Source organism: Ornithinibacillus bavariensis (assembly GCF_050433565.1).
GTDB lineage: Bacteria > Bacillota > Bacilli > Bacillales > Amphibacillaceae > Ornithinibacillus > Ornithinibacillus bavariensis.
In genome coordinates this window covers 287,580-373,397 of record NZ_JBNPWZ010000003.1, presented here as the reverse complement: position 1 = coordinate 373,397, position 85,818 = coordinate 287,580, and the positions used below count along the sequence as shown (strand labels likewise).

The 85,818-nt window shown below is 36.0% G+C and carries 82 protein-coding genes, 1 rRNA gene and 1 other annotated feature (1 of these 84 cut by a window edge); of the genes, 62 read left to right on the top strand and 21 right to left on the bottom strand.

Features of this window, described 5'->3' with window-relative positions; all coding sequences use genetic code 11:
- The 4 genes from rrf to HNR27_RS08775 form a co-directional block, all read left to right on the top strand.
- Window positions 1-104, top strand: a 5S ribosomal RNA gene (rrf, locus tag HNR27_RS08790); the annotation flags it as partial.
- 404 nt (window positions 105-508) lie between these two features.
- A complete protein-coding gene (locus HNR27_RS08785) occupies window positions 509-910 on the top strand; it encodes a hypothetical protein (protein ID WP_429339495.1) in 402 nt (133 codons plus the stop codon).
- A 436-nt stretch (window positions 911-1,346) separates the two neighbouring features.
- Window positions 1,347-2,432, top strand: a complete 1,086-nt coding sequence (locus HNR27_RS08780) for a sensor histidine kinase (protein ID WP_429339494.1) — start codon at window positions 1,347-1,349, stop codon at window positions 2,430-2,432.
- Window positions 2,432-3,127, top strand: a complete 696-nt coding sequence (locus HNR27_RS08775) for a response regulator transcription factor (protein WP_429339493.1) — start codon at window positions 2,432-2,434, stop codon at window positions 3,125-3,127. The genes HNR27_RS08780 and HNR27_RS08775 overlap by 1 nt, the downstream gene beginning before the upstream one ends.
- A 322-nt stretch (window positions 3,128-3,449) precedes the next feature.
- Here HNR27_RS08775 and HNR27_RS08770 read toward each other — a convergent pair whose 3' ends face one another.
- Complete coding sequence (locus tag HNR27_RS08770) at window positions 3,450-3,635, bottom strand: hypothetical protein (protein ID WP_212922308.1); 186 nt, start codon at window positions 3,633-3,635, stop codon at window positions 3,450-3,452.
- Between the two features lie 84 nt (window positions 3,636-3,719).
- On the bottom strand, window positions 3,720-4,988 hold the full coding sequence (locus tag HNR27_RS08765) for a BaiN/RdsA family NAD(P)/FAD-dependent oxidoreductase (RefSeq protein WP_429339492.1): 1,269 nt from the start codon (window positions 4,986-4,988) through the stop codon (window positions 3,720-3,722).
- Window positions 4,989-5,169: 181 nt separating this feature from the next.
- On the opposite strand from HNR27_RS08765, the gene HNR27_RS08760 reads away from it, so the two are divergent.
- The 6 genes from HNR27_RS08760 to HNR27_RS08735 all read left to right on the top strand — a co-directional run bounded on the left by HNR27_RS08760 (window position 5,170) and on the right by HNR27_RS08735 (window position 10,911).
- A complete protein-coding gene (locus tag HNR27_RS08760; protein ID WP_429339491.1) occupies window positions 5,170-6,792 on the top strand; it encodes a putative polysaccharide biosynthesis protein in 1,623 nt (540 codons plus the stop codon).
- Window positions 6,793-6,804: 12 nt separating this feature from the next.
- On the top strand, window positions 6,805-7,518 hold the full coding sequence (locus tag HNR27_RS08755) for a pseudouridine synthase (protein WP_429339505.1): 714 nt from the start codon (window positions 6,805-6,807) through the stop codon (window positions 7,516-7,518).
- 16 nt (window positions 7,519-7,534) lie between these two features.
- Complete coding sequence (thpR, locus tag HNR27_RS08750; RefSeq protein WP_429339490.1) at window positions 7,535-8,092, top strand: RNA 2',3'-cyclic phosphodiesterase; 558 nt, start codon at window positions 7,535-7,537, stop codon at window positions 8,090-8,092.
- Window positions 8,093-8,106: 14 nt separating this feature from the next.
- Complete coding sequence (locus tag HNR27_RS08745; protein WP_429339489.1) at window positions 8,107-9,027, top strand: NERD domain-containing protein; 921 nt, start codon at window positions 8,107-8,109, stop codon at window positions 9,025-9,027.
- A gap of 1 nt (window position 9,028) precedes the next feature.
- Window positions 9,029-9,952 carry a diacylglycerol/lipid kinase family protein gene (locus tag HNR27_RS08740; protein ID WP_429339488.1) on the top strand — a complete coding sequence of 308 codons (924 nt, stop codon included), beginning with the start codon at window positions 9,029-9,031 and terminating at the stop codon, window positions 9,950-9,952.
- 152 nt (window positions 9,953-10,104) lie between these two features.
- Window positions 10,105-10,911 (top strand): phosphotransferase, encoded by an 807-nt coding sequence (locus tag HNR27_RS08735; RefSeq protein ID WP_429339487.1) that lies wholly within the window; start codon window positions 10,105-10,107, stop codon window positions 10,909-10,911.
- On the opposite strand, the gene HNR27_RS08730 is transcribed toward HNR27_RS08735, so the two are convergent.
- Window positions 10,903-11,190, bottom strand: coding sequence for a YtzH-like family protein (locus HNR27_RS08730; RefSeq protein WP_212922274.1), 288 nt, complete (start codon window positions 11,188-11,190; stop codon window positions 10,903-10,905). The two genes, HNR27_RS08735 and HNR27_RS08730, sit on opposite strands and share 9 nt — an antisense overlap.
- A gap of 80 nt (window positions 11,191-11,270) precedes the next feature.
- Here HNR27_RS08730 and trmB point away from each other — a divergent pair, with 80 nt between their 5' ends.
- Both trmB and HNR27_RS08720 read left to right on the top strand, forming a co-directional pair.
- Window positions 11,271-11,912, top strand: a complete 642-nt coding sequence (gene trmB, locus HNR27_RS08725; RefSeq protein WP_429339486.1) for a tRNA (guanosine(46)-N7)-methyltransferase TrmB — start codon at window positions 11,271-11,273, stop codon at window positions 11,910-11,912.
- A 149-nt stretch (window positions 11,913-12,061) separates the two neighbouring features.
- A complete protein-coding gene (locus HNR27_RS08720; protein WP_429339485.1) occupies window positions 12,062-12,916 on the top strand; it encodes a YtnP family quorum-quenching lactonase in 855 nt (284 codons plus the stop codon).
- Window positions 12,917-12,977: 61 nt separating this feature from the next.
- On the opposite strand, the gene HNR27_RS08715 is transcribed toward HNR27_RS08720, so the two are convergent.
- Window positions 12,978-13,292, bottom strand: a complete 315-nt coding sequence (locus tag HNR27_RS08715; protein WP_212922277.1) for a PepSY domain-containing protein — start codon at window positions 13,290-13,292, stop codon at window positions 12,978-12,980.
- Between the two features lie 175 nt (window positions 13,293-13,467).
- Between HNR27_RS08715 and HNR27_RS08710 the strand changes: the two genes are divergently transcribed.
- Complete coding sequence (locus HNR27_RS08710; protein ID WP_429339484.1) at window positions 13,468-14,532, top strand: M42 family metallopeptidase; 1,065 nt, start codon at window positions 13,468-13,470, stop codon at window positions 14,530-14,532.
- Between the two features lie 78 nt (window positions 14,533-14,610).
- Window positions 14,611-15,117 carry a DUF84 family protein gene (locus HNR27_RS08705; RefSeq protein ID WP_429339483.1) on the top strand — a complete coding sequence of 169 codons (507 nt, stop codon included), beginning with the start codon at window positions 14,611-14,613 and terminating at the stop codon, window positions 15,115-15,117.
- Between the two features lie 69 nt (window positions 15,118-15,186).
- Here the strand turns inward: HNR27_RS08705 and HNR27_RS08700 are convergent, their stop codons facing one another.
- Window positions 15,187-15,627 carry a YtoQ family protein gene (locus HNR27_RS08700; protein ID WP_212922310.1) on the bottom strand — a complete coding sequence of 147 codons (441 nt, stop codon included), beginning with the start codon at window positions 15,625-15,627 and terminating at the stop codon, window positions 15,187-15,189.
- A 154-nt stretch (window positions 15,628-15,781) separates the two neighbouring features.
- On the opposite strand from HNR27_RS08700, the gene HNR27_RS08695 reads away from it, so the two are divergent.
- The 8 genes from HNR27_RS08695 (at window position 15,782) to HNR27_RS08660 (ending at window position 23,954) form a co-directional block, all read left to right on the top strand.
- Window positions 15,782-16,288 carry a hypothetical protein gene (locus HNR27_RS08695; RefSeq protein ID WP_429339482.1) on the top strand — a complete coding sequence of 169 codons (507 nt, stop codon included), beginning with the start codon at window positions 15,782-15,784 and terminating at the stop codon, window positions 16,286-16,288.
- A 198-nt stretch (window positions 16,289-16,486) separates the two neighbouring features.
- On the top strand, window positions 16,487-17,290 hold the full coding sequence (locus HNR27_RS08690) for a DUF1444 domain-containing protein (protein WP_212922281.1): 804 nt from the start codon (window positions 16,487-16,489) through the stop codon (window positions 17,288-17,290).
- A gap of 19 nt (window positions 17,291-17,309) precedes the next feature.
- A complete protein-coding gene (gene ytpR / locus HNR27_RS08685) occupies window positions 17,310-17,915 on the top strand; it encodes a YtpR family tRNA-binding protein (protein WP_212922282.1) in 606 nt (201 codons plus the stop codon).
- Between the two features lie 113 nt (window positions 17,916-18,028).
- Complete coding sequence (locus tag HNR27_RS08680) at window positions 18,029-20,269, top strand: DNA translocase FtsK (protein ID WP_429339504.1); 2,241 nt, start codon at window positions 18,029-18,031, stop codon at window positions 20,267-20,269.
- Between the two features lie 73 nt (window positions 20,270-20,342).
- Window positions 20,343-21,485: a nicotinate phosphoribosyltransferase gene (locus tag HNR27_RS08675; protein ID WP_212922283.1), complete on the top strand. Its 1,143-nt coding sequence runs from the start codon at window positions 20,343-20,345 to the stop codon at window positions 21,483-21,485.
- 143 nt (window positions 21,486-21,628) lie between these two features.
- Complete coding sequence (gene murC / locus HNR27_RS08670; protein WP_212922284.1) at window positions 21,629-22,936, top strand: UDP-N-acetylmuramate--L-alanine ligase; 1,308 nt, start codon at window positions 21,629-21,631, stop codon at window positions 22,934-22,936.
- A gap of 277 nt (window positions 22,937-23,213) precedes the next feature.
- Window positions 23,214-23,615, top strand: coding sequence for a DUF948 domain-containing protein (locus tag HNR27_RS08665; protein WP_212922285.1), 402 nt, complete (start codon window positions 23,214-23,216; stop codon window positions 23,613-23,615).
- Between the two features lie 15 nt (window positions 23,616-23,630).
- Entirely contained in the window at window positions 23,631-23,954 is a 324-nt protein-coding gene (locus HNR27_RS08660) for a YtxH domain-containing protein (RefSeq protein WP_212922286.1), read from the top strand.
- 97 nt (window positions 23,955-24,051) lie between these two features.
- Here HNR27_RS08660 and HNR27_RS08655 read toward each other — a convergent pair whose 3' ends face one another.
- Window positions 24,052-26,181, bottom strand: a complete 2,130-nt coding sequence (locus HNR27_RS08655; protein ID WP_429339481.1) for a cell division protein FtsA — start codon at window positions 26,179-26,181, stop codon at window positions 24,052-24,054.
- 165 nt (window positions 26,182-26,346) lie between these two features.
- Here HNR27_RS08655 and HNR27_RS08650 point away from each other — a divergent pair, with 165 nt between their 5' ends.
- The 4 genes from HNR27_RS08650 (at window position 26,347) to motS (ending at window position 30,253) form a co-directional block, all read left to right on the top strand.
- On the top strand, window positions 26,347-27,432 hold the full coding sequence (locus HNR27_RS08650; RefSeq protein ID WP_429339480.1) for a bifunctional 3-deoxy-7-phosphoheptulonate synthase/chorismate mutase: 1,086 nt from the start codon (window positions 26,347-26,349) through the stop codon (window positions 27,430-27,432).
- 177 nt (window positions 27,433-27,609) lie between these two features.
- Window positions 27,610-28,605 carry a catabolite control protein A gene (gene ccpA / locus HNR27_RS08645; RefSeq protein WP_429339479.1) on the top strand — a complete coding sequence of 332 codons (996 nt, stop codon included), beginning with the start codon at window positions 27,610-27,612 and terminating at the stop codon, window positions 28,603-28,605.
- A 48-nt stretch (window positions 28,606-28,653) separates the two neighbouring features.
- A complete protein-coding gene (gene motP, locus HNR27_RS08640) occupies window positions 28,654-29,478 on the top strand; it encodes a flagellar motor protein MotP (protein ID WP_429339478.1) in 825 nt (274 codons plus the stop codon).
- Window positions 29,468-30,253, top strand: coding sequence for a flagellar motor protein MotS (motS, locus tag HNR27_RS08635; protein ID WP_429339477.1), 786 nt, complete (start codon window positions 29,468-29,470; stop codon window positions 30,251-30,253). Before motP ends, motS begins: the two co-directional genes overlap by 11 nt.
- 13 nt (window positions 30,254-30,266) lie before the next feature.
- On the opposite strand, the gene HNR27_RS08630 is transcribed toward motS, so the two are convergent.
- From HNR27_RS08630 to HNR27_RS08615, 4 genes are all read right to left on the bottom strand, one after another.
- Window positions 30,267-31,421 (bottom strand): acetoin utilization protein AcuC, encoded by a 1,155-nt coding sequence (locus HNR27_RS08630; protein ID WP_429339476.1) that lies wholly within the window; start codon window positions 31,419-31,421, stop codon window positions 30,267-30,269.
- The gene (locus HNR27_RS08625) at window positions 31,418-32,068 is read right to left on the bottom strand and encodes an acetoin utilization AcuB family protein (protein ID WP_212922293.1); all 651 of its coding nucleotides are present in this window, start codon (window positions 32,066-32,068) and stop codon (window positions 31,418-31,420) included. Before HNR27_RS08625 ends, HNR27_RS08630 begins: the two co-directional genes overlap by 4 nt.
- On the bottom strand, window positions 32,068-32,721 hold the full coding sequence (locus HNR27_RS08620; protein ID WP_429339475.1) for a GNAT family N-acetyltransferase: 654 nt from the start codon (window positions 32,719-32,721) through the stop codon (window positions 32,068-32,070). Before HNR27_RS08620 ends, HNR27_RS08625 begins: the two co-directional genes overlap by 1 nt.
- Before the next feature lie 153 nt (window positions 32,722-32,874).
- The gene (locus HNR27_RS08615; protein WP_429339474.1) at window positions 32,875-35,841 is read right to left on the bottom strand and encodes a transglycosylase domain-containing protein; all 2,967 of its coding nucleotides are present in this window, start codon (window positions 35,839-35,841) and stop codon (window positions 32,875-32,877) included.
- A 121-nt stretch (window positions 35,842-35,962) separates the two neighbouring features.
- Window positions 35,963-36,181, top strand: a binding site (T-box leader).
- Window positions 36,182-36,236: 55 nt separating this feature from the next.
- On the opposite strand from HNR27_RS08615, the gene tyrS reads away from it, so the two are divergent.
- The 3 genes from tyrS to HNR27_RS08600 all read left to right on the top strand — a co-directional run bounded on the left by tyrS (window position 36,237) and on the right by HNR27_RS08600 (window position 40,786).
- Window positions 36,237-37,508 carry a tyrosine--tRNA ligase gene (tyrS, locus tag HNR27_RS08610; protein ID WP_429339473.1) on the top strand — a complete coding sequence of 424 codons (1,272 nt, stop codon included), beginning with the start codon at window positions 36,237-36,239 and terminating at the stop codon, window positions 37,506-37,508.
- A gap of 331 nt (window positions 37,509-37,839) precedes the next feature.
- Window positions 37,840-39,525, top strand: coding sequence for a methyl-accepting chemotaxis protein (locus tag HNR27_RS08605; protein WP_429339472.1), 1,686 nt, complete (start codon window positions 37,840-37,842; stop codon window positions 39,523-39,525).
- A gap of 304 nt (window positions 39,526-39,829) precedes the next feature.
- Complete coding sequence (locus HNR27_RS08600) at window positions 39,830-40,786, top strand: acetamidase/formamidase family protein (RefSeq protein ID WP_429339471.1); 957 nt, start codon at window positions 39,830-39,832, stop codon at window positions 40,784-40,786.
- Between the two features lie 116 nt (window positions 40,787-40,902).
- On the opposite strand, the gene HNR27_RS08595 is transcribed toward HNR27_RS08600, so the two are convergent.
- Both HNR27_RS08595 and rpsD read right to left on the bottom strand, forming a co-directional pair.
- Window positions 40,903-41,958 (bottom strand): P-loop NTPase family protein, encoded by a 1,056-nt coding sequence (locus tag HNR27_RS08595; protein WP_429339470.1) that lies wholly within the window; start codon window positions 41,956-41,958, stop codon window positions 40,903-40,905.
- A 270-nt stretch (window positions 41,959-42,228) separates the two neighbouring features.
- Entirely contained in the window at window positions 42,229-42,831 is a 603-nt protein-coding gene (rpsD, locus tag HNR27_RS08590) for a 30S ribosomal protein S4 (protein WP_212922300.1), read from the bottom strand.
- A 332-nt stretch (window positions 42,832-43,163) separates the two neighbouring features.
- Here rpsD and HNR27_RS08585 point away from each other — a divergent pair, with 332 nt between their 5' ends.
- A complete protein-coding gene (locus HNR27_RS08585) occupies window positions 43,164-45,065 on the top strand; it encodes a sensor domain-containing diguanylate cyclase (RefSeq protein ID WP_429339469.1) in 1,902 nt (633 codons plus the stop codon).
- Window positions 45,066-45,116: 51 nt separating this feature from the next.
- On the opposite strand, the gene HNR27_RS08580 is transcribed toward HNR27_RS08585, so the two are convergent.
- Complete coding sequence (locus HNR27_RS08580; RefSeq protein WP_429339468.1) at window positions 45,117-45,602, bottom strand: GAF domain-containing protein; 486 nt, start codon at window positions 45,600-45,602, stop codon at window positions 45,117-45,119.
- Between the two features lie 148 nt (window positions 45,603-45,750).
- Here HNR27_RS08580 and refZ point away from each other — a divergent pair, with 148 nt between their 5' ends.
- The 10 genes from refZ to HNR27_RS08530 all read left to right on the top strand — a co-directional run bounded on the left by refZ (window position 45,751) and on the right by HNR27_RS08530 (window position 55,315).
- The gene (refZ, locus tag HNR27_RS08575; RefSeq protein WP_429339467.1) at window positions 45,751-46,359 is read left to right on the top strand and encodes a forespore capture DNA-binding protein RefZ; all 609 of its coding nucleotides are present in this window, start codon (window positions 45,751-45,753) and stop codon (window positions 46,357-46,359) included.
- A gap of 224 nt (window positions 46,360-46,583) precedes the next feature.
- Window positions 46,584-48,275 carry a septation ring formation regulator EzrA gene (gene ezrA / locus HNR27_RS08570; protein WP_429339466.1) on the top strand — a complete coding sequence of 564 codons (1,692 nt, stop codon included), beginning with the start codon at window positions 46,584-46,586 and terminating at the stop codon, window positions 48,273-48,275.
- Window positions 48,276-48,370: 95 nt separating this feature from the next.
- A complete protein-coding gene (locus HNR27_RS08565) occupies window positions 48,371-49,510 on the top strand; it encodes a cysteine desulfurase family protein (RefSeq protein WP_429339465.1) in 1,140 nt (379 codons plus the stop codon).
- A gap of 6 nt (window positions 49,511-49,516) precedes the next feature.
- Window positions 49,517-50,719: a tRNA uracil 4-sulfurtransferase ThiI gene (thiI, locus tag HNR27_RS08560; protein ID WP_429339464.1), complete on the top strand. Its 1,203-nt coding sequence runs from the start codon at window positions 49,517-49,519 to the stop codon at window positions 50,717-50,719.
- 127 nt (window positions 50,720-50,846) lie between these two features.
- Window positions 50,847-51,050 (top strand): alpha/beta-type small acid-soluble spore protein, encoded by a 204-nt coding sequence (locus HNR27_RS08555; protein WP_212922307.1) that lies wholly within the window; start codon window positions 50,847-50,849, stop codon window positions 51,048-51,050.
- 231 nt (window positions 51,051-51,281) lie between these two features.
- Entirely contained in the window at window positions 51,282-51,779 is a 498-nt protein-coding gene (locus HNR27_RS08550; RefSeq protein WP_429339463.1) for a DUF2953 domain-containing protein, read from the top strand.
- 21 nt (window positions 51,780-51,800) lie between these two features.
- Complete coding sequence (ytfJ, locus tag HNR27_RS08545) at window positions 51,801-52,412, top strand: GerW family sporulation protein (protein WP_429339462.1); 612 nt, start codon at window positions 51,801-51,803, stop codon at window positions 52,410-52,412.
- Between the two features lie 91 nt (window positions 52,413-52,503).
- A complete protein-coding gene (gene tpx, locus HNR27_RS08540; protein WP_429339461.1) occupies window positions 52,504-53,001 on the top strand; it encodes a thiol peroxidase in 498 nt (165 codons plus the stop codon).
- A gap of 120 nt (window positions 53,002-53,121) precedes the next feature.
- A complete protein-coding gene (locus tag HNR27_RS08535; protein ID WP_429339460.1) occupies window positions 53,122-54,105 on the top strand; it encodes a class I SAM-dependent methyltransferase in 984 nt (327 codons plus the stop codon).
- A 19-nt stretch (window positions 54,106-54,124) separates the two neighbouring features.
- A complete protein-coding gene (locus HNR27_RS08530) occupies window positions 54,125-55,315 on the top strand; it encodes an acetate kinase (protein WP_429339459.1) in 1,191 nt (396 codons plus the stop codon).
- A gap of 73 nt (window positions 55,316-55,388) precedes the next feature.
- On the opposite strand, the gene HNR27_RS08525 is transcribed toward HNR27_RS08530, so the two are convergent.
- A complete protein-coding gene (locus HNR27_RS08525; RefSeq protein WP_429339458.1) occupies window positions 55,389-55,823 on the bottom strand; it encodes a universal stress protein in 435 nt (144 codons plus the stop codon).
- A gap of 118 nt (window positions 55,824-55,941) precedes the next feature.
- Between HNR27_RS08525 and HNR27_RS08520 the strand changes: the two genes are divergently transcribed.
- Together HNR27_RS08520 and ald are read left to right on the top strand one after the other, a co-directional pair.
- Window positions 55,942-56,097, top strand: a complete 156-nt coding sequence (locus tag HNR27_RS08520; RefSeq protein WP_212921284.1) for a hypothetical protein — start codon at window positions 55,942-55,944, stop codon at window positions 56,095-56,097.
- Window positions 56,098-56,199: 102 nt separating this feature from the next.
- Window positions 56,200-57,315 (top strand): alanine dehydrogenase, encoded by a 1,116-nt coding sequence (ald, locus tag HNR27_RS08515; protein ID WP_429339457.1) that lies wholly within the window; start codon window positions 56,200-56,202, stop codon window positions 57,313-57,315.
- A 43-nt stretch (window positions 57,316-57,358) separates the two neighbouring features.
- Here the strand turns inward: ald and HNR27_RS08510 are convergent, their stop codons facing one another.
- Window positions 57,359-58,456 carry a M24 family metallopeptidase gene (locus tag HNR27_RS08510; protein ID WP_429339456.1) on the bottom strand — a complete coding sequence of 366 codons (1,098 nt, stop codon included), beginning with the start codon at window positions 58,454-58,456 and terminating at the stop codon, window positions 57,359-57,361.
- Between the two features lie 150 nt (window positions 58,457-58,606).
- On the opposite strand from HNR27_RS08510, the gene HNR27_RS08505 reads away from it, so the two are divergent.
- Window positions 58,607-59,272, top strand: a complete 666-nt coding sequence (locus HNR27_RS08505) for a PspA/IM30 family protein (protein WP_212921281.1) — start codon at window positions 58,607-58,609, stop codon at window positions 59,270-59,272.
- 4 nt (window positions 59,273-59,276) lie between these two features.
- On the opposite strand, the gene HNR27_RS08500 is transcribed toward HNR27_RS08505, so the two are convergent.
- A complete protein-coding gene (locus tag HNR27_RS08500) occupies window positions 59,277-59,747 on the bottom strand; it encodes a hypothetical protein (protein WP_429339455.1) in 471 nt (156 codons plus the stop codon).
- Window positions 59,748-59,935: 188 nt separating this feature from the next.
- On the opposite strand from HNR27_RS08500, the gene HNR27_RS08495 reads away from it, so the two are divergent.
- The 4 genes from HNR27_RS08495 to HNR27_RS08480 all read left to right on the top strand — a co-directional run bounded on the left by HNR27_RS08495 (window position 59,936) and on the right by HNR27_RS08480 (window position 63,589).
- A complete protein-coding gene (locus HNR27_RS08495) occupies window positions 59,936-60,616 on the top strand; it encodes a metal-dependent hydrolase (protein ID WP_429339454.1) in 681 nt (226 codons plus the stop codon).
- Window positions 60,617-61,101: 485 nt separating this feature from the next.
- A complete protein-coding gene (locus HNR27_RS08490) occupies window positions 61,102-61,857 on the top strand; it encodes a prepilin peptidase (RefSeq protein WP_429339453.1) in 756 nt (251 codons plus the stop codon).
- A gap of 122 nt (window positions 61,858-61,979) precedes the next feature.
- The gene (locus tag HNR27_RS08485) at window positions 61,980-62,204 is read left to right on the top strand and encodes a hypothetical protein (protein WP_212921277.1); all 225 of its coding nucleotides are present in this window, start codon (window positions 61,980-61,982) and stop codon (window positions 62,202-62,204) included.
- Window positions 62,205-62,281: 77 nt separating this feature from the next.
- A complete protein-coding gene (locus HNR27_RS08480; RefSeq protein WP_429339452.1) occupies window positions 62,282-63,589 on the top strand; it encodes a DRTGG domain-containing protein in 1,308 nt (435 codons plus the stop codon).
- A 48-nt stretch (window positions 63,590-63,637) separates the two neighbouring features.
- Here HNR27_RS08480 and HNR27_RS08475 read toward each other — a convergent pair whose 3' ends face one another.
- The gene (locus HNR27_RS08475) at window positions 63,638-63,934 is read right to left on the bottom strand and encodes a YtpI family protein (RefSeq protein WP_212921275.1); all 297 of its coding nucleotides are present in this window, start codon (window positions 63,932-63,934) and stop codon (window positions 63,638-63,640) included.
- Window positions 63,935-64,057: 123 nt separating this feature from the next.
- Here HNR27_RS08475 and HNR27_RS08470 point away from each other — a divergent pair, with 123 nt between their 5' ends.
- Window positions 64,058-64,999, top strand: coding sequence for a DHH family phosphoesterase (locus tag HNR27_RS08470; protein ID WP_429339451.1), 942 nt, complete (start codon window positions 64,058-64,060; stop codon window positions 64,997-64,999).
- 61 nt (window positions 65,000-65,060) lie between these two features.
- On the opposite strand, the gene HNR27_RS08465 is transcribed toward HNR27_RS08470, so the two are convergent.
- From HNR27_RS08465 to HNR27_RS08455, 3 genes are all read right to left on the bottom strand, one after another.
- Entirely contained in the window at window positions 65,061-65,258 is a 198-nt protein-coding gene (locus HNR27_RS08465; protein ID WP_212921273.1) for a YtzJ family protein, read from the bottom strand.
- A 240-nt stretch (window positions 65,259-65,498) separates the two neighbouring features.
- Window positions 65,499-66,002, bottom strand: coding sequence for a sporulation membrane protein YtrI (gene ytrI / locus HNR27_RS08460; protein ID WP_212921272.1), 504 nt, complete (start codon window positions 66,000-66,002; stop codon window positions 65,499-65,501).
- Window positions 66,002-66,331, bottom strand: a complete 330-nt coding sequence (locus HNR27_RS08455) for a YtrH family sporulation protein (protein ID WP_212921271.1) — start codon at window positions 66,329-66,331, stop codon at window positions 66,002-66,004. The genes ytrI and HNR27_RS08455 overlap by 1 nt, the downstream gene beginning before the upstream one ends.
- Before the next feature lie 131 nt (window positions 66,332-66,462).
- On the opposite strand from HNR27_RS08455, the gene dnaE reads away from it, so the two are divergent.
- The 8 genes from dnaE (at window position 66,463) to HNR27_RS08415 (ending at window position 77,318) form a co-directional block, all read left to right on the top strand.
- Window positions 66,463-69,816, top strand: coding sequence for a DNA polymerase III subunit alpha (dnaE, locus tag HNR27_RS08450; RefSeq protein WP_429339450.1), 3,354 nt, complete (start codon window positions 66,463-66,465; stop codon window positions 69,814-69,816).
- 119 nt (window positions 69,817-69,935) lie between these two features.
- Window positions 69,936-71,135, top strand: coding sequence for an NADP-dependent malic enzyme (gene ystJ / locus HNR27_RS08445; protein ID WP_429339503.1), 1,200 nt, complete (start codon window positions 69,936-69,938; stop codon window positions 71,133-71,135).
- A gap of 64 nt (window positions 71,136-71,199) precedes the next feature.
- A complete protein-coding gene (locus tag HNR27_RS08440; RefSeq protein ID WP_212921268.1) occupies window positions 71,200-71,823 on the top strand; it encodes a FadR/GntR family transcriptional regulator in 624 nt (207 codons plus the stop codon).
- A gap of 170 nt (window positions 71,824-71,993) precedes the next feature.
- The gene (gene accD / locus HNR27_RS08435; RefSeq protein WP_212921267.1) at window positions 71,994-72,854 is read left to right on the top strand and encodes an acetyl-CoA carboxylase, carboxyltransferase subunit beta; all 861 of its coding nucleotides are present in this window, start codon (window positions 71,994-71,996) and stop codon (window positions 72,852-72,854) included.
- On the top strand, window positions 72,851-73,804 hold the full coding sequence (accA, locus tag HNR27_RS08430) for an acetyl-CoA carboxylase carboxyl transferase subunit alpha (protein WP_429339449.1): 954 nt from the start codon (window positions 72,851-72,853) through the stop codon (window positions 73,802-73,804). Before accD ends, accA begins: the two co-directional genes overlap by 4 nt.
- A gap of 289 nt (window positions 73,805-74,093) precedes the next feature.
- On the top strand, window positions 74,094-75,053 hold the full coding sequence (gene pfkA / locus HNR27_RS08425) for a 6-phosphofructokinase (protein WP_429339448.1): 960 nt from the start codon (window positions 74,094-74,096) through the stop codon (window positions 75,051-75,053).
- Window positions 75,054-75,109: 56 nt separating this feature from the next.
- Window positions 75,110-76,870: a pyruvate kinase gene (gene pyk / locus HNR27_RS08420; protein WP_429339447.1), complete on the top strand. Its 1,761-nt coding sequence runs from the start codon at window positions 75,110-75,112 to the stop codon at window positions 76,868-76,870.
- 58 nt (window positions 76,871-76,928) lie between these two features.
- Window positions 76,929-77,318 (top strand): FxsA family protein, encoded by a 390-nt coding sequence (locus HNR27_RS08415; protein WP_429339446.1) that lies wholly within the window; start codon window positions 76,929-76,931, stop codon window positions 77,316-77,318.
- Between the two features lie 3 nt (window positions 77,319-77,321).
- Here the strand turns inward: HNR27_RS08415 and ytvI are convergent, their stop codons facing one another.
- Complete coding sequence (gene ytvI / locus HNR27_RS08410; RefSeq protein WP_429339445.1) at window positions 77,322-78,428, bottom strand: sporulation integral membrane protein YtvI; 1,107 nt, start codon at window positions 78,426-78,428, stop codon at window positions 77,322-77,324.
- Between the two features lie 449 nt (window positions 78,429-78,877).
- Here ytvI and citZ point away from each other — a divergent pair, with 449 nt between their 5' ends.
- The 6 genes from citZ to pnpS all read left to right on the top strand — a co-directional run.
- Window positions 78,878-79,993 carry a citrate synthase gene (gene citZ, locus HNR27_RS08405; protein ID WP_429339444.1) on the top strand — a complete coding sequence of 372 codons (1,116 nt, stop codon included), beginning with the start codon at window positions 78,878-78,880 and terminating at the stop codon, window positions 79,991-79,993.
- Window positions 79,994-80,073: 80 nt separating this feature from the next.
- Window positions 80,074-81,345 (top strand): NADP-dependent isocitrate dehydrogenase, encoded by a 1,272-nt coding sequence (gene icd / locus HNR27_RS08400; RefSeq protein WP_212921260.1) that lies wholly within the window; start codon window positions 80,074-80,076, stop codon window positions 81,343-81,345.
- Between the two features lie 18 nt (window positions 81,346-81,363).
- A complete protein-coding gene (mdh, locus tag HNR27_RS08395; RefSeq protein ID WP_429339443.1) occupies window positions 81,364-82,302 on the top strand; it encodes a malate dehydrogenase in 939 nt (312 codons plus the stop codon).
- Window positions 82,303-82,826: 524 nt separating this feature from the next.
- Window positions 82,827-84,290, top strand: a complete 1,464-nt coding sequence (abc-f, locus tag HNR27_RS08390) for a ribosomal protection-like ABC-F family protein (protein WP_429339442.1) — start codon at window positions 82,827-82,829, stop codon at window positions 84,288-84,290.
- Between the two features lie 123 nt (window positions 84,291-84,413).
- Window positions 84,414-85,106: a response regulator transcription factor gene (locus tag HNR27_RS08385; RefSeq protein WP_429339441.1), complete on the top strand. Its 693-nt coding sequence runs from the start codon at window positions 84,414-84,416 to the stop codon at window positions 85,104-85,106.
- On the top strand, window positions 85,103-85,818 hold the 5' portion of the coding sequence (pnpS, locus tag HNR27_RS08380) for a two-component system histidine kinase PnpS (RefSeq protein ID WP_429339440.1). The gene runs 646 nt beyond the window's last position; only the first 716 of its 1,362 coding nucleotides appear in the window; the start codon lies at window positions 85,103-85,105; its stop codon lies beyond the right edge, outside the window. The genes HNR27_RS08385 and pnpS overlap by 4 nt, the downstream gene beginning before the upstream one ends.

The following is an 85,818-nucleotide window of genomic DNA, read 5'->3' as shown; positions in this document are numbered from 1 at the left end:
GGCGAGAAGGTCACACCTGTTCCCATACCGAACACAGAAGTTAAGCTTCTCAGCGCCGATGGTAGTTGGGGCATTGCCCCTGCGAGAGTAGGACGTTGCCAGGCAAAATTAAAAACCAAGAGATGTATATCATCTCTTGGTTTTATTTGTGTTTAGTAGATAAAACTATATGGATTTAGTTAATGGTATTCGTATGCCCAAAATAATAGATGCGTCGAATGTTTTTTTCGTAAAAGCATGCTTGTGTTCGATGGAAGTATCTCCAAATGTGGAATGGTATATTTCTAATCCTAGAATCAAGATAAATTAAAAAAGCATCTATCTGATACCGACCCCGAAGGTTAGAGTGAAAATAGCTAACTTTCGGGGTTTTTTTTGCTAAACACAGTGAAGAAGTTTATCAACCTAAATAAATTTAAGAAATCATTAATAAATGTTTAATGTTTTAATAAGGTATTACGTTTATCGTAATAGTAGTAAAGTTTAAACGAGGAAGGAAGTAGATAAAATGTCGAACAATAGCGCGTATAAAACCTTGAATTGGGGTTTTATTGCAGTACTATCCATTTTTGCACTTATTAGACCACTTATGAGTATTTTAGGAATATCAGATGCCATTGGAAAACCAGTCGTAAGCATCACTGCAACTATAATCATTTCAATTGTTTGGATAATAGCAGTTTATATAAAACAGGATTCCCAACCTATATTAACATTAGTTTTTGTAGGGATTGGTTACGGTATATTGGCAATCATTATTAGTGGTATTTTATCACCTATTCTTACGGGTCACTTACAAGGCCCTTTAACTAATCCATTTGCGATTGTCAGTGTCTTGGTTACAAACGCTATATGGGGTTTAATAACAGGCTTAATTGCCGGTGTCTTACTAAAGGTTAATGCAAACTAGAAATTTACTAGAAATCACTTTTGGATTTTTGTAGGCGACAAATCCGAGTAGTGATATCCTAATATTATAAAATTACACAAAAGGGTTCACCGCAAAAAACTAGTAGATCAATTTCTAGTATCATGCGATATAAATGTGGAAAGAACTCGAGAGGGCCTTGAGAAAATGCAAGTCTATAAAAAGTAGAGCATTTTTAAAGTAATTACATCCTATGAAATTAAAGTAGACGTTCATAAACTAACACCATCCAGTCTCGATTAACTTACAAAACGGAAGGTAGTTAAAAATCATAAAGTACTTCAATCAAAGGCTGTCGTAAAACGACAGCTTATTTTATATAATGACTATAACCGGGTTTTAAAATATATGAGTATATTCTTATGTTCGGGCTAAGTTATGCCATGGAACGAATTGATCAGGTAAGCAGGTGGTTATATTGTTAATCAAGAAAAAATTAATCTTATCCAATATAGGTATGATTATTATTCCAGTTATTTCCGTCTTTATCTTTGAAATATTGCTGGGCTACTTATTATTTATTGTTTTCAAAGGAAATCCTCACGGTAGAGAACTTGATTTATTTATTGGCCTTCGATTTATTGGTTTGTTAATCATTTTAATTATAACAAATGGGCTACTAACTTATTTTGTATCAAAAAGTATTATTAAACCGATAAAAAAGTTATCCAATGCGACAAGGAAAATTAGTGAAGGAGATTTGGATTTTAGTGTTGCATCGGATAAAAAGGACGAACTTGGTGCCCTTTCTAATACTTTTGAAAGAATGCGTTTGGATTTGAAAGATGCGAAAGCTAAACAATTACAATATGAAAAAGATCGTAAGGAACTCATTGCTAGTATCTCCCATGATTTGAAAACGCCGTTAACATCAATAAAAGGTTATGTGAAAGGTATTCAGGATGGGGTGGCAAATACTCCAGAAAAAATGGAAAGGTACCTCGAAACTATTTATAATAAGGCAAATGATATGGATGGATTAATTGACGAACTTTTTTTATACTCTAAACTAGACTTGGAACGGATTCCATTCAAGTTTGAGGATGTTGATCTTTATTCCTTCTTCAATGACTTTATTGACGAGCTAAAGCTTATTATTGAAAAAGACCAGGGGAGTGCCGCCCTTTTTGCCGATGGGGGAGAATCCTATATTGTGAAGGCAGATCGCGAGCAAATTAAGCGAGTAGTAACAAATATTATTCAAAACAGCTTTAAATATATGGATAAAGAATGTCAACAAATTGAAGTCCACTTAAAATCCGAATTGGATCATGTAGTCGTGAAAATAAAAGATAATGGAAGTGGAATCGCCAAAGAAGATATCCCATTTATTTTTAATAGTTTTTATCGGACAGATTCATCGCGAAACACGGGAACTGGTGGCAGTGGACTTGGATTATCAATAGTAAAGAAAATTATTAGTGAACATGGTGGAACTATTTATGCCGATAGCAGATTAGGTGAAGGTACAAGTATTAATTTCACACTAAAGAAGGTGTTATAATGCAAAGAATCTTGATTATCGAAGACGAATTAAGTATTGCAGAGCTAGAAAGGGACTACCTTGAAGTTAACGGATTTGCCAGTGATATTGCCACAACAGGTGAGGAAGGGCTTAAAAAGGCAGAAACAAATTCTTATAATCTAATTTTATTGGACCTCATGCTCCCGGGTATTGATGGATTTGAACTATGCAAACAACTAAGAAAAATAATGGATATTCCTATTTTAATGATTACAGCTAGAAAGGAGGATATAGATAAAATACGGGGTTTTGATCGTGGAGCAGATGATTATATTGTTAAGCCATTTAATCCTAATGAATTGGTTGCAAGGGTTAAAGCCCATTTATCCAGATACGAACGTCTAGTAAATCGTCATATGGAACCAAGCGATATTCACATAAGAGAATTGTCTATTAATCAAAACGCAAGACAGGTTTTTTTAAATGGTGAAGAGAGAACCTTCACCGCAAAGGAATTTGATTTGCTGGTATTTTTGGCGACAAATCCCAATAGAGTGTTTAGTAAGGAGCACTTATTTGAGCGTATATGGGGTTTTGATTCAATGGGGGATTTAACAACTGTGACGGTCCATATTCGGAAGATAAGGGAGAAAATAGAACCAGACCCTGCTAAGCCAAAATTTATTGAAACCGTTTGGGGTGTCGGCTATCGTTTTGTAAAGGTTGATTCGTAAAAAACAAATTAAATATATGATTTCTTAACTTCTTATTTGACCAATACAGGTTTGTATTGGCAAAGGTTAAAGTAAGGTGAGTTCAGTAGAGGCTACATGCAGGAATGTCTGGTGAGGTTATTACTGCAGTCTTGACCATTGAAGGGAAGAATTAGTAAAGCTAGAGCTAACAAGACAATTTTAAAAGTATATCTTTTGTATAATCATGCGCGATCAAAAGGAAAAAAGACTGGGATGAGTCCAGTTGAATACTAAACTCACTCCAGTCAATCAGTTATAGATTTAAACTTATGGGACTTATCACCCATAATGTTTTTTTAAACTAGGACATTCCAAATGTGCCAAGTTTTTGAGAGTTTCCTCCATTGCCACCCATTCCGGATACAAATGGAATCATCTTAGCAATAGTCTGGCCAAAATTTTGGTTGTTTTTCGCCATCGTATAATAAGTTGCTGCTCCAACTCCAACGGATGCAATAATTGGTAACCATATACCTTTCTTTTGCACTCGAAACCAACCCTTTCTATTTGGCTTTTTGTTGTCCCCGTACATTTATTAGAATGTCTCAAAAAACCGAAATGATAAGAGGAATCAAATACCAGTTGAGGAAGTGTCAAATGCTGCATTCATTCCAGCGAGTCTCCCTGTAACTAATGCAGAGGTGATATTATAACCACCTGTATATCCATGTATGTCTAATATTTCTCCACAAAAAAATAGTCGATCCATCATTTTAGACTGCATGGTGTGAGGAACGATTTCTTTTATGGAAACACCTCCTCCAGTTACAAATGCTTTTTCTAATGGAAGTGATCCATCTACATTGAAAGTAAATTGTTTAAAGTCATGTACAATTGACCTTAAGCCTTCTTTTGATAAATTAGCACCCTTTTGATCATCTTGGACATTATTTTTAGCTAGAATAAAATCCAAAAACCGTTCGGGTACTACTCCTTTCAAGATGTTTTTAACGGTCTTTTTAGGATTTTCTTTAACCCATTTACTGATTTCTTGTATTAATTCTTCTTCATGACTATCTGGTAACACATCTAATAGCATGGTTACCGAATTTCTTCCTTTCATAAGTTCCTTCACAACAAATTGGGAGCACCGTAGAACAGCTGGACCTGATATTCCAAAATGGGTAAAAATCATATCCATTTTATGCGAAATTATTATTTTGTTTTTTACATTTAACACGGAAAGAGAAATATCTCTTAACGATAAACCTTGAAGTATTTTTTGTTTGATAAAAGGATTTGGTGACGTTAGGGCAACCTCTGTTGGGTAAAGTTCTGTTATAGTATGTCCAGCTTTTTTTGCCCACGCGTATCCATCTCCAGTTGAACCAGTATAAGGTACTGCTTTTCCACCTACTGCTATCACAACTGATCTAGTATCAATTTTTTTACCGTCTTTAAGAATAACTGTATGATTATGTTCCCCGTAATGTACGGCCTCTACTGGTGTATTTAAATATATTTGTACTTGTAGCTCTTCTAATTTATGGATTAATGCATTTACGACTGTTTTTGCTGAATTTGAAACAGGGAACATTCTTCCATGGTCTTCTTCCTTCAGAGCAACACCAAGTCCTTCAAAAAAATCAATAATGTCATAATTATTAAACACTGAAAAAGCACTGTAAAGAAAGCGGCCATTACCAGGTATATGCTTGATAACCTCTTCTTGTGGAAGACGATTAGTCACATTGCAACGTCCACCTCCTGATATGGCTAATTTCTTACCTAATTTATTTCCTTTTTCTAGTAGTAGTGTTTTTGCACCATGTTCTGCTGCAGCAATAGCTGCCATTAATCCAGATGGTCCTCCACCAATCACTATTACATCATAGTTCAAGCACACTCATTCCCTTCCAAACTATTTTATCATTTCAGCTTGTTCTCCACAATTTTTAGTCAAAAAATAGTGATTATTGTCGAATACTATATTTGTGTTATCTCAAGTTATCCATACCTCTTGTTGTGTGATAAAATAGGCTTAATGTGTATTATTTTATATTGTAGATGCGGGTGAAAAAATGTCGAAATCAACCATGATTAGAGGTGCGTTTTTACTAACAGCAGCCTCTTTCTTATCCAAATTTTTAGGAATGATCTATGTTATTCCTTTTAATGCTATGGTAGGTGAACAAGGAGCGGCCTTGTACAACTATGCCTATGCACCATATGGTATATTAATTTCAGTAGCAACTGTAGGGATTCCTGCTGCTGTATCTAAATTTGTGTCAAAATATAATTCTTTAGAGGACTATTATACTGGCGTGAGGATGTTTAAAACTGGAATGTCCATTATGGCAGTAACAGGTATCCTTACGTTTTTAGCTTTGTTTTTTAGTGCAGAATTCATAGCAAAGCAAATTATTACAACCGATAAGTTTGATAATACAGTAGAAGATGTAACAATGGTAATTCGGATGATTAGTTTTGCATTAATTATTACCCCTTCGATGAGTATTTTTAGAGGATTCTTTCAGGGGAATCAATCCATGGGTCCTACCGCTGTATCACAGGTAATTGAGCAGGTTGTTCGCATTGTCTTTTTATTAATTACTACATTTTTAATCATGTATGTTTTTAAGGGAACGATGTCTTTAGCGGTTGGATTTGCAACATTTGCAGCTTTTATTGGGGCAATTGGATCTTATATTGTACTCCTGACATATTGGAAGAAACGAAAACATTTTCTGGATCAAAAAATTGCACAACAAAAATATGTTCATGATGTTCCGAAAAAGGAACTATTACGAGAGCTATTTATGTATGCAGGACCATTTGTAATCGTTGCTATTGCAATACCATTGTTCCAGTTAGTAGATAATTTTACATTCAACAGGGCGATGGATGCAATTGGGCAAGCGGAGATATCTGAAACCGCATTAGCTGTTATTAATGTATTGGGGCATAAGTTAGTAATTATTCCTGTTACACTTGCGACAGGGTTGTCATTAGCTATTATGCCTGCGATCACTAACTCCTTTACAGCTAAAGCGACTTCTCAATTGAATCATCAAATTAACCAATCCATACAAATTATTATTGCATTAGTTGTTCCTGCGTCTATTGGCTTAACCTTGTTATCGAAGGAAGCCTATGGAACTTTATATGGTGGAATTGAAAAATTAGATTTCACAGGATCACTTCTTGGATGGTATGCACCAGTTGGAATAATTTTTGCTTTAATTAGTGTTACCGCGGCTATCCTTCAAGGGATAAATCAACAAAATCATGCTGTAATAAATTTAACTGTCGCTTTATTAATTAAAATTATCTTTAATATGCAATTAATCCATATGTTTGGCGCCAAAGGATCTATCTTTGCAACCGCAATTGCGGGTGGTGTCGCTGTTGCACTTAATTTAATACGAATTAATCGTGCTATCAATTTTTCATTCAGACAAATTTTTAAGCGAACGATATTAGTTGGAATATTTGTCCTTATTATGAGCTTGGTAGTGGTTAGTATAAAACTAATAATCGGATTTATTTTCTCCTATGAAGATTCACGATGGGGATTAATGCTTGTTTTAATAGTGGGAGTTATTTGTGGTGGATATGCTTATTTATGGTTTGCCTACAAGTCCACTTTCTTAGAGCGGATATTTGGAGAACGGGTAAGGAAACTTGGGAAAATATTTCGTTAATGAGGTGTCATGATGAGATTAGATAAACTACTAGCGAATATGGGACTTGGCTCGCGTAAAGATGTTAAACAATTGATAAAAAGTAAACGTGTTCTCGTAAATGATCAAGTGGTAAAGGACAGTGGATTAAACATCAATCCCATTCATGACACCGTACTTCTTGATGGTGAAATAGTTGAATATAAACCATATATTTACTTAATGATGAATAAACCTCCAGGCGTGATTTCAGCTACGGAGGATAAATTTGACCAAACTGTAATAGATTTATTACCTTCTAAATACAAGCATTATAACCCATTTCCTGTAGGACGCCTAGATAAGGATACTGAGGGTTTACTTCTTTTAACGAATGATGGTCAATTAGCACATCAATTGCTTTCACCAAAAAAGGAGGTAATAAAAACATATTATGCTAAGATTCTGGGGAGGGTAACCAAAGAGGATGTAGCTAAATTTTCGAAAGGTGTACAATTAGAGGATGGTTACCAAACAAAGCCCGCAGTATTAAACGTCCTTTCGGGAGGAGACATCTCTGAAATAGAGGTAAGCATAACAGAAGGTAAATTCCATCAAGTGAAACGAATGTTTGAGGCTATAGACAAGAAGGTTATATATTTAAAACGTCTTAGTATGGGGGATTTAGTACTTGATAAAACTTTAGCCTTAGGTGAGTATCGTGAACTGAATGCGGAGGAGCTTTCCTATTGTCAATCAATCAAATAATTGTGAGGGAAGTAAAATGAATACACCCCATTATTTTATTGCAATCCCAGTTGCTGCTAACGTAAAAGAAGAATTTGCTAGATGGCAGGAAGAACTTAAAACGTTTGTATCTTATAAGCAATGGCCATGGAAAGAAGATTTACATATAACGTTGAAATTTCTAGGAGCAGTTGAAGAGGAAAGGATTATACAACTTCAAGAAGTACTTCGAACTATTTCTAAGCAAAACCAATTTTCAATATCAGTTGGTGGAATTGGTACGTTTGGAAGACATAATAGCCCTAGGGTGTTATGGGCTGGTGTCGAAAAGACAGAGCCATTAGAAATCTTATTTAAACAAATTGAAGATGCTGTTACTTCTATTGGTTTTCCAAAAGAAACTAGACCATATACTCCACATATAACATTAGCAAAAAAATGGAATGGGAATGATGTTGGCCCAGAAAAATTAAAAGAAATTAAGGAACATTATCAGGAGCTAACATTCCCGATGAATGTAGATTCCTTCGTGTTATACCAGATCTTCCCGTCTAAGCGGCCAAAATATGAAGTGGTAGAATTATATAAGCTATAGCAGGAGGTGTGTAGATGGCACAATTAATCAAGATGCAAAATTATGTATCCCGATATGAGTGGGATATGTATCGCTACCCTAGTCAATTTATTCGTCTTAAACAAGATAATTGGAATAAGCTTCATTATCTATGGCGTAATCAGGAGCCCATTGCCACGACTCGAGAAGAAGAGATGCCGAAGCAATCCAGGTGGAAGGGATTATTGAGAAAAAAACAGCCGGAAGATTTCCTGCAAACTTCTGATATAACGGAAGAAAGACTTCCTAGTACAGAAGACGAACTTAAATTGCATTTCTTAGATCAGCTATTTCAATTCCAAGTGAAGTGGGCAACCTCAACGGTATCAAATGTATCATTTATGGACAGCAAATATCATACTGATCCGACACTTAAGTATTTTTTGCAGCGTTTTCCAGACACATATCTTGTTATGTATTACCCTATTTTTGAGATTCGTAATGCGCCTATAGAAAGTGAAATTATCTTTATTAGTCCAATTGGAATTGAAATAATTTATTTGCTAGAGGAGAAACCGGATACGATTATAATGGCTTCAGATGAACGTAGCTGGGTTTTGGAGCATGGTAATCGACAAACAAAGCGCTTAAGCCCTTTATTCGCTTTAAAGCGTACAGAGAAATTGATTCAGGGAATACTGAGTAAATATGATGTTAAAATTCCGATACAAAAAGTTGTTCTATCAAGAACAAATATTATTAACTATATATCAGAACCATATCTTACTAGAATTATAGGAAAGCAAGATTATGATGTTTGGTTTAAAGAAAAGCGTTCATTAGCCTCCCCGTTGAAAGGCATTCAAATAAAAGCTGCTGAAGCTCTTCTAAAGCATTGTCAGTCCATCTATGTAAGACGCCCAGAGTGGGAAGAGGAAGAAACACAGGGTTTTGTATTTGAAAATGGAGAAGAATAGTATGTACGTATTTATTGTAAACCCTGTAGCTGGCAATGGTCGTGGCGAGAAAATCTATCGTCGACTTAGTAAAACGGATTTTTTTAAACGATTGGATTCTAAAGTATATATAACAGCTTTTCAGGGACATGCAGAGAAAATCGCAAGGCAACTCGTTCTCCAAGCTCATACAAATATAAAAACAATTATCGTGGTTGGTGGAGATGGGACGATTCATGAGGTAGTAAATGGAATAGGGAATAGTAGAATTCCAATAGGCTATATTCCTGGAGGCTCTGGAAATGATTTTGGACGTGGATGTAAGGTTAGAGGGACACCAAAGCAAATGTTACGAAGGATTGTTGAGGATTCTGATGTTACTCCTTATTGGATAGGTGATTATTTATTAGAGAATGGCGAAAAGCGCCACTTTGTGAATAGTATTGGATTTGGCTTTGATGCTGAAATTGCAGAACATGCGAATCAATCGGTATATAAAAAATTATTAAATCGATTTCATATCGGTAAGATTACTTATGTTATTGCACTTATTTTAGTTTTATTTAAATTTAAACCGTTTGAAATCGAAATTGAAGTCGATGGAACTAGACAAGTTATTAAGAAATGTTGGATGGTAACCATTGCTAATCATCCATATTATGGTGGTGGTATGAAAATAATTCCAACAGCTAAAATTCAACCACAACGAATGCCGGTTCTTATTATTCAAGATATATCGAAATGGAAGATTCTAGGTTTATTTTTAACGGTTTTTACAGGTAAGCACACCTCTTTTAAAGAAGTTACGGTTATAGAGGCTGAGAAGGTTAGTATTTCCTCTACTAATCTAATTTTTTATCAGGTAGACGGACAAACAAGTAAATGTAACACATGCACATTATTGAAGAACAGTCGGGAAATTCAAGTTTTAGGGACAAATATCTAGTAAACTATCAAATTATTAACATGTATTTCCAAGGCTAAATTTTAGACAGGTATCTTGAAAATAATGATAGAATTCGTTAATCTATAATCATGTCTGTTTTTAAATAAGCTAGATTTAGTTATAGATAAATTAGTTGTTTAAGGAATGGTTGGATGGATTGGATAGGCAAAGTATTAGATAAAGAATGGGATATCATGCCAGCAGGTGGATTAACAGGAGAGGCATTTGTAGCAAGGAAAGGTTCAAAGCAACTTTTTCTAAAGAGAAATTCATCGCCATTTTTAGCAGTATTATCTGCGGGGGGCTTCGTACCGAAGCTAGTGTGGACGAAACGACTGGATAATGGTGATGTTGTAACTGCTCAAAAATGGCTTCCGGGAAGAGAATTAAGACCAGCTGAAATGCAACACAATAGAGTCGCTGATCTTATTCATAAAATCCATCATTCAGCAGAGCTTTTCTCCATGCTGTTACGTTTAGGTAAAAAGCCAAAAACAGCTGAGGATCATTTTCAAACCATTCGCCAACGATTGTTGACCAACCAGCTTGAGGGTTTCTCTATTGAAATTAGAGAAGGAATCGATAATTTATATAAACATTTAGATGTTACTCGGCAACAACGATTAACTGTATGTCATGGCGACATCAACCATCACAATCTATTATTAACAGATACAGATGAATTATATTTAATTGATTGGGATCAAACCATGATTGCTGATCCAATTGCCGATTATGGTATGATTTTAAACTCATATATACCAAAAGAAAATTGGAATAATTGGTTGAAAAGATATGGTATCACATTAAATAGACAATTTATTATTCGAATGTATTGGTACTTGATTGCTGATTCCTTAGCATTTTTATCCTTTCATTTTGAACGGGATGAAAAAGATAAATTTGAGGAGAGGCTGGAAAAGCTTCAAGATCTGAACATGCAAATGAAATTACTGTAAATTCGATTGCTCGATTGCACTAATCCAATTATTTATATTGTCTTTATTAGAAAGAATATGTTCTTCGTGATTCTGTACACTTTCACCTTGCCTACCGTAATTGTATATTTCAGGTAAGAGTTGTTGAATCTGTTCATTGGTGATGCTATTATTTGCCATTATTGATTTAACTAAGCGTTTTATTTGTTGATATTCTGAAATTTGTGCACAGCATTCTGATTGATGCTCGTCTAACAAATCTGTAAGTAATTCTAGTTGATGATTTACATTTAATGTCATCTTTTTTCACCTCATCGACTAGTATTCGATATTTCACTAAATTTATGTATAAGTATCAAATAGAAAGAGGTGCAGCTCTGTTGCGACAACGAAATAAACCTTGGGCAGATACGTATTTACTAGAACATACTAATTTAGTAATTCCCAACCCAAGTGAGTATAAAAATAAGTGGCAAGAGCTATTTGGTAATTCTAATCCAGTCCACGTAGAAATAGGAACCGGAAAAGGTCAATTTATTACTGGGATGGCTAAGCAGTATCCTGACATTAATTTTATCGGGATTGAATTGGCAAAGAGTGTAATAGTTACTGCAGCACAAAAGGTCACTGAATCAGGTCAGAGTAACATTCGTCTCATAAACGAGAATGCAGAAAACGTAATGGATATATTCGGGAGTAATGAGATTGCTGCCATTTATTTAAATTTTTCTGATCCATGGCCGAAAAATCGTCATGAAAAAAGAAGACTTACATTTCATGCCTTCTTAAAACGATACGAAGATGTATTAAATCCATCCGGTGAATTAGTTTTTAAAACCGATAATCGAGGCTTATTTGAGTATTCATTAGTTAGCTTCTCCAATTACGGTATGGTTCTAAAAGAAGTAAGTCTTGATTTACATCAATTAAACGATCCTGAAAATATTATGACAGAATATGAGGAAAAATTCTCCGCAAAAGGTCAGCAAATCTATCGTTGTAAGGCAGCATTCAAGAAATAATCGGATTTTTATCATATGTTCTAAATATAAGAAGGGTGTTCGCTCATTAAAAGCTTCCGAACGCCTTTCTTATTCGTATCATTTGTTAACGTTTTCATTTTGATATACTGTTTGATAAACTCTTAGTAGGAAAGAAAGGGGAGTATATAATGGAATCATTACAAATAGGAAGGGGAAGGATTACCTGGTTAAATGGTGGGGTCAATTTCCTAGATGGGGGAGCCATGTTTGGCGTTGTACCAAAGCCATTATGGGGAAAAAAATATCCTTGCAATGATAAAAACCAAATTGAATTAAGAACAGATCCTTTGTTATTTCAAATCGATGGAAAAAATTTGCTAATCGATACAGGAATCGGCAATCACAAACTAACAGAAAAGCAGCTGCGAAATTTTGGTGTGTTAGAGGAATCGTCTGTGGAGTCATCCCTTAGCGAATTAGATTTATCGACAGATGATATAGATATCGTATTAATGACACATCTCCATTTTGATCATGCCTGTGGGCTTACGAGTAGGACAGATGAAGGCGGCTATGCATCGGTATTTAGAAACGCAGATATATTCACGACGGATATAGAATGGGCAGAAATGTGCAATCCAAATATTAGGTCCATTAATACGTATTGGGAAGAAAATTGGAAACCAGTTGAACATCAAGTAAAGACCTTTCAGCAAGAGATTGAACTATTACCAGGCTTAAGAATGATTCATTCTGGAGGACATAGTGACGGCCATGCTATTATCGTTTTTGAGGATAGTGGTGAGATGTTCATACATATGGCGGATTTAATGGCTACAAATGCACATCAAAATAAATTATGGGCAATGGCCTATGATGATTATCCGGTTACTTCCGTACATCAAAAAGAAAAATGGATGGACTTCGGCTATCAAAGAAATGCATGGTTTACATTTTATCATGATGCTTATTTTCGTGCGATAAAATTTAATAAATTTGGTGAGCAAGAAGATGTTGTTAGAAGAGAAAGATATGAATATTAAAATGAGAAAATGGGTCTGTGCTAAGAAAGTTTTTTAGTGCACAGACCCATTGTTTGACTATTTAGATGGATTCTATCACATCAATGACAGTACCAGTAGTTGCATCTGCATAAAATTCATACTGTTTATTTTGCCCGTCTATATTTCGTGTTACACCACCATGATAAGCAGTGTATTGTAATCCGTTTTTTTCAATGGTCTCTGGTTTCATATAAATCCAAGAGCCACTGATTGGTCCGAGTTTTTTAAAGGTTTCTTTCACTTTTACTAATGCTTTTTCTGGTGTTGTTTTTTGATTTCGGTTTAGCTGTTGCTTTGTAACATACCCTGCTGCATAGCCTAAGCCTGCAGCTAAAACTGTCTTTTTCCAACTCATTACCTATCACCTCATGTGTAGATTGGTTTTCATTACTATTATTCCCTAAGTGTATGGTAGTAAGTATAACGTAAAAGCCTTAAAATTAAAAATATATTAAGCGTTCTTAATGGAAACAAGGATAGGCATTCGTTATACTAAAATGGTATGATACATATTTAATGGAGGGGTACCTATGAATCAAGAAACGTTAGAATTATTTAAAACGCTAACAGAATTACAAGGCGCGCCTGGGAATGAACATCCAGTCCGAGCTTTTATGAAATCACAATTAGAGAAGTACTCTGACGAAGTTATTCATGATAATCTTGGTGGTGTATATGGGGTAAAACATGGTACAGGTCCACGGGTAATGGTGGCTGGTCACATGGATGAAGTAGGATTTATGGTCACTCAAATAACAAAGCAAGGATTAATTCGCTTTCAGACGCTTGGTGGCTGGTGGAACCAAGTACTACTAGCACAACGAGTACAGATTATGACAGATAATGGTCCTGTGATTGGGGTTATTAGCTCTATTCCTCCACATAATTTGACAGAGGAACAACGTAAGAAACCAATGGACATTAAAAATATGTTAATTGATATTGGTGCCGATAATAAAGCAGATGCTGAAAAAATTGGAATTAAGCCAGGCCAATCCATTGTTCCAATCTGTCCATTTACACCAATGGCAAATCCTAAAAAGATTTTAGCAAAAGCATGGGATAATCGTTATGGCTGTGGTCTTGCGATAGAATTATTAAAAGAACTACAGAACGAGGTACTTCCTAACCAATTATACTCTGGGGCAACCGTACAAGAAGAGGTTGGTCTCCGCGGTGCAAAAATTGCAGCAAATTTAATAAATCCAGATATATATTATGCATTAGATGCATCACCAGCAAATGATATGACAGGTAGTGATAGTGAATTTGGTCATTTAGGGAAAGGTGCATTATTACGTATATACGATCGGTCTATGATTACACACCGAGGAATGCGAGAATTTGTATTAGATACTGCAGAGTCTAATAATATTCCTTATCAATATTTTATTTCACAAGGTGGAACAGATGCAGGTAGTGTACATCTTTCTGGAAATGGTGTACCATCTGCAGTTATTGGAATTTGCTCACGCTACATTCACACATCTGCATCAATTATTCATGTTGATGATTATGCAGCTGCTAAAGAGCTATTAATTAAGCTTGTTAAAGCAACTGATCAGAATGCGGTTGACATGATACGTAAACAATAATCTAATAAAACAGCTGCCCTTGGGAGCAGCTGTTTTTTAATCTCGTTATTCACCCATTTTCAGAAGGAGATAATTGCCATGAACATAATTGTAGGCTCAAAAAATCCAACTAAAGTTAATGCTGTACAAGCAATATTCGAAGATGCTGACGTAAAAGGCATAGAGGTTCCATCACTCGTATCTGCTCAGCCTTTTTCCGATGAGGAGACAATGGAAGGGGCAATAAACCGTGCAAAGCAATGTGCTAATTCAAGGTCTGGAAGTGTTGGCATAGGACTTGAAGGCGGTGTCATGTATGTTAGGGATGAATTATATTTATGTAATTGGGGAGCGCTTGTAACGCCAACTGGAGAAGTATTTGTAGCTAGTGGTGCGCGAGTTGTATTACCAAGAGATATTGAAATCGAACTTAAAAAAGGTGTCGAGCTGGGAATTATTATGGATGAATATGCTCATAAGAAAGGTGTATCTAAAAAAGAGGGTGCAATCGGAATTTTCACTAATGGGTTATTGAATCGCATGGATATGTTCTCCCAGGTTGTGGTTTTACTAAAAGGACAATGGGATTTCTGGAAGGATAAGTAGTCTTACAAATAGGGTTAGTCGCTAGCTAAAAGTTGCTAGACTAACCCTATTATTTATTAAAATGAAAAATTATTCAAAAATATAACCGATAACATCTAATGCTTGATCAATCGTTTCTACGGTAACATTTGCTTTATTCGAAAGTTCTTTTAGTGGGTGTATGAGACTCTTCGGGCGAATAATAATGGTTGGTTTATTCATCGTAATCGCAACACTTGTATCCATCGCTGTATTCCATTGTTTATATTGTTCACCAAAAAGTGCGATGACGATATCTGCCTTTTCCATCAATACTTGCGTTCTAAAATTATTTATATCAGAAGCAGCATCATCCTTGTAATAACTGCCAGGTTGTTTTCCTAGAATCTCTTCCCCAATATTATCAGAACGATCATGGTTTGTTTGAGGACCTACAAGCTTTAATGGCAGCTGACGTTCCTGTGCTTTTTTCTTTACTTCCTCACGCCAATTATCATGAATTTGACCCGCTAAATAAACGATAAACTCCATCATACTTCCCTCCATTTTTCACTACTATTCATTTATATTAATAGTAACGAATGAATGGGGAAATGGGAAGTTATTTGGTAGGAATGCTTGAAATATCTCGAAATAATAGTAATATAAAATATGGAGTAGGCTAAAAGTAGGGGGATAAGTGAAGATGACAAAGACTACTTATATTGTAACTGCCTTGTTAGTACTTTTTATTTTTGTATTGAGTACAGTTAACTATCAATCAGAGGACAGGGTTATAAAGGAAGCCGGGGAAGCGGCCCAAACTATTTTTAGTAATGAAGATATCCCAGAAGAGAATTTTCAGGGTTCATACTTTTCTTTCTACTTGCCTAAGGATATGGAAGCGACAGAAGCCGATGCGAATAATGCTGTACTTCAGCACGGTGATCAAATGTTTATTGTTTTTTATAATCCACTGGAAACGAAAAAGAGTGATTTAAACTTCAATGCAGCTCAAAATAAGGAAGCAATTTTGTTGGAGTCCTTTAAGGATGAAGAAAAGTTTGGTTATATTCGTATTCTTCCGGAAAAAAAAGATTATGAATTGCAGGTAGGTGTAGGTGGTGTAAAGGTGACGACCTATACCGAAAAAAGTGAAATTATTGAAGATGCCGAAAGAATTATGAAAATAGCCCTATCAATTGTAAAGTAAAGATAAGACTCTCGCTAGCAATAAGCATTGTGCTAGCTTTTTCTTTTTTACGAAAAGTAAAATGGTTGACATGGATATTTAGTATAATAAGATGAATAAAGAAAATAGTCTTAAATGAGGTTTTTGTGTTTTCCTAAACCATAAGGAGGTGACAACCTGGTTGTTATGAAGAAAATATAAAATAACCGGGTGTATTATATGAAAATGACTAGTCTTACGATGAGTAGGCTTTTAAAGGATAGGCTAATCCACCCTGATTATCATACGGAGTATAATAGGGAAAATGGAACCTTCCGTGTAGAATGGAAGAACTCCAAACAGGGTGTGACCATTAAGCTTTCAAATATAATTAGTAAATACAGTATTCGTGGTGAAGAAGCAATAGATGAATTAATAGAACATATTGATGAGTCACTAAAAATTATGAATCAATCGTATCAGCTTGAAGGAAAGGAAAAAAATATATTTCCTGTCATACGCTCTACCTCATTTCCAACGAAATCAAATGCTGGTTTAGAGCTCGTATGGAAGGATCATACTGCAGAAACAAGGATATTTTATGCTTTAGATTTAGGGAAATCCTATCGATTGATTGATTATTCTATGCTAGAAAAAGAAGGATGGGAGAAGAACCGAATTGACGAAATTGCATCCTTCAATCTACGATCGCTTGAAAATGACTATAAGCTTGATACAGTTGCAGATAATGATTTTTACTTTTTTGCTAAGCAGGATGGATACGATGCGAGCAGAATTTTAAATGAAGCATTATTAGAAGAGATGAAAGCGAATAGTAAGGGTGATTTAGCAGTTGCCACACCGCATCAGGATGTATTAATTATTGCTGATATTCAAAATAAAACCGGCTATGACATTTTAGCGCAAATGACCATGCAGTTTTTTACCGAAGGAAGAATACCAATTACTTCGTTACCATTTATATTTGAGGATAAGAAATTAACACCGATTTTTATTCTTGCTAAAAATAGACCCGAAAAATAATTAGGAAAGAGTGAGTATAGTGGACGTTTTTTATAATTCAAAAGGTATTGGGGATGTACTAATTATTCCTTTAGGAGATGCGACCGATCGTTATGATATAAGCATTGAAACGATAGGCGATGTAACTAGAATTGTGGACAAACATCAAAAGGTGCTTGGCTATAATATTCAGAATGCATCAACCTACTTCAATCTACCTGATTCAAATAAAATCAAAGTCACTCCTGAATTATTAGCTTCGTTAAAGGAACTTTTTGCAAAACTGAAGTTGGAGGATAATTTAGACTTTGATTTAAGCCCTAAGTTTGTTGTTGGATACGTGATGGAGAAAGTGCAACATGAAAATGCAGATAAATTAAGTGTTTGCCAAGTAGATGTCGGAGAGGAAAAATTACAAATCGTATGTGGTGCACCAAATGTCGAAAAGGGGCAAAAGGTAGTAGTGGCAAAGATAGGTGCTACAATGCCTAGTGGGCTTCGTATTAAACCAACAGAACTTAGAGGAGTCCCTTCAAATGGTATGATTTGTTCACAAAAGGAACTAGGCATGCCGAATGCGCCGAAAGAAAAAGGTATCTATGTATTAGACGATTCTTATACTGTTGGGGAGGCTTTTCCTGTATAATAGAAAGCAGCCTATGTTCTTTGGGACTAGGTTGCTTTTTTAATCAACAATATTTGGCAATAAAACGATATAATAGAGTAACGTTTGGATTATGGAAAGAAAGAGTGAAAAAGATGTGGGATAAGTGGAAGAAACGAATTGAAAACTTTATATGGAAGGAAGTGGAAGTGGAAGACGAACAAGAATTTTTACAGCAAGAATTCCAAGATTCCGTACAAGACATCAAGACAAGAATGACGTATCAATATCCAAATAATGATTCTTACCATATTCCAGAAATCTCTAGCTTAAAGCGGACAGGTAGTCAGCCAAAAATGGATATGGATACTCCTGCATATCTCCGTAAGGGTAAACGACAAGTTGAAAATCAAAAACAAGAAACTAGTATACAATCCGATAAACTAGAAGAAACGAAAGTAGAGAAGGAACCGTTTAAACGTACAGACGTACCTTCACCGGTTTATGGATTTCGTAGCCGTAAGCAACAAAAAGAAGTCGATTTAATACCTGCATTCATGCGTAAGCAGTTAGACTCCCCTTCTGAAGATGTGTCTCTTGGGACGGAAGGGCAAAAGACGCCAATAATTACTATTACTCAAGAAAATACTGCAGATGAAGAAATACATAGACCAGAGGTACAAGTAGAAAAAAACGGTTATTTAGATGAGTATGAGAGTACCAATAGTCAACCAATTGATAGTACTCGAGAGAATACTCGGGGTAGACGGGAAGCTGAAAAAGAGAAAACGCAAATAAATGAACCATTAGATGTAAAGAAATCATCTTCATCTAGACTAGCTCCTTATAATGTCATAATGACACCAGAGGATAAACAAAAATTACTTTTTAAATCTGTGGATACAACGCAAAATGTTGATCATTCGAGGAAAACTGTTCCGGATGAGAGGCAACATGATCGTACAGATAAAGGGGAACAAGCACAAATACCTTTATATCTCTTAAATGACTCAGAACAGGAAAACCATAAAAATGACCAATGGATTCTTGAACAGCAGCAATTACTAGAGAAAACGTTAAAGTATTTTCATGTTCGTGCAAAGGTTGTCAATGCTACTCAAGGGCCCGCTGTAACTCGTTTTGAGGTACAACCAGAATTAGGAGTGAAGGTTAGTAAAGTAAAGAATTTAAGTGATGATTTAAAGCTAAATATGTCTGCAAAGGATATTCGAATTGAGGCTCCGATCCCTGGTAAAAATACAATAGGTATCGAGGTACCAAATCCGTCCTCGCAAATGGTTAGTCTACAGGAGATAATTGGGTCCGATACATTTCAATCCAGTTCCTCCCCGTTAACGGTGGCACTCGGCTTGAATATAGAGGGGGCCCCAATTGTAACAAATATTCAAAAGATGCCACATGGTTTAATTGCAGGTGCTACAGGATCTGGAAAAAGTGTTTGTATCAATACTATTTTGTTAAGCTTAATCTATAAAGCTAGCTATGAGGATGTTAAGTTCTTATTAATAGATCCAAAAATGGTAGAGTTATCGCCGTATAATGGGATTCCTCACCTTGTTTCTCCAGTCATAACAGATGTAAAGGCGGCAACAGCAGCTTTAAAATGGGCTGTTAATGAAATGGAAGACCGCTATGAGCGCTTTGTTCAAGAGGGTGTACGTGATATAGAACGCTATAACCAAAAGGTAATAAAGCAAAACCGCATGCATGAAAAAATGCCCTTTATCGTCATCGTCATAGACGAGCTCGCAGATCTTATGATGGTTTCGCCACAGGATGTAGAGGATGCTATTAGCAGAATTGCCCAAAAGGCAAGAGCTTGTGGAATTCATCTTCTTTTAGCGACTCAGCGTCCGTCTGTAGATGTATTAACTGGGCTGATTAAAGCAAACATCCCGACGAGAATAGCTTTTAGTGTATCTTCTCAGGTAGATTCCCGAACTATCCTTGATTCAGGTGGCGCCGAAAAGCTATTAGGAAAAGGAGATATGCTTTTTGTTGAAAATGGTGCTGGAAAAAGTGTTCGTTTACAAGGACCATTCGTATCGGATGAGGAAATTGAACGAATAACAAGCTATGTTTCTTCGCTTGCTGAACCGAATTATTTATTCGAGCAAGAAACATTATTAAAGCAATTTATAGCAGATGAAGAAGAGGATGAATTATTGCCAGAAGCCATCCAATTTGTATTTGAACAGGATAGTGCAAGTACATCACTTCTACAAAGACATTTTAAAATTGGCTACAATCGTGCAGCTAGATTAATGGACACACTTGAAAATAAAGGTATTATTTCCGGTCAAAATGGCAGTAAGCCACGAGATGTTTTGATTACAAGAACGGAGTTAGAAGAAATTCTTGATATGGGTCTTTAGGATTTTTACCTTGTTAAAACAGTAGCCTGGCTATATGATATAGAAGGAATATCTGATTCATAAGGAGAAAATAATGAAAGAGATAGAACAAAAGCTTAATGGGGAAATTGACCGATTAACCAATAAAACGTTTAAATTTGATGAGAGAATTAAAGAAGGGTGGTTTTCAGCAGTATATTTCCTTAAGACAAAGGAAATTGTTGAAAAGAAGCTTCCAAACAATCAAGTGACAATGCAATTTTTTCAGAAGAATGATGCCGTACTCTGTGGAACTGATGAGGCTATTGCCTTAGTCCATACATTTGCTGATCATCCAGAAACCTTGGAAATATACTCCTTGAAGGATGGGGATAAAATAAGTCCATTTGAAACTGTATTAACTATTACAGGTTCCTATCAGCAATTTGGTTATTTAGAGGGTATTATTGATGGGATATTGGCAAGAAGAACATCAGTCGCTACAAATGTATATAATGTAGTAAAAGCGGCTAAATCGTCTGGCAAAGAAAAACCTGTTATTTTCATGGGAGACAGAGATGATCATTATACGACACAAGCTGGAGATGGATATGCTGCATTTATTGGTGGCTCTACTGCTCAAGCAACTCACGCTATGAATGAGTGGTGGGGAAAAGAAGGTATGGGAACGATGCCACATGCTATGATCCAAATGTTTAAAGGTGATATTGTAGCGGCACTTCAGGCATATCATGAGGTTTTCCCAGAAGATGAGCTAGTAGCACTTGTTGATTATAATAATGATGTCATTACTGACTCGTTAAAAGCAGCGCGTGCATTTGGTAAGAAGCTTAAAGGTGTCCGGTTGGATACTTCTAATACGCTAGTAGATAAATATTTCTTAAGAAATCATCATTTGATGGGTTCCTTTGATCCACGTGGAGTTAATCCAGAATTAGTTTTTGCACTTCGCAAGGCACTTGATGAAAATGGTTTTCAGCATGTTGAAATTGTTGTTACGGGTGGTTTCACAGAGGAAAAAATTCGTTATTTTGAATCTTTAGGAGTACCAGTTAATACTTACGGTGTTGGGAGAAGCCTATTGAAAATGGGAATTGGCTTCACTGGTGATAATGTATTACTCAACGGCTCTCCAGAGGCGAAAGAGGGACGGCGTTATCGTCCAAACCCAAGATTAGAAAAAGTTGAATACCATGCTAATCAGCATGATAGAATAATTATTGACACAACTAAATGACTATTTCATTGAAAGATAAGATTTGTTATAATTACTTATTGATTGTTGTATTAACAATTGATAGTTAGAGGCTGCCTAAGTGCTGATGCCAAAAGGAAGGTACATATGTACCTTCTTACACATATAGTTGGAGGTTCTTTTATATGACAACTTACCATTTTATTGGTATAAAGGGTACAGGAATGAGCGCGCTTGCTCAGATTCTACGTGATTCTGGTGAACAAGTACAAGGCTCAGATGTGGAAAAGAGATTTTTTACACAAGAGGCCCTAGAGAATAAAAACATACCGATATATTCATTCGCAAAAGAAAATATAACAGAGGGTTTAACAATTATTGCAGGGAATGCATACCCAGATGAACATGTGGAAATTCAAGAGGCAAAACGTCTTGGCTTACCATTTTATCGATACCATGAATTTTTAGGTGAGTGGTTAAAACAATATAAGAGTATTGCAGTGACAGGAGCACATGGAAAAACCTCTACAACAGGCTTGTTAGCACATGTATTAGAATCCGTTTTTCCAATCTCCTATTTAATAGGTGACGGTACTGGGAAAGGGCATGTAGATAGCAATTACTTTGTGTTTGAAGCATGTGAATATCGAAGACACTTTTTAGCTTACGAACCAGACTATGCTATTATGACGAATATTGATTTCGATCATCCAGATTATTTTTCTAGTATTAATGATGTGTTTGATGCATTTCAATCCATGGCGGATAACGTGAAAAAAGGTATTATTGCCTGTGGTGATGATGAAAAACTGCAGCAAATACAAACAAAAGTACCTGTTGTCTATTATGGATTTTTACCTACCAATGATTTCCAAGCCCAGAATGTTAGAGAAACAGATCATGGAACTGAATTTGATGTGTTTGTTCGAAACACATTTTACGATACTTTTACTATTCCGATGTATGGAAATCATCATGTATTGAATGCTTTAGCAGTTATTGCTATTTGCCATTACGAGGGATTATCAGCAGAAGACATGAAGAATATTAGTACATTCAAAGGTGTTAAACGTCGCTTTACCGAGAAGAAAGTTAATGATCAAATTATAATTGATGATTATGCTCACCATCCTCGTGAGATTAATGCAACCATTGAATCAGCACGTAAAAAATATCCAGAAAAGAAGGTAGTAGCTATCTTCCAGCCACACACCTTTACTCGTACAAAGACATTTTTACAGGAGTTTGCTGATAGTTTAAAGGGTGCGGATGCAGTTTATCTTTGTGATATATTCGGTTCTGCTAGAGAAGAAAGTGGACAATTAACAATTTATGATCTTCAGAAACTAATTCAAGATAGTCAAGTACTTCAATTGGAGAATATTGCCGAATTAAGTAAGTATCATGATAGTGTGTTAGTTTTTATGGGGGCAGGAGATATACAAAAGTTCCAGAAAGCATATGAAGGAACACTTTCTCCAAATCAGCTATAAAAAATACTAACTAAAGGCCTGTTACGAGCTGTAAGCTGTGACAGGCCTTTTTTGTGATGTATAACTTTCGAAGCTCGGGTCTTATGTTGATAATTGGTAATGTTTTCTACTTTTTATTCGAAATTTATGATAGAAAAGCCTATAATGGTGATATACTAATAAAGAATTGTTTTTACAATGCCAATGTTTAAATGTCGAATTATTAGGGAAAGTGTTAATAAACAAGCACTTGCATATTGGCAATTCACAAGTTACCAAGAAAGGAATGGTCGTCGTTATGGAAATTTTGTTATACATTGCTGCAATCATTGCTGCCGTTGCTTTTGCAGTGCTAGTAATATACTTAGCAATGACATTAAAGGCATCAACAAGAACATTAAATAATGTGGCAAATACGTTAGAAGGCTTAGAAAAGCAACTTGAAGGAATTACTTCTGAGACAACACAGCTCCTGCATAAGACAAACAAACTTGCTGATGATTTCAGTCAAAAAACGGCAAAGTTGGATGGTTTATTTGATGGTGCAAAAGGTATCGGCGAAACAGTACAAGATCTTAATCTAACATTAAAACAATTTTCCTCAAGTATTTCCAGGGCAGCTGCTGAAAATCAGGATAAGGCGTCTCAAGCCGTAACATGGGGTGCTGCTCTATTTGATTTAATTAAAAAGAGAAAATAATAGGGAGGAATTATCATGGCAGATAATAATGGAAGAGATTTCATAATAGGCACGATAATTGGTGCAGCAGTAGGAGCGAGCTTAGCACTGTTATTTGCACCTAAATCTGGTAAAGAGTTACGTAGTGATATAAACCAAGGTGCCATGCAGGTAAAGGAACGTGCAACAGAATGGAAGGATATCGCTCAAGCAAAAGGACTTGAGTGGAAAGATATTGCACAATCTAAAAGTCAGGAATGGCTAGATATTGCTACACAAAAAGGTTCACAATTAAAAGAGAAGACCCAACATGTTACTTCCAATGTTCAAGCAAAAATTCAGGATATTCGAGAACGCTAGAATTCATTCGATGAATAAGCGCAGATGGAAAGATCCGAATATAAAATTAGGATTTAAAAAAAGCTGTAGCTAAGATAAAAAGGCTACAGCTTTTTCTTTAGTTCCAAATAATCGCTAACCTATCTCCAGCTTCAATTGGTTCATAGAAGGTAGTGGGGAGATCATTTTTTGTCAGAGTGAATTTGCCATTCGCCTGGGTTAGATCAATATCCACATATCTGAAAACATCCTGAAAAATAAACATTTCCTGTTTTTTCTCTTCTAATGATAAACGATCGTTCGGGTAGAGAATAGTATCTTCGGTTAAAATCACATTATTCCTTTTAATAGCAACCTTTGGCTGTTTCATGGTAATCTTTTCATGGTTAAATGAAACATGCAACTCAGTATATAAATCAATTTGGAGCTTTTCAATAACCTCTTTCACTGTAACTGTATTATCTGTAGTGATACGCAGATCATCATTGGCTCTTAATTTATATTCAAGACTTGTAGCCTTACCATTGACAGTTAATGTTGACTCAGCTAATCCGAGATTTACCGGTTTATTGTTGACGAAAACAATGAACTCCTCATTCGTCGGGAGCTTTATTCCACTTATTGAAGATAGAAATTCCTTAATAGTTTTTGGTGTAGTAAGTACTATCTCATCTCTGTCACATACCATATATTCTTTTTGTTGTAGACTGTTGTTTACGTAGTATTGAGTTTTCAATTCATACGGTTTTCCATTAAAATGAATTAATATGGTAGGGACTTCACCAATTAATTCCTCCAACGTAAGTGTTGGTTGTTCGCCGTCCATACCTTTCTTAATTACAATTTCATCTCCATTTTGGATGATTGTGTCAACAGTAGCTTGTTCTTGATTTAATAAAAGGGTAGGTGCTTTACCGAAATTACCTGGTAAGGTAATCTGCTTTCCATTCAAGGTAATGACTTTAGCTAATCCAGGCTTTCCATATAATTTATTTATTTCAATTCCAGCATGCACTAAGCAATCTCCGATGGTTAATTGCTTCATCTCAAACATGCGAATTACTTTTTGATTAACCTTAACCGATATATAATGTACTGGATTCTGTTTTGCAGCTATAGCAATACCAATTGGGGTCACAAAATCTGGCCCTTGTGGTAGGTTTTCTGTCTTATCTAGTGATTGAATAGCTTGGATATCCCGTATAGCAACACGGTTCTCGGGGAGCTGTAGTTTATTTGCCAGCCTTTTGGTGAACTCTGGAGTTTGACTCCCGCCCCCAATAAGCATCACCGCTTTTGGTTGTGCTCCGTTCAGTCGTAATATTTCCTCGGAAATAGAGGATGCCAATTTATTAATGCTATCATCAACACGTTGAACTAAGTCTTCATAAGTAATCGTAGACTCAAAACCTAAAATATCAGCTACAATAGCTTTTCCAGTGTTTACAATTGTCCGTTTTGTTTCCTCAGCTAAGGGGAAATCTAGCAAGTACTGATCGCTAACCGCTTCAGTAATTTCATCACCAGCAATCGGTACCATTCCGTAAGCACTAATTGTTCCACTATTCGTAATAGCAATATCACTAGTTCCAGCACCAATATCAACTAATGCAACATTTAGTCGTCTCATCGATTCAGGTATTAGTACTTGAATGGCAGCAATTGGTTCTAATGTTAATGCTTCCATTTCTAAACCAGCTCTATTTAATGCAGAAATTAATGATTCCACTACAACCTTTGGTAAGAAGGTCGCAATTACTTCTACAGTGGCAGTTTGCCCACTTTGGTCAATAAGTGAACCAATGTTCTCTTCATCAATTTTATAGTACAAGACAGAATAACCTACACAATAATAATTAGAAAAATCACTTGAAGATTCTGAAGCTACTTTTAATTGTGCTGTATGAACCGCACTTAATTCTAAATGTTTTATGGTTTCAAAGTCACTAATAGGCTTTTGATTCAGCTCTATCGTTGCTTGAGATACGACTGTTTTTAAGGATCTACCAGCAGCTGCCACACAAACCTTATGTAATGTTCCAGAACTTTTTTCAAGGGCTTCCTTTACTTCCCGAATAATCTCTGCTACTTCCACAACGTTGTGAATTTGTCCATCAAGCATGGACCTGACCTTATGTTCTTGGACACAATAGTCAATTAATGTATAATTCGAACCATGCTCTTCTAATAGAATCCCAGTAACGGAACGTGTACCAATGTCTAATGCAAATATAGGTTCGTTTTTCATCTGTTAATCCCCCTAAAGTCAAACGCTAAATATCCACTGACTAACTATTTTACTATTCTTTATTATAACTGAAAGATGACAAAGAGAAAATTATTCGCTATAATTGTGTCACATTATGTAAAATAATGTTTGATAATGTTTTCTTTCCGTTCAGGAGGCTTTAATATGAAATTCAATGAGTTAGACCAGTTACGTGAACGTCTTGATGACGTAAATTTACAATTGCTAGAGCTTGTGAATTTACGAGCAGCTATTGTAAAACAAATTGGTCAAATTAAGAATAAGCAAGGTATGAATAGATTTGATCCAGTGCGTGAGAGACAAATGCTTGATCAGCTGATAAAATTTAATAATGGTCCTTTTGAAAATTCTACCATTGAGCATATCTTCAAGGAAATATTCAAGGCGGGTCTTGAGCTAATAGAGGACGACGATCGAAAAGAACTTTTAGTGTCTAGAAAAAGAAAACCAGAAAACACGGTTATTGATATTAATGGAGAATTGATCGGGGATGGGAAGGTTCATTTTGTAATGGGACCTTGTGCTGTCGAAACCTATGAACAAGTGAAAGAAGTTGCTCAAGCTGTCAAAAGCAAAGGAATAAAACTATTCCGTGGTGGAGCATTTAAACCGCGTACATCTCCTTATGATTTTCAAGGGCTTGGAATAGAGGGTTTACAGATTCTTCGTCAGGTTGCTAATGAGTTTGATTTAGCAGTTGTAAGTGAAATTGTAAATCCAGCACATATTGAAGAAGCATTAGAGTATGTAGATGTGATTCAAATTGGTGCTAGAAATATGCAAAACTTTGAGCTGTTAAAAGCTGCAGGTGAGGTGAACAAGCCAGTTCTCTTAAAGCGTGGTCTATCTGCAACTATCTCTGAATTTATAAATGCTGCAGAATATATCATTTCAAGAGGTAATGGTAATATTATACTTTGTGAAAGAGGAATCAGAACCTATGAGACGGCAACAAGAAATACGTTAGACATTTCTGCAGTGCCAATTCTAAAAAAGGAAACTCATTTACCTGTAATGGTTGATGTTACCCATTCTACTGGAAGACGTGATTTACTCATTCCTACTGCAAGGGCAGCAATCGCAATCGGTGCTGATGGTGTTATGGCAGAGGTACATCCAGACCCTGCTGTTGCCTTATCGGATTCTTTACAACAGATGGATATTCCAACCTTTAATCATTTCATTGACGAATTGTCGAATTTTGCTGCAACGATTCATAGTTATGAATAAATAGTGGCATTCCCCTTGTACAGGTGGGATGCTTTTTGCTATTTTCCATCAAATTTTGCTTAGAAGAAGTTCCATTTAAATGATAAATATTTTTGTATTTTTTTACATGGTAGAGTATGATAATTAATAGTTATTGCGTATCTTATATGATAGAACGGATTAGAGGAGGTAATGGTTATGACAGTAACAATATATGATGTAGCGAGAGAGGCAAATGTTTCAATGGCAACGGTTTCCCGTGTTGTTAATGGAAATCCAAATGTTAAACCAACAACACGAAAAAAGGTTTTAGCAACAATTGAACGGTTAGGATATCGACCTAATGCAGTTGCACGTGGTCTTGCAAGTAAAAAGACGACAACAGTAGGGGCAATTATTCCTGATATATCGAGCATCTTTTTTGCAGAATTAGCTCGAGGTATTGAGGATATTGCAACCATGTATAAATACAACATTATATTAAGTAATTCAGATCAAAATAAAGATAAGGAACTTCAATTAATTAACACGATGCTAGAAAAACAAGTGGATGGAATCATCTTTATGGGTGGTAATATCTCAGAAGAACATGTTCATGAATTCTCATCTGCATCTGTTCCGGTAGTATTGGCAGCAACGTTAGATGACTCGGATACAATTCCTTCTGTGAATATTGATTATGAGGCTGCTGGATATGAAGCTACTAAGTATCTCATTGATAAAGGTAATAAGAAGGTTGCATTTATTTCCGGGAAAGAAGAATATACCATTAATGATTTGAAATATAAGGGATATTTACGTGCACTAGAGGAATCATCGATAACACCAACTGATGATTTTATTGTGCGTGGAGAATATACGTACGAGTCAGGAATCAATGCGGTTAATAAGTTTATGAACTTAAATGATAAGCCAACTGCTATTTTTGCTGCATCAGATCAAATAGCTCTAGGTGCCATTCATGGGGCACAGGATTTAGGGTATAAGGTCCCTGAAGATATTGAGGTTTTTGGTTTTGATAATACAAAGCTAGCCTACATGGTGCGGCCAACCCTATCTACGGTTGTACAACCAATGTACGATATTGGTGCGGTAGCGATGCGTTTATTAACGAAGTATATGAACAAGGAAGAAGTAGAAGAGAAAAAAGTAGTATTACCACATCGTCTTATCGAAAGAAACTCAACGAAGTAAAATTATGTCGCTAAAAATATAGAAACCAAAATTTTGGGGAGCGAGAATATGAGAAAACGGGATTTTTTAACTCCTATTGGCATTACTGTTGGCTTTGTAATAATCATGCTTGCGATATTAGCAAATGCCGGAGTACAAGGCTTTGTATCTTTTCTAGACGTTGCTTCTATTCTAATTGTAATAGGAGGGGTAATCGGATCATTGCTGATTAACTTCAATGTTGAACAGATAAAATTAACAGGCAGAGTGTTGAAGGAATCCTTTAATCAAAATGAACGCAAACTACCAGATCTTATTAAGCTTTTTATTCGTTTATCTGAAAAAGCTAGAAGAGAAGGAATTTTGGCTTTGGAAAATGAAGTAGAAGATGTTGAGGATGAATTTATTAATAAAGGAATATTATTAGCAGTTGACGGGGTCGAGCCTGAGGTCATCCATGATATTATGAATGCTGAGATTACGGCAATGGAAGAACGTCATGAACGTGGTCGTATGATACTAGTGAAATGTGGTGATTATGCCCCTGCTTGGGGAATGATTGGAACATTAATAGGTCTTGTATTGATGTTAAATAATCTTCAGGATCCATCTTCATTAGGTCCTAGCATGGCTGTTGCATTATTGACAACCTTATATGGTACAGTCCTAGCAAATCTCTTTTTTATCCCTGTAGCGAGTAAATTAGAAAACAAAACGGAAGAGGAAATTTTTATCAAACAAATTATTATTGAAGGTATAATTGGCGTACAATCTGGTCAAAATCCACGAATATTGGAAGAAAAACTTAGTGCTTTCCTCGCTAAGGATTCCAAATTAAAGCAATGGAACGATGAAAAATCTACATTCGTGGGGGAGGGCCTAAATGAAGCGTAGAGAAAGAAGAAAAAGGATTGATAAAGGTGCACCAAAATGGATGGTAACTTATTCAGATATGGTGACATTAATTTTAGTCTTTTTCATTTTATTATTCTCTATGTCACAAATTGACGCAGCAAAGTTCGAAGAGATTTCTGAATCATTTCGAAATCGAATGATCTTTGATTTTTCCTCTTCAGCTGTACCAACGGAAAATTCAACTGGAAATACAAGTGGCGAAGAAAAAGGACAAACAGCCAATGGTTTTGAAAATGCCAGTTCAACGAAGGACAAAGAAATTGGTGGATCTACTGACACTAATCAAACGAAAGATACACTAGATGACTTAATGGTTGAGGTAGAGAATTACTTAGACCAAAATGAATTAAATAACGTGGTTTCTGCTAATCGATCAGAACGTGGTGTTGTCTTAGTGTTGCAGGATAGTATATTATTTGACCCAGGTGAAGCAGATATATTACCTTCGGCTTTACCATTTTTAACGAAGGTTGGAAATCTGTTATCACAGATTGATAATCAGATAAAGGTGGAGGGACATACCGATAATGTTCCAATGTCAAGCTACCGTTATCCATCTAATTGGGAGTTATCTGGAGCAAGGGCAAGTAGTGTTGTTCGCTTTCTAGTAGATGAAAATGGATTGTCTGAAGAACGTTTTGCAATAGCAGGGTATAGTGATACTCGTCCAGTTGCTACAAATGATTCATCGACAAATCGAAGTAAAAATAGACGGGTAGAAATTGTAATCTTAGAGAAAAGCCAAGAAAGTTAAAAGGAGTTGATGATCAACTCCTTTTAACTTTCGTATATTTTAGCAATTGAGAGAGGGCATTTTGATTTTTTTCCTCAATTTCTTTTTTTCTTGGGATGCATGGAATGTCTTGTATTGGATCATTCCAGGTTTTGGGTAATAGCTCTGTTGTTTGCTCTTGCCATTTCGCTATCCACTTTTCTGGCAATAAACCGCTTACAGTTTTTCCATCCTTCATTACATTCCAAACCTGCGACCATGCTCGTGGAACTACTCGCCATATATCATAGCCGCCACCACCTAGTGCAATCCATTTCCCATCACAATATTTATTTGCAACTTCTAGTGCGATTCTCGGTATTTTCTCATAAATTGCCATGGATCCACATAAATGCGTCAGTGGGTCATAATAATGGGCATCAGCACCATTTTGTGTAATTAAAATATCCGGTTTAAAATAATCTGCTATTTCATATAAGGCAGTCTCATAGATTTGAATAAAAGATTCGTCTTGGGTGAATGCATCAATTGGTAAATTAAAACTGAAGCCGTGACCTTCCTTAATTCCTCTTTCTGTTACATTCCCTGTTCCAGGAAATAAATATCTTCCAGTCTCATGGATTGAAAACGTACAAACATTTGGATCCTCATAAAAAGCCCATTGTACTCCATCACCATGATGGGCATCAGTATCTACATAAAGTACCCTTAAATTGTAGTTTTTACGAATATATTGGATGGCAATAGCAGCATCATTATAAATACAGAATCCAGAGGCTTTATGTTTTAAACCGTGATGGAGCCCCCCGGAAAAATTCACTGCTGTTTTTGCACCATCTTTTAAGACAGCATCAACTGCCGTAAGAGTAGCTCCTACTATGCGTGAGGTTGCATCATGCATGTTTGGGAATACAGGGGTATCCTCTGTAGCTAGCCCATACTTTAATAATTGCTCTTTTGTTAATGTATTGGCTGATTTTACAGCATGGATAAAGCTATTGTCGTGAATTAAAGCAATTTCTTCTTCAGTTGCAATCCGCGGCTTTATGATATTTTCATGATTCAGTTGGCCTGCATCTTCTAGTAACTCTTTTGTTAACAGCACACGCTTTTGATTAAAAGGATGTTCTTCATGAAAGTGATAGCTTAATAAGTGCTCATCATAGACAAATCTATTTAATTTACTCATAATTTTGGCTCCGGAATATTATTTGGCCACATTAATTCATAGCCTGCTTGACGCAAGTCACGAATGATAGGAAGTGGATTCATCGTTTGAATTCGAAAAACTAATATTTTATATTCAGGATTATTTTTATATGGGTAAACTAATACAGATGAAATGTTTAATCCACGGTTCCCAAAAACAGATGCTACCTCAGGAAGGATACCAGGTCTATTTGGGACCTTCACTTCAATATGTGATCCTTGAATATGTGTTCCTGTTAGTTGGATTAATGTATATAATAAGTCTTTTTCAGTAATGATTCCAACTAGCACACCATTACTTACAACGGGTAAACAAGCAATTTCATGGTCATAAAATATACGAGCAACCTCTTCAACAAAGTCTAAAGGATGTACCGTAATAACAGGGGATTTCATAATGGTTGCAATGTTTTTATTGAGAATATCTTGGTTCTCGTCTGCCGAAAAAATAGAAGGACTTGCATCACGAATATCACGATCGGATACGATACCAACAATAGAATAATCCTCATCAACTATCGGGATATGTCTTATTCGGTGAGCAAGGAGCAGCTGATGGGCAGTTACGATAGAATCTGTGGGTTGAAGTGTAATTACATCTTGCTTCATAATCTCCTCTACATGCATTATAAACCCTCCCTCATGTCACGTAATTGATGGCGTTTTAAAAATCGCAGTGTTTCAAATTGTTTAATGGAATCCTCCGAAACATTTTTTCCGATACGAACCATTAAACAATTTGCTGGATGGGAAATAATCTCAGGGTCATCAGTCGGCGCAGGTAACAGGTCTCCAGCAGCCATCATTTTTTCCATCACCTTCCGATATTCCCAAACACTTAAATTTGTCCCTTTTAGATCCCAGTGCCAGTAATACTCAGTTGAAATTACTATATAGTTTTCCATAAACTCATCCATCATAGAAACCTTTAGTAAATTTGAGGCAATGCCACTCCCACGATATTCTGGGATTACTTCAATTGCACCCAACTCTATTAATTCCTTCATTTGGAAAGTAGACCATCTTTCCAATGGATCTGGGTACAGATAGGTTACGTATCCAATGATGGTGTTATCTGTCCTAGCAATGATAATTCGGCCTTCTGATAAATCAGCAATGCTCAATATTGCTTGAAATTGCTTTGTAGCAGGTCTAAATGAAGTTAAGTTTTCGTGAAAGTGATAATTCATTAAGGAAGGTGTTGATATAGGACCCTCAATAATGATTGCTTCATCTTTTATATGAAGTTCCTTTCTGAATTGCGTTTTCAAATGCTCCATTGGATACTCTCCACCACCGATTTATCAATTATTGCTTTTATTATACCGTATTATCGTGCTAATTTTTAGTCTTTTTCTAATGGATGTAATGGAATAGTTAAAAAAGCATATAGCTAACCAATGTAAAAAAGAAGAGGGCTATAAACCCTCTTCTTAGTCTCTGCCATTGTTGCCTCGTCCATTTGTATTGTCGTTTCCATTCTCGCTCCCGTTCTCAGGGTCATTATTATCTGAACCATTATCATCATCACCAGTTGCTGGTTCCTCCTTATCTGGATCTGGGTCTTGTTCTCCTTTTGGAGGATCTGGTTTCTTAGAATCATCAGGTTTCGTGAATTTTCCTATGATTAATTCATTGGATGCGGCTGATTCTAAACCAAAATAATCGACTGCTTTTACAACATAGACACCATTACCACTAGGAGCATTAAATTTTGTCTCAACGGAAATTCCGATTAGCTTAAATTCTTCACCTGGCTCTGACGCACGATAGATTCGATATCCAATGACATCTTTGCTCTTTGAAGCCGTCCAGGTTAGTGCACGACCACTGTTTTTTAAGGATGTCGGAACAGTTGGAGCTTTTCCATCGTCATTTACTATGGTGCTTAGTCCTTTTATGCTTGGCATACTTACTTTTTCCCATGCTTCCTTTCTAAATGAAGGATACAGCTGTGTTATATCCTTTAAGAGATCATAACCGTTACGTTTTAACCAATCTGGATTAAAAGAAACCCCATCATCTTGAACGAATTCTTTTGGCGTATTTGGTCCTGCGGGAACTGCCTTACCATCCACGAGAACATAGGATCCTTGGATTAAACTATCATCTACCTTTGTTGGTACAAAATTAACATTAAATATATCACTGGAAACAAGTCCTACCTGTGAACATAATTTAGATGGAAGCATTCCAGATGTAGCACAAATATTTCGAGATACTATTCCAGATGGCTGTTGAAATCTTTTGCTAGGTGCTACTAAGTCTGGTCGTATATCTGAGGCAGCATTTATAAGCTCTGCCCATAGTTTTATATTTCGATCGCCATGGTACAATTGACAGCTATTACATACTAATGATTGAGGAATATCATATCCTAGCCAAGCGCCCATCGTAACATTTGGGTTGCTAGCTACAAAATGTACGTCCTGTGTATTTTGTGAAGTACCAGTTTTTCCAGCCCAATCAACATTCTTGTATTTTAGCTGTGATGGAAGATATGCTGCAGAACCATTTGAAATAACATCTCGCATCATATCTAACGTTAAATAACTTGTTTGCGGAGAAAATACATCCACAGGTTCACTCTTTTGTTCAAAAATTACTTCTCCATCCTGTGTGGTAATCTTGTCAATCATGTATGCATCTACAAACTTACCTCCATTTGCAAAAGTAACATAGGCATTCGTATTTTCTTCAATGGATATACCATAGGTTGTTCCGCCAATTGCCAAAGCAGGGTTCCCATACTCGTTATCCATGATTGATGTTATCCCCATTTTCCGAAGATATTTATCAACGATGTTATCATTCATGATTTGTGTATATACCTTAATTGCTGGAATATTATAGGAATCCTTTAAATTTGCCCGTACCGAAAGGAGTCCATGAAATTTATAGTCAAAGTTATTTGGATTATATGGCTTTCCACCAGCAATAAACGTAGTTTTTACGTCCGCAACAGGAGTACCTGGTTGAACGATACCCATTTCCATCGCAGGGGCATATACTAGTAAAGGCTTCATGGTACTACCATTGGGGCGTATTGCTCCAGTAGCATAATTTACTTGATTTTCTAAACTAAACCCACGTCCACCTAAGAAGCTAATTATTCTTCCAGTATTGTTTTCAATAAGAATGGCACCAGCCTCAACGCGCTGAGTAATCCGTTTCTCTTCACCAGTAATTGGATCCTTCACCTTACCGGTCCAATCTGGTCCATAATGTTTAAAGTTTTTTGCCACCTCTTGAAATGCATCATAAATATCCTTATCAATCGTGGAGTGAATATTATAACCATTTCTACGTAAGTCTCGATTTGCAAGAATCATATACTGTTCACGAAGTTCATTATTTTCTGCTAAGTCCTCTTTTGAATATCCATCCTTTTCAGCTAGTATATACATAATAATTTCTTTTGCTCGTTTCTCCAATTCAAATGTTAGGTAAGGATATTTTTCCATTGGTGACTCGGATTCTGAGACGAAATCTGCAGTAATATCATAATTAATTGCTTTGTTGTACTCATCTTCGGTAATGTAATTTAACTCGTACATACGGCTTAGAACAACCTTCATACGATTTATACCAGGCTCTATACCTTCTTTACTTTTTAATCCACCACCAGTTTCAAATGGAGTATAGTATGATGGGCTCTGCGGTAATCCAGCTAAAAAGGCAGCCTGAGGTAAATTTACTTCATTTGCATTTATGCCAAAAATTTCTCTAGCTGCGGTCTGAACTCCAGCAATATTACGACCATTTGGCCCACGGCCATATGGGATAATATTTAAATATGCTTCTAATATTTGTTCTTTATCAAAAAACTGTTCCAAGCGCATTGCTAATAAAATTTCTTTTGCCTTTCGTTCAAAAGATACTTCATTTGTTAAAATTTGATTTTTAATTAGCTGCTGGGTTAACGTACTACCACCAGATTTTAGGTCAGAATTGGTAATTTCTTGTACTATAGCTCGGACAATTGCCTTAGGTACAACACCATTATGTTCAAAGAAGTATTCGTCCTCAGTAGCAACAACAGCGTCAATTAAAGTCGGAGAGATATCTTCCAATTTTGTTTCTTCACGGTGTAAATCGGATTGAATATCACCGATATATACATCTCCTGCAAAATATAATTTTGATGTTTCTTCATAATTGTAAATATCTTTTTCCATGTTTTCATATGATAGGATTGGTTCATCTTTTACCAAGGATGCAAAATATCCGAATCCTATTCCAACCCCAAAGAACATTCCGATGATTCCAATTGCAATGAAGAATAGAATAACATTCCAAATAACATCATATGTAATTCGAGAAGCACGTTGTATTTTACCTGTGCTCCACATGGATTTTGTCTTTTTTACAAAGTTATGGAGAATTTGTTTAAAGTCCACGTTTAACCCCCCTATTTTACCAAGATTAATTATAGCATAGACCTTGTAAAGGTAGGTAGACGAAAAATAAAATAATTGCATTTTGTAATATTATTTAATATGATAAGAAGTAATACTATATTTAAAAGCTATGATAGAAATAGTAGTAATGCAAATCCCTATTCAAGAGAGCTGGTGGTAGGTGGAAACCAGTATATATTTGCTTGCGAATTACAATTCTGGAGCATTCTTAATGAGCCAAATAGGTGAAATTAAGACGGTGTAGTCATCGTTAACAACCCCAAAGTGGCAATTTCAATTGCAACAAGGGTGGTACCGCGTGTTAAAACTCGTCCCTTTATTATAGAGGAATGAGTTTTTTTATTTTATTTTTAGAAAAGTTGGAGGGTGAAACTATGCATATTTTAGAGGATTTGGCGCGTAGAGGACTTATTAATCAAGTGACAGATAGAGAAGGTTTAGAAAAGCATCTTTCTGAAAATGTAGTAACCTTATATTGTGGATTTGATCCTACAGCAGATAGCTTACACATCGGACATTTAGTACCACTCATGATGCTAAAACGATTCCAAAAGGCTGGACATCGACCAATTGCTTTAGTCGGTGGTGGAACTGGTATGATTGGAGATCCGAGTGGTCGTTCTACGGAACGTTCGTTAAATACAGAAGATGTGGTAAAGGGCTATAGTGACAGCTTAAGAGCACAAATTTCGAAAATTCTAGAAGTAGATCAAGATGAAAATCCAGTGGTTGTTAGAAATAATTACGAGTGGCTTGGAAGCATGACTGTTATTGACTTCCTACGTGATGCTGGTAAACACTTTGGTGTTAACTATATGTTGGCAAAAGAATCTGTTTCAGCACGTATCGAACAGGGGATTTCCTTCACGGAATTTAGTTATATGATTCTTCAATCTCTAGATTTTCAAATGCTATACATGAAGGATAATTGTACCTTACAAATTGGTGGAAGTGACCAGTGGGGAAATATAACTGCTGGTATGGAATTAATACGTCGTGGACGAGAAAATGAAGAGGAAGATGTAAAGGTATTTGGGCTAACGGTTCCACTCATAACGAAAGCGGATGGAACTAAGTTTGGTAAATCAGCAGGTAATGCAGTTTGGTTAGATGCTGAGAAAACCAGTCCTTATGAATTTTATCAATTTTGGATTAATACGGATGACCGTGATGTAATGAAATTTTTACGTTACTTCACTTTCTTAAGTGAAGAAGCTCTTGTTGAATTAGAGCAGGAGGTAGACACTCGTCCAGAAAAGCGAGTGGCTCAAACTAGATTAGCCGAAGAAGTTACCAGGATGGTTCATGGTCAAGAGGCAGTTGAGCAGGCGCAAAAAATATCAGCTTCTTTATTTAGTGGGGATATTAAAGCTTTATCTGCAAGCGAAATTGAGCAAGGATTTAAGGATGTACCTACATTCCAAATGAATAGAGAAGATTTAAGATTAGTTGATTTACTTGTTAATGCGAACATTTCGTCTTCTAAGCGCCAAGCAAGAGAGGACATTACGAATGGTGCTATTTATATTAATGGTGAGAGACAACAGGATTTAGACTATGTATTATCGGAAGCGGATCAGATTGAAGGGAAGTTTACCATTATTAGAAGAGGGAAGAAGAAGTATTTTATGATTCGATATAATTAGGTAGGAAAGCTGTTCAAAGGTTTAGATCTTTGAACAGCTTTTTTTGATAGTTTCAAGATGGTTAACTGATATGCTTAATGGTTGAAAAGATATCTAGGTTGCATTACTATTACGTAGTGCTAGTTCTAAATACCTATAAATATGAATGGTCAATTAAAACAGATTTCCTAACTATTCAAATTAACCCATTAAAGAGTAGATTTTACATACTATATAGGTATTTTGATTCATATAAAAGGAAGGGAATGAAAAGGTATTAATCATTTTGGTAGTAGTTAGGCATTATACATAGGAGAAACATTAAACTAAAGACAACTAAGGAGAGAGCATAATGCTAAATTTTAAAAGTATAAAACAAAAGATGCTACTAGGATTTTCAGTGGTAATTATATTAGTTATATTTCTAGGGGTGTATAATTTCATTTCGGTGTATAAAATGAATCAGGAAACAACCGAAATGGTTGATAGGAAGGTTCAATTATTAATAGCTAATGAACAGATGTCTTCAACCATGTCGAACAGAATTGCTGCAGCCCGAGGATATGTACTATTTGGCAAGCAGGAATATAAAGACATCTTTGATCAATATACAGAGAAAGGTACAGAATATGAAGAGCTATTTAAAAGTTTAGCAGATTCGAAGGAATTTGATGAGCTTATTAATCAAACAGTTGAATGGCGACAATTTATAAAGGAACAAGTATTTGCTGAGTATGAACAAGGCAATAAGGACCAAGCAATCAAAAACTTGGAAGCTAATAGCGTAACTGCGAGGGAATTAAGAGAAGGGTATGAAAAACTAGCTACTGAAATGGAAGAAGAAATAAATGATGCTGGTGACTCTATTGTAGCCAGTGGTAAGACGAATCTAGTACTAGAGACTGTTATACCTATTAGTATAGTTATACTTTCGCTTGTAGTAGCTTTATTTACAGCTTCTTCCATTACGAATCCTATACGATTAGTTATGAATCGAATGAAGGCAATTGCAGGTGGAGATTTAAGTAATAAGCCACTAGAAACTAAATTGCAAGATGAATCAGGACAGCTAATTGCGGCAACAAATGAAATGAATAGTAAGATGCGAGATTTACTAAATCAAATTCAAATCGTTTCAGAGACTGTTAGCGGTCATAGTGAAGAATTAACGCAAACAACAAATGAAGTGAAGACTGGTTCCGAGCAAGTAGCTGTAACAATGCAAGAACTAGCTTCAGCGGCAGAAGCCCAAGCTAACCATGCAAGTGATTTATCTACTGCCATGAATACATTTACAGTTAAGGTCGAAGATGCGAACAGAAATGGGGAAGGGGCTCTACATAATTCAAATGAAGTTCTTGAAATGACAACCGAGGGTAGTAAATTAATGGAGATGTCTACAAATCAGATGGCATTAGTGGATGGTATTGTACATGATGCTGTTCAACGTGTTAAAGGCTTGGACATTCATGCTAAAGAAATTACGAAGCTAGTATATGTAATTAAAGATATATCGGAGCAAACAAATCTATTAGCACTTAATGCGGCAATAGAAGCAGCAAGGGCAGGAGAACATGGTAAAGGATTTGCAGTAGTTGCGGACGAGGTAAGAAAGCTTGCAGAAGAGGTTTCCATGTCTATTATGGATATTACCAATATCGTTACGAACATTCAGAATGAATCTCAACGTGTATCAGAATCATTAGAAGGTGGCTACAAGGAAGTAGCCCAAGGAACTGGACAAATTAAGAAGACTAGTCAAACCTTTGAAGATATTAGTAAGGCAGTAACAGGTATGGTAAATAACATAAATACGGTTTCCCACAATTTATCCGATATTTTGGCTAATAGTCAAGAAATGAATGCTAATATTATGGAAATTGCCTCCATATCAGAAGAATCAGCAGCTGGTGTAGAGGAAACCTCTGCAGCTTCTGAACAGACAAGCAGTTCGATGGAGGAAGTAGCAAAAAGCTCAGAAGAACTTGCTAAATTAGCCGAGCAACTGAATAATTTAACACGTCAATTTAAGCTATAGACAAGAAAAGGAAAGCACTGAGGAATAAAGTGACTTTCCTTTTCTAGTTTTTCTAATAACTTTATATAAGTACTTTAGAGAAGGGAAAATAGAAGTATTTTACCTTCTAGCATTAAAACAAGGATTTGTAACCTTTCAACCAATTGATAAAGATCCAGAATAATATTTACTTTACAAAGTAAATATTATTACTCTATAATTAAGTTGTACTGGATGAAAACATATTACATTTTCATGTGTCCGGACCACAAGAAGCCGTGTTATTCCTTCATCCAAACCATATTTTTCTATGGAGGTTAAATCTATGTCCAAAATTTATGAGTTAGATCCTACTTCTGACACCTTGCATGGATTTTTTAGCAAAGATATAGAACCTGCATTACACATTCATTCAGGAGATACTGTTATTTTTCAAACATTAGATTCTGCATGGGGATTAGAAAAGCGTTTATCTCTGGGTGCACAAAGAAAGCGATTTACAGAGATTAAGGCAGAACGACAAGCGGAGCAATTTGGCCATGCGTTAGTTGGCCCAGTCTACATTCATGGTGCAAAGCCAGGACTTACTTTAGAGGTAAAGATTAATGAGATTATTCCAGGCTCATGGGGATGGACTTCAGGAGGCGGATTTCCGAGTTACTGGAATAAAAAGCTAGGCTTGGATCAAGAGAAAGAAGTACTTCTGGATTTCGAACTTGATATTGAAAAAATGGTGGGTACAAGTCAATTTGGAGATTTTGACTACACTGTAGGGTTACATCCATTCATGGGGATTATGGGTATGCCCCCAGAGGAAGAAGGTCAACATTCTACATTCGTTCCTCGAGAAACTGGCGGAAATATCGATTGCAAAGAATTACAAGCAGGGAGTACTTTATTTTTACCGATATCTATTCCGGGTGGTCTCTTTTCTACAGGAGATGGTCATGCAGCTCAAGGGGATGGTGAAGTGGCTGGCCCTGCGTTAGAGTGCCCAATGGAACGGGTGAGTTTAACTTTTTGTGTTAGAGATGATATAAAAATAGAGAGACCAAGAGCAAAAACGAATTCGGGATGGATCACCATGGCATTTCATGAAGACCTGGATGAAGCTATGTGGCTTGCATTAAGTGATATGCTGGATCTAATGTCCGAGCTATACAAAATTTCCCGAACAGAAGCTTATGCTTACGCAACATTAGTGGTGGATTTACGTGTTACGCAAATTGTCAATTTCTCAAAAGGAGTCCATGCTTTTTTACCTTTTGATGCCTTAAGGTGATAGATTAATCTATTATTTTTTCAACTAAAACAAAATAACAGACTTCCGTGGCTATGGAAGTCTGTTATTTATTTGTTACGCTCTTTTGGCCGGTTAACTATTAACTTTCCAACTATTTATATACCATCGTTTAATGTTCCTATATAGAACAAATTGTCAGGGGTTACATTATCTAAATAACCTTCCAAAATGCGACTGACATCCTCTAATGTATTCGATAATGATACCGAAGCACCTTTCTTTTTAGTAAAGGGTTCTGCAATAAAAAAACGTTGCGTGAAGTAGGCTTCAAGGCGCTCGCCTCGCTTATAAATTTCCTTGTCTGCAAATGGTAATTTATCAAAACCAAGAGCATTAACTAAAAAACGTAATTCCCGATACCGGCGCATAATCTTCCGTGTTTTTTGTTGAAGATTGAAATGCTTTTTATTAAGTTGAGCATCTTCAATCATTACGGAGGTAGAAGACACAGGATTTACTGCTGGAAAAAGTTTTCTAGACACTTGTTCTGCATCAAAAATCATGAGTGTATCTAAAGGTCCATATGGAAGTTCTTCATCTACCGCTTCTCCAGTAGGGTCGATAAGGAATGTCGTAATCGTTTTGCCTTCAGGTAGCTTCACTTTTTCGAGTAATGAATAGATTTCTCCTGAGACAACTAAGGATCGATCAGTAGCTAAAGCTACATCTTGTTTGCCATTTAGTCGCATCATTTTCTCATATGCGCTTTCTGTGTCTTGGCAAAGAATATTTGCAGATTCTCTAACCTCGTTTAATTCAGGACTATCCAACCTTGGCATTAAAAGTACAGTAGCATAATTTCTTTCTTTTAACCGATAAAATATTTCAGCTAGTAGTACCAATTGTCCCATTCCCGGTCTAGCGATGAAACCATTTATTCCTCCTTTCGTTATCGGAGCTAAAAAATCCAATGCTTTAATACCAGTTTCAATCATTTGCACATTATTCCCACGAATGATTAAATCATCAACTTTACACTCTGCAAGTTCTGCTAATGCTACTAACGTTCGCACTTCTGCACGTTCTAACGGAGTCTTGCCAGTACATAAATTAGATACGGTTGCAGGGCGTAATCCTTTTTCTTTGGCTGCTATCGTTAAATTAGGAACTCGCTTTCGCAGTAATGAAACATTAAGTTTTAAATTATCCACTGACTGATGCTCCTTTACTTCTTGGATATGTATATTTTAAATCTCTAATCTTAGTGTAACAAGAATATTTGTTTCAGTATTAATTAAAGGTAATTTACTTCATCTTACACTATTAGAAATTATTACTGAAAGAATAATCCCCTCATGCATATTTGTATTGTTTTCTCCAAATAAGAATCTTATCTCTTTATTTTATAACATAAAAAAGCCCCTGAAACATTGATAAAACAATATTTCAAGGGCATTGATGCATAATAATAATTATACAGATTAACGAGAGTAGAACTCAACGATTAACTGTTCGCTGATTTCAGATGGAAGCTCAGAACGTTCTGGTAAACGATTGAAAGTTCCTTCTAGTTTATCAGCATCAAATGTTAAATAATCTGGAACGAAGTTGTTTACTTCGATTGCTTCTTTCACGATATCAAGATTTCTTGATTTTTCGCGAAGGCTAATTGTTTGACCAGGTTTTACTAGGTATGATGGAATATCTACACGAGATCCATTAACTGTCACGTGACCATGGTTTACAAGCTGACGAGCTTGTCTACGAGTACGTGCAAGACCTAGACGATAAACAAGGTTATCAAGACGAGATTCAAGAAGAACCATGAAGTTCTCACCATGAACACCTTTCATTTTACCAGCTTTATTAAATAGTGTACGGAATTGACGTTCGTTTAAACCATACATAAAGCGTAGTTTTTGTTTTTCTTGTAGCTGTAAACCATATTCAGAAAGCTTTCTGCGTTGGTTTGCTCCGTGTTGCCCTGGAGCATAAGGGCGTTTATCTAGCTCTTTGCCAGTTCCTGTTAGTGAAATGCCAAGACGACGTGATTTTTTCCATTCTGGACCAGTATATCGTGCCATGGGACATTTCCTCCTTTTTATTTTATTTGCATAAAATAAAAATCCAACCGTGATCGTTCCTCACGCCATTTTATTTTCATGTACCATCGCTCCAGCAGCAGAGAGTTACACGATACACCTCATATGGAAGAGGAATAAAATGGTCGAGTGGTGATTCACTTAGGCTGCCATATTATTTTACACAAAGAATAGTATATAATTTTTCAGAGGTTTAGTCAAACATTCTATAAAAATTTTAAAATATTGTTGAATTCATTAACTCAAAGTAGGAGAAAAATCTATATTTATTATATAATGAAAATATATTAGTTATTACTCCGGGTGATATATAAATGATAGATGAGAAGACAATACAAATAAAATTACAATTAATTAATTATGAGTTACTGATGACAACATCACCTATGAGTGAGAATCTCTATGAAAAACTCTCTTATCAAATAAGTGGACTACTAGAATCCTCTTTTCTAGTAATCTATTTGTTTGATCAGTGGACAAATAGTTTCTTTTTAAAAACGAAAAACATTCAGCAAAATAGAATACTGTTAAATCAGATGATATATGATCCTACACTCACATATCGACGGGCAATTGCAGATGAACAGAAATTAAGGATAAATGATAATGACTTATTTACAGTGAGCTCATCGCATATGAACTATCAACTCATCCCTCTAAAACCGACAAATGGTCCTATCGGCATGATGGTTGTCGGAATGGAGAACGGAAGCGCCATTTCAGAGGGGATACAGCAAGTAATAAGGAAAGAAGTAGAATTACTGTTAGATTATATTTATATCATTGAACAAAGAGATAAGAATGAGAAAAAGAATCAGGTTCTATTTGACATGATCTCGCATTTCTTAAACCTAAAAACAAAAACAGAAATTTTTACAGAGATTATTACTGCATTAAAAAAGGTCTATCCTAATTTTGACTTTTACCTTCATCTATCCCAAGAATATGAAAAAAATACAGATCTCCCTGTAAAGCTTCTAGAGATTAGGAATGATGTTCAAAGCTCCAGTTCAACAGCTTTTTTAACTGCCGAAATACAGATTGAAAATCAGTTAGACGCGAATATGACGTATGTGTATGCTCCTTTAGCGGGACAGCAGGGAGTTTATGGGGTATTACAAATTATTATTCCAAAGCTTTTGGATATTCCAAAAGCTGAAGTTGACTATATTTCAAGGTTTGCAAATGCTGCTGGAAAAGCAATAGAAAGTACGACACTATACCTGAATTCAAAGCATCTTGTATCAGATTTAACAATGATTAATGATTTAATTCATCAATTAAATTCTAATCTGAATTTAACAGAAATTACCAAAATAATTCGAAATCAAATTATGCTACTTTGTGCTCCAGAGGAAATAGGGTTTGTATACAACATTCAAGAGAACACCAGATTATTTGAAACATTAGAAGGTAGTACAGCATTTTTTGATACAGTTGAGGGAAAAGGATTTATTAAATACTTGCTCGGAGAAGTTGAACTTCAGCAGGAGGCTATTTTTTCTGGTGAATTTAAGCTTAAGAGTGAGGATATACCTTTTCGTTCCATTATGGCAATACCAATGGAAAACAGTGGTTCAATCAATGGTTTAGTAATCATTCTACATCGTAAGCCATATGCTTTTTCTTTTGAACAATATAAATTATTACAATCGATATTGCGTCATTCAACTCTAGCATTTATCAATACCATATTGAAGGAAAAGTTGCAAAAGGCAGCTTCAACTGATTATTTAACACAGTTATTTTCACGAAACTATTTAGATAAGAAAATTGTTGAACATATGAAAAATGGCGAATATGGTACATTAATCTTGTTCGATATTGATGATTTTAAAAAGGTGAATGATACGTATGGTCACTATATTGGTGATGAGGTAATTAAACAAGTGGCAGAGATTATTATGTCTACTATTGAAGATCGTGATATTCCAGCTAGATGGGGTGGGGAAGAACTCGCAGTATATTTACCCAATACAGAAATAGACGAAGCAGTGCAAGTAGCACGAAACATTGGAGATCAAGTGGAATCTTTTACAGAGCCACGGGTAACGTTATCAGCTGGTGTATCCTCCTGGTCGAACAAAAGGAAGATTACTCCGAAGAGCTTTTTCATTCATGCAGATAAAGCCTTATATGAAGCAAAGGGTTTTGGGAAGAACTGTGTTGTAAGATATAGTGTAGATGAGAATACAGATGAACTGATTCGTGAATAATGAAAGGTCTGACCCTCCACATTAATTGGAAAGACAGACCTTTTTAGTTTATTAGTTGAAAATATGATTCATTAAAGCTTCTACGAAATTCTCTAAAAAATGCTGATCGATTTCATCAAAACGGTTAAGAATTGGGCTGTCAATATCTAAAACACCTAGTATTTCATTATTCTTAACTAGTGGAATTACAATTTCTGATTGACTAGCACTATCACAGGCAATATGGCCTGGAAATTGGTTAACATTCTCTACACGCATTGTTTTTCTTTCTTTAACTGCTGTACCACAAACGCCTTTTCCATAAGGAATTCGAATACAGGCAGGTAGCCCTTGGAATGGACCTAACACGAGCTGATCTTCTTTCCAGAGATAAAAGCCAACCCAATTAACTTGGTCAAGAAATTGATTTAGTAATGCTGAAGCGTTCGAGAGATTGGCTATTGTATCGGTCTCATCATGAAGCAGTGCTTCGAGTTGTTTGATGACTAATTCATAATCTTTCACTTTATCTCCTGAATAAGCTGTCGTTTGAAACATAGTATTCTTCCCTTCAGTATTTGAATATAATCATTTTATATGATAACTATCGTATGGGCTGTTAAAAATAAAAAAATGCAGGAATAACGATCTCTTTGTCGTATATATACATATAGTCATCTATTTCTACCATAAGGAGTTGATATCAATGAATGATATCCCAACGAAACGAAAGGTAGTGGAGGCAGCATCTGCTCTTTTCTATCAAAAAGGATTCCACGGTACCTCTGTACGGGATATTGCTGAAAAGGCCTCTGTCAATGTATCCTCTATAAGCTACTATTTTAAGGGGAAACAAGGTCTTTTAGAATTTGCAGTATCTAATTATTACGAAGAGTATCTTTCCATCATTGAAACAACTCTTGAAGAGTCTATCGAACTAGATGCGCTCGAAAGTTTAAAAAATTTAATATATAAGATTATACAATATAAGCATATGAATCTACAATTATCCTGTTTTATCCATCGTGAATTATCAATGGATTCTGTATTTGTTCGTGAAATGGCAGTAACGTATCTTGCTAAGGAAAATTATATTATTGGCAATGCTTTTTCAGGGTTATTTAAGAACAAAACAGAAGATAAGAGTAAACCTGATAGACAATATCTTCTCATGCAGCTAAAAGGAATGTTAGTAACACCGTATATTTTACACAATGAATGGAGAAGCCAAATAGTTGGAGAATATTCCCATTCTTTATTTGTCAAAAGATATGTACAAACAATCTGTAATTGGTTGGATTATATTGCAAGATAAAAGAAAAGGTTGTTTTCCAAACAGCCTTTTTGCTTTCTAAAACAAGTAAAATAGCATATAAAGTCTGAAAAAAAGCAAATAGCGACAAAAATTTTAAAAAAACTCCTGTTTTCATGGAAATTCTTAGCCAAAATTCGCTAATACATGGTATCATAGGGAATAGAATACATAGTTTTACGTGAAAAAGATGGAATATGTTTTGGATTTATTTAGGGGGCTTTACGATGGAGATTATTATTGGAATTATACTAGTCATTATTGCGTTAATTATCATAAGCCTTATTATGCGTAAAAGGGTCTACGATAATGTTGATCGTCTAGATAGTTGGAAATTAGAAATTATGAATAGGAATGTATCTTCTGAGCTAACTAGAATTAAGACGCTTAATTTATCTGGTGAGACACAGGACCGATTTGAATCCTGGAAGGACCGATGGGAGCTAATACTCTCGAGAGAGCTACCAGAGATTGAAGAACTGTTATTTGATGCTGAAGAAGCGGCAGATAAGTTCCGATTCTCTTCAGCAAAAAAAATATTGCGCAAAATTGAGCAAAATTTACAAGCTGTTGAGAAGGATATAGAAAAAATACTGTTGGAGCTTGACGAGTTGGTTGATTCAGAGGAATCCAGCCGTAAAGAAGTAGAAACCATCCAGCCCGCTATTAAAGAATTGAATAAGAAGATTTCACAAAATAGATTCCAGTATGGTAAAGCAGAGGTACGTTTTGAAGTTGAGCTAGATGAGCTTAAAGACGCACTGAAACATTATCATGATCTAGTTGATTCAGGTAATTATATTGAGGCAAAAACGGTAGTTGATGATTTAAAGGAACGTTTAGAACTCTTGCAGGTCGAAATTGACGAGTTCCCTGACATTTATCGAGCATGTAAACAGGATATTCCTTCCCAAATCGATGACCTTTATGCAGGCATTAGGGAAATGAAGGAAGATGGCTACCGTATAGACCATCTTGGATTTGAAAAGGAATTACAGGGTTATCAACAACGATTAATTGATTGTGTGGATGCTCTTGAAAAAGGGAAAGCTATTGATGCAAAGGCACTTCGGACTGAGGTGGAAGACCGTATCCAAGAAATGTATCAACTTTTAGAGAAGGAAGCTATTGATAAGAGCTTTACGGAATCTCAGGTACCAGGTTATCAAAAGTCCATAGAGGAAATAGTAGCATCCTTTGAAGAAACAAAGGATGAGGTAGATAATTTAAGAGACGCCTATTACTTCGAAGATTCAGATATGGAGAAGTATTTAGCACTAGATAAAAAGATTACACAGCTACAAAAGATTTATGATGAAGTTGTCGAAGGATTAGAAAATGACAATATTCCTCATTCGGATTTAAGGGCTAAGCTGGAAAGTGGATTAAACCAACTTCAAGAAATTCAAGAGAAACATCATGACTTTAAGAAGAGTGTCTTTAACCTTCGAAAAGATGAATTAGAGGCAAAGGAAAAATTAAACGAAATTCGTGATCAAATTAATGATACGAATCGAAGAATTAAAAAGAGTAATATTCCTGGTGTTCCAAGTTATATATGGAACGCAATGGAAGAGGCAACGGAAAAATGTAATCATGTGTTAACTTCATTGGAAAAGAGTCCTTTAGATATTGGGGAAGTTCAACGGGCTTTATTTGCAGCCAAGAGTTCTGTTGAGATGCTATTAGAGAAAACAGAGATTATGTTGGATCAAGCACGTTTAACAGAACAGGTAATTCAATATGCTAACCGTTATCGTAGTAAATTTCCTTTGCTTGCAGCTAAGTTAGCTGAATCAGAAGCACTTTTTCGCAATTATGAATATGAGGTTGCTCTAGAAAATGCTGCTAAAGCACTAGAAGAAGTGGAGCCAGGAGCATTAAAACGAATTGAGGAAAATCAATTAATTTTACATTAAGAATTGAAAATAACGATTACAGTCAAGGGCTGCTTTATGGAAGAAAGTTTTCCTAAAGTCAGCCTTTCCATTTTCTACTTAAAGGAGAAATTTTAGTGATTTATTTAGATAATAGTGCAACAACGAATCCACATCCAGAAGTATTAAAAAGCTTTCAAGAAGTATCAACAAGGTTTTTTGCAAATCCTTCATCGATTCATCAATTAGGTGGAGAGACCGAAAAGCTACTTATAAAGTCAAGACAACAGGCTGCAAAGCTTCTTAGTGTGCATGAAGATGAGATTATCTTTACCTCTGGTGGAACGGAAGGGAACAATACTGCAATTAAAGGTATTGCTCTACAGCATCAGGGTCGTGGAAAACATATTATCACGACTGAAATTGAGCATCCTTCTGTTTATGAGGCATGTAAAAGTTTAGAATCTTTAGGATTTGAAGTAACATATTTACCAGTGAACCAAAATGGTGTAGTATCAGTAAAGGATGTTACAGAAGCCATACGGAAAGATACTATCTTAATAAGCATTATGCATGTCAATAATGAAATCGGCTCAATCCAACCAATTCTAGAAATTGGTCAAATAGCTAAAAAGTATCCTAAACTGTTTTTTCATGTGGATCATGTTCAGGGCCTTGGTAAAGTTCCTCTTACTCTTGAGAATAGTGGTATTGACCTTTGTTCAATGTCAGGTCATAAAATTCACGGTTTAAAAGGTACTGGAATATTGTATTGTCGTAGAGGAGTCAAGCTATTTCCATTATTCCATGGTGGAGAGCAGGAAAGAATGATACGTTCGGGAACTGAGAATTTAGCAGGAGTGGTCTCATTTGTAAAGGCACTAAGACTAATAAAAGAACGAGAAGTAAATGAAGGGGATAAATTACGCCAATTGCATCAGTATTTGGCAGCAGAGCTGGAAAAAATTAATTTCGTTCAACTTAATAGCCCAGCGCATTCTGCCCCTCATATTGTGAATTTTTCTATCCCTGGCTTAAAACCAGAGGTAATGATTCATACTCTAGGTAAGCAAGGTACCTATATTTCAACTAAATCTGCATGCTCCTCAAAGAGCCTTGACGAAAGTAGGATAGTTAAGGCGTGTGGATATTCATCGGAACGAGCAAAATCAGCACTTCGAGTAAGTTTAGCCTATGACAATACGATGGATGAAATAAAGATATTTTTAAAGCAGTTAAAAGAGGCACTGAGCCAATTAAAAGAAGTAATGGAGTAGATAATTATGGAATTTGATCATATATTAATTCGCTATGGGGAATTAGCCTTAAAAGGTAAAAATCGCAAAAGTTTTGTAGAGAAACTACAACAAAATATCCGTCATAAACTTCAAGAATTTGAAAATGTAAAAGTTAAAAGGACACAAGGAAGGATGTTCGTTTTGCTAAATGGGCATGATCCTCACGAAGTCCTAGAAAAATGTAAGAATATATTTGGTATTCATAGCTTTAGTTTAGCGATAAAAGTTGAGAATGATTTAGAGACAATAAAGGAAGCAGCACTATACGCGTTGAAAAATGGAGAAAATATAAAAACATTTAAAGTAACAGTAAAGCGCATAGATAAGAGTTTTCCTATACGATCACAAGAACTAAATCAAATACTAGGTGGACATTTATTAAGTAATACAGAAGATTATACTGTAGATGTTCACCACCCAGATATAGATGTAAAGGTTGAGATTCGTCAGGAAGCAACCTATATTACATCTAGTATTATTCGTGGCTCTGGTGGTCTTCCCGTTGGTACCTCTGGAAAAACACTTCTACTGTTATCAGGTGGTATCGATAGCCCTGTTGCGGGTTACTTGGCTATGAAGCGTGGAGTAGAAATTGAGGCTATTCATTTTCATTCACCACCATTTACAAGTGATCGTGCAAAACAAAAGGTTATTGACCTAGCTGAAAAGTTAACAAGCTATGGTTCTAAAATTAATGTACATGTTGTACCATTTACTAAATTACAACAAAAGATCTTTCAAGAAACTCCGGATAACTATGGAATGACGGTAATGAGAAGAATGATGCTTCGGATTAGTGAGCGTGTTTGTCAAAAGGAAGGGATTCTTTCGATGACAACCGGGGAAAATTTAGGCCAGGTTGCAAGCCAAACAATGACTAGCATGTATACAATCAATGAAGTTACAAACTACCCTATTCTTCGACCTTTAATAACAATGGACAAGGATGAAATTATCGAGATATCAAAAAAAATTGATACCTTTGATATTTCTATTCGGCCATATGAGGATTGCTGTACCATATTTGTCCCCAAAGCACCAAAAACAAAGCCAAAAAGGGATCGGGTAAACTATTATGAATCCAATTATGACTATGAAGAATTAATACAGGAAGCAATAGATGGTATCGAGGTCATTGAAATATCAGAGAAGAAAAAAGCAGAGGATGCGTTTGAAGGGTTATTCTAATTTAGCAATCTTGAATTGATTTATTGATGATATAATCTTTTAGATATTTAGCAACACTTACCAATAATTTTTCGAATGAAGAACCTCTTTTTTACACAATATAAGTGTACCAAGGAGGTGAGATACCATGGCAAACAACAACAATTCAAATCAGTTGGTAGTACCTGGTGCTCAACAAGCATTAGACCAAATGAAATATGAAATCGCTCAAGAATTTGGTGTGAATCTTGGTGCTGATACTACTTCTCGCGCTAACGGTTCTGTTGGTGGAGAAATCACTAAGCGTTTAGTTCAAATGGCTGAACAACAGTTTGGTGGAATGAACGGTTAATGACAATTTAATAGCATAAATGGCTAGAGCTATTCTCGTTTTGAGAATAGCTCTTTTTCTATTACTTGCATAAAATTGGAAGGTTGTGGAAAACTATCGTTACTAATTTTTGGGGCTGAAAAAATGTTCTGGATTCTATTAGGTATTCTATTCCTGTTTATGTTTATGTTGATTTTGCTAATCCATATAAAAATTAAAGTGCATTATTACTATGATCAGGAAGTACACGAAATGAATGTACAGATGTATATCATTAGAGTTAGAGTGTTTCAGAGAAATATTAATTTAAAGAACCATGTGCAGGATGAGTATTCGGATTTAATGGAAATGCTGCAAGATGAAGGTGATGGTTTTAATCTCAATCGTTTGAAGCAGATGGTAAAAAATTTATTACAAGGATTAAAAATAGCAAAGCAACTATTACTTTTCATTCTACAAAATATTACGTTTCAGCAAATCGAATGGAAAACGCATTTTGGAACAGGTGAGGCAAGCAGTACTGGAATTGTTTCTGGTGGAATTTGGATGGTAAAAGGGACATTGCTAGGAGCGTTGAGTGAGTTTTCTAATCTGAATTGTCAGCCTAATATTATTATCATTCCGTACTTTCAACAACGCGGATTTCAGTCGAAAATTGATTGCATTGTAACCATTCGTTTAGGAAAAGCTATTCACACAGCTATGTATTTGTTGCGAAAAATATTCGGTAACAAAGAAGTATATAATTAATTTTTTAATAGGAGGATTACAATGGAAGAACATCCGATTCAAGGACTTATGACTACTGCAATGGAAAACCTAAAAGATATGATTGAAGTGAATACTATTATTGGAGACCCTATTGAAACTCCAGACGGTAGTGTAATCATTCCTGTTTCTAAGCTTGGTTTTGGGTTTGCTGCTGGTGGAAGTGAATTTAAGCCGAGTGGAGGAAAGAAGAGTAATAGTGATAAAGAAGAAAGTGGAGGAAGTGAAGGTAGTGGCGGAAACAGTGAATCTGTCCTACCATTTGGAGGTGGTAGTGGTGGAGGAGTGTCTATTACACCAATCGCATTTCTTATTGTAAGTCCTAAAGGAATTAAGATGGTACATTTAGATGAAAATACACATATTTATGAAAAGTTGATTGATTTTGCTCCAAAAGCTGTGGAAAAGATTCAACAGTTACTTCAGGAAAGTGGGATGGGAAAGCAAAATAAACAAAAGGAAACAACAAAAGGGCAAGGAAATAGTAAAAAAGGAGAAAAGAGCGAAGAGAAAGATAAACAAGAAGAAGACGATAGAGGAAACTCCGAAAATAAAATAAAGGATGACAAGGAAAGATCAAATTCAGAAGAATCTTCATCTATCTATGATATTTAAGTAATTATACATAGAGGAATGAGGACAATATGTTTAATACGAAGCAACTGTTTATGTTATGATAAAGATAAACTACTGGAATAGGAGGAAGATGATGGTTACATTCGGTGGAAAGCCTGTTAATCTTTTAGGAAATGAATTAAAAGTTGGTGATGAAGCACCAGATTTCAAGGTAATAAATAATGACCTAGAAGAGAAAACACTTGCTGATTACCATGGTAAAATTAGATTAATTAGTGTAGTTCCTTCCATTGATACAGGAGTATGTTCTATTCAGACGAATCGTTTTAATGAGGAAGCAAAAAAGCTTGAAAATGTTCAAGTATTGACGATTAGTATGGATTTACCATTTGCACAAAAAAGATGGAAAGAAGTTAATCATGTTGAAAGCCTTGAGCTGCTTTCCGATCATAGAAACGCAGATTTTGGAGAAAAGTATGGCGTGTTGATTAAAGAACTTCGTCTCCTAGCTCGTTCCATATTCATAGTTGATACAAATAATAAAATTACATATGTTGAATATGTAAATGAAGTAACAGAACACCCAGACTATGATAAAGCTTTAGAAGCTGCAAAACAAGCACAGTAATGCTAGTCTCCCCTCTAGTGGGAGACTTTTTATGTTCACATAAATGTCATAAGCTATTACTTTGTACAGAGTACAATAGTTTTGATAAAATATAACGGGTTGGTAGAACGGAGGGTGTCAATGGAAAAAACAAATGTAGAAGTACTTTTCGATTGGATGGATCATACTACGCAAATAATCGAACAGCATCTAAATGAACCTTATTTGGACAGCTTAATAATAGCACTAGAGACCTTGTTTTATCAGGGTGCTGAAGAGTCTATGGATGATATACTTACACATAAGTTACATACAGCCTTAGAACAAATAAGGTTAGAGAATTATGATGCAGACGATATCCGGAAAGCCATTCAATTTACTGTATTAAAAGGAATGAAGGAAGTAACACAACAACAACATATGATGACCCCAGAAGCAGTTGCTTTACTTATTGGCTATCTTGCACAGAAGTTAACAGAGAAACAAGAGAGCATACGAATTTTTGATCCAGCCTGCGGAACAGGGAATATGCTTACAACGGTTTGTTCCCAACTTGATAAATCTATAGAAGCATATGCTAGTGAAGTTGATTCCACATTGGTACAGCTTGCTCTTGTCAGTGCAAATTTACAAAAGATAACTATAGAATTTTTTCATCAAGATAGTTTACGCCCATTCTTATTGGATCCAGTAGACTTAATCGTTTCCGATTTACCAGTAGGATACTATCCTGATGATATCCGTGCCGCAAACTATGAATTAAAGGCTGAGGATGGTCATTCTTATGCTCACCATCTGTTCATTGAACAGAGTATGAATTATACGAAGGAAGGCGGCTATTTAGTTTTATTACTACCTACATTTATTTTTGACGGCGAAGGGTCAGACAAGCTCCATAGGTATCTTCAGAAGTATACCCATATTGTTGGAGTTCTTCAACTACCGGAAAGTGCCTTTCAATCTGAGAAAAACGCCAAATGCATAGTAATTCTACAAAAGAAAGGGAAAAATACAGAAGGACCAAAACAGCCATTATTAGTTCAGCTTCCTTCTTTAAAAAACACCCGTGCAATGGAAGATATCTTAAATAAAATGAATAATTGGTTTAGCAATTATCGTAAATAACAACTAGGAGTGGACAACAATGAGTAATGTATTAGCAGTTAACGCTGGAAGTTCTTCATTAAAATTTCAGCTAATTACAATGCCTGAAGAAAAGGTAATAGCAAAGGGGCTTGTAGAAAGAATAGGCTTACCCGAATCCGTTTTTACATTTGAATCTAATGGTGAAAAGGATAAAACCGTTTCCGATATTCCTAACCATGAAGTCGCAGTAAAGATGCTGCTTGATAAATTAACGAATTCAGGTGTTATTCAATCATTAACGGAGATTAGTGCAGTCGGACATCGTGTTGTGCATGGAGGAGAAAAATTCAACGATTCAGTCTTAATAACAGATGATGTGATTAAAGAAATAGATGAATTATCGGAATTAGCTCCATTGCATAACCCTGCAAACTTAACAGGGATTAAAGCCTTTCAAGAGGTAATGCCAGATGTTCCGATGGTTGCCGTATTTGATACTGCTTTTCATCAAACTATGGCACCACAGTCCTATTTATATAGTCTACCTTATGAATATTATAAGAAGTATGGGATTCGTAAATATGGCTTCCACGGCACATCCCATAAGTACGTATCGCATCGAGCAGCTGAATTAATGGGGAAACCTATTGAGGAAATACGCTTAATCTCTTGTCACCTAGGGAATGGTGCAAGTATCTCTGCAATAAAAGAAGGAAAATCAATTGATACCTCTATGGGATTTACTCCATTGGCAGGGGTAACAATGGGAACACGCTCAGGTAATATTGATCCAGCACTTATTCCATATATTATGGAGAAGACGGGAAAGACAGCTGAAGAGGTAATTGATGTGTTAAATAAGCAAAGTGGAATGCTTGCTTTATCTGGCTTCTCCAGTGATTTAAGAGATATTCAACAACAGGCTGAGACAAATCCGCGTGCCGAATTAGCACTAAATGTGTTTGCTGGTCGAATTCATAAATATATTGGCTCCTATGCAGCAAGAATGTCAGGTGTCGATGCAATCATTTTCACTGCTGGTGTTGGTGAAAATAGTGATGTAATTCGTTCTAGAGTCTTAAACGGGTTAGAATTTATGGGAATCTATTGGGATCCGATGTTAAACCGCTCTGCTAGAGGAAAAGAAATGTTTATAAACTATCCACATTCCCCAGTAAAGGTAATTGTTATACCTACGAATGAAGAAATTATGATAGCAAAAGATACGGTTCGACTAACCAATATCTAAAATGAAAAGGATTTGATAAAGAACTTATCAAATCCTTTTTGGATTAAGGAAATACACGAGGTAAATATACACGTTATCGAACAACAAGTACATCACATATTGCATATCGAGTAATACTTTCAGATACACTACCAATAAGAAATCGTTCCACAGCATTCTTGCTTGTTGCACCGCATATAATTATATCGGCATTAAATCTGCTTGCAATTTCTTTTGCTAATTTTATTTTTGGTGAGCCATATTCTATACATTGGGAGATGTTTTCTAATCCATATTCCATTGCTTTTTTTACGTAGCTTTCCACTAAATCTTTTGCAAAGTCTTCAGCTCGTTCCGCTAATGAACGATCATATGCTTCAGCAGTTGCAAAGGTTCGAGAATCAATTACATGGGCAAGGATGAGGTGAGCGTTATTTCGTTTAACGAGATGAATTGCTTTTTCAAAAGCCTTATCTGAAGCATCCGATCCATCAATTGCCAATACAATATTCTTGTATTCGTAATTCATGGTATTCTCCCCTTTCTTTATCTACCTCCATTATATGATTTGGACTTACTGTATTGGTAAAAGAATACATGCTTTTTATGAGGATTTCATGTGCAAACTAATAATGGAGGTGACACTTATGGGTAGAAAGGAAAACAAGCATAAGTTATTTGAAGATCCGAAGGGAATTGCTGCTGTTCAAAATCAATTATTCGAAAGCTACCAAAGTGGTGTTGTGGAGGATCAACTTCATAATAATCGTGGGATATGGACATTTAATAATAGAAAGAATTAAAATAAGGAGAGACTTTTCTCTCCTTATCATTTAATGGTATGTATTTTTTGGTTTTTTTGGTACAATGTAAGTGCTTACAAAACATAGGGGAAGGTGTTCCAAATGAGAATAGGTATTCCAAAGGAAATAAAAAATAATGAAAATAGGGTAGCAATAACACCAGCCGGGGTACTTACCTTAAAAAATGCTGGGCATGAGGTTTTTGTTGAAACAAATGCAGGACTTGGTTCTGGTTTTACTGATAATCAATACATACAAGCCGGGGCAAAAATAGTTAATACAGCAAAAGATGCTTGGGCACAGGATATGGTAATGAAGGTAAAAGAGCCTCTGCCACAAGAGTATGATTACTTTTATGAAGGATTAATATTATTTACGTATCTTCATTTAGCGAATGAACCAGAGTTAACTCGTGTATTACTGGAGAAAAAGGTAGTTGGAATTGCATATGAAACAGTACAATTGGCCAATGGAACACTTCCATTATTAACACCTATGAGTGAGGTTGCTGGGCGTATGGCTGCACAGATTGGTGCACAATTCCTAGAAAAGCCTAAAGGTGGAAAGGGAATCCTTCTAGCAGGAATTCCAGGCGTTAAACGTGCCAATGTAACAATAATTGGTGGAGGAGTAGTTGGGACAAACGCTGCTAAAATTGCAGTGGGACTCGGTGCCAATGTAACGATTCTTGATTTAAGCCCTGAAAGACTTAGATATTTAGATGACACATTCGGAACTTCTATTAATACAATGATGTCAAATCCTATGAACATTGCAGATTGTGTTGCAGAATCTGACTTAGTAATAGGTGCTGTTCTAATTCCAGGAGCTAAAGCACCGAAACTAGTAACGGAGGACATGGTTAAGCAGATGTCAGAGGGCTCTGTTATAGTAGATGTAGCGATAGATCAGGGTGGAATATTTGAAACAAGTGACCATGTTTCAACACATGATAATCCTACCTATGTAAAACATGGTGTACTACATTATGCCGTTGCAAATATGCCTGGTGGAGTTCCACGTACTGCTACTATTGGATTAACCAATGTAACGGTTCCATATGCATTACAAATAGCCAATAAAGGCTTTAAAGAAGCATGCATAGGTAATCCTGCATTATTAAAAGGATTAAATACGGTCGATGGATTTGTAACCTATAAGGCAGTTGCAGATGGTCTTGGATTAGAGTATAGAAATGCAAATGAACTATTCGTATAGAATAGAAGAAGTGCCTGGTTTTCTAAATCAGGCACTTCTTTCATTAATTAATAATTTGTAATTTTTTCGGGAATTTCGTTAATATTTCAGCACCAGTATCGGTCATGAATACCATATCTTCAATCCGAACCCCACCAATTTGTGGAACGTAAATACCTGGTTCAATGGTATAGCACATACCTTTTTGTAAAGGTAAGGTATTTTTGCCATGAAGTGAAGGATATTCATGGGTTTCAATTCCTAAACCATGACCAATTCTGTGATTAAAGTATTCTCCATAACCTTTTTCTGCAATATGATCTCTTGCTGCTTTATCGATATTACCGACAGGAGTTCCAAGCTGTGAAGCTTCAATAGCCTTTAATTGTCCATCCAGAACGGTATTGTATATTTTCTCCTGTTCTGCTGTAATCGATTTGAAAGCCACCGTTCTTGTAATATCAGAACAATAGCCATTATAAATAACACCTAAGTCGAATAGAACTAAATCGCCGCTTTCCAATTTAGCTGAGCCAGGAGTTCCGTGTGGGGAAGCAGTCTTTTTACCAAATAAAGCCATGGTGGAAAATGACATTCCCTGTACGCCATGTTTTTTTAATTCATATTCAATAGCTGCAATTACTTCAAGCTCAGTAATGCCCTCCTTTAGGGTGTTTATCCCAGTTTGAACACCAAGGTCAGCAAGCTCTGCTGCTCTCTTCAAGTATTCGTATTCAGTATCATTTTTGATGACACGAAGGGTGGCAACTACTTCCTGTGCATTGATGACCTTTGTCTCAGGAAGAATGGCTTGTAAACTTTGAAAACGACTCAATGTTAGGTAATCTTCCTCGACCCCTATCGAGTTAGGTATTTTTCCTTGTTTATTTAGAAAAGCTAGAAATAATTCCCAAGGATCCTCGTGGTCGTGGTAATTTATCATAGGATAATTCCAGCCTGCAGCCTTAGCATCTTCTTTTTCCATGGCAGGCAGGATAAGGACAGGATCGTGAGCTTCCGTAACATATACAGCTACGACACGCTCATGTGGATCAGTATAATAATTACTCATATAATATACATTTGCAGGAGATGTGATAAGAATGCTTTCCAATTTATTATTTTGGAGTTCGTTTATTAGTGCTACTATTCTGTTAGACATTTAATCACCTCATTTAATACCATTTATTATAAACTTATATAGATTCTATGTACAACATTATAATTTTATTGTATTTTTTGAAACCATTTGTTGAATCATCCGTACTATAGGTAGATATTTTTTAAAATTACTAAAATGGAGGTTGTCTATATGTTTAAATTTTTTAAGCGAATGAAAACTATCGTCAGCTCAGAATTAAATTCTATGTTGGATAAGGCCGAAGACCCAGTGAAAATGCTCGATCAATTTCTTCGTGAGATGGGTGAAGAGATCCAAGAAGTTGAAGCAGCTGTTGCAAAGCAAATAGCAAATGAAAAGATACTTAAAAGAAAATTTGAAGATGCAGAAGCTATGGTGGTTAAAAGACAGGAACAGGCAGAAAAGGCTGTTAATGCCGGAGAAGATGAGCTTGCGAGAAGAGCATTAGCCGAGAAGAAGGAATATGAAAATCAGGTAACCTTACTACAAAGCTCCTATGAGCAAGCCAAGACGGATTCACAAGTGCTTAAAAGTAAGCTAGATGAAATGAAAAAAGAATACCAAGAGATGAATTTGAAAAAGGATTCATTAAAAGCACGTGCTGAAGCAGCGAAGACTCGTACGAAAATAAATCGCAGTATGTCCTCAATTGGTGGAGACGAATCTAGACGTGGCTTTGAACGAATGGAAGAGAAAGTTCTACGCTTCGAAGCAGAAGCTGAAACTAGTGAGGACTTAGCAGTACAAAGTCGTACCTTAGATGATGAATTTAGAAAACTAGATTCTGATGTAGAAGATGAATTAGCCGAATTAAAAAAAGCAATGGGTAAAGAATAGCGGACTAAAATAGCGGGCTTAAACCTGCTATTTTTTTATGCAATTTATCCAGTAAGCTGTATATACGAACGTGATCAAATAGTGCAAAGTAAGAAATTTGATTAAGAGAGGTTAACAAAGCAGCTATTGCATACCGAAAAACAGAAAATGACAAGAAGACGGTAACCAAAACCGCTATTGCTAACCGAAAAATTGAAAGTGACGAAAAAACGGTAACCAAAGAGGCTATTGCTACCCGAAAAACAGAAATAGGTGAAAGAACGGTACCCAAAGCAGCTATTGCTACCCGAAAAACAGAAATACGTGAAAGAACGGTACCCAAAGCAGCTATTGCTACCCAAAAAACAGAAAATGACAAGAAAACGGTAACCAAAACCGCTATTGCTACCCGAAAAATAGAAAGTGACGAAAAAACGGTAACCAAAGAGACTATTGCTAACCGAAAAACAGAAATAGCCAGGATAACGGTAACCAAAACAATTATTACTACCCAAGAAACTGAGTTATCTCTACAATGGTAGTCAATTTAATTAGTTCATCATTATAAAATTCCTCTCAGACTAGCTCTTAGAGGATATTTGGTCACGAAAATAATTTTTGATAAAGGAATTTTGGTAATCTATATAGAATGTATTAACTAGATAATTTTGAAAGGATGATTGGATGAAAGTTTCTTATCATGGACATGCCGTAATAAAGGTACAAACAGAAAAGCATACTATTTTGATTGACCCATTTATTACTGGTAATCGATTATGCGATTTGGATGCAGATACTATTCAAGTGGATTACATTCTACTTACACATGGTCATAATGATCATGTAGGGGACACAGTAGCGTTAGCAAAAAGAAATGATGCTCTAGTGATTGCACCAAATGAACTGGCAGATTACTTAAGTTACCAAGGTGTTAGGGTACATAATATGCATATCGGTGGCTCCTATAAGTTCGATTTTGGCAAAGTAAAATTTACCCAAGCATTTCACGGTTCCTCATTTCAAGAGGAGGATGGTACCATTGTCTACACAGGTATGCCAGCTGGAATTTTATTAACGATTAAAGATAAGACAATTTATCATTTGGGGGATACAGCATTATTTACGGATTTAAAAATGTACGGAGAAATGAATAATATTGATGTAGCATTTATTCCGATTGGAGATAATTTCACTATGGGACCTGAGGATGCGTTAATTGCTGCTAATTGGGTCAAGGCAAAAATTGTAGTTCCGATACATTATAATACATTTCCAGTTATTGAACAGGACCCAGAAGATTTCGCTAAAAAAGTCAAGACTGGGGAAGGAAGGGTTATGAAAACTGGAGATGTAATTGAATTATAAATCGAATTAGAGGATTTAATAACGTTTCGAGGTTTAAGAAACAGAAGTAATAAAATAGGTTGGGGATATTTAATTAACCCAACCTTTATTGTTCCTATATGCACAACTAGCTGCCCAGTAGTTAATAAGACTTATCAGTTTCCATATAATCAACATGAGTGTGATCAATTGGTATCAAAGCCTGATACCAATCAAGCTATTGGTAAATAATTAGTTAGCTATGTTTCAGGCATTTTCCAGCTATCAATAGGTTTATTAATTACTTTAGCATTTTTAAAAAAGAACAGGTAGGGTAATGAGTACAAATTATTCTGTGGTTGCTATTTATTAAATAAAATCATGTGAAATAGGTAAATGATTTTAACTCGAATAGTTCTAAACACTTTAAACGCGAGTAATTCTAGTACTCACGTCTTACAAGTTATTGCAAGGCATATTCAATAATAGACATAATGGAAGAAAATTGTTAGAGGGGAACTCAGGATTTGGAATATTTAGGTTATCTTTGTTTCTTTATATTGGGGATTATTTTCGGTTCGTTTTTCAACGTCGTTGGGTTACGTCTACCAATTAATCAAAACTTTACATATGGGCGTTCACACTGTCCATCCTGTAATCATGCATTAGCTTGGTATGAACTAATCCCAGTTCTATCATACGTATTTCAACTTGGGAAATGTCGATATTGTGAAAATAAAATTTCTACGGTTTATCCAATGATAGAGCTATTTACAGGGTTATTGTTTTTGTTATGCTTTATAAAATATGGTTTAAGTATAGAACTGATCATTGGATTACTTCTCATGTCGTTACTTGTTATTATATTTGTTACCGATATCAAGTACATGCTAATCCCGAATAAGGTCTTACTATTTTTCCTTCCAATCTTTTCTATTCTAAGGATTATTGTCCCATTGGACCCTTGGTGGTCGCCAATTGCTGGTGCAATAATAGGATTCGGTATAATTGCGGTCATTATATTAGTAAGTCGCGGAGGAATGGGGGCCGGCGATATGAAGTTATTTGCTGTATTAGGCATCGTGTTAGGATTGAAAATGGTATTGTTAGCTTTTTTCTTATCGTGCGTGATTGGGGCAATAGTTGGCATTTGCTTATTAATAATAAAACGTATCAATCGAAAACAAGCAGTACCATTTGGACCTTATATCGTGATTGGAACCGTTTTAGCTTATTTATATGGTGACTCCATTTTAGAGTGGTATTTTTCAACAATACTATAAGAGGATGATAGCATGGTATACCAGAATAAGGCAGCCGAATGGCTGTCTTTTCTTATATGATGAGTCGGGTTCTGTTTTCTAGCAAAACTTCATACACTAACTAAGAAAAGGAGGGATTGTTCTTGAGGCATTATGCAATATTGCGCATATTATTAGCGGCATTCTTTTTATACTTTGCTTGGCCACTTATTCCAAAAGCCGAGACGCAAATAGAGATGTTGTTTTGGGGATCATGGATGGTTTTCTTGCTTTTAGTGATTGGAGCTAATTTTGCGACACTGCTTAAGTTAGCGGATCCTCCTGTTATGGAACAGGAATATGATAAACAAAGGCAAACAGATTCTTAAACATTGAGCCACAAGCGATTCATCTGTATAATAGATATACAAGAAAAGATTAGTACAGATGAAGAGCGGTGAACGAAATGGCTACAAAGCACGAACAAATTATTCAGCATATTATGTCGCTAGATGTTGGCAGTAAAATTTCTGTACGACAAGTAGCAAAGGACTTAAATGTAAGTGAAGGAACTGCATATCGTGCGATTAAAGAGGCTGAAAATATAGGCATAGTTAGTACAATAGAACGAGTTGGTACTATACGAATTGAACGAAAAAAGAAAGAAAACTTTGAAAGACTGACATTTGCTGAAGTAATTAATATTGTTGATGGACAGGTTCTAGGTGGTCGGGAGGGTCTCCATAAAACATTAAATAAGTTCGTAATTGGTGCTATGCAACTTGATGCGATGATGCGTTATACAGAAGCAGGCTCATTATTAATTGTTGGGAATCGTGTGAAGGCGCATGAATTGGCTCTGAAAGAAGGAGCTGCAGTCCTTATAACAGGTGGGTTTGATACGGAGGAATATATTAAACATCTAGCTGATGAAAAGCAGCTTCCAATAATATCGACCAGCTATGATAGCTTTACCGTTGCGACGATGATTAATCGCGCGATTTATGACCAGCTGATTAAGAAAGAAATTGTCTTAGTAGGGGATATTTGTACACCTTTTGAACACGTGGAATATCTAACTGTCGGAGAAAAGGTAGAAAATTGGTATGAGGTCAATGAGAGATCTACACATTCTCGATTTCCTGTCTTGGATAAGAAGAATCAAGTTGTAGGTATGGTAACCTCCAAAGACATTATTGGCAAGGATAAAAATCTACCGATAGAAAAGGCAATGACTAAAAATCCAATCGTAGTCCAATCGAAGACTTCTTTGGCGTATGTAGCTCATATGATGGTTTGGGAAGGTATCGAGGTTGCACCAGTTGTAGATGAGTCCTCCATCTTAAAGGGGATTATATCGCGTCAAGATGTACTGAAAGCATTACAACTAATTCAACGACAACCACAGATAGGGGAAACTATTGATGATATCGTGAAAAACACGGTAGAATCCGATGAATATGAAAAGGATAAATTTGAAGCTAAAGTAATACCGCAAATGACGAACCAACTTGGCACTCTTTCGCCTGGGGTTTTTACATCAATCGTTACGGAAGCTAGTAGTAGGTTATTAAGACAATTAAAAAAAGGAGAATTAGTTGTCGAGAATATTACTGTATATTTTATCAAACCTGTAAATATTGACTCTCTATTGACCATTAAGCCGAAAGTTATTGAAGCAGGAAGGATTTATGCAAAAATTGATGTAGAAGTATTTAATATGAAGAAATTAGTTGGAAAGGCACTGCTAATGGCACAAATTATTGACAGATAGTTTATATGCATAGTTGTTCGAAATGAAAAATGCTGACTAGCTTACTATCTAGTCAGCAGGGTTCAATCGTTTCCATTCATTACGATAATGCTTTGTTTCTCGGAATCCGCGCACTAGCTGTAGGATACCAAGGAAAATGAAAATGATACCAACGAATAATGAGATTTTAGTTTGGTAGAAGACGTATTGATTTATGCCAAAAAAAGAAATAAATAGTCCAAGGCATATTCTAGATTTTGCATTAAAGTATGCTTGTGTCAACCTATCCTTTGTTTTTAATATAGCAACTTTATAGTATATGTACATAACTACGGATAGGACAATCACAATTGGAAATATTATCATTTATATCTACTCCTAGTCCAATTCTTTAAATCGTATATTTCCCAACACATATTGTAGCATCTTTTCATAAAAATAAGCTAGCTATAATATGTTAATATCGTGAACAAGTAAAGGAGAATAAAAATGTCTATTGATGCTATTCACTCTACCATACAAGATTACAATACTATTATTATCCATCGACATGTTCGACCAGACCCTGATGCTTTAGGGGCGCAAGCTGGACTAGCGGAACTAATTAAGGCAACCTATCCACAAAAAAAGGTGTATCTTGCTGGGGAGAATGATCCAGCCCTAACCTTTTTGGTAGAAATGGATTCTATTGATGACTCTTTATTTGAAAATGCGCTTGTTATCATCTGTGATACAGCGAACACTGGTCGAATTGATGATGAGCGCTATATAAAGGGAGACAAAATAATTAAAATAGATCACCATCCAAATGTCGATCCTTATGGGGATATAAGTTGGGTTGATACTACTGCAAGCTCTACTAGTGAGATGATTTATGAGTTTTATGTAAAAGCAAGTGGGATGAAAATGACAACTGAAGCTGCGAGACTTCTCTTCGGAGGAATAGTAGGGGACACTGGGAGATTTTTATTTCCTAGTACAACGAAGAGAACATTACAAATTGCAGCGGAATTAGTTACTTATGATTTTGATCGTAATGCGTTATATGACGGAATTTATAATATCAAGGATAATATCGCAAGACTTCGTGGCTATATTTTGCAAAACTTTACCTTAAATGAGAATGGTCTTAGTGTTATAAAGTTAACGTCAGACATTTTAGCCCAATTTCAGGTCAGTGTGATGGAGACGGGGCAATTAGTTGGAACTTTAGGTGATATTGAAGGAATTGTAGCTTGGGTATTCTTTATTGAAGAAGCTGACCAAATTAGGGTTCGATTACGATCGAAGGGACCAGTTATTAATGAAGTTGCGGCTAAATATAATGGAGGTGGACATCCATTAGCATCAGGTGCTTCGGTTTATTCCTGGGAGGAAGCGGAAAGTGTTGTAAACGATTTAGAGCAAGTTGTACGAGACTTTCATAAATAGCGGTTTTATTATTTTTACGAAGAAAAAAAGGTGCTGATTTCAAGTTAGAAATCAGCAGCCTTTAACTACTTTTACTTTTCGTTACTGGAATAAACCAGCACCCTGAAGGTGTTTCATCATAATACACATTCAGCCCGAATTTTTCTATATCTCTTTTAATTAAACGAATTACCTCTTTGGATTCAGCATATGCAGTGCGGCCCTTTTTTAATTGCTCTATCTTACGGTCACGGATACGTCTTTCATTCATAATTAACATGCGTACATTCCCCCTCTCGACAGGATATGAATGACTGTTCAACTTTATTCCTAGTTTACTAAAAAAACAGCCTGATTCCAATAATATTAATGGAATTTTCAAGAAATATTCACAATTTGGCTAATCATTGTAAATGTCAGTTCTGCTATACTATTGGAATTGCGGCAATTTCTGATGGAAATTAAAAATCCTCTCCATAAAGATATGTAATAAGGAGAGGTATGGTGTCTGTATTATCCATTAGTCTGCAATATCTGCTTTAGCAACTATTCGAATCGTAGAAGATATAATTAAACGCTTTATTTCAAAGCTGTAGGTAAAATCATCGACCTTGAAGGACTTATTTTCAATTGCTGAAATTAAAAGAATATCACTGTCAGAAATTGCTTGGATATCTTTTCCGAAGACATCTTTAATTTCTTCTTTCACTAAGCTCTCCAACTGAAGAAGAAGTAGCCTATCAATCTTCAAATCCTCTGCATTGATAATTTCGAGAACGATCTCATTTATTGTGACAGGTTTCTTGGACTTCTCGTTTAAATCTTGGTTGTCTTTCATAAGAGCATTAATTTTATCTTGTGCATCATCTAACTCGGCTTGGATACTACTATTCTCTTTTATTTGCCTTTCATACATCGTTCCATACATGAACAATACAACCCAATAGGAAAGTAATGCACCAAAAAACATTCCAACAAAAAACCGCTGCCATCCAGGTCTTTTATAATAGGGTGGTACGTGCATTACGAAACCTCCTCCTGAATGAGCCAGCTAATAATTATTATAGCTGCTTTAGCCCCTCCCATTGCAGATAATATAATCAAGCCCTGTTTTATTAAATCAATAGAGGATCCGTCAAGTGCCCTCTTAAAGTTGTCAATTGCATCAAACGTTCCACCAATAGCTGCGACAATACCCCATATCCACAGTTTTCTAGCGATTCGCCCCATTTCAGTAAAAGGAGCATCACCTGTTGCAAATGCTCCAATACCACCAATGAGTGTACCACCAAGAATGACACCAAAGGCGATGAAAAAGCAATGAATAAATTGTGCAAAAAAACGTTCTTCCATAATTGCTGCTCCTTAACGATAAGTTGATTTCTCTTCATTGTATGATAGATTTGGACAAGATATGTTTGTTGATATACAGATAGATATGTAATTGGCTATAATAGGATTAGAGAAAGTAGAGGCGGGATAGTATGTCGTTTACACATTTACAAGTTAGGACAGGCTATAGTTTTTTTAATAGTACCATCACGATTGAAAAGTTAATTAAAAGAGCAGCTCAACTAAAAATGACTGCCTTAAGTATAACCGATGAAAATGCATTATTTGGAGCAATCCCATTTTATAAGGCATGTCTTTCTCATGGAATAAAGCCAATCATTGGAATGACTGTTAATGTGTTAAATGAAGAGGGAATACGAGAGGAAATAGTCGTACTTGCCAAAAATAATAATGGGTATAAAAACCTGGTGAAGTTAACAACGACAATTCAGCGAAATGGTAAAAATGAAATAGAAAAGGAATTACTAGGGAAATTTACCGAGCATTTAGTTGGAATATTACCGGTTAAAAAAGGTCAGGTAGAACGGCTTATAATGAGTACGACATATGATCATGTAGAGGAGTTCCTGACATCCTGGAAATCTATCTTTACAGTGGATGATTTTTATCTTGGAATAAGCCATTATGGTCAGGAGCAGGATCAACTACTAGTAAATGGGATGCGTGCATATCACAATGCGTATCATACGAAGGTAGTGGCTATCCATGATGTGCGCTATTTAATGGAGAAGGATGTAAAGGCATATGAGTGCCTTCAAGCTATGAAATATGGGAAAAGTTGGAATGGAACAACTGCGAATTACACTTCACAATTCCATCAGCTACTTTCCCAGCAAGAGATGGAACAGTTATTTAGTGCTTGGCCAGAGGCTCTTTATAGGACAGAGGAAATTGTAAGTAAGTGTAACGTCTCTTTTGATTTTGATTCCAGAATGATACCGGCATACCCAGTACCAAATGGTCTTGATGCACATGACTATTTATCAAAATTATGTTGGGAAAATCTTGATAGCCGTTATAACACGATCACTAAGGAGCTAAGGAATCGGTTAACACATGAATTATCCATTATTCAGAGGATGGGATATAGTGATTACTTCTTAATCGTTTGGGATTTTATTAAATATGCTAAGGAGAATCACATAATGGTCGGACCTGGGAGGGGTTCCTCTGCTGGTTCACTAGTTGCATATTCTTTAGGTATTACAGATGTTGACCCAATGAAATATCAGTTAGTCTTTGAACGATTCTTAAATCCTGAGCGAGTAACGATGCCAGATATTGATGTGGATTTCTCGGACCAACGACGCGATGAGGTCATTACATATGTACGGGATAAATATGGGGAAGAACATGTCGCACAAATTATTACATTCGGAACATTTGCGGCTCGCTCTTTAATTCGAGAGCTAGGAAAGACGATGTCCATTGATAGCCAAGATATATACTTTATTCTAAAGCATATTCCTAATCAAACCTCAAATTCGATAGCAAGCTTATTGAAGTCGTCGAAAGAATTACTCGATTATGTCAGTCAAAATCAGAATTTAAAGATGTTATTTCAAATCGCTGCTGTACTCGAAGGGATACCAAGACATACTTCTACTCATGCTGCCGGTGTCGTTATAAGTGAGACACCTTTAGTAGATCATGTACCATTAACAGTCGGGGCAACGAATACAGCATTAACTCAATTTCCAATGACCGATTTGGAATCATTAGGCTTATTAAAAATGGATTTTTTAGGGTTAAGAAATTTAACTATATTAGAACGAATTGTTGAATCCATTCACTATAAAGAGAAAAAGGATTTTCAATTGGATCAAATCCCAGAGGGAGATTCCCTCACCTTCGATCTATTAAAGAAGGGGAAAACAAATGGTGTATTCCAGTTAGAATCGGATGGCATGAAACAGGTACTTAAACGCTTGGTACCTAACACCTTTGATGATATAGTAGCGGTTAATGCACTTTACCGACCAGGTCCAATGGATTTCATCCCAACCTACATTGACAGAAAACATGGTAGAAAGCCAACTACGTACCCACACCCAGATTTGGAGCCGATCTTGGAAAGTACGTATGGTGTATTAATTTATCAGGAGCAAATCATGCAAATTGCGCATCGAATTGCTGGGTACACGTTAGGTCAAGCAGATGTATTAAGAAGAGCAGTTAGTAAAAAGAAACAGGACATCATGGATGCACAAAAAGAAGCATTTATTGCTGGGTGCATGAAGAACGGGTATGAAAAAAAGGTTGGCGAAGAGATTTTTGCTTGGATTGTCAAATTCTCAAACTATGGATTTCCAAAAAGTCATGCTGTAGCCTATAGTAAAATTTCCTATCAGCTAGCTTATTTAAAGGCACACTATCCAAGACACTTTTATGCAGAGCTGTTAACATCGATAGGAAATCAACAAGATAAAATACAAGCCTATATGAATGAAATGAAGGAGCTACATATTAAGGTTGGTTCACCATCTATTAATAAGAGCTTTGGACGTTTTTCTGTTGAAGATCATTGTATCAGGATGGGACTCTTATCTATAAAGGGGATTGGGAATCAAACTGTACAAGAAATACTTCGAGCTAGAAAGGAAGGGCCATTCAAAAATTTGTTTGATTTTTGTCTTCGTGTTACTCCTAAACTAGTCAATAGGCAGTCGTTAGAGGCACTCATAATGGCTGGTGCATTTGATGAAACGTATCCGAATCGTGCAAGCCTATTAGCATCGATTGACCAGGCAATGGAACAGGGGGAGCTATTCCGTGAATTTACGGATCAGCCTACGCTATTTCAAGATCAACTCGATCTCGTTCCTTCCTATGTTAATATTGAAGACTTTAGTTTGGTTAGAAAGCTTGCTGACGAAAAAGAGTTACTCGGTATTTATGTATCTAGTCATCCGCTTAAAGAATATCGAGAAAAATTGCGAGAAAATGGTTTTATTACGCTTGATCATGCTCAGGACATACATGGAAAGAAAGTAGTTAAAAGTGCTGTCATTATCCAAGAGATTAAAACAATTCGTACTAAGCGAGGCGAGCCTATGGCATTTCTAAAGCTGAGTGACGAGACCAGGGATATGGATGCAGTTGTTTTTCCAGAACAATACCGCTTAAACAGTCCGCTCATAAAGGAAGAGGCGCTTGTTTTTATTGAAGGAAAAATAGAATTTCGTAATGGAAAAACACAGTGGCTACTTTCAGCTATTGTTCCATTTGATGATAATATATTAAAAAATGATTCAACTGCTCGGCTGTTTATTAAAATTACGGAGAAAACCAGCAAGGAAGGGTTAAACATTGTTCGTGACATCGCTACCAATCACCCTGGTGCGACCCCTATAATTGTTCATTACGAGGAACAAAAACGAACCTATCAGCTTTCGAAGGACTATTTTATCCATATTAGTAATGAAAGCCTAGAAGCATTAGCAAAATACTTCGGTAAGGAAAATGTAGTCTACGAAGCAAAATAGACCATTCTTTACAGACTAATTCATTTTGTTATAATGGAGTAGTTAAGTGGTCTGACCACTAACGCTTAGGCTACAAAAAGGAGCGTAAAAAAGTGAACTTGAGAGATGAAGCATTGCATATGCACAAGATGAATAAAGGGAAATTAGAAACCACCGCTAAGGTTCCAGTCCGTAATGCAAGCGATTTAAGCTTAGCATACTCCCCAGGTGTTGCCGAGCCATGTAAAGAAATTCATGACCGGAAAGAGCTAGTATACGAATATACCATGAAAGGAAATATGGTTGCCGTTGTTAGTGATGGTTCGGCTGTCTTAGGTCTAGGGAATATTGGTCCAGAAGCTGCACTACCTGTTATGGAAGGGAAGGCCGTTCTGTTCAAAAGCTTTGCTGGTGTGGATTCCTTTCCTATTTGCTTGGACACACAAAATGTAGATGAGATAGTTAGAACAGTTAAGTTAATGGAACCTACCTTTGGCGGTGTAAATCTTGAGGATATTGCTGCACCAAACTGCTTTATCATCGAAGAAAGATTAAAAAAAGAAATGAATATCCCCATCTTCCACGATGACCAGCATGGTACCGCAATTGTTACTGTAGCAGGACTTATTAATGCCTTGAAATTAGTTGGCAAGTCATTTTCTGAAATCAAAGTAGTAGCGAATGGCGCTGGAGCAGCGGGGATTGCTATTATTAAATTACTATACAACTTTGGTGTTCGGGATATGATCATGTGTGATTCTCGTGGCGCAATTTTTGAAGGACGTTCTTATGGAATGAATGAAGTAAAGGAAGCGGTTGCAAAAATTACGAACCTCGATAAAAGAGAAGGAACATTGGAAGAAGTGATTGAAGGGGCAGATGTATTTATTGGTGTATCTGTCGGAGGCGCTTTAACAAAAGAAATGGTTAACAAAATGAATACCGATTCCATCATTTTTGCTATGGCAAATCCTGATCCAGAAATAATGCCAGAGACTGCGAAAGATGCCGGTGCTAAAGTAATTGGGACAGGACGTTCTGATTTTCCAAATCAAGTAAATAATGTCCTTGCTTTTCCAGGAATCTTCCGCGGAGCTTTAGATGTTCGTGCAACACGTATCAATGAAAAAATGAAGGTAGCCGCAGCTAAGGCTATTGCCTCTTTGATAACAGATGAAGAACTAAATGAGGATTATGTGATACCAGCACCGTTTGATCCAAGAGTAGCACCTTTAGTTGCTGCTGAGGTAGCAAAAGCAGCAATGGAATCAGGCGTTGCTCGTACGCAAGTAAACCCTGAGGATGTAGCTGAAAAAACAAGAAAACTAGCAAAAATATAAATTGATAACAAAACCCCTTTCCAAGTAACCAATCGGTTTGGCTCAGGAAGGAGTGAAGCATGGTATGTCCATGTCACCAAAGCAAAAGGTATATCAGGAAGTTCTTCATGAAGTTCGGAATTTTATAGAATTCCATAATTTAAGCCCTGGGGATAAGCTCCCATCTGAAAGAGAGCTAGCAGAAAAACTTGGTGCAGGAAGGTCTTCTGTTCGAGAAGCGTTAAGGGCAATGGAATTATTAGGTATTATCGAAACAAGACATGGAGAAGGTACTTTCTTAAGTGAATATCGGCCATATCAGACCGTTGAACTATTATCTTCCTTTGTCTTAAAGGAAAATACACCGAAAAAAGAACTAATAGCAGTAAAAATGCTATTAGAAAAAGAAGCAGCAAAGCTAGTTTTTACCAAAATGGATGAATCAGTTGTAGGGCAGTTACAAAATCTTATTAATAATCCCGATTTAAGTACTAGAGAGCAGCATTTTACTTTTTTTAGTTTATTATTTGCATTAACTGAAAATCACTTTTTAGCTCGCATATGGGGATTAATAGATGAATATACACATAATCTAAATGTCCATTATTCAAATGATTTTTATCATAGACTATTAAATATTTATAAATCAAACCGAATAGCTGCGATTGAAGGTTTATTTTTAGAAGAAAAAATGCCTAATATAATGTAATTATTAATCTTATCTATTATCTTTGAGAAAAGTTTTTTCTTCGACTATTAACGACAGCATTTTTGGTTAGACTTGCTGTATAGTAGAATAATCGGGTTTGAAAATAATCTATGATGCAATCATAAATCCATTAAAAGTAGCATTTGGTGTAATGATAAGGGGGACTTATATTGCTTAAAGATCTTTTTAACAAGAAAAGGAAATACGCAACGATTCCTAGTGGAGAGTCAAAAGTCGATATTCCTGAAGGACTTATGAAAAAATGTGATAAATGTTATAAAATTTTCTATAGAAAAGAAATGATTAACAATCTAAATGTTTGCCCCAATTGTGGACACCATCATCAATTAGATGCTTGGGAACGTATTAATAGTTTGTTTGATGAGGGTTCATTTACAGAATGGGATCAGGGTATGATTGCTACAAATCCACTTCATTTTCCTGGATATGAGGCTAAATTGGAAAAAGACCGAGAAAAAACGGGCTTAAATGAGGCAGTTGTGACTGGTAAAGGGGACATTGATGGACAGGCTACTGCATTTGCTGTAATGGATGCTAGATTTAGAATGGGAAGTATGGGTTCTGTAGTTGGTGAAAAGATTGCTAGGGCAATTGAAAATGCTCGAAAGGAATCATTGCCATTCATTATTTTTACAGCTTCTGGGGGTGCCAGAATGCAGGAAGGTGTTCTCAGCCTCATGCAAATGTCTAAGACTTCTGTTGCAATTAGCCGCTTCTCAGAATCTGGTGGTCTCATGATTTCCGTAATGACTCACCCGACAACAGGAGGGGTTTCTGCTAGTTTTGCTTCATTAGGGGATTATAATTTTGCTGAACCAGGGGCATTAATTGGATTTGCTGGTAGACGTATAATTGAACAGACAACAAGAGAAAAGCTACCAGACGATTTTCAGACAGCAGAATTTTTATTAAAGCATGGTCAATTGGATCAAGTAATTCACCGTCATGATATGAAACAAGTATTAGGAACACTTCTCAAGATGCATCAGAAGGGTGGTAGTCCTGAATGAAGCAAATACTAGAATTTGAAAAGCCGATAATGAATTTAAAAGAAAAGATTGCCGAGCTAAAGAAATTCACCGGTGAAAGTGAAATTGATTTAACAGATGAAATTGCTACACTGGAAAAACGATTAGCAGAGCTGGAAGATAATATATATGGCAATTTAAAGCCATGGCAACGTGTTCAAATGGCAAGACACCAGGATAGACCAACAACGCTAGACTATATTTCTGAATTATTCACAGACTTTTTGGAGTTTCATGGTGATCGTACCTTTGGCGATGATGAAGCTATCGTTACTGGTATTGCTTACTATAAGGAAGTACCTATAACCGTAATTGGGCATCAACGTGGGAAAAACACGAAAGAAAATATTCGTAGAAACTTTGGAATGCCACACCCAGAAGGATATAGAAAAGCGTTAAGACATATGAAACAAGCAGAGAAATTTAATCGTCCTATTATTTGTTTTATTGATACGAAAGGTGCAGATCCTGGTAAAGAATCCGAAGAGCGAGGTCAAAGTGAAGCTATTGCCAGAAACTTAATGGAAATGGCTGGACTAAAAGTTCCTATCATCTGTATTGTGATTGGGGAAGGTGGAAGTGGTGGAGCGCTTGCCTTAGGTGTTGGTGATCGCATATTTATGTTGGAGAATTCCACCTATTCTGTCATCTCACCAGAAGGTGCTGCTGCATTGTTATGGAAGGATTCAGGCCTAGCACAGAAGGCAGCTGAATCGATGAAAATAACTGCCCCAGATCTATTTGAGCTAGGTATTATTGATGAGATAGTTCCAGAGCCAAAGGGTGGTGCTCACCGAGATATCGAACAACAAGCAAAGAATATGGATGCTGTTATCGAGAAGGCATTAAAAGAGCTAGCTGATTTAACAACAGAAGAACTATTAGAGAATCGCTGGGAAAAATATAAACAAATTGGAGATTTTAAGGAATGATAAAAGACATAAGGCTGACAATTGTCAGTCCTTATGTCTTTTATTGGCTATGTGCTAATAGAGTATGTCCTATTGTTAATGTGTTTTACTAATTCGCCGTAGAACTTTTAAACAGTAAAACATATATAAATTTATTTTGAAATTAGAAGGTTTTTGATTGATATTTTAAGATACAAGTCTTATCTTGTATTAAGAAGGGAACCCTATGGACAACTGTTAAATACATAAGTAAATAAGATAGAAGAAGTATATACTACTTTAGAAAACGTCTAATCGAGGTGGAGTTATTATGAAAAGGCTGGGAGTTTTAACTAGTGGTGGTGACGCACCTGGAATGAATGCTGCAATTCGTGCAGTCGTTCGTAAATGTATTTATCATAATGTTGAAATATATGGCATCAAATACGGGTATCAAGGGCTAATTGAAGGTAACATTGAAAAACTGCATGTTGGCTCTGTTGGGGATATTATCCAACGTGGTGGGACGAAGCTGTATTCTGCACGTTGTCCGGAATTTAAAACAGAGGAAGGTCAGCGTAAAGGTATAGAGCAGCTGAATAAATTCGGTATTGAAGGTTTAATCGTAATTGGTGGCGACGGTAGCTTTCGTGGTGCACAAAAACTAACAGAAAAAGGGTTTCCTTGTATAGGAGTTCCTGGGACGATTGATAATGATATTGCGGGAACCGATTTTACCATTGGTTTTGATACGGCACTTAATACCATTATTGAGGCAATTGATAAGATTAGAGATACTGCTACCTCTCACGAACGTACGTATGTCATCGAGGTTATGGGAAGAGATGCGGGTGACCTTGCATTATGGGCTGGTCTTGCTGATGGAGCAGAAACAATTTTAATTCCAGAAAGACAAGATGATTTTGAAGAAGTCATCAGTCGTTTGAAGCGTGGAGTTGAACGTGGCAAGAAACATAGTATCATTATTTTGGCTGAAGGCGTTGGAAGTGGAATCGAATTTGGAGAGAAAATTAAACAAGCAACGAATTTAGAAACTCGTGTTACAGTTCTTGGTCATATTCAACGTGGTGGTTCACCAACTGCAGCCGATCGCGTTTTAGCGAGTCGATTAGGTGCAAAAGCAGTAGACCTTCTGTTAGAAGGGAAAGCTGGAAGAATGGTTGGTATTCAAAATAATAAACTTGTTGATTATGATATCGCTGAAATTTTAACCCAAAAACATGGTATAGACGAGGGTATGTATCAATTATCTAAGGAATTATCGATTTAATAAACGAATTTAAGTATGCTTAAAAGAGAATGTAACGTTTTAAGGAGGATTTTTTTATGAGAAGGACAAAAATTGTATGTACGATTGGACCAGCTTCAGAATCAGTTGAAACATTAGAAAATCTAATTAATGCGGGAATGAATGTAGCCAGACTTAATTTTTCGCATGGTGATTTTGAGGAGCATGGTGCACGTATCAGAAATATCCGTGAAGCAGCTAAAAATACAGGGAAGACTGTTGCGATTTTACTGGATACGAAGGGACCAGAAATAAGAACTGGGAACTTTAAGGATGGACAAGCTGAATTGATTCAAGGAAACACCGTTTATATTTCAATGAAGGAAGTGGAAGGAACAAAAGAGCGCTTCTCCATTACATATCCAGGATTAATTGACGATGTTCATGTTGGCTCAAGAATACTACTTGACGATGGCTTAATAGAGCTTGAAGTGGTTGATATTGATAAAGGAAATGATGAACTAAAAACGGTAGCACTTAACTCGGGATTAATTAAGAATAAAAAAGGAGTAAACGTTCCTAATGTTTCCGTTCAGTTACCAGGGATTACGGATAAGGACGCGAAGGATATCGAGTTCGGTATTGAGCAGGACATTGACTTTATTGCTGCTTCCTTTGTTCGCAGACCATCAGATATTTTGGAGATTAGAGAGTTATTGGAAAAGCATAATGCAAACCATATCCAAATAATCCCTAAGATTGAAAACCAAGAGGGTGTAGATAATATCGATAGTATTTTAGAGGTTAGTGATGGTTTAATGGTTGCTCGTGGTGACCTAGGTGTAGAAATCCCTGCTGAGGATGTTCCACTTGTCCAAAAACAACTAATCCGAAAATGCAATACAGTAGGTAAGCCAGTAATTACTGCAACACAAATGCTTGATTCGATGCAACGGAATCCTCGTCCTACAAGGGCAGAGGCTTCAGATGTTGCAAATGCGATATTTGACGGAACAGATGCGATTATGCTATCTGGTGAAACTGCAGCTGGTAATTATCCTGTCGAATCGGTAAAAACAATGCATAATATTGCAGTTAAGGCAGAAACAGCACTGAACCATGAAGCAATTCTTAAAAACCGTAGTCAATCAGTTGATATGACGATTACTGATGCAATTAGTCAATCCGTTACTCATACAGCAATGAATTTATCTGCTAGTGCAATAGTGACACCAACGGAAAGTGGACATACTGCTCGTATGATAGCAAAATATCGCCCTAAGGCACCTATTGTTGCAGTTACTTATAGTGAACAAGTGAATCGTCATCTATCCCTAGTATGGGGTGTTCATGCCGTGTCTGGTGGAAGAGCTGCTTCAACAGACGAGATGCTTGATGTCGCGATTGAAAAAGGACTTGAAACAAATCTTTTAAAACGTGGGGACAGAGTGGTCATTACAGCTGGTGTTCCAGTAGGAGAAGCAGGCACAACGAATTTAATGAAGGTGCATATCATTGGAGATGTGATTGCCAAGGGACAAGGTATCGGTAAGAAAAGTGCCTATGGCCGTGCTGTAATTGTTAAAAATGCAAACGAAGCACTTGAAAAAGTAAAGCAAGGCGATATCATTGTTACTTACGGTACCGACCGTGATATGATGCCTGCCATTGAATTGGCTAGCGGACTTATTACAACAGAAGGTGGACTAACTTCACATGCTGCAGTGGTTGGATTAAGCTTAGGTATTCCAGTCATTGTAGGTGTGAGTAATGCATTTGAACAAATAAATGATGGTGAAGATATCACGATTGATGGAACAAAAGGCGACATCTATAAAGGACATGCAGGAGTTCTATAGAGAATGGAAGAAGGGATGATTCCCTTCTTTTTCCTATATCAAAGGGGAGGGGATATTGGTGAGAGGATTCTTATTAGTATTTCTACTTTTAGGTGCAGCTGAAATTGGGGTTTTTGTATGGGCAGGCGGATTAATAGGACCATGGTGGGTTGTAGGATTAATCTTGCTTACTGGATTAGCAGGTATTACCTTGGCAAAAAAAGAAGGAGTCGAAACCTTGTATCGGGCACAACGAGCTATTAATAACGGCCAAGTCCCAACTCGTGAAATTATAGATGGGATTTGTATCTTTGTTGGTGGAGTATTCCTTTTATCTCCAGGGTTTATAACGGATATAATGGGCTTTATATTAGTTTTACCTTGGACAAGAAGAGTAGTGAAGCCATTCTTACTAATTCTCTTTAAAAAGCTATTAGATAAGAAGACAATAACATTCCGTCGCTTCTAATGGTTAGCCTTTAATGAAATGGAAGAGCTTGAGAAATATTCCTGATTGAAATAAGACATAAGCGATAATAAGGATGAATGGGGCAGCAATGACCCCAATGATCCCCCAGACTTGGATGGTTATAAATAGGATTATGAGACTTATTAGTGGGTTAATACCTATGCTTGTCGCTAATATTTTAGGTTCGATTACTTGCCTCGTAATAATCACAATCATATATAGAACACAAATCGCAATTGAAAACGAATAATTACCGGTAATAAAAGTAAATAGTATCCATGGAATGAAAATTATTCCCGTTCCAACTAGTGGTAGCAGGTCCACTAATGCAGCAAAAAGAGCAATTGTTAAAGCATGTTGAACTTTTAAAAGCATCAACCCTAGTAGAATTAGAATAGCTGTTATTAGTATTAGGATGAGCTGTGCCTTTAAATATCCAGAGAAAGCCTTTTTTACTCCTTGCTGAAAATCTATAAAAAAGTAAAGAATTTTTTTAGGTAAAAGGTTTATTAATTTTTTTGTTAGATTGTTCCAGTCATTTATGATCATAAATGTTGCTAACCATACTACAATAAATATGGTTAGTAATCCTGGTATAAAACCTACAATTTCAGGAATCTGCAATAGAGATGACTGAAGGAAGTTTGTTCCATTGTCAGCTAAGTTTGTTACAAACTTTTCGATGTTTTCTTGTATGGTAGCCTGATGAGATGGATCTAATGATTGAAAGTAGGATGTAATAGACTGATAAAAAGGAAAAATATGATCTTCTAATATGCTCTCTACAAATTCTAGTAGAGAAGTAAAATAGATTGGCATTCTTTCTAATAAATAAGTAGTTCCTTGGATAACTTCTGTAATAATTAGGATTAGAAGTCCAGTACATATAAGGAATATAGTAGAAATAACAATTAAAGTAGCTAGAGATCTAGGAATCCTCCATTTTGCTTCTATCGATGTAACAAACGGGTTTAATATTGCCGCAAGAAAAAAAGCTACAATAAAGGGAAAGATATAGTTGATTGATAGCTTTAAGGTGAAATAAGAAAGAACTAAAATAATCCCGACTAATATTCCTCTAAGTAACCGTTCCAATATTTGCTTGTACAATTTTTCAGACCCCATTTGAATTAAATTACTAATAACTAATAAACTATATGAAAGAAAATAGGAGATTATTATTGAAGTCCTTCATAAGAAATCAAAGTCTTTTTTATTTCTAAAGAAAACTAACATGTTGACTTCGTAAGAATATAAATATGAGCTCTTCGTAAAGGCTACACGAAGTAACCTTTGAAAGGATTTCACGTCGAAAATATAATTTGGCTATGTCAATAAATAAGTAAATGCAAGGATAGAAATATTTATTTACTATAAAGATTCCGATAATAAAAATTTTGGGAATTCAAACGGTTTCATTTCACTTTAATAGGAGAATCCTTTATAATTAGGTTGGGGATGACAATATCCGATGAATATAGTAGGAAATTGTCGTAATAATATAACATTATTTTCAACTTTATTGTTAGAACATTATAGAAAAAGGAGAGGGTTTTAACATGACAGCAACGAAAGGTCTTGAAGGGGTTGTTGCAACTCAATCATCCATTAGTTCTATTATTGATGACCAGCTTACCTATGTTGGATATAGAATTGATGATTTAGCTGAGAAATCAAGCTTTGAGGAAGTAGTATATTTACTATGGAATTTAAAATTACCGACTCAAGCTGAGCTGCAAGCATTTAAACAAGAGCTAGCAAATAACATGGAAGTTCCTGAGCAGGTTATCGACCAATTACGTTCATATGATTTGTCTAAGGTTCATCCTATGGCTGCCTTAAGAACATCTATTTCTTTACTTGGTCTTTATGATGATGAGGCTGATGTAATGACGGAGGAAGCTAACCATCGTAAAGCGATTCGCATTCAAGCTAAAATCTCTACTATTATTGCTGCGTTTTCCCGTATTAGACAAGGAAAAGAACCAATTAAACCTTTAAAAGACCTTAGCTATGCGGAAAACTTCCTTTATATGCTAAATGGAGAAAAGCCTAATGCGATTGAAGTAGAAGCCATCGATAAAGCATTAGTACTACATGCCGATCATGAGCTAAATGCCTCTACTTTTACTGCTAGAGTATGTGTAGCAACACTTTCCGACATGTATTCAGGAATAGTTGCTGCTCTCGGTGCATTAAAAGGACCACTTCATGGTGGAGCGAATGAGCAAGTTATGAAGATGCTTACAGAAATAGGTACTGAAGAAAATGCACTGCCTTACATTAAAGAAAAACTAGCGAACAAAGAAAAAATTATGGGTATGGGACACCGTGTGTATCGTAATGGTGATCCTAGAGCAAAGCATCTTCAGAAGATGTCGAAAGAATTAACTACTTTAACTGGACAAGAGAAATGGTATAATATGTCTGTAAAAATTGAGGATTACATTAAGAACGAGAAAGGCCTACCAGCAAATGTAGACTTTTATTCAGCTTCGGTATATCATAGCCTAGGAATTGATCATGACTTATTTACACCAATTTTTGCTATGAGCCGAGTTTCAGGTTGGATTGCTCATATCCTAGAGCAATATTCGAATAACCGCCTAATTCGTCCTCGTGCAGAATACGTTGGACCAACAACGCAAGAATACATTCCAATTGAAAATCGTTAATATTAAGAGAAGTTCGTTCTAATAGCCGGTTCTTCCGGCTATTATTATGATAAGCTATAAGTATTTAGGAGGAGAAAATTATGGCACAAGGTGAAAAAATCGTTGTTGAAAATGGTAAACTAAATGTACCAAATAACCCAATTATTCCTTTCATTGAGGGGGATGGAACTGGTCCAGATATTTGGGCAGCAGCAAGCCGTGTATTAGAAGCAGCTGTTGAGAAGGCATATAACGGAACGAAAAAAATTGAATGGTTAGAGGTATATGCTGGTCAAAAGGCGTTTGATAAAACTGGTGAATGGTTACCACAAGATACATTAGATAAAATTGATGAATATAAAATTGCAATCAAAGGTCCTCTTACAACACCAATTGGTGGGGGAATTCGTTCTCTTAACGTAGCACTACGTCAAGAACTAGATCTATTTACTTGCCTACGTCCAGTTCGTTATTTTGAAGGAGTTCCATCGCCAGTAAAACGTCCAGAGGATGTTGATATGGTTATCTTCCGTGAAAACACAGAGGATATCTACGCTGGTATTGAATGGCAAAAAGGCTCTGATGAAGTGAAAAAGGTAATTAACTTCCTTCAAAATGAGATGGGAGTACATAAAATTCGTTTCCCAGAAACTTCTGGTATTGGTATTAAGCCAGTTTCAGAAGAAGGAACTAAGCGTCTTGTTCGTTCTGCTATTCAGTATGCAATTAACGAAGGCCGTAAGAGTGTTACTTTAGTTCATAAAGGTAACATTATGAAATTTACAGAAGGTGCATTTAAAGGCTGGGGCTATGAAGTTGCAGAAGCAGAGTTTGGTGATAAAGTATTCACATGGGCAGAATATGACCGTATCGCTGAAAAAGATGGTAAGGATGCTGCTAACAAAGCTCAGGATGAAGCTGTAAAAGCAGGGAAAATTATTGTTAAAGATTCTATTGCAGATATTTTCCTACAACAAATCCTTACTCGTCCAACAGAATTTGACGTTGTAGCTACGATGAACTTAAACGGAGATTATATCTCTGATGCCTTAGCTGCGCAGGTTGGTGGAATTGGAATTGCTCCAGGAGCAAATATTAATTACAATACTGGTCATGCTATTTTTGAAGCTACCCATGGAACAGCTCCAAAATACGCTGGCTTAGATAAAGTAAATCCTTCTTCCGTAATTCTATCAGGGGTATTAATGCTTGAGCATCTTGGATGGAGAGAAGCAGCTGATTTAATTACGAAAGCAATGGATAAGACAATCGCTTCTAAAGTCGTAACTTATGACTTTGCTCGTTTAATGGATGGTGCAACTGAAGTGAAATGTTCTGAGTTTGGTACTGAATTAATTAAGAACATGGACTAATCCAAAAGGAGGAAACCAATGGGAAACAAGCGCAACAAGATTTCAGTCATTGGATCTGGTTTTACGGGGGCAACGACAGCTTTAATGCTTGCTCAAAAGGAGCTAGGAGATATTATATTAGTGGATATTCCAAGTATGGAAGATCCAACTAAAGGAAAAGCGTTAGATATGCTAGAAGCAAGTCCAGTACAAGGCTTTGATGCTAACATTATTGGAACTTCAAATTATGAAGAAACAAAGGATTCAGATTTGGTTATCATTACAGCAGGAATTGCTAGAAAACCTGGCATGAGTCGTGATGATTTAGTCAATACCAATGCCAAAATCATGAAGTCCGTAACGCAAGAAATTGTAACGCATTCTCCAAATACTATTATAGTTGTTTTAACAAATCCTGTTGATGCTATGACATATACAGTCTATAAAGAATCTGGATTCCCGAAAGAACGTGTAATTGGTCAATCAGGAGTTTTAGATACTGCTCGTTTCCGAACATTTATTGCACAAGAGTTAAATATATCTGTTAAGGATATAACCGGGTTTGTATTAGGTGGCCATGGTGATGATATGGTGCCACTCATTCGGTACTCTTATGCTGGTGGTATTCCTTTAGAAAAATTAATAGCAAAAGAACGCTTAGATGAGATTGTTGCTCGAACTAGAACCGGTGGGGGAGAAATTGTTAGCCTGCTAGGAAACGGTAGCGCGTATTACGCTCCTGCCGCTTCACTGACGGTAATGGCAGAGGCAATATTAAAAGATCAGCGCCGTATCCTACCTGCTATAGCTTATCTTGAAGGTGAGTATGGTTACCAGAATATCTACCTTGGAGTACCAACAATTCTTGGCGCAAATGGTATTGAAAAAATTATCGAGTTAGAATTAACAGATGACGAAAAAACAGCTCTTGATAAATCAGCTGATTCTGTTAAGAATGTTTTAAAGGTCCTAGAATAAATAATGATGCTTCATCCTTTTAATTATGAGGATGAAGCTTTTTTTGTAGGCTGTATTATAGAGTTTTTTTGAGATAATACCTTGTGCCGTCAGAGAATCTGACATATATTGAGTATTTTTGAAAGAAAAAACCAAGAAAAGTGAAATATCCCTTCCTAACTATGTACAAGCCTTCAGTATAATACTAATCTAATATTTGCAGACAGTGCTACTACCTATTGACAATCGAGCTTATATTATATACTATACCTTTAATAATAATGTTAGGAGGGTTGTTAATCGTGAGACTACGTTTTCCTACTTTGAACTCGTAAATTTATACGTTCAAAGACCTGTCTGTGAGACAAGGTAACGGGAATGGTCTGTTCACTTTTAACAAACTCTAAAATAATTCTTGAAAAATGGTTAAAGGAAGGCGTCATTCTTAGCGCTTTCTTTTTTTCTTATAGCTATAATGCTAATATCCTATTGATACTATATCCTCAGCCTTCTCACAGATTCAATAAACTGTAGGAGGTTTTTTTATGGATAATATTGTATTCCTAATGGAGGATGTCAGCTTATCATTTCGTGATAAGGAGATACTAAACATTGATCACTTAGCTGTCCATCAGTTTAACCGAATTGGAATTGTTGGAAGGAATGGAGTGGGGAAAAGTACTTTACTAAAATTATTGGCAGGCACCATTCAACCTAATAAAGGATATGTAAAGCGGTTTGTTAAACCTGCATATTTCTCTCAGTTAGAAATACCGAATAAGTTGGTAGAATCAGTGGATGCTACTTTACTTTCAAAGCTTCACATTAGTAATCTAAATGAAAATTATAGTGGGGGAGAGCAGACAAAATTAAAACTTGCCCACTTATTTACTGGTTACCATGAAGCACTATTAATCGATGAACCTACTACACATTTAGACCAAGAAGGAATTACCTTCCTTACGGAACAGCTTAGAAATTATTATGGTGCAATGGTAATTGTCAGCCACGACAGAATTCTTCTAGATAACTTGGTTACGACAATTTGGGAGATTGCTGATGGTACAGTCAAGGTCTATTCCGGAAATTATTCATCATATGCATCACAAAAAGAAAAGGAGAAGGAACAAAAAATTCATGAACAAAAAATTTATGAAAAAGAACGAAGTAGGTTAGAAACAGCAGTCCAAGATAAAATGGTAAGGGCTCAAAAAATGATGAGTACAGATAAAAAAACAAAGAAAAAGGAAAAGCCAAGTCGACTAGGTAAAACTAAATCTAAAGGTACTAGTCAAAAGAATATGTATCGTGCAGCAAAATCTATTGCAAATAGAATAGAAAAGCTTCATCCAGTTGAACCGTTGAGAGGAGAAAAAAGGATTTCTTTTCCATTATCCAAAGCATTGGAACTGAACAATAAATACCCTATAATTGCAGAAAAACTTAGTCTAAGCAGAGGAAAGAAACACCTACTAAATAATGTCAGTTTCCAATTTCCATTAGGAAAGAGAATTGCAATTACAGGCCCAAATGGTGCTGGTAAAAGTTCCTTGCTACAACATATAGCAAAAAAAGGGGATGGACTTATTATATCTCCAAAAGCTAGGATTGGCTTTTTTCAGCAAATGAGTTATCGTAAGAAAAATGATGAAACAGTACTATCATTTATAAAACAACATACTAATCATAAAGAGGGCTTTGTAAGAAGTGTTCTCTATAACATGCTGTTTTCAGAAATGGATATAACAAAGAAAATTAGCTCACTAAGTGGTGGGGAAATAATCCGATTACAGCTTTGTCAATTGTTTCTTGGTGATTACAATATTTTGTTATTAGATGAACCAACTAATTTTTTGGATATTCCTACCATGACTGCACTAGAGAAGTATTGTCAAGGATATGAAGGAATGATTATTTTTACGTCACATGACAAATCATTCGTTCAAGGGATTGCTGATATACAATATGAAATTAACCCAATCTCACATACGATACGAAAAGTTAATTAAAAGCAAACAATTATAAAGTTTTCTTTACAATTAGGCTCTTTGATTTTCTTTCCCAAGCATTCATTGTAAGATAAATATATATAAAGCTTTTCCTATTAAAAATAGAAATGGGGAATGGATTGCATGAATGAAAAGGTTTTGATTGTTGATGATGAGGCATCAATTGTAACATTATTAAAATTCAATTTAGAGAAGGCTGGTTTTGTTACGGATGTTGCCTATGATGGTTTAGAGGCAATTCGAAAAACCGATAAAAACAATTATGATTTTATCATTCTGGATTTAATGCTCCCTGAAATGGATGGAATTGAAGTATGTAAGCAATTAAGAAGAAATAAAATAGATACACCAGTTTTAATGCTAACAGCTCGGGATGAAGAGTTTGATAAAATACTTGGTTTAGAAATTGGAGCGGATGATTATTTAACAAAACCATTTAGTCCAAAGGAAGTAATTGCACGTATCAAAGCAATTTTAAGAAGGACCACTAGTTCTAGTATTAATCCAACCACTCGTATAAAAATTGGCGACTTAATTATCTATCCGGAACGTTATGAAGCGGAGAAGGATGAAGAAGTCCTTGCTTTTACTCGTAAAGAGTTTGAATTACTGTATTATCTTGCTAAGAATAAGGATCGAGTTTTATCACGGGACCAGTTATTAAGTGCAGTTTGGGATTATGACTTTGTTGGGGATACTCGAATTGTTGATGTTCATGTTAGTCATTTACGTGAGAAAATTGAACCTAATACGAAAAAGCCGATTTATATTAAGACGATTCGTGGACTTGGTTATAAAATGGAGGATCCGACGTGAAGTTCACTACGATAAAACCATTCCTAAACTTTGTAATCATTGTAATAATTACCTTAGTTGTAACTGGAATCGTTTTAAGCCAATTTACGAATAATCTGTTTGTCCTGTTGCTTGTTTTGCTAACTGAATTTGTAGTTTTTATGTCCTTGCTTCATTTCATTTATGATAAATACATTAAACCTATTGAGAAAGCAACAGTAACTTTAGATGAACTAGTAAAAGGGAACTTTCGAGCCAGAATGCATCATCCAGTGAGTGGAAGTATGGCATCTTTGCTGATGAAAATTAATTCACTTGCAAGAAGTCTTAGTGAAATCTCCATTCATGAAAAGATAGTTGCAGAACAATTAACTACAGTAATTGAAAATATTCAGAGTGGGCTAGTGTTGATCGATGAAAAAGGATATATACACCTAGTCAACAAGAAGTTTTTATCCATTTTTGGGAAGCTGGAGAAGGATTATATTGGATATTTATATTATGATGTAATGGAGCAGGAGAAACTTCACAAAACAATCCAGCAAACTTTTTTATATGAAGAGAATGTAAAGGATTTTGTTACGCTTGATGCTGAGGTAAAACAGTATTTTGAAATAGTTTCAGCACCTATATTTGATGAGCGTAATATTATAAAAGGTGTTGTACTTGTCTTGTATGATATTTCTGATTTGAAGCAACTTGAAGTAATGCGTAAGGATTTTGTAGCAAATGT

Excerpts from the sequence above, each read along its gene's own strand:
- HNR27_RS08720 (WP_429339485.1), top strand. The coding sequence starts at position 12,062 with ATGGAATCATTACAAATAGGAAGGGGAAGGATTACCTGGTTAAATGGT.
- HNR27_RS08715 (WP_212922277.1), bottom strand. The coding sequence starts at position 13,292 with ATGAGTTGGAAAAAGACAGTTTTAGCTGCAGGCTTAGGCTATGCAGCA.
- HNR27_RS08650 (WP_429339480.1), top strand. The coding sequence starts at position 26,347 with ATGAAATTCAATGAGTTAGACCAGTTACGTGAACGTCTTGATGACGTA.
- motP (WP_429339478.1), top strand. The coding sequence starts at position 28,654 with ATGAGAAAACGGGATTTTTTAACTCCTATTGGCATTACTGTTGGCTTT.
- HNR27_RS08480 (WP_429339452.1), top strand. The coding sequence starts at position 62,282 with ATGGCTACAAAGCACGAACAAATTATTCAGCATATTATGTCGCTAGAT.
- HNR27_RS08625 (WP_212922293.1), bottom strand. The coding sequence starts at position 32,068 with ATGCATGTAGAGGAGATTATGAAGCAAGATGTAATTACACTTCAACCC.
- HNR27_RS08495 (WP_429339454.1), top strand. The coding sequence starts at position 59,936 with ATGAAAGTTTCTTATCATGGACATGCCGTAATAAAGGTACAAACAGAA.
- HNR27_RS08775 (WP_429339493.1), top strand. The coding sequence starts at position 2,432 with ATGCAAAGAATCTTGATTATCGAAGACGAATTAAGTATTGCAGAGCTA.
- HNR27_RS08525 (WP_429339458.1), bottom strand. The coding sequence starts at position 55,823 with ATGAATTACGAATACAAGAATATTGTATTGGCAATTGATGGATCGGAT.
- HNR27_RS08470 (WP_429339451.1), top strand. The coding sequence starts at position 64,058 with ATGTCTATTGATGCTATTCACTCTACCATACAAGATTACAATACTATT.
- HNR27_RS08520 (WP_212921284.1), top strand. The coding sequence starts at position 55,942 with ATGGGTAGAAAGGAAAACAAGCATAAGTTATTTGAAGATCCGAAGGGA.
- HNR27_RS08550 (WP_429339463.1), top strand. The coding sequence starts at position 51,282 with ATGAATGTACAGATGTATATCATTAGAGTTAGAGTGTTTCAGAGAAAT.
- HNR27_RS08530 (WP_429339459.1), top strand. The coding sequence starts at position 54,125 with ATGAGTAATGTATTAGCAGTTAACGCTGGAAGTTCTTCATTAAAATTT.
- rpsD (WP_212922300.1), bottom strand. The coding sequence starts at position 42,831 with ATGGCACGATATACTGGTCCAGAATGGAAAAAATCACGTCGTCTTGGC.
- HNR27_RS08510 (WP_429339456.1), bottom strand. The coding sequence starts at position 58,456 with ATGTCTAACAGAATAGTAGCACTAATAAACGAACTCCAAAATAATAAA.
- abc-f (WP_429339442.1), top strand. The coding sequence starts at position 82,827 with ATGGATAATATTGTATTCCTAATGGAGGATGTCAGCTTATCATTTCGT.
- HNR27_RS08475 (WP_212921275.1), bottom strand. The coding sequence starts at position 63,934 with ATGATAATATTTCCAATTGTGATTGTCCTATCCGTAGTTATGTACATA.
- HNR27_RS08620 (WP_429339475.1), bottom strand. The coding sequence starts at position 32,721 with ATGGAGCATTTGAAAACGCAATTCAGAAAGGAACTTCATATAAAAGAT.
- HNR27_RS08455 (WP_212921271.1), bottom strand. The coding sequence starts at position 66,331 with ATGGAAGAACGTTTTTTTGCACAATTTATTCATTGCTTTTTCATCGCC.
- ystJ (WP_429339503.1), top strand. The coding sequence starts at position 69,936 with ATGCACAAGATGAATAAAGGGAAATTAGAAACCACCGCTAAGGTTCCA.
- pyk (WP_429339447.1), top strand. The coding sequence starts at position 75,110 with ATGAGAAGGACAAAAATTGTATGTACGATTGGACCAGCTTCAGAATCA.
- HNR27_RS08710 (WP_429339484.1), top strand. The coding sequence starts at position 13,468 with ATGAATCAAGAAACGTTAGAATTATTTAAAACGCTAACAGAATTACAA.
- citZ (WP_429339444.1), top strand. The coding sequence starts at position 78,878 with ATGACAGCAACGAAAGGTCTTGAAGGGGTTGTTGCAACTCAATCATCC.
- HNR27_RS08580 (WP_429339468.1), bottom strand. The coding sequence starts at position 45,602 with ATGTTTCAAACGACAGCTTATTCAGGAGATAAAGTGAAAGATTATGAA.
- HNR27_RS08465 (WP_212921273.1), bottom strand. The coding sequence starts at position 65,258 with ATGTTAATTATGAATGAAAGACGTATCCGTGACCGTAAGATAGAGCAA.
- ald (WP_429339457.1), top strand. The coding sequence starts at position 56,200 with ATGAGAATAGGTATTCCAAAGGAAATAAAAAATAATGAAAATAGGGTA.
- HNR27_RS08680 (WP_429339504.1), top strand. The coding sequence starts at position 18,029 with ATGTGGGATAAGTGGAAGAAACGAATTGAAAACTTTATATGGAAGGAA.
- HNR27_RS08690 (WP_212922281.1), top strand. The coding sequence starts at position 16,487 with ATGAAAATGACTAGTCTTACGATGAGTAGGCTTTTAAAGGATAGGCTA.
- refZ (WP_429339467.1), top strand. The coding sequence starts at position 45,751 with ATGAATGATATCCCAACGAAACGAAAGGTAGTGGAGGCAGCATCTGCT.
- HNR27_RS08600 (WP_429339471.1), top strand. The coding sequence starts at position 39,830 with ATGTCCAAAATTTATGAGTTAGATCCTACTTCTGACACCTTGCATGGA.
- HNR27_RS08505 (WP_212921281.1), top strand. The coding sequence starts at position 58,607 with ATGTTTAAATTTTTTAAGCGAATGAAAACTATCGTCAGCTCAGAATTA.
- HNR27_RS08535 (WP_429339460.1), top strand. The coding sequence starts at position 53,122 with ATGGAAAAAACAAATGTAGAAGTACTTTTCGATTGGATGGATCATACT.
- HNR27_RS08755 (WP_429339505.1), top strand. The coding sequence starts at position 6,805 with ATGAGATTAGATAAACTACTAGCGAATATGGGACTTGGCTCGCGTAAA.
- mdh (WP_429339443.1), top strand. The coding sequence starts at position 81,364 with ATGGGAAACAAGCGCAACAAGATTTCAGTCATTGGATCTGGTTTTACG.
- HNR27_RS08385 (WP_429339441.1), top strand. The coding sequence starts at position 84,414 with ATGAATGAAAAGGTTTTGATTGTTGATGATGAGGCATCAATTGTAACA.
- tpx (WP_429339461.1), top strand. The coding sequence starts at position 52,504 with ATGATGGTTACATTCGGTGGAAAGCCTGTTAATCTTTTAGGAAATGAA.
- icd (WP_212921260.1), top strand. The coding sequence starts at position 80,074 with ATGGCACAAGGTGAAAAAATCGTTGTTGAAAATGGTAAACTAAATGTA.
- HNR27_RS08440 (WP_212921268.1), top strand. The coding sequence starts at position 71,200 with ATGTCCATGTCACCAAAGCAAAAGGTATATCAGGAAGTTCTTCATGAA.
- dnaE (WP_429339450.1), top strand. The coding sequence starts at position 66,463 with ATGTCGTTTACACATTTACAAGTTAGGACAGGCTATAGTTTTTTTAAT.
- HNR27_RS08735 (WP_429339487.1), top strand. The coding sequence starts at position 10,105 with ATGGATTGGATAGGCAAAGTATTAGATAAAGAATGGGATATCATGCCA.
- ezrA (WP_429339466.1), top strand. The coding sequence starts at position 46,584 with ATGGAGATTATTATTGGAATTATACTAGTCATTATTGCGTTAATTATC.
- HNR27_RS08605 (WP_429339472.1), top strand. The coding sequence starts at position 37,840 with ATGCTAAATTTTAAAAGTATAAAACAAAAGATGCTACTAGGATTTTCA.
- HNR27_RS08760 (WP_429339491.1), top strand. The coding sequence starts at position 5,170 with ATGTCGAAATCAACCATGATTAGAGGTGCGTTTTTACTAACAGCAGCC.
- ytrI (WP_212921272.1), bottom strand. The coding sequence starts at position 66,002 with ATGCACGTACCACCCTATTATAAAAGACCTGGATGGCAGCGGTTTTTT.
- HNR27_RS08705 (WP_429339483.1), top strand. The coding sequence starts at position 14,611 with ATGAACATAATTGTAGGCTCAAAAAATCCAACTAAAGTTAATGCTGTA.
- HNR27_RS08585 (WP_429339469.1), top strand. The coding sequence starts at position 43,164 with ATGATAGATGAGAAGACAATACAAATAAAATTACAATTAATTAATTAT.
- HNR27_RS08785 (WP_429339495.1), top strand. The coding sequence starts at position 509 with ATGTCGAACAATAGCGCGTATAAAACCTTGAATTGGGGTTTTATTGCA.
- accA (WP_429339449.1), top strand. The coding sequence starts at position 72,851 with ATGAAGCAAATACTAGAATTTGAAAAGCCGATAATGAATTTAAAAGAA.
- thiI (WP_429339464.1), top strand. The coding sequence starts at position 49,517 with ATGGAATTTGATCATATATTAATTCGCTATGGGGAATTAGCCTTAAAA.
- HNR27_RS08660 (WP_212922286.1), top strand. The coding sequence starts at position 23,631 with ATGGCAGATAATAATGGAAGAGATTTCATAATAGGCACGATAATTGGT.
- HNR27_RS08655 (WP_429339481.1), bottom strand. The coding sequence starts at position 26,181 with ATGAAAAACGAACCTATATTTGCATTAGACATTGGTACACGTTCCGTT.
- HNR27_RS08730 (WP_212922274.1), bottom strand. The coding sequence starts at position 11,190 with ATGACATTAAATGTAAATCATCAACTAGAATTACTTACAGATTTGTTA.
- murC (WP_212922284.1), top strand. The coding sequence starts at position 21,629 with ATGACAACTTACCATTTTATTGGTATAAAGGGTACAGGAATGAGCGCG.
- pfkA (WP_429339448.1), top strand. The coding sequence starts at position 74,094 with ATGAAAAGGCTGGGAGTTTTAACTAGTGGTGGTGACGCACCTGGAATG.
- HNR27_RS08700 (WP_212922310.1), bottom strand. The coding sequence starts at position 15,627 with ATGGAGTTTATCGTTTATTTAGCGGGTCAAATTCATGATAATTGGCGT.
- HNR27_RS08665 (WP_212922285.1), top strand. The coding sequence starts at position 23,214 with ATGGAAATTTTGTTATACATTGCTGCAATCATTGCTGCCGTTGCTTTT.
- motS (WP_429339477.1), top strand. The coding sequence starts at position 29,468 with ATGAAGCGTAGAGAAAGAAGAAAAAGGATTGATAAAGGTGCACCAAAA.
- thpR (WP_429339490.1), top strand. The coding sequence starts at position 7,535 with ATGAATACACCCCATTATTTTATTGCAATCCCAGTTGCTGCTAACGTA.
- HNR27_RS08740 (WP_429339488.1), top strand. The coding sequence starts at position 9,029 with ATGTACGTATTTATTGTAAACCCTGTAGCTGGCAATGGTCGTGGCGAG.
- HNR27_RS08675 (WP_212922283.1), top strand. The coding sequence starts at position 20,343 with ATGAAAGAGATAGAACAAAAGCTTAATGGGGAAATTGACCGATTAACC.
- tyrS (WP_429339473.1), top strand. The coding sequence starts at position 36,237 with ATGCATATTTTAGAGGATTTGGCGCGTAGAGGACTTATTAATCAAGTG.
- HNR27_RS08555 (WP_212922307.1), top strand. The coding sequence starts at position 50,847 with ATGGCAAACAACAACAATTCAAATCAGTTGGTAGTACCTGGTGCTCAA.
- HNR27_RS08695 (WP_429339482.1), top strand. The coding sequence starts at position 15,782 with ATGACAAAGACTACTTATATTGTAACTGCCTTGTTAGTACTTTTTATT.
- HNR27_RS08745 (WP_429339489.1), top strand. The coding sequence starts at position 8,107 with ATGGCACAATTAATCAAGATGCAAAATTATGTATCCCGATATGAGTGG.
- HNR27_RS08630 (WP_429339476.1), bottom strand. The coding sequence starts at position 31,421 with ATGAGTAAATTAAATAGATTTGTCTATGATGAGCACTTATTAAGCTAT.
- ccpA (WP_429339479.1), top strand. The coding sequence starts at position 27,610 with ATGACAGTAACAATATATGATGTAGCGAGAGAGGCAAATGTTTCAATG.
- ytfJ (WP_429339462.1), top strand. The coding sequence starts at position 51,801 with ATGGAAGAACATCCGATTCAAGGACTTATGACTACTGCAATGGAAAAC.